Genomic DNA, 115,343 nt, shown 5'->3' with positions numbered 1-115,343 from the left:
TCAGATAATCGATGTTATGCCGCCTGCCAATCTCCAACGCATGGAGGAACAGACGCTGTCTCATAGGATTTGCTGCCTCAATCTCTGCTATCACGCCCGTATAGACCTTTTCCCAAAAGCGTGGCACAGAGGACATGCAGGTGGGATGAGTCTCGCGCATGGCGTCCTGGACTTCGTGCGGATTGGTGTTGATAATCATCGTGCATCCTTCCGTCAGAGCCAGCAATGCCCAGCCTTTCTCGAAGATATGAGCGAAAGGCAGGAAATTCAGCACCCTGTCCTCAGGCTTCAAATCAAGACCTTTATGGTTGTCAACAAAGGCTGCGCGGAACTGCCCATGGGTGAGCATGACACCCTTCGGGTTGCCTGTCGTGCCGGATGTGTAAAGGATGCAGGCAAGATCTTCCCAGTTTGCCGCTGCCAGACGCTCTTCATACTCCGCCAGAAAGTCGGCATTATCACCAAATTTGACGAATTCATCGAAGTAAACAGATGAGGGGTCATGGGTCGAAAACCTCACTCTACGGTCAAAAACAATCAGCTTTTCAACCGTAGGGCATACGTGCTGCACCCTCCGGGCACGGTCATACTGTTCCTGCTCACCACAGAAAATGAAGCGTATCTGTGCGTCGTTGACCATGAACTGTATGGCTTCCTCGCTCGTCGTGGCATAGAAAGGCACCGTGCACGCACGGATTCCCCACGCTCCGAAGTCTGTGTACACGTACTGCAGCGTGTTCTGTGAGAATACAGCCACCTTCTCCTGCACACCGACTCCCAAGGAGAGCAGCGCAAGAGAGACACGCCTGACCTGCTCCGAGAAGGTGTTCCACGACACTTTCTTCCACTCTTTTCCGCCAAACTCCTTGTATTCAAGGGCTGTCCTGTTGCCGTAAATCTCTGCCTGGTCACGGACAAGAACAGAGAGGTGACTGTTAGTCTGCATACCTTATTATAATTTAAGTTGCTACAAAGTTACAATCTTTTTCCGAAAATGAAGAATAAAAAAGGAAACTTTTTACTAACTTTGCACCAAAACACGAATAATGGACAAGGAAAAAACCATCACCGAAGCCGTGGAGCTTCTATGCCGGCTCATAGCCACTCCGCGCACAAGCCGCGAGGAAACCGCCGCCGCGGACATCATGGAGCAGTGGATGACAGCACGCAATCTGTCGCCAATACGCTCAGGAAACAACCTCTTGCTCGTATGCCCGGACTACAGTCCTGACCGCAAGACCATAATGCTCAACGCGCATATCGACACCGTCCGCCCTGTGGCAAGCTGGACTCGTGACCCTTATTCCCCTGAAATCGTTGGGGACAGGCTCTACGGCATCGGCAGCAACGACTGCGGAGGTGGGCTTGTCACACTGCTGCAGGTCTACCGCATAATGGCGGAAAGTGAGCGGGACTACAACATTGTCTACCTCGCATCGTGCGAGGAGGAGGTGTCGGGCATCAACGGCATACGGCGCATAATCCCCGAACTGCCGTCTGTCCTCGGAGGGATAAAGGTGGATGTCGCCATAGTCGGCGAACCGACAGGCATGCAGCCGGCTGTCGCAGAGAAGGGGTTGATGGTCATCGACATGACGACTCGCGGAAAATCGGGTCATGCCGCACGCAACGAAGGCGTCAACGCCATCTATGAGGCGTTGGACGATATGCAGTGGATTCGCAGCCACAGGTTTGAAAAAGTGTCGGAATTCCTCGGTCCTACACGCATGTCGCTCACCGTCATCAATGCCGGAACGCAGCACAATGTTGTGCCGGACGAATGCCGTATGGTCATCGATGTGCGCTCAAACGAACACTATACAAACGAAGAAATATTCGATGAAATCGGTAAAAATGTGCGCTCTGAGATAAAGGCGCGCTCTTTTCACCTGCGCTCTTCGCACATCTCCACCGACCATCCGCTGATAAAGCGGTGCATCGCAATGGGCATGACGCCTTTCGGTTCGCCAACACTCTCCGACCAGGCTCTTATGCCTTGGCCGTCGTTCAAGCTCGGACCGGGCGAGTCCGCACGCTCCCATTCTGCCGATGAGTATATAAAAATCTCGGAACTCCGCAACGCTCTCGACACGTATCTTGAGCTTTTGAAACAGAACTCATAATCACATGCAAAACAAAAGGTTACGGTTAATAAAAAACAGACAAAAGATTTGTTGATTCCGATAAAAGTTTGTATCTTTGCATAAGGCAAGCTGCACCTCAGCAATGAGAGGAAACTCTTGCTGCATCCGGTTTGCATTCCCTTTTCAACAGCCACCAAAACCAACGCCCATGAATAATATATCATTAAATCAGGTAGATATGTATGCACGGATAATCAATTCGCTGCTTACACCAACCCAGAAGTTTGACCTGGTGAACAAAATACTCGCAACACTGCGACCTAACAGCAAAGCAGACGAGGTGCAGAAAGAAGACATCGACCTGAATGAGGTTTTTGCAAAATTCAGCTCAGACTTTGGCGGTGATGCCTCTGCACAGGAAATCGCAAACGAAATACGCTACAACCATCCCAAGAGCAGCAGGGAAATAGAGCCTTGGTGATATGGACAAATATTTGATTGACACTTGCATCTGCATTGCAATGATAAAAGGCAACAGACAAGTAAGGGAACAGGTCGCCAAAGTAGGGTACAAAAACTGTTATGTCTCGGACATAACCATTGCCGAACTGCTTGTTGGCGCAGAGAAAAGCGGCAAGCAAAAGCATTTCAATGACGTCTCCTTTGTAATGGAAATATTCAAAGTCATACCCGTCAGCAACCAGTTGTCGACTTACGCAAAGACCAGAGCCTACCTTGAACTCAAAGGGACACGCATCGAAGACTTTGATTTGCTCATAGGGGCTACTGCCATTCAGGAGAAAATGGTCATGGTGACCGCAAATACCAAGCATTTTTCACGGATTCCCAATATAAGGCTGGAGAATTGGGAGTTTTGATTTGACAACATGGTTCTCACACCACACTCCACTGATGAGCATATAAAAATCTCGGAACTCCGCAACGCTCTCGACACCTATCTTGAGCCTCTAAAACAGTAACCATAATTACCGGCAAAATAAAAGGTTACCTTTCACCATGTAAAAGGTAACGATTGACCATGCAAAAGGTTACCTTTCGCATCATGAAAGGTAACCTTTTGTTTTACACCTACTAACTATTTAGTTATCAAGGATATAGCCAATACCTATTTACATACAAGAACTAACTGTATGACAGCACATTATACAACATATACACCAATATCTTTCTGAAGGTGTGGCGGAGCCACAGCCCTCATGGTAACCCCTGACTTCAGTCATGGGGCTATACGAATCCATGAACAACTTGTGTGGCAGAGCCACACTCCTTTATGCTTGATATAAAGCGCACGTTACTCCTAATGGCTAATAAAATTATAAAAAGGAGTGTGGTTCCACCACACAACGTTAGGGCATACCTTGCTATCCACAGGGCTAAAGCCCGTGGTTACCATGAGGGCTGTGGCTCCGCCACACTTTCTGAGATATATGTGGTTATACTGTTTGTGTAGGGATTGTTGCTGAAAAACAACTCCGCCAAACTTTCTGAGGCATATTGATACAATTTTTCCTACCTATTTGTCACATGCTTCCTTCACTTTCCTACCTGATTTCACACCATCACCGGCAGGGTGACAGTGAAGGTTTTGTCGGTGAATTCGACAGAAATTGCCTGATTGTGCAAGGCATACTGCCGCCTGATATTCTTCAACCCCACTCCGGAGGATACTACTTTTTGGCGCAGACGGAGATTGTTGGTGACGGTAATCCTGTCGTCCGTGACAACGATGTTTATAACCAAAGGCGACTCCGAAGTGCAGACATTATGCTTTATGGCGTTCTCCACAAGCATCTGTATGCTTGCCGGGATTATCCGCCCGCCCTTTCCCGCTCGCCCGTCGGCAATCTCCACCTTCAGGGAGTCGCCGAAACGGACTTGCTCAAGATAGACATACTTATGCACAAACTCCAGTTCCTCATCCACGCCCACCGTCGTCCGCTCGCCGTTGGAAAGGAGATAGCGGTAGACTGCCGACAGTCGTTTGGCGAAAATGTTGGTCTTCTCCGCATCGATGTATGCCAAGGAGGCAAGCACATTAAGGCTGTTGAAGAGGAAATGCGGATTGATTTGGTTCCTGAGAGCCGCAAGCTGGTAGTTTGCCTTCTCCTTTTCCATCTCCTGCTGGCGGTTGTTGTAGAAGAAAAGCTCTATGAGGAGCGTGACAACCCAGTTCCATGGAACGGCGGGAAGGGCGGACTTCACAAGCTCGCGGATGCCGAAATCGGAGAGGAGGAAGTTAAGGAAGCACACTATGAAGACGCACGCCACTGTCGTGACAATGATGTCTGCCGTCAGCCGCATGGAGTTGCTGAGGGACGGAATGCCGGACATCATCCTTATGACAACGTAGTCAAGGCTGCATATCATAAGGCATACGGGCATGTTTATGGCAAGGCGTTCAGGGATGTTGTCTTCCGTTCCGCTCATTATGCTGTATATGCCGATGAACGGAACAAAGGAGATTGAGACAACGATGATGAACAGGAGGATGTATCTGTACTGCTTCATGGCTTTGGGATTCAGATTATTCCGTCAATCCATTCCAAGAAACTCTTTGCTCTGCTGCGGCTGACGAATCCGCAGACATCGGCTTCCGGTTGGCAATAGAGCTTCAGTCTGCCGCCAAACTGGCGTGTGCAGCGGACGACAGCGCGGATGTTCACGATGCAGTTGCGTGAGGTGCGGAAGAACATTTCGCCGTCGAGAAGTTCCTCGAGTCTGTCGAGTGAATAGTCGATGATGTGGCGTTTGCCCGTGAAAAGGTGGAGGAACGTGTACTTGTCCTCACTGTGGAAGAAGGCGATGTCGGACGCCTGCACATGAGTATAGGCATCGCCCGTCCGGACAAGGAAGCGGTTTTTCGGCATCGAAGAGGCGTAATCACCGTTCAAGAGTGCCACTTTCTCCGACGCGCTTGTCACCGTGGAGCGGCGCTCGAAGCGTTCGAGGGCAAGGGCAAGTTCCTCTTTCTCAAAGGGTTTCAGCAGATAGTCCACACCGTTTACCTTGAATGCCTTTATCGCATACTCATCGTAGGCGGTGGTGAAAATCACCGGAATATCCGCTTTTGTCTGCTCGAAAATCTCGAAACACAAGCCGTCCGCCAGCGAGATGTCCGCAAGGATGAAGTCAAAATCCTGCGATTTCAGCAGTTCAACGCTCTGTGCGACGCTCTGTGCCCACCCTGTCAGGAGATAGTCCGGACGCAGTTCGTCGACCATTCTCTTAAGTTCCTTGTAGGCAAGCGGCTCGTCCTCTATGATAAGGTATTTCACCATGATATTATATTAATGTGTATTTCCTGTTTTTAAATCCATTTCCGGAAACAATCTCAGTAAGGGTGCTATAACCCAACATGCCTCACAAGGTGGATGTACACATTGGATTCCACAAATGTTCAGACATGGCTATAACTACCAAATATATCGCAGAAAGCGTGGCGGAGCCGTTTTTAAGCAACAGACCTTATGCAAGCAGTATAACCAAATATACCTCAGAAGGTGTGGCGGAGCCACAATCCTCATGGTAACTGCGGGCTTTAGCCCTGCAAATATGAATGTGTGCCCTAACGCTGTGTGGTGGAACCACACTCCTTTATGCTACATCTGTTGACGCCATCCGCTTATCTTTGCCATTATAGTAGTCTCGTCTTGTTACTTACCAAACATAAAGGAGTGTGGCGCTGCCACACATTTTATTGACGGACTTTCAACTCCCCATGACTGAAGTCCTAATCTTTATACACATCTCAGCCAACCTCAAGTTATTCAGTATATTACTTGCACATTCTTGAAAAAATCCGTACCTTTGTGCCATGTAACTCAAATGTATTTAACGGTGTCGGCAATGACCGCAGGATAGGCCGCCGGTTGAACCGCCTTTCCAACGACATAAGCAACAGCGGGAGTTCTGTCATCAACAGCTGCTACAAGACCAGCCATGACAAGATTGCTGCCTACCGCCTGCTCGGCAACGAGCGTTACAGTGTGGATGAACTTATCAGCAGCCTTCAAGAATCCTGCGCTGCAAATGCCTGCGGCATGTCCCATGTCCTTGGCATAGAGGACACCACGGAACTCGACTATCACCGCAACAAAGGGCGGCTTCTGCGAAACGACCCGGACATTGGCAGGGGCAACAATCTCCTGAAGTATTCATTCTTCCTGCATCCCACCCTTGCCGTCAGCGCCACCAGCGGCAATATTGTCGGTTTCAGTTCCGTAGAGCTGTTCAACCGCCCTGCAAGCCCCGAGAAGCCCATCGACCGCCACAAGCGCCCTCTGGAGGAGAAGGAGAGCTTCCGCTGGCTCCGGTCAGCGCAGACAACCGCCCGCACTCTTCCGCATGATGTCCGCAAGACGATGCTGTGCGACCGCGAGGGCGACGTCTTCGAAGTGATGGAAGGCATGCTGGCCTGTGGGACGGATTTCCTCATACGCTCAAAGAGCGACAGGCTTGACACCACCGCAGGCATGCGACTTGAAGAGTCCATGTCAAGGGTTCCCCTTGCGGCGACATTCAAGATAACCGTTCGTGCCTCCAAAGAGCATGCGGGGCATACGGCCGTCATGGAGCTGCGCTTCAAGCAAGTCTCCCTGCGCAACAAGGACGGCAGACATCTCAACGCCTGCTGCGTGCTGGCGCGAGAGAAGGCATCCTCTGTGCCAAAAGGCTCAAGCCGGATATCCTGGCGGCTGCTCACCTCACACACCATAAGCACTATTGAGCAAGCCATCGAGTGTGTCAGGTGGTACCGGATGCGATGGCAGATAGAGGAGCTCTTCAGAGTCCTGAAAACCAAGGGGTTCGGCATTGAAAGCGCAAGGCTTGGCGAAGGCATAAAACTCAAGAAACTACTTATCATAACTATGCAGGCATCATTACAGATCATGCGAATGAAGGAAGCGCTGGACGACACCCGCGAGGATGTCGAGGCAGGGACTGTGCTTGGTCCGGAATACATCAAAGTCCTTGAAGCTTACGACAGGAATTTCCGCAGCGAGTCACGCAGGAACAAGGGCAACACCAATCCGTACAGGAAAGGCTCGCTGCCTTGGGCTGCATGGGTCACAGCACGCCTTGGAGGGTGGAGCGGGTATGAGAAAGCTCATGGGAGGCCCGGCAGGATTACATTGTGCAACGGGTTCCAGAAACTCTCAAATGCCGTGGAATTCTATTTGATTACAAAAGGAACATAAGATGTGTATAAAGATTAGGACTGAAGTCAGGGGTTACCGTAAGGATTGTGGCTCCGCCACACCTTCTGAGGTCTATCAATATGGATGCTGCATAACGAGATGCTATGTCGTTTCTTATCAAATTGTAATTGTGAAAACCTGCCGTTCCCTCACAAACTGAACCTCATTCCTGCCGAAAGGCGCAACGCCGGCTGAAAATATGGGTCGTCCTTGCCGTCGTCAGTGAAACCGTCAAAGAAGCCTTTCAGACTGCGTTCCGTAGTCTTTATGCCACGAATCCAATTGCCGCCGACCGTGGCAAAGAGGGTCATGCGCTTGCCGAAGCGGAACGAAGGGGAAAGGTAGCTGCGCAACATCATCATGGAATAAACCTGTTCCTGTCCTTCCACAGACATCACGGCAGCAAGACCGTCCATCTCCAGCGGCACGAATTCCAGGCTGAATCTATCGGAAAAATGCGTTGAAACCGCCATTTTTATGCTGTTCGCCATATCTATACGGAATGTAAACTTACCGTTCCGCTGCCAGTTAAGGTAGAGCATCGGCATTGCCATCGGTGCACCGTAGGAGTTTGTTATCCCTCCTCCGATGCCCAGACTGAGGTTGTTGTTCAGGCGGCAGACGAAGATTACACCTCCACTGCCTAATATGCTTTTTGCCGAAATCTCGTTCGCAGGGGCATAGATGCCGCAGCCTGCATTGGCAATAATGCTCCATTTCTCCGAGATTGGGCGGATATGCGTCAAACTGATGCCGCTGTTTATTATGGATGAAGGGTTCATCTCGCGCGCTTCACCATGGTTGCCCATTTCGGCATAAGTGGCGGAAATGCTTGTCATCCATGCCGTCCTCTGCCCCCACTCGTTCTCCTTTGAGGACAAAGGGATGGTGTAACCTGCCGATACCATATACATATCGCCAGAGCCGAAACGCTCACCGAGTTCGTTGCGCAGCGTACTTGAAGAGAGGTTTTCGTAAGTGATGTAGCCTTGTGCCATGCCTGCCACCGCCCGGAGGAGCAGGATTGCCATTGTAATTTTTCTCATATCCTTTTTTGTGGGACAAAATTAAGGATAAAGACTGACACCGCAAAAATTTTTCCGACGGACGGTTGATTACGGCATCCGAACTGCATTACCGGCACATAATCCACGCATTATGACCGCCGTCAATGCCATATAATCAAGTGCAAAATTACAAAACATTCTCGAAATTTGAAGAAAAATCGAAAAAAATCACATTTTCCTGTAACTTTTCCGTAACCCAATCGTCTTCTGTATAGATTAAGGCAAGAAAACAATGATGAACTATAAGTACATAGAACAGTTGCTCGAGCGTTACTGGGAGTGCCAGACGACGCTGGAAGAGGAGGCTATCCTGCGCGCGTTCTTCGCTCAGGACAATGTCCCTGTGGAGCTGTTGCAGTACCGACAGCTGTTCATCGCACAGAATGAGGAGAAGGATGAAGTCCGGATCTCTGACGATTTCGAAGATCGTATGCTGTCAATCATCAATGACGAAAAGCCTGTCAAGGCACGCAGCATCACGCTTTCACAGCGTCTGCGCCCACTCTATCGCGCATCAGCGGTCGTCGCCATAATCATCACTCTCGGCACTGCAGCACAGAAAGCGACCGAACCGACAGACTCGCCTTACCCTTCGCAGATAGCGAAACAGCCTGCGGTACACAAAGGACCGTCTGTTGCGGTCAAGGACAGTGTGAAGTCAGACTCCATAAAGTTCGGTGGACAACAATCACGATTGCAGACAGTGCCGGAGACAATCATCAAGTAAGACATTTTCTAAGCTTTCCATATAAACAAACAATCTATTAAAACACTACTTAAATAGCACCCTAATAAAAAGAGGACCGGCAGCGATGCCGGTCCTCTTTTGGTATTCTAACCTATGCTGTTTGCACTAAGCAAATGCAGCATTTACACGATGAAATGGGCAAAAATTGCGTTTTATTATTTGTTTTTCCTGTATTATGCGAACACCAAAGTCTCTATCCCGTCCTGCCGGAAAAGGTCATTGGCGACGGCAAGGATGTCATCCGCGGTGACTTTCTCTATGTCGTCACAGAGCGCACGGACATCCTTCTCCCAGCCATAGTGCAGGAACGACTTTGCGAAATCCAGCGTAAAGCCTTCGTGAGAGTCACACGCCAAGGCTATCTGTCCCCTCAACTGACGCTTTGCCTGTTGCAGTTGGCGAGATGAAAGCGGTTTGTTCATCAGCCGGTCAAGCTCACGTCGCACAATGCGCAGACACCGTTTGACATCGTGAGGGTCACATCCGAAATAGACAGACCACAGACCTGTGTCGTCAAAACTTGCCATTCCGCTCTCCACGGTGTAGACAAGTCCCTCCTTTTCCCTCAGCGCCATGTTAAGGCGCGATGACATTGCAGGACCGCCAAGGATATTGTTGAGGAGGTAAAGCGCGATGCGCCGAGGATGATGTATGTCGTATGCCCTGCGACCTACAAGCACATGAGCCTGATGAGTGCCGGTAACAGAGATTTCATTCGCCACAGGCGGCACAAACGGCGGTGTCTGTTCGGCAGGCAAGGCATGGATATCCTTATGGCATTTCGACAGCAAACGTGTAAGAGCCGTGAACGAAATGTCCCCGTTTATGAAGAAAATGGCATTGTCAGGACGGTAGAGTCGTTGTGTGAAACGCAAGGCATCGGCGGTGGAAAAGCCGCGCACACTCTCCTTTGTGCCAAGGATGCTGTGCCCAAGGGGATGTCCGCGGAAGATACGGTTCTCAAACTCATCGTAGATAAGTTCCGCCGGAGAGTCGTTGTATGACTCGATTTCATCGCATATAACCTCCTTTTCCTTCTCCAGCTCCGCCTCGGGAAACACCGAACGGAACACCATGTCGGTCAGCAAATCGACAGCACGAGGCAGATGTTCCTTAAGACATGCGCAGTAATACACTGTCGACTGCTTGTTGGTATAGGCATTGAGCTCGCCGCCGACACTCTCGATGCACTGTATCACCTGCCATGCCTTCCTACCGGAAGTGCCCTTGAACGAGGCGTGCTCACAGAAGTGTGCCAGCCCTTCCTCTCCCTGCCGTTCATCCCTTGTGCCGGCCTTTATGGCGTAACCGCAGTAGATTACGTTTCCGGAGGACGGGTGATGAATGATGCGGAGACCATTGTCAAGTGTGAAAGTATTATACATTGTTATGGGTTGTGGGTTAAAATGGAGGTCAGTATTGACAATATTGACAATGCAGACAGTACTGACAACATTGACAGTACTGACGGTACTAATTGTCCTACAACCTCTTTTTACAACAGTTCGTTTACGAAAATGACAAGTATAAGCACAGGAATCACCCAACTGACGAGGAAAGAAAACACCTTCGGGAAGCATCCGAGGTCAATCCGTCCGTCATTGGTGAGCATGCGTGTGACCTCCTTCTCGCCGAACTTCCTCATCAGAAGACACATGAATATGCCGCCAATCGGCATCGCGAACTTTGCCACAAAGAAGTCGAAAAGGTCAAACAGCCCCATACCGAACACTGTCACTCCGCTCCATTCTCCGAAGGACATCGAACAGGCAAAGCCGGCAAAACAAGTCACTATGGCTATGCCTGCAACGGCGTTACGGCGTCTCACGCCGAACCTCTCCGACACGAATGCCGTGGTAATCTCAAGCATCGAGATGCTCGAAGTCAGGGCTGCCATGGTAAGCAGAAGATAGAAAAGCAGTGTGACAACATAGCACAGCCACGGCGTAGCACCAAAAGCCTGGTTAAAGACATTAGGCAGTGTGATGAACACCAGTGACGGTCCGGCATCGGGATTGATGCCCACGGACATCGCCGCCGGGAAGATTATCACACCCGCCACTATGGCTACCATGGTGTCTATGGCAGCAATGTTGAAGGCATCCTTGACGATGTTCTCCTCATTTGAGAAATATGAGGCGTATGTCATAAGGCAACCGATGCCCACACTCAACGTGAAAAACGCCTGTCCCATTGCACTCAGAGCTACATCGGTGGTGATTTTCGAGAAATCGGGACAGAAGAGGAACTCCAGACCTTTTGACGCATCGGGCAGCGAAAGTGAGCAGACGGCAAGGACAATGAGCAGGATGAAGAGCACAGGCATCATTATCTTGGAACCGCGCTCGATACCTTTCTGCACGCCCATAACCGTGATTCCTGCGGTGATAATCACGAATGCGACAAGCCATACGACAGGCATCACAGGGTCGGAAGAGAAATCCGCAAAGGCTTTTCCCGTCTCCTCGACCGTCATTTCCATCATTCCTCCCACACCGGCAGTGGCGGTGTAGCCGAGAGTCCATCCTGCCACGACACTGTAATAGGAGAACAACACGAAACCGGCAAGGACACACATCGCGCCGGTAAGATAGAAAAGGAGGGCGAGAGGCTTGGAGACAGAGACCTCACGACTGTTGGACAACCGCTTGAAGGTGGCGTAGCAGTTTGTGCGCGACCGCCTTCCGAGTGCCATCTCACAGATGAGCACCGGCACAGCCACGGTGATTATGAACCCGATATAAAGGAGTATGAATGCCGCTCCGCCATGCGCTCCCGTCTCACAAGGGAAGCGCCAGATGTTGCCCAGTCCCACAGCACTGCCTGCGGCGGCAAGAACAGCACCTATGCGCGAATTGAATGTCGCTCTGTTATCCATGCTTTCTTTTTACGTATAATAATGATTGCAAGGGTTTGCAGCTGCTCTCACAGTTGCAAACCCTTGCTCGTTTGTTTCTTGTTTCTTATTTGTTTATCTCTTTGATAAGGCGGTCTGCCTTGCCCCACTTGTCCATCATGAAGAGCATGTAGCGTATGTCCACGCAGATGCAGCGTGCAAGTTCCGCATCGAAGAATATGTCTGCCGAGAGAGAATCCCAGTTGCCGTCGAACGCAAGACCAATGAGACGGTTGTTGCCGTCGAACACAGGAGAGCCTGAGTTGCCGCCGGTGATGTCGTTGCTGGTGAGGAAACAGAGGTTCATTGTGCCGCTGACAGGGTCATTGTACTGTCCGAAATCCTTCGCAGAGAAGAGCTCATGCATGATTGGCTCTGCATAGTACTCGAAGTTATAGTCCTTTCCGGCAGTCTTCTCATCGCCGAGAAGCATCTTCTTGTAGAGTGAAGAAGGCTCGGTGTAGTAGCTGCTCTTCTTGCCGTTGAGCAGATAACCGCCCACCTGGCCGTAGGACATGCGGAGAGTGAAGTTGGCATCGGAATAGTGAGGCATATCCTCCTCCATGCGGATTTTTGCGTCGCAGAGCATGCGCTCCTGGTCGTCGATGGTTTGGAAGATCTCCTCTGTGCCCTTGCGTATTAGCTGCATTGTGGCAATAAGGTCCTGACCCATCTGCACGGCGATGTCGGATGACATCTCCTTCTGCACCTTCTTCTTGTTGAAATAGATAGGCTCGGACGACATCAGGCGTGAGTTGTAGAGCTTCTCGACATAGCCTTTGTAGTCGTTGCCGATGGTCTTGTAGAACTCTGGGACATACTCTGCAGGCACCTGCTCCTTATAGTTCTCGAGGAGAGCGGCAAGCACATCCTTCTCAGTTGCAAGGTCCCAAGTCTCGGAATTGTCCTTGAACTGGTTGTACTGCTTCTTCTTGTTGTCCTCCGGTCCATAGATTGGAGCACCCATGGCGTAGCGCATGGCACGAGTGACAATCTCGTTTGTGCGTCCGAAAGTCTCCATGAAGTAGGTCAGAGCCTTGCGCTTGTCAGTCAGTTGGGCGTAAAGTCCGCCAAGTTTGTCTATGTCAAGCTGTCCTTTCAGGTAGCCTGTGCTGTCCTGATAGTGCTTGATGCGTGCCTCATGGCCCTGCTTCAGTTGGATGATTTCGAGGGAATCGATGCACTTGTTCATGCCAAGGGCGTTCTTCCAGTAGTTAGCACTCTGCGCATACTTTGAGTCATACTTGATGCGGACAGCCTCATCGGCACGCATGTGGCGCAGCATTTCGCGCTGTCTTACGGTACGCACCTGATAGCGTGGGGCGTTGCTTGCGTCGCGCATAAGTTGGATTCCGAAGCTGGAGAGGTAGCGCTCGGTGCTGCCCGGATAGCCCATTGTCATGGCAAAGTCGCCTTCCTTATAGCCTTCGGTGCTCACACGGGCATAGACTTCAGGATGATAAGGCACATTGTCCTTGGAATATTTCGCAGGGCCGCCTGTCTTCGGGTCACAGTAAACGCGGAAGACAGAGAAGTCGCAAGTCTGGCGCGGCCACATCCAGTTGTCTGTCTCACCGCCGAACTTGCCCATGGACTTAGGGATGGCGAACACGAGACGCACGTCCTCGAAGTCGCGATAGGTGGTCAGATAGAACTTGTTGCCCTCATAGAAAGGTTTCAGTTCCACGCGCAGTGTGGAGTCTTCCTTGTGCACACGCTCCTGCTCCTTGGACTCAAGTGAGTCGAGAAGTGCCTCGCGCTTTTCGTGAGGAAGGCTGTAAATGTTGTGCTTCATGACCTCAGCAGTATAGTCGCGCTGGGAAACCATGAACGAAACGAAGAGGTTCTCGTTAGGAAGCTCTTCCTCGAAGGACTTGCTTACGAATCCGTTGAGCATGTAGTCGTGCTCCACGGTGGAGTGCGAACGTATCGCCTCAAAGCCGCAATGGTGGTTGGTGAACACGAGTCCGTCGGAAGAGACCACCACTCCGGAGCAGTAACCGCCGAAATTGACCACAGCCTTCACGATGGCGTCCTTGTCGTTATACAATTGTCCGTAAGGCAGATGATAGCCTTCTTCCTGCATTTTCTCGTAGACTGCCTGTGGCAGGTTGGAGAGTGTCCACATTCCTTCGTCAGCCTTTGCCTTGGATGCACCGAAGAATGACTGTGCGAGGAGTGCGAAGATAAATAGTTTTCTCATTTGCTTTTATTTTGTTTTAATATGGTTTCGCTTTATCTTGTCAATTTGACAATCTGGCAATTTGTCAAGACTCATTATTCCGATGGAATGGGCTAAAACTGCACAGTGAACGCTCCGCCTATGGTGAAATGCGTCATCCAATGCTTGCTTTCGGCAGTAACTGCCTGATTCGGTGCGTCCTTTGCCGAGGCTTGCAGCAGGCTTTGGTAAGTATATGTGCTCTTGGACGTGTCCATGTCCGCAAAGATTTTCCATGCGAAATTGTCTCTGCAACGCCACGAAGCACTTATGCCCATGACGAAATTGACGGCGTTTCCTCCTTTGACTTTCAGCATTTCCTGCGACGGCAGGTCGTCATTCCTTACGCAGATGCCGTCGGAAAAGCGCATGCCGCATAGTGCTTTTGCACCGAAAGCGACGCTGTTGCCGACTGGAATATTGCCATAAACACCGGCATCGAATGACATGTCGGTGAAGATATTATCATCAAAATACGCCATTTCACCGTACTTTTCCGTTATGGATGGTATGTCCGCAGGGGTCGTTGTGACACGCGCCATACCGCCGATGCCTACGTATTCATTGAAGAAATATGCTCCTTCGAGTCCTGCCACGGCACTTGCACGTAGGCTGATTGTCTTTTCCATGCCGTCAGGGGTGAGGAAGCGCAGTGTACTTTTGTGTACTCCGACTCCCATTTGCACATCAAGGAACGATGGATTCGCGGTTTTTTGAAACTTTTCCTGCTCAAAATCGTTCAGTCCGCGGTTGCCATAGATGAGGTCGGCAAGAAGGTAGCCAAGCTCAACGGACAGGATTCCGATGCCTGCTCCTGCCGCTACATCACCTGCACGGTGGCGGTTATGTGCCACGCGGAGCATGCTTGTCCCTGCCGCCAGTGCGTAGCCGCCGAGGGAGAACCATGGGGAGCGTGTCGCACCATACTCCTTGTGGAGGATTGTCGCTGCCGTAAAAGCCACCGCAGCGTGGCCTGAGGGGAACGACTTGTTGTCGGAATGGTCAGGGCGTTGTGCCTTGAAAGTGTGCTTTGCGGCAGTGACAGCACCTGCCATGATGACGTTTGACACCGCAGCCGATGTCAGGAAACGCGGCAAATCGGAGCGTCCTTCGCAGCCGGAGAGCTTCAGTCCTGCAAGGATTGCATAGGGCGAGAAGCGCAGATAGTTCTCGACTTCGTGCTTGCCGGTGGGGTAAACGACGGTCAAATCGTCACCATAAGTCTCTGCATCATTATTATATAATGTGCAGGAGGTGGCGGAACGTACGCCAAAGGAACACGCTGTCGCAAGCAGAATGGCAAGGGTTCGGAGCATGGGTGGTGTGTGTGTTTATATCAATGTTGACATTACTGACATTACTGTCAATATTGACAATACTGATTTTATTGGCCATTACCTTCTTTTTATCTCCTCCAGACCGACATTGAATGTCGGATTTGTCGGGTTGATTATCTCAAAATAGGCGGATTCACCGTATAAATCGCGCGCTATGAGTGCCCGCAGCTGGTCTTTGAGATAAGGCATTGTGCGCTGCTTCTCCTCGTCATCCGCCGGCTCCACCTTCTGCTTTTTGCCCTCTTCGACTATCGCTGTGATGAGCGTTTCCGGGATGGTGAAGTCACGCTTGAAGTCGTTTATGGTCTTTATCTTACGCAGTTGGCGGCGGTTCTTGTCATAATACTTTATCACTTCCTGCACGACAATGCCCTTTGCCACCAATGAGCGGTGGAATCGGGTGTATTGGAGTGTGTCGAGAGGGACGAAGATGTCCGGCATGATTCCTCCTCCGCCGTAGACCGTGCGGTGCTCGCGGAGAGTCTCATACTTCAGCGAATCATCGAAATGTATGGAGTCACGGCAGGTCAGTTCGCCATGTTTCAGACGCTGCTCGAAGTCCATGTCGTAGTCTTTCCTGTCACCCGGCTTGTACGGTTTCTGTATGCAGCGCCCCGTAGGAGTATAGTAATGGGCGACCGTAAGACGTATCATCGAACCGTCAGGAAGTTCGACAGGACGCTGCACCAAGCCCTTTCCGAATGTCCTTCGTCCTATGATGATGCCTCTGTCGTGGTCCTGCACCGCACCGGAGACAATCTCTGCCGCGGAAGCGGTGAACTCATTGACGAGCACAACCACCTTTCCGGTCTGCAATCTGCCTCTGCCGTCAGCCTTGGACTCATGGCGTGGGACGCTTCTTCCTGTGGTATAGACGATGAGAGAGCCTTTCTCCAGGAACTCATTTGCGACATCCTCAGCTGCGGAGAGATAGCCTCCGCCATTGTCCTGAAGGTCGAGGATAAGGTCAACCATGCCCTGCCGTTTCAGCGAATCAGCTGCCTGAAGCAGCTCTTTGTGGATTGTTGCCCCGAAATTGCCAAGGCGTATGTAGCCGATTCCCGGCTCTATCATGTATGCGGCGTCCATGGAATGCACCGGAATCTTGTCACGCTTTATGGTAAAGGTTATCGGTTTACGCTCTCCGGCACGCTTGACAAGGACATTGACCTTTGTCCCTCGCTTGCCGCGTAGACGCTTCATGATGTCCGCTCTTGACATTTTCACGCCGGCGATGGTTGTGTCGTTGACTGCGATAATGCGGTCTCCGGCGATGATTCCGACCTTTTCCGACGGTCCGCCGTGAACAGTCTGGAGGACGATGAGTGTGTCCTCGATGACATTAAACTGCACACCTATGCCGTCAAAGTTGCCTTGCAGCGGTTCGTTAAGTTCTTGTGTCTCCTTTGCAGTGGTGAAGGAAGAGTGCGGATCAAGCTTCTCCAGCATGCCGCGTATTCCATCTTCGACGAGTTTGTTGGCATCAACAGTGTCGACATAGAGGTTCTCTATCGCCAGTTGTGCTATCTGCAACTTGCGCAAAGGAGAGTCCGAGCCGACTTTGATCTTCATCTGTCCTGCAGCCGCAAGTGGCAGAAGGGCAAGGAGTATAAGCAGTTTTTTCATTGGGTTCGTGAGTTTTGTTTGTCTGTTTGGTCAGAATTGGCAATGTGGCCAGTACTGTCGGTTGTGTCAATGTCAGTACTGTCGGATATGTCAATAATGACAGTATTGATTTAGTGTCAGTATTGTCAATTATGTCGTTATTGGCAGTACTGACCCAAGAATCTTACTCCTCCTCAGGAATGTCCTTCTCTATGACAAGATTGTTGATGATGAAGTCCTGTCTGTCGGGAGTGTTCTTGCCCATATAGTACGCGAGGAGCTTCTGCACCTGGTCTTCCTGGCGCAGCGTGACCTGCTCAAGACGGATGTCAGGGCCGATGAAACCGGCGAATTCGTCAGGGGAAATCTCACCCAAACCCTTAAAGCGCGTAATCTCAGGATCAGGAGAAAGATCCTCGATGGCACGCTGACGTTCCTCGTCACTGTAGCAGTAGCGAGTGATGAAGTCCTTCTGCTTCTCGTTGCGAGCCTTCAGTTTCTCGTCCTCAGCCTTTACGACCGCCTTGTTCTTAATCTTGGTACGGCGGTTGCGCACACGGAACAGCGGTGTCTGAAGGATATAGACATGCCCCTTGCGCACCAGTTCCGGGAAGAACTGGAGGAAGAAAGTGATGGTAAGAAGGCGTATGTGCATGCCGTCGACATCGGCATCCGTGGCGACAATGACCTTATTATAACGCAGAGAATCAAGACCGTCCTCGATGTCAAGTGCCGCCTGCAGGAGGTTGAATTCCTCATTCTCATAGACCACCTTCTTGGTAAGTCCGAAAGAGTTCAGCGGTTTTCCGCGCAGTGAGAACACCGCCTGAGTGTTCACATCGCGGCTCTTTGTGATAGAACCGGAAGCAGAATCGCCCTCAGTGATGAATATGGAGGACTCCTCTTTACGAGGATTCTTGAAATCAGAGAAGTGCACACGGCAGTCGCGGAGCTTCGGATTATGGAGGTTTGCCTTCTTGGCACGCTCACGGGCGAGCTTCGTCACGCCTGCCATTGCCTTGCGTTCACGCTCCGAAGAGGTGATTTTCTCAAGGATAACCTCGGCAACATCAGGATTCTTGTGCAGGAAATTATCCACCTCGGTATGCACGAAATCACCGATATACTTGTTGATGCTCACACCCTCCGGTGCCATAAGCAGCGAACCAAGCTTGATTTTCGTCTGCGACTCGAACATCGGTTCCTCGACATTCACCGCCACCGCTGCCACAATGCCGTTACGGATGTCGGTGAATTCAAAGGATTTCTGGAAGAAGTCCTTCAATGTCTTGGCAATATGTTCCTTAAAAGCTGACTGGTGAGTACCGCCCTGCGTGGTGTGCTGTCCGTTGACAAAGGAGTGGTATTCCTCACCATACTGGTTGGCATGTGTGAAGGCAATCTCGATGTCCTCCCCTTTTATGTGCACGATAGGATACAGCGGAGCCGTGGACATCGTGTCCTTCAGCAAGTCCGCAAGTCCGTTCCTTGACGCTATGCGGCGTCCGTTGTGCATGATAATCAGACCGGAATTGAGGTACGTGTAGTTACGAAGCATCTCGGCAACGATGTCATCATGGAACTTGTAGTTGAGGAACAATGTCTCGTCCGGTTCAAAGAAGATGAACGTTCCGTTCTCCTCCTCCGTGTCCTTTGTCTCGTCCGACTGCAGGATTCCCCGCTCAAAACATGCACTGCGCACCTTTCCGTCGCGATAGGAGCGCACCTCAAAGCGTGAGGAAAGGAAGTTTACGGCCTTCACACCGACACCGTTCATGCCCACAGACTTCTTGAAAGCCTTGGAGTCATACTTGCCGCCGGTGTTCAGTTGTGACACAGCCTCTATCATCTTGCCCTGCGGAATGCCGCGTCCGTAGTCGCGGATAGAGATGCGCAACTGCTCGTCGACATCCACCTCAATGCGCTTTCCGGCATTCATGCGGAACTCGTCGATGGAATTGTCGATAGCCTCCTTCAGAAGCACATATATGCCGTCCTCGGCATGACTGCCGTCACCGAGACGGCCGATGTACATACCGGGGCGCGTGCGGATGTGCTCAACATCGGACAACTTGCGTATGTTGTCATCGGTATACGCCACCTGCTCTGCCTGAAACTCCAAGTCTTCTGCCATATTCTGATTATGTTATGTGGTTGTAGGGAAAGGGATTCCCCTTGTTTATCGGGTTGTTTTATTTATTTCATCATGAGATTTCATGAGGCATCATGGGGCAACATGTTTCATCATAAAATAATGTCATATCATGAGAACATCATACCCTCACTATATTTTCTTCTTCCAGCACACACGCTTCTTGTGGTTACGGTGCTCGAACATGTCCCACTGCCCCTGCACGGCGGTGTTTGTCTCCATCTCCAGCTGCGTCTCCGCCCACTCCACACCGTACTTGTGGTAGTACGGAATCAAGTCGTAGAAGAACAGCGCATTGACACCTTTGTTGCGGTATTCGGGAAGCACACCGATAAGAAGCAGGTCGAGTCCCTTTGATTTCTTTGACAAAAGGAATCGCAAAAGGTGGAACCAGCCGAAAGGAAACAGCCTGCCACGGCGGCATTTCTGCAACACTCTCGCCATGGAAGGCGCAGTGATGCCCACACCGATGAGGTCGTGTCCGGGAGTGTTCCAGTCCTCGACAAGGGTCACAAGGTTCATGTCCAGCACAATGGAGAACTTCTTCACCAACTGGTCTATCTGCCTGTCGGTCAGTTCGCTGTAGCCGTAAAGGTCTTTGTACGTGGCGTTTATCAGGGAGAAAACCTTACGTCCCATCTTCTCCTTGCCGTACAACTCGCTGCGCTTCACCTTCCTTATGTGCAGGTTGTAGCGCTTCATTATCATCTCGGAAATCTTCCTGTGCTTCTCAGGCATCTGCTCCGGGACAAGGATGTTGTACTCATTGTAGCGGTTGTCCACCTCAAAACCGCCGATTTCCTCTATGATTCGCGGGTAGTACTCGTAATTGTATAGTGTGGCAATAGTGCTCAGTTCGTCAAAGCCATACACCAGCATGCCCTCGCTGTCCATATCCGTGAAGCCGAGAGGACCGACCATCTGCTCCATGCCATGCCTGCGTCCGTAGTCCGCAACAGCATCGAGCAACGCCTCGGCAACCGCCTTATCCTCGACAAAGTCTATCCAGCCAAAGCGCACATCCTTCCTGCCCCACTTCTCGTTGGCCTTGTGATTGATGATGGCTGCTACCCTTCCGACAAGCTCTCCGTCACGGAAAGCCATGAAATACTCCGCCTCACAGAAGTCAAAGGCAGCATTCCTGTCACGGGAAAGTGTGTCCACCTCATCGCTGTAAAGCGAAGGGACATCATAAGGCGAGCCTTCATAAAGGTCGTAATGAAAATCAATGAACCGTCCAAGGTCTTTCTTCGTCTCTACCTTGCGTATCTCTATATCTTTCATATTCAATAGTTTGAATCAATGCATCCGCATTTCTTTCCCGCGCATATATAATGTTTGGGCGCATCCGCGCATAAAACTTTACAAAGTTACTAAAAACAAACGTATTCTTAACATTTTACCATGTAAAATTATTTTTTTTTAAGTTGGAAAAGGAAAATACGCAACACAGAAACACAGTTGGCACAATATAAAAAACAAACGCACACACATCAGGAAACCAAAGGTATCACTTTGCATGGTCAAAGGTTACCTTTTACCGTGTAAAGTGTTACCTTTCGCAGTGCAAAAGGTAACACTTTGTTTCATAATCTATAACTTACTGATTTCCAATAAATAACGCAACCAAATAATATTCCTTACCTGCGACGGCAGACAAGGATACGGTGCTCACCGAGAACGGTTGTCCCGAAGATAAAAATCTCTCCGCCGTCCTTCAGCTTCAGACGCTTGCGGAGCTCGTCCGCGGACATGGGGAAATTGCGCACGGCTATGTTCGCGCGAGACACTCCGCCGGGAATGCCGGCAAGGGCGCGCTTAAACTCTTTCTTGTTCAGCGAGGAAAGGGCTACAATTTCAAACACTCTGTCGGGAAAACATTCGATGGAATCGGCGTTTTTTGCAATAAAAAGATGGGTCATCCTGTCAAGGGCGGCACAAGAGAATTGTGCGGTAAAATCGGCAAAATTGCCCGATTTCATTATCGAAGCGTTAGGCACAAACAGTGCATCGCCGGCAACCGGCATGACAGTGACGACAGGCGGCAGCGTCGGCAGACCGTCTCCGTCAGGCAGGAGCATGCTTTCAAACATCTCTTCGTCATTGACGCACACTACTTTTGCCGGAACATCGCGGTCATCGATGACAAGGATAAGTTCCTTGCACTCATTCTTCACGGAGACGATGTGCACCTCTGAAACACCGTCCACCCGACGGCACGCCTCACGATGATCAAGCATCGGTGAGAGTTTCACTATCACGCGCCACGCCTTCTCCCTCAGCAACGGCATCAGACCGACTATGTCGGGCGTGCAGTCCTCTATGGCGTATGTCTTCCTGCCGTTCACATCACGGCGCGCAGGATCAAGGTAGATTGTCCTCCTCTTGCGCTCCTCTTTCGAGGAAGGCAAGGATTGCAGGAACGACTCCGAGGTATCGCAGACAACTTCCGCATTCTCCATTCCGAGAACGGAGAAGTTATGGCGTGCCGTCTCGCAGAGATGCTCCTGACGCTCGACATACCACGCCCTCCCGAAACCTTGCGACATGTAGGAGAAATCTACGCCAAAACCTCCCGTCAGGTCGATGAAATGGGCGTTTTTCTTCACTTCCGCACTTTCAGGAAGCAGTCTGTCGCGCTTGTAGACGGCAGTCTTTTCGCTCGAACATTGCTCCATGGAGATGTGCGGAGGATAGAGTATGCCGTCACATTCCGCCCACATCGGCAGCTTCGTGCGCGCCCTCTGACGGCCGTCAATCTGCTGAAGGGCAAAGCGCATGTCTACTCCGGCTTGGGGCTTCAGCGCCAGTCTGCGGACATCATCGTCACGGTGGATGGTGATAAACTCCTCTGTTGTCATGGTCGGTTATATTTGGTTTTTCGGCAAGGCATAATGCCTTTTTCCGTGAAAAATGAAAAATTATGGTGCAAAGATATAAAGAATTTGCCAAATAATTAGTAAATTTGTGGCAAATATAATAAGTTCACCACTTTTGCAAGCCAAGTGTATAACTTTTCGCAAACAAATGTGGCAGAGCCACAACCTTTACGGTAACCCCTGGCTTCAGCCATGGGGATGGCAAAAAAACATACAGTTTGTGTGGCAGAGCCACACTCCTTTATGCCTGAAAAACAGTAGTAAAACAGACTATGGATGAAGATTTCGACATAAGAAGCCAGGGGCAGAAGAGCACGGAAAAGGACTTTGAGAACGCTCTCCGCCCTCTCGAATTCGGCGATTTCACCGGACAAAAGAAGGTCGTGGAGAACCTTCAGGTCTTTGTGGAGGCAGCGAAATATCGCGGTGAGCCTCTTGACCACACTTTGCTCCACGGGCCTCCGGGACTGGGAAAGACGACACTTTCGAACATCATCGCAAACGAACTGGGCGTGGGATTCAAGATCACTTCCGGTCCGGTGCTCGACAAACCGGGCGACCTTGCCGGCATACTGACGTCTCTGGAGCCTAACGACGTGCTGTTCATCGACGAGATTCACCGCCTCAGCCCTGTCGTCGAGGAGTATCTTTACTCTGCGATGGAGGACTACCGCATTGACATCATGATTGACAAAGGTCCGTCGGCGCGAAGCATACAGATAGACCTGAACCCGTTCACCCTTGTCGGTGCGACGACGCGCTCGGGCTTGCTGACGGCTCCTCTGCGTGCGCGTTTTGGTATAAACATGCACCTTGAATACTACAATCCTGAGACCCTGATGCGTATCATACGACGCTCGGCGAGGATTCTCAGGGTGCCTATCTCGGACAAGGCTGCCATAGAGATTGCACGACGCTCACGCGGTACGCCTCGAATAGCCAATGCTCTGCTGCGAAGGGTGAGGGATTTCGCCCAAGTGAAAGGCAATGGAAGCATCAATACGGCCATAGCGGAGATGTCGCTCACGGCTCTCAACATCGACTCTTATGGTCTTGACGAGATTGACAATAAGATACTTACGACAATCATCGACAAGTTCCGTGGCGGTCCTGTGGGCATCTCAACCATTGCGACAGCCATCGGTGAGGATGCGGGAACCGTGGAGGAGGTCTACGAACCGTTCCTTATCATGGAGGGTTTCATGAAGAGGACTCCGCGCGGACGTGTCCTGACGGAGCTTGCTTACCGCCACCTCGGCAGGGACATATACACCTCCGGGGAGCGTCAGCCGTCACTATTTGACTGAGAATCCCACGTTGAAATGGGCTAAAATGACAGAATAATGAGAACAGCAATATTCACCGGAACGTTCAATCCGTTCACAATCGGACATGCTGACATTGTGGAACGTGCCCTGACTATCTTTGACAAGGTTATCATCGGCATAGGTTTCAATCCTGCGAAGGACAGCAACAGCGGTGTAGAGGAGCGTCTTGCACAGATAGAAAGCATATATAAAGATGAGCCACGCGTCACAGTAGAGGCATACAGCGACATGGCTGCCGACCTTGCAAAGAGACATGATGCGGCAGCCGTAGTAAAGGGTGTGCGCTCTGTCGTGGACTATGAGTACGAGAGGAATCAGGCGGAATACAACCGCCTGTTAGGGGACGGTCTGGAGACCGTGCTGTTTTTCTCGCGCCCTGAACTCTCCGCACTGTCAAGCAGTGGAGTGCGCACGCTGCAGATGTTTGGCAAGGACACCACGAAATTCCTGCCATAAGGCTGCAAAGCAATGTGTTGCACTGCTTGCAACAGCACGTTGCAATACATGCAATGGTGTGTTGCAACATATGCAACAGAAGGATTTTTCCCGATGAAATGGGCGTTTTTTGTAAGAATTTTACAGTTTTCAAAACATAGGAGATTATGATTAGCTACAACGCGGAGAACGTTAAAATGCCTCAGATAAAGAAGCGTGAGGTGACAAAATGGATACGTAATGTCGCTGCCTCTTACGGCAGGACAGTCGGAGAGGTAGGTTATCTCTTCTGTGACGACGAGAAAATACTCGAGGTCAACCGCGAGTACTTACAGCATGACTACTACACGGACATCATAACATTCGATTATGATGAGGGCAATCAGATAAATGGCGACCTTGTCATCTCGCTTGACACCGTGCGCAGCAATGCAGAACTCTTCAACAAGCCTTACGAGGAGGAGCTTTACCGCGTGATTATCCATGGCATACTACACCTTTGCGGCATCAACGACAAAGGTCCGGGAGAGCGTGAGATAATGGAAAAGGCGGAGAATGAAGCCCTCGCCATGTGGTTCGACAGGAAGTAGAAGCCGAAGAAATGGTGAGAAAAGAAGAAATCGGTATGTTGATGTCTCATTACATCAACATACCGATTTTCTTTGTGCTTATATAGCATCAAACACCTTAATATAAATGCAGATGTATGGTAAAACGGTTATGTTTTCCACGCTGTACCCCCATGTGTACCCCTATAAAATTTGGAATCGCTTGCGAAATATTGTATCTTTGCAGCGTCTTTCAATGGGACAAGCGCTCTTTGACATATTTACAATACATACATTGCGAGGGTGTTCCCTTATGCAAGGAGACGCTTCACGATGGCGGAAATCTGGCCGCCTTCAGCCTTGCCTGCCATCTGCTTGGAGGCAGCGCCCATGACTTTGCCCATCTCCTTTATGGAAGTGGCGCCTGTCTCGGCGATTATGGCTTTCACAACAGCTTCGATTTCCTCCTCGGTCATTGGCTTTGGAAGGTATTGTTCGATGACGGCAACCTGCGCAAGTTCGTCATCTGCGAGGTCCTGACGTCCCTGCTGAACGTAGGTTGCGGCAGATTCCTTGCCCTGCTTTGCAAGTTTCTGGAGAATCTTCATTGCGTCGGCATCGGTGAGTTCGTCATTTGCTCCCGGGGCTGTCTTAGCCTCAAGGAACACCTTCTTTATGTTTCTTAATGTCTCGAGGCGCACCTTGTCGCGTGCTTTCATAGCCTCCTTGATGTCTGTTGAAATCTGATCGAAAAGCATAGTAGTATTTGTTTTAATGAGTTTTGTTTACTGTTTTTTGCCCATTTCATCGGCAGAAAGGACAGGATAGACATCAGTTTGTCAGACGACTGAAATAGGTTATTATCTCCTCCCATGTCTTGAACGTGTCCGAACCGTATTCTATCGGTGTCGCCATGCCGTCCTTTGGCGGGCAGGGAGATATGAAGAAATCACCGTAAAGGAGTTCCGGATTGTTGGTGAAGATGATGTGGTCATGCGCCGGGACTGTCACATACTCCTGCATCCAATCCGTGACCACCTTATAATAAGGTGTGTCATTCGTCGGCGAAGGTGCCACAAAGTACAGCGTATAGTTGTCGAGAAGAGCCTCAACCGCCTTATGCATTGACGGCGTTGCCTGCATGCGGTCGTTGTGAAGGCATTCAAAATCAATGTAGACAGTCTCACGCTGCCGCTTCTCCTGCCTGTCGTCTATCCACCGGACAACAGGGACGAGGGCATGGTGCACAACGGTGTCTATCAGGCGGTGCTCACCATGGAAGGTTATTCCCTTAGGATAATGCTCAAGAAATATGTCCCTTGTGTGCACCACGGGGTCATTGTCACCGAAAAGTCCCCACACTCTCGCCTTGTCCTCCTTGACCTTTTCAGGGTTGAAGCATTGTGCCGTAAGCTCACGATACTCCTTGACAATCGCCTTTGTGACAATCATTTCCTGCACGCCGTCACGCCGCGGATTCTGGAAAGAGAGTTTGCCCACCATGCCATGGCTGCCCATTGTGTCGCCCATTTGGAACGCCGGATTGACCAATATGCGGTCGTATCCATAGAGCATCTCAGTCATCATGCCGCCCATCGATGAGCCGATGATGAGGTCAGGACGCTCCTCGTCACAAGTGGCATGGAGCAAATCCATCGCTTCCTGTGGATGAATAGGGAGATCGGGAGCAACCACCGTGGCGTTGGGGAAGATTGTGCGCAGCAACGTCACCGTCCCCGACTGTCCGCTTGAAGCAAAGCCGTGGACGTAAAGTATCTTCTTGCCGGACATTATGTCCTGCCATGTCTTCATGTATTCCATTAGGGAAACGGTGTTTTTTGTGGATACAAGTCAGTACTGTCAGTATTGGCAATAATGACAGTACTGACCAAAATCTCTAATCTGCCATTATCTGCAGAGTTTGCAGCCCTCGCATTTTGACAGTTCGCCACGGAAGCGTTTGTCAATGAGGTAGTGCAGACGGTCGCGCAGAGGTTCAAGAGGAATCTCGTCGATTACCTCGTAAATGAATGCCGCCTGCAGGAGAAGGCGCGCCTCTTCGAGAGGAATGCCGCGCTGACGCATGTAGAACAATGCGCTCTCACTCAACTGTCCGACAGTCGAACCGTGTGAACATTTCACATCATCGGCATAGATTTCCAACATTGGCTGTGTGTACATCCGCGCCGTTTTTGTAGAGAGAAGGTTCTGGTTTCTCTCCTCCGACATAGTCTTCTGTGCATCCTTACGCACCAGGACACGTCCGGCAAAAGCACCTACGGCATTGCCGTCAAGGACATATTTGTACAGTTCATGGCTGTCACAGTGAGGCACGGCATGGTCGATGAGCGTGTTATTGTCCACGTGCTGTTCCTTATCAGCCACCACAGCACCGTTAAGCCAGCATTCAGCACCCTCCCCGGCAAGCGTGAGGCGTGTCATTTGGCGTGTCTTTCCGTTGTGCAGTGTGATAAGACTGTGGTGGACACGCGAGCGACTCTCCTGCTTTATGTATGTGTTTGCCACAAGAGCATTGCGCTGATGAGTCTCCTCCAATCCATAAACCTCTATGTCAGCACCCTCTCCGGCAAGGATTTCCGTCACCTGAGTGGTAAGAAACTGGCGGTCGTCGGCAGCATGGTCGCAGAACAGAACCTTAACTTTGCTTCCCTTCTCCGCAACAATCAGCACACGGCGGTTCACCATCATGTCCACGTCCGAACGCAAAATGTTCACCACCTGAATGGTTTTCTCCACAACAATGTTCTCCGGAACATAAATCAAGAGACCATCCTCGGCAAGCATAGTGTTAAGCGAAGTGATTGCATCGGCTGCAGCCAGGGAGTTGTAGTACCGCGCAACGATGTCCTGACGGTTGCAGAAAGAATCCACGACGACACCCTCCGGCAACTCTTTCTTAGGGAGCGCCTTGCCAAAAAGCGTGTCATTGACCACAAAATAAAGTTGTGTGGAAAGGTTAGGCACGTCACATCGGAACGCCCGGTACGGGTCTACAGGGATTTCAAGACGGTTAAGGTTCAGTCCGAGGTCAGGAGCCATCATCTCACGGATGTCAGTGTAACGGTACTCCTCATCCTTTCTGCCGGGCAGACCGCCGCTGCGGAAACTCTCGAAAGCCTCCTCACGCACGGCGTTCATAGCCTCACAGCTGTGCGACATTATCGTCTCACGGCACTGTTCGTAAAGTTCGACATACTGTCTTGCACTATTCTCCATCAGCTTCCTGCTTTATCCAGTCGAAACCACGTTCCTGTATCTCCTTCGCAAGCTCAGGCCCTGCGGTCTTCACTATCCTACCCTTGTACAGCACATGCACAAACTGCGGGCGTATCATCTCAAGAAGACGGTCATAATGTGTTATGACAATCGTCGAAGTCTTCTCATTGCTGAGCTTGTTGACCCCCTCGGCAACGATGCGCATCGCGTCGACATCCAGTCCGGAGTCTGTCTCGTCAAGGATGGACAGTGTCGGTTCGAGCATTGCCATCTGGAAAATCTCGTTGCGTTTCTTCTCTCCTCCTGAGAAACCTTCATTCACTGAGCGGTGGGCGAGCTTGCTGTCAAGCTCCACGACCTTACGCTTCTCACGCATAAGTTTCATGAACTCCGATGCGTTGAGTGGCTCCTGACCATGGTACTTGCGCTTCTCATTGATAGCAGCGCGCATGAAATTGGTCATGGACACTCCCGGTATCTCCACCGGATACTGGAAAGAGAGGAACAGACCCTCATGGGCACGGTCCTCAGGATTCATCTCCAGCAGGTTCTTGCCGTTGTACCACGCCTCGCCCTCTGTCACTTCATAGGCAGGATTGCCCACAAGGACAGCGGAGAGAGTGGACTTTCCGGAGCCGTTAGGTCCCATTATGGCATGCACCTCGCCATCATTGATCGTGAGATTGATACCCTTCAATATTTCCTTGTCGCCTATTCTGGCGTGCAGATTCTTTACCTCTAACATATTGTTCTACTTATTTTATGTTGCAAAATTACTAATATTTTTTCAATATACGAACTTTTTGCGACTGTTTTTTAGCGGTTTGCGTTGGATAGCAGACATAAGTTCTGAAATTCTGTCCTATGGCTATTTCAACCACAAGAACCTCCTCCGCCCCACCGACCGTAACGCCTCATTGAATTGATGTATTTCTATTAGAAGCGCGAAAAACAGCGCTCAACTTACAAAATGTAGTCTGTTCGTGTATTTTTTCAGTCATCTTGTTGCATATTCCAAACTTTCTTTGTAATTTTGCAACCACAAATCAAGATACTTTGCTTTTATAAACAAGTAACAAGGTAAAAGGATAAAACAATTCAACAAATAAAAACAGCAAAGATTATGAACGCAGCACAAGTTGTCGAAACTCTCAAGCAGAGATTTCCAAACGAGCCTGAGTACATCCAGGCCGTAAGTCAGGTACTTCCAACCATCGAGGAAGAGTACAACAAGCATCCGGAGTTCGAGGCGGCAAACCTCATCGAGCGTCTCTGCATCCCAGACCGCATCATCCAGTTCCGTGTGTCATGGGTTGACGACAAAGGCAAGGTTCAGACAAATATGGGCTACCGTGTGCAGCACAACAATGTCATCGGCCCTTACAAAGGCGGCATCCGCTTCCACGCATCCGTGAACCTCGGCATCCTGAAGTTCCTCGCTTTCGAGCAGACTTTCAAGAACTCTCTGACAACGCTCCCTATGGGTGGCGCAAAGGGTGGCTCTGACTTCTCGCCACGCGGCAAGTCAGCTAACGAGGTAATGCGCTTCTGCCAGGCTTTCATGACAGAGCTTTACCGCCACGTAGGTGCTGACGAGGACGTTCCTGCAGGCGACATCGGTGTCGGCGGACGTGAGGTCGGCTACATGTTCGGCATGTACAAGAAGCTCACCCACCAGTTCACCGGTATGCTTACAGGCAAGGGCCGCGAGTTCGGAGGCTCACTCATCCGTCCTGAGGCAACAGGCTATGGCAATGTATATTTCCTCTGCGAGATGCTCAAGACACGAGGCATCGAGCTGAAGGGCAAGAAGGTGCTCATCTCCGGTGCGGGCAATGTGGCACAGTACACAGCAGAGAAGGTGCTCCAGCTCGGCGGCATCCCTATGACAATGTCTGATTCCGACGGCTACATCTATGACCCGGACGGCATCGACCGCGAGAAACTCGACTTCATCATGGAGTTGAAGAACATCCAGCGCGGACGCATCAAGGAGTACGCAGACGAGTATCCTAATGCAAAATACGTACCGGGCAAGAAGCCTTGGTTTGAGACAGGATGCGAGATTGCCCTCCCTTCCGCAACACAGAACGAAATCAACGAGGAGGCAGCGAAGGCTCTTGTGGCAAACGGCGTGATAGCTGTTTCCGAGGGTGCCAACATGCCTTCCACTCCTGAGGCTATCAAAGTGTTCCAGGACGCGAAGATTCTCTATGCTCCGGGCAAGGCTGCAAATGCCGGCGGCGTGTCTGTTTCAGGTCTCGAGATGTCACAGAACTCCGGCCGTCTCTCATGGTCTTCCGAGGAGGTTGACAACAAGCTCCACTGGATTATGGAGAACATCCACGAGAACTGCGTGAAGTATGGCACAGAGGAGAACGGCTACATCAACTACGTGAAGGGTGCAAACGTTGCCGGCTTCATGAAGGTTGCCAAGGCAATGATGGCTCAGGGCATCGTGTAAAGCACAGACTTATAACCACATAAGCATAACAAACGGCGCATCTGTCGATTATGACAGGTGCGCCGTTTTTGCGTTTTCATCTGTTCGGAAAGCAGGTTTGTGCATGCAGGAGAAAGCATTTCGGAAATCCCACGGCAACCTTCCACGGAGCAGAATGTCATGAGTGACAAAATGAAAGGTAACACTTCGCCATACAAAATGTAACACTTTGTTTGGCAAAAGGTAACGCTTCACCATGCAAAGCGTTACCTTTCGTAATGTCGCCTATGTTTTAACATCCATTAGTGTTTCGGTTTATAAAAACCACAAAAACACCTCTCGTTTTGTAAGTGATTTTGTTGTTTCGCTTACATATAGACAAAAAGAACTATTCAACTATCGTCGCAGCCATCAGACCAATGACGACATCGTTGGCACTTGTCGCCAAACGCAGGGACTTCAAAGGTTTGTTTTCCTGAAGAGGAATGTAAAGCACTGTCGCCGCACCGCCTGGAATGGTGCGCGAAGTGAAACCTTTCAGCCCGAGAGCCTTGTCCATGTCGTTGCTGACAATGCCCGATGCGAGCGCAATGCGGTAAGGGCGCGGAGTGTCGATGCTGAACGCCTTGCCGTCGACATAGAACTCCTGCTCTATCGGAGCCCAGTTGTCCGGATTGCGAAGCTCCAGCTCTTGGCTTGTGCCGTCTGCATATTCCACCGTCACAAGTCCGTTGCGGTGACGGCACTGCATGTGGTTTGTGCTGCCTGCAAGCAGCAGATACATCCCTTTGCCACTGCCTTCGAGTGCGACACCGACCGAGTCGGGATAATTGTCCCACAACGAAGTGAAGGCTATATTCCTACCTTCTTTATAGGAACGGAACGGCACTCCCTGCGGCATACGGAACACACCGTCAACGAGCTGCCCACGGAAACCGCTGTCGTCTATGTCCGCCGTATCCTTCGGGTGACACCATTCACCGATGCCCTGTAACGGTATCTGCAACGTAGTGTAAGGAGAGCGTGGCGAAGCATACGTGTTGCGGAAGATGTCTGTCATGTTGGCATTGACCACACTGTCAAGGTTTACCATGCGAAAAACCGCCATTTCATCGGTTTTTGGCAGCACCGTACCATAGTCTTTTTTAGACCTTTCATCAACGGGAAGTGGCTCCGAAAAAGTCCACCACTCCACTTTTCCCTGCTTTGCGTGGGCAAAAGAATTCTTAACCTCTGACGGTTTACAGTGCTCATAGTCTATCGGCGAACCGTTCCACTTCACCACCACCTTGATTTCCTTTGCATACGGACAATTCACAACAATGCATGCACGTCCCACACTCACAGCGTTCTGCGGCGTGATGCGCCGGCCGTTGACCGTCACAGCGTCATAACTGTCAAGCAATGCAGGTATGGTCAGCACCACATCGGCAGACTTATTGAAGCGCGGTTTTATTATGTAAGTTTCTGTAAAACCCTTACGCCGGAAGTCGATGTCAATGTCCGTGGAGTGCATAGATGCATAATCCCATGCGGCAGGGAAGCCCGGCGTGATGTTCACCTTACCGTTCAGCAAGTCCGGAGCTATACCGAACAATCCCTGCACCAGTACCCTTGACGCCATGCCGATTGGGTCGCCGAAGTCACGGTAGCACTCGCCACGGGCGCGGTCGTAGTGACTTATCTGCCCGAAATTGCCCGGACAATGCCCGAGATACATGCCGTCAATCACCGAACCTTTGAACAATCGGTACGCCTCTTCCGGTCTTCCAGCCTGCCAATAAGCCAATGCCGTATGCCAAACCTCGGCAAACGCCACATTGTTTATGCTCCATGCGTAAGGCATCCAGTTGGTTGTGCTGATTGTATGGTAGTCGCCCTCAAGCCCTTTTCCCGTCACAGGGATGTGCGGAATCTCACGGTCAACATATTTCGTGGCACGGTAGTACTGGAAAATATCGCTCACATCCGAGTCTATGGCGTGATAGATTGTCCACACAGCAGGCGAGGTGTGCAGGTCACGGTGTCCCATGAAGTCCTCAAACTCAGCCCAGCAGCCTTTGTCCTCCATCCACAGGCGCGCGTTCATCGCCGCCTTTATGCGCTCCGCCTCGCGTGCATACCGGCTGCCGTCCTCGCCAATCAGTTCGGCAATCCGTGCCGCCAGCCTGTTCGCGCGGTAGTTGTAAGCAGAGGAATGTGTCACCGCCCCACTGTTGTAGTATAAGGCATCGCTCGCCCAAATGCAGCAATAAGCGTCATAGAGTGCGTCGTCATTCGGGTCGAAATTGCGCTTTTCCCACTCCAAATGGCGTGTGATGACGTTCCACATCTTCTTTGCATAATCGACATCGCCTGTCCAGCAGAGGTGCCACATAAGCTCATCGATGTAGCAAAGGTTCATGTCGTAATGGTGCATCTGGTTGTTGCGGTTCGGGTTACGGCAGATATATCCGTTGCTGTACATCTGCGTCCCCCACTTCTTTTCGGCACGCGCATTGTTCATTTTCGCGTCCTGCGTAGGGTGCGGATATATAGGTTCGCGGTCAGTGACCTGCGAGTTTGCATAGTTGTCAAAATGCTTCCGTGCGCGGTCGTGCCACCCTAAGCAGTCTCCTGTGTATGCAGCGCGCCAGCCGCTCAATGGCATTCGCCATGCGTTTGCACCATGAAGCCACACCTCTCCGTCCCAAATGCCGTCGGCGGCAGCCATAAGCGCACCGCCGAGTGTGTTCATGTAAGGATCGGGAGTGACAATCTCCAACTGCGAAACCAACGCTTTCCGCGCCTCTTCTGCCTTTGCATAGAGCCGCCGTCCCTCAGCCGTGGTGACTTGGCGGAGGGCATTGTCCTCATAGACCACATACAATTCATTCTTCGAAAAATCATGTTCCGCACAAGTAGGCGAGGCAGTCAGCGAGGCTTCAAAACTGTCCGCCTTGTCCACCCCAAGGTCGCCGTTGCGCTGAAGTTTCTTCGCACGTATGTCGCCTATCTGCGAACGCAGGCGCATTTTCACCTTGTCAGTGCGGAACATCCATATCGCGCCCTCCTTGTCCGCCAGCGGAATGGCAGTGACGGATAGCGTGCCGTTGCCCAGCCGCTTATCCTTCAGCGTGTAATCCCTGCGCCCAGGAGTGTAGCGTGCCTTGCAATAGTCGGTGGAATCAAGGGCAATGGTGCTGCCGTCAAGCATCATCCGGAATGCAATGTGCCGGCTTTTCGGCTTGTTGTAGACAGCAAACACGGGGCGGTCGCTCGTCTCCAGCCGCCAGACGGTGTGCGTGCCGTACAGCGGTCGTGTGAAACGGTTCTTGCCATTAACACAAACAAAGTCCTTGCCCTCGGGGAAATACTGCATGGAGCGTTCCGCTGTCTCACCGCTGACGTCATTGGCAGTGAACAGTTGTTGGGCAGAAAGTGGAAGGGAAAGCAGCATGACAAGTCCCGAAACAAGGGCTTTGCCACGCGTAAGAATGGGGTTTGCGTACCCGGGGTTATGGTTTTGTCTCATTGTTTTGTTATTAATGTATGGCTTAGTGGTTGATTCTTAGTTTGCTGATGTGCAGCTTATCTTTTGCAAAGATACTGATTTTCCTCTACAAACAGACATATTAACCCGCTTTTTTGCCCTTAAACGCTTCTGAAATCACTGTTTTTTTATTCTCCAAGAAACAGATTTTTAAAAACATAAAGTTTTTTTCTATGCCCAACATTTGCATATATCAATTATTTTGCTGAACTTTGCAGGAAAATACAAGATTATGTTTTTCTTCAAATCCAAGATAAAGGTTTCGGAGTCCGCCCTGCTGAACGGTTTCACCGACTGCCACTGCCATCTTCTTCCCGGAGTAGACGACGGTGTGAAGACGGTGGAGAACACGCTGCGGATTCTTGACATGATGCACCGCCATGGTGTCCGTGAGGTATGGCTTACGCCACATATAATGGAAGAACATCCCAACACACCCGAAGATTTGCAGCACCGTTTCGAGAGCCTTCCTTATGATGGACCGATACAGCTGCACCTTGCCGCGGAGCACATGATTGACAGAGAGTTTTGCCTTGAACGCGCATCGAAACTGCCACTGCAAGGGGACAAGCTGCTGGTGGAGACAAGCTACTTCAACCCTCCTATCAACATGAAGGAGACTCTGAGAGACATCAAGGTGTCAGGGCTGCACCCTGTCCTTGCCCACCCATGCCGCTACCAGTACATGGAACCGGAGGACTATGAAGAACTGCACAGCCTTGGCATAATCTTCCAGCTGAATATCCCTGCCCTGACAGGAATCTACGGCCCTGCAGCGGAGAGGAACGCGCAATGGCTTCTTGACAAGGGCTATTACAGTCTGGCAGGAACCGACACGCACAGTGTGACGCATTTCAGGCATTTCCTTGACAGCAAGATACCAAAGAAACTGATGAGAAAGATAGAAAGATTCCTTGAAGAACTGAAGCAACAACAAGGATGACCACATCCTTTGTGTGGAAACATTGCATAAAAAGACTTTTACAAACTAAAACAGGGCTGGCATTTCTCACGAGATGCCAGCCCTTCTCCTTACTATTGTGCTAACCATGAAAATCTACAATAGTGGAAAAATACATATTATCAAACAACTTTTTTTCTTGCAAAAGCGTACCGGCAACGATGCCGATACGGATGTTTCCCGGTCGGTTACCTCCTGAAATCAAACCTCAGTCTTAACGGCAGACCTTCATCGCCAAGGTTGATTCTCACTGTCGGAACCATAGCCTGAGGGCCAAGCTGCTCCAAAGGCTTGTACGACTGTATGGGAGCGATGTCAATCAGGAACGACATGTCCCCCTCCGGAAACCTCTCCATCGTGCGCTTGCCGTCACGGCGGAGCACCGGTTCTTGTGGAGTGAAGATGCGGAAATATGTGCCTTCCGTGGCACAGTAGACAGTGAACGGAGACTCCTCTGACTGTATTTCCGCCCAATACATATCACTGTAGAATCCCTTGAACTCCGGATAGACAAGGTGGGTCTGCGGCTTCTGTGCGCCTTTCTTCCATAGTGCGGAGTCTATTGGCAGTTCACCGGTGATGGTATTGTTATAGGTATTCTCCCATAATCCGAGGCGTGTACCCTGCCGGCGGTTACGCCACACACGGTAAGGGCCGTTGCCCAGCCACCGCATGCCACGGCATTGTTCTTCAGGATAAGAGAATGTCAGACCGATGTTGCGTGCGTCCGGCTCAAGGAATTTCCCTTCATAGCCATGTCCGCGGCGGTCATTGAGCAGCACAGCGTCCATTTCCAGTATGCCGGAGGGCTTCATGCGCCATACGATAGAGTCTATACCGCCGGAGTAACGGGCTATGAGAAGCGCATCGTTTCCTTCTGTCCTTGTGCCGACAGACTTCAGTTTCGCCTTGAATCCGACAGGCAAAGGCCCGTTGTTGAATGCTGTTTCCTTGCCCGAGCATGTCACTTTTCTGAGCAAAGCCGTCGATTTGGCGAACTCACACTTTACGTTATTAGCGCAAAGGGTGATTGTCTCATCATCGGTTTGCAATGTTGCCTTGCCGTTCTCCTTTGTGCCAAGTGAGCTGTATAACGCCTCTGCACCACAGGCGGGATAGGAACGTGTGAGGATAGTGTCCTTTTGTGGCGACAGGACATGCAGCTGCAGGAAGGCCGGAAGTCCTTTTGCCGGGCGGACATCCTGCAAAGTGATGTGTCGGGACTCGCCAGGTGCCGCCTGTGGCAAGCGCATTGAGCCGGAAGATATGGTGTTTGTTTCACCACCGGCAGCCGGCAATGACTGCCATTCCCATGCGAGAGTGCATTGGGAAAGGTCAGTGAACAGGTAATCATTCGTGAGCATAATCCTGCCGTTCCATTTGTCGTTGATTACAAACGGAGAGATTTGCACCGGCGCCCATATATCCCTTATCGCCCAATAGCTGCCCTCTTTCTCACGATATGGCCCTACAATGCCGTCAGGACCGTTAGGGCCGTCGGTGTCGATGGCACCGTTGCGGTCGGTGCGTGCTATGCCTTCGTCAGCCCATGCCCAGATGAATCCGCCGGCAAACAAAGGGCTCTGCCGCCAGTTCACCCAATAATCGTAGAGTGAAGCGCCACCTCCCTTGTCGTATTGTGCATGCAGGAACTCCGTGGGCATGAACACTTTAGTGCCGTTTCTAAGTCTTCCCGCTCCCGTTTGGAATGCAGGATAATGGTGAGCGTCCACACCATTCCACAGTGCCCAGGCATGCACCACATGGCGATGCTGCGGGTCGTAAGCGTCAAATAGAGGGTCAAGATTGTAATTGAAACCGCCCTCATTGCCGTTGCTCCATGCGAAGATGCACGGATGTGACGCATCACGTGTGATCATCTCTTTAAGTATGCGCGGGCCGTTGGCATTGTCATAAGGGTTCTGCCACCCTGCCAATTCATTGAGATAGAGCATGCCCAGGGAGTCACAGATGTCCAGCAGGTGGGAGTCCGGCGGATAATGGGAACGTATGGCATTGGCATTCATCGCCTTTATGAGCTTCACGTCCTCAATGTCTCGGGCTTTTGACGATGTGCGCCCTGTCTCCGGATAGAAGCAATGGCGGTTAACGCCATTGATAAGCAGCTTTGTGCCATTGAGATAGAAACCGTCGCCCTCACGGAACTCTACGGTACGGAAACCTATCCGCTTCCCAATGCTATGCAGCGGAGTGCCTTTAGCGTCACGGAGTGTCAGATGAAGGGAATAAAGGTGTGGCGTTTCGGGAGTCCATTGGCAAGGCGAAGGGAAGTCCATCGTCACCATGCAGGAGTCCTTTTTGACAGTTGCGCTCCTTTTTCCCAACCCTTCAACGGAGGCTTCAAGCGTATATCCGTCAGAAACCATGCTTGTCAGCAGCTGAATGTTCAGTCGGCCATCTGCCCGAGCGTCAATGGTGGCTCTGCGGATGTGGCATTTTGGCTTGGCAGTGAGCGTGACAGGGCGGTAGATTCCTCCGAAAAGCCACCAGTCGGCCTTACGTTCGGCGGCATTGATGCTTTTGTTTGAGGACTCTTTGTCTACTTTCACACGGAGGTGATTCCTCTTTCCATACCTCACTTTGTCGGAAATGTCGTAAGAGAAAGGTGTGAACGCGCCACGGTGGATGTCACCCGCCGGCAGTCCGTTGACACAGACTTCGGCATCGGTCATCACACCTTCAAAGTTGATTTCCACCACCTTACCGTTCCATTTCGCAGGAACGGTGAAATCAAGCTCATATATGCCGGACTCCATGGACGGGCGTTCCCCTTTCTTGGTGTACCATCGTCCGTAGGTGTATGCCCCAAAGCCTTGCAGTTCCCAGCACGAAGGCACTTGGATTGTGCTTCGCTTGCCTTTGCGCATACCGTCAGTGACGGTGAAACGCCATGGCTTTGTGTCATCGCAGCCCTGCCCTGAAAGCAGGATTGTCTCGGTGGTTGTCTGCGCCATTGTTGCACAACAGCACATCACTGATAAACATATATATGAGAACAGTCTTATAATCATATAGCTGAATTTCTGTTTTTTATGTTTGTTTTTCCTATTCTACAATGTCGGCTTTACAGGCTTTATCGTGCCGTCAGGGTTGAAATGCATCCTGTCGATGCACACCTCACGGTAGTAGCCTGCCGACCATCCGCGCTTCAGACCGTCAGGACGTTGGAAACGGTGGTAGACGATGTACCATTCGTCTGTGCCGGGTTTGCAGATGACAGCATGATGTCCTGTGCCGTAAATCTGTCGGTCAGGGTCTTTGCGGAGGACAATGGCATCCTTGACAGGCCCTGTTATTGCCGTAGGAGAGTCGCCCATGGCATAGCGCACACGGTACTCCGTACTGCGAGTGTCGTTCTCCGACCACATGAAGTAGTACTTTCCATTGCGGTAGAAGACATAGCTTGCCTCATTATAATGGAACTTCCGTTGCCGGCCTCGCGGGATTACATAGGTCAGAGTCTCATCCTTCACGGACAGCATGTCATCATTTAGCTCCGCACAGACAAGGAACGAATTGCCCCAATACAGGTAATACTTTCCGCTGACAGGGTCATGGAACACGTCAGGGTCGATGATATGCCCGCGCATAGGCCCGCTTTCGGGATTAGGAATCATAGGTTTGCCGAGCGCATCCTTGAACGGTCCTGCGGGATTGTCTGCCGTTGCGACACCGATGTTGCCGTTTGCGACAAAGTAGTAGAAGTACTTGTACTTCGCTTTCTTTCCTTTCCCGTACTTGCGCTCTATGATGCACGGCGCCCAAAGGCAGCTGTCCGCCCACGCCACGTCTGTCCTGAGGTCAAGCGCCTTGCCCTCATGCTGCCATGTCTTCATGTCGGCTGAGGAGTAGACTTCCGCATCATGGTTGCGCCATTCCTCAGCCCCGTCGGTGGTGGGATAGAGATAATAGCGTCCTGTCTTCTCGGAATAAAGTATCTCAGGGTCGGCAAAGAAGCCTTCGATGACAGGGTTCGCCTTGTTCGGCTCTGTCACAGGGCGGTAGGCATTATAGCCTTTCGGTTTCTCCTTCCAATACTTCTCCAGGCGGTCAGCCTCTTCTCCGGTGATTTGCACGATAGCGCCGTGCTTCGGGGAATAGAAGTTCAGCATGCGCATCTTTCCGTTGTTGAACTCCCCAAGGTCTTTGTAGGTCTTGAAATCCGTGGTCTCCACAAAGCCGAAGGTCATCGGATTCCGGCGATAGATGTCGTACATCACCACCCAAACATCCTCACCGATGCGCTTGAACACGGTGGGTGCTTCACAACCGACAGGCGATGCGTCGACATAACCGTCCATGACCGTCCACTCGCCTGTGGGACTGTCGGAGACGGCATGCCGTATTCCTGCCTGCTGTTCGTGGCTTACGTACATCAGATGATAAGCATCGCCTACCTTGGTGATGTCACCGTCGATGACAGAAACCTTCGGGTCATTGTGCCGGAAAAGGACTTTCGGCTCGGATTCTATGGCGTTAAAATCCTTATTTACATAGACATAATAGAGCTTGTTGGCATCCTTCCTTTGGCGCATGGTAAGATGCACCATGAGTTTTCCTGCCTTGTCGTCGTAGAAAGTCTCGGGAGCCCATGCGCAACCTATCTCCCGCCATGCTGGGAAGAGGGTGTCAAAGTTCAGCACAGTGTGCGTCCAATTGAGCAAATCCCATGATTTCATCATCACGATGCCACGGTTGTTGCCCCAGCCATAGTCCTCGCCGGGACGCTCCCACTCCGTCGTCCGCTTGCCGTCACGCTGCCCGAAGACGTGCAGGTCGGTCATGGTCATGTAGAAAGCGCCATCCGGTCCGCGATAGATGTGTGGGTCGCGGATGCCTTTCTGCATGGCAATGGTGTCGCCGGCGATGACGGGATTGTCATCGTTCAATGCCGCAAACCGCCGTCCGTCACGGCTTATCGCCATGTGGAGGCCGTGGTCTTCGTCCTTATGATAGACCATAAGGTAGGCCTTCATGTCCTTTTCCTCCGGCACATTGGTAACGTTGCCGGCTGCCTTCATGCACAGGCAGGAAGAGGAAGCAATAAGTATGGATGCGAGAAGTCTTTTCATTGGTTATGTTTTTTCTGACAATATTGACAGCATTGACATTATTGTCAATATTGTCGATAGGGTCAGTATTGTCAATGCTGTCAATAATGTCAGTACTGTCCCATTACTTTACCGGAATCAGGTAATGCGTTCCGCGCTTCAGGTTCGGGTCAATCATCCACTGGTCGACGACAATGTTCGGGTCAAGAGCCTTTATCTCAAGCCTGTGGCTGCCCTTCGAGAGGTTTACTGTCAGCGTGCGCCGTGCCTGTCCGCGCAGCACATTCAGCTTCCATTGCTCAGAACGGAACGGCTCTTTCAGTGAGAACACCGTCGGCTCTGCTCCGTCAATGCTGACCTGAAAGCGCAAATCGCCGTTGTCGTTAGGCTGTGTCGGGATAAGTGCTACTGTCAGATTAGCCTCTCCCTCATGGTCGAAGGTGAAGTCATAGGTCAGCGTGCCGCCCTTCTGCAGTGGCACAGCGTTCATCGAATGGCCAAGCATCCGAACAGGCGTTGTGCCCTCCGGAGCGGTGGCGAAGGACGATGCGTTGCGCGCAATGACACCGTCAGGGTCGATGGCGTGGTAGTTCCTCTGCTCAGGATACTTTGCCAAAATCTCTTTTGTCTCATCCTCTGTATAAGAATAAGGCAACACCGGTGCACAGAGTGAAGGCAGATGGCGCGGATTGCAATCCATGGCATGATTCCATTTCCCTGCCGCCATATCCTCATTATAACGCTTTGTGAGTCGCCGGATTTCATTGTATGCGGCAACGCTTCGCGCACAGGCCAAGGTCAGCGGGTCACGGTTTGTGTCAAGGTCGGACAAGGTGCTGCCGTTGGCAAGCTGGCGCGCACGCTGCGCTTCAAGCATTTTCACGGCATTGAAGGCTGCGGATTTCACAGGATACTCCACCGCTGCGAAGAACGCATCGTGAAGGCGTGCCGGGATATTCCTCTTTGCCACACTGTCGACAACAGCCACAATGCGGTGGTAGTCGTCAAGATAACGGTCGAGCTCATTGCCGAACTGCGTGGTGGAGAACTCACTGTTGCGCACTTGCGACAAGCCTCTGTCATATTTCTTCTTGTCAAGTTCCACCTGTGACCACCCCATAAACTCGGGGCGGCGGATGCCACAAAGCCTGTAGAACTCCTCCATAGCCGGGGCAAGTGCCTTGGCCGCCTCACTGCCGAACTGCGTTGTGAGCCACTGCTTCAGGTGGTTGTCAAGAGTGCTGCCGTTCACACAGTCGATGTCCCATGCCATATCGAGGAACAGTTCAAGGTCGTAAGCGGCGACTTTCGGGTCGTGGACATTGGCAATCCACAACTTGCGCACATTATGGTCGTAGGCCTGGCGCATCTGGTGGTAGATGAGTCCCGGCTGCGTGGTCGTCAGCCAGAGATAGTCATGTGGGCGTCCCCAATAGCTGAGGTGATAATAGACACCGCCTCCTCCTACACGCTGCTGCTCACGAGGGTCGGACAGACGAGTGATGTAGCCATAGTTGTCATCACACCACATAAGGGTTGCGGTCTCCGGAACGTGCAGGCCTTTCGTGTAAAGCTCAAGGACTTCCTTATAAGGCACAAAGACTTGCATCTGCTTCCGTGGGTCGCCGATGTATTTCGCTATAAGTTTCTGCTGGTCATCGATTACTTGCTGCAAGGCATGGAACTTCTCGTCGGCAGTCTTGTAGCCCTCCATCGAACCGTCGTGTATGCCGCGCATGCCGATGGTGAACATGTTTGTCGAGGACTTGCTGACCTCTTTGAGGCGCTCCGTCCAATAGTTCTGCACCGCCTCGCGGTTCGTTCGGTAGTTGAACGCGCCACGCTCCTTGACGCTCCACTCATCGACATTGTTCCTCAAAAGCGGCTCACAATGGGATGTGCCGACAAAAATGCCGCAACTGTCAGCCATCACCTTGTTGTCAGGATTCTTGAAGAACGCCTCCGTTCCTGTGTGCATAGCGGGCCATACGGCATTGGCGCGAAGGCGGAGCAACAGTTCAAACACACGACGATAAGTCCTTGGGCCAATCTGACCGAAGCGTGCCGGCTCATAGTGCTTATAGCTCCACGGACGCAGCGACCAGTCCTCGTCATTGAGGAAGATGCCGCGCTTCTCCACCGACGCACTCTGCATCGTCATGTAGTCCGAGGCTATCGTAAGGCGCTGCTTGCGCTCAGGGATGACATCGCCCCACCATGTCCATGGCGACACACCGGCGATGCGGCTCAGTTCGAGCAGGCCGTAAGCCGTGCCCCTGCCGTTGCCGCCTGCCACAAGAATCTTTCCGTCATGGACACGTATGGCAAAAGCGTCAATCCCCTGCTTCAGCGAGTCGACGTTTATGCCACATTTCCTCAGCTGCTGCACCTCACCGCTTGTCGCCCTGTCCACCTGCGTTATGCGGATTACGGCATTTCCTCCGGCAGTCTTGCGCGGCGCGGCTCCTGTCACGGCAGTGATATCGGCATGGAACATCTGCAATGCCACGTCCACGACAGGGTCTGTCTTCTTCTGAACGTGGAATGTGACAGGCTTGCCACTGTCATACCAGACAAGGTCTTCACCTTTCACATGAGTGAGCGAAAGGCATGAAAGCATAATGATTAATGTCTTTCTGTACATCATTTCCTCTAATATTTATTCGTTTGCTTGGATAGTTAGATAGCGGCAGGCATACATGCCACGAAATTATTTGCAAAATTAATAAAAACAAATAAACCGACAATGTAAATCCGTGCGCATAAGATGTGATTTCGTATAAAAACGCATGGTTTTGCGAGGAAGGATGCATTATTTTCCAAAAGGTTACGCTTTGCATTACGAAAGATAACGTTTTGCATGGTCAAAGGTAACACTTTGCACATCAAAGTGTTACCTTCCGTCTCCACACCTCTATTCCCTTGATTATCAAAGCATTCTCACTCGAAGTCTTTTATCTCGAAGAAACAAAAGAAAACAAAGAATCCATCCTTACAGACAAAGCACTGCAAAGGCGAAGCGAATGCTTTTGATTCTTTGAACTCTTAGAGCCATACCATCATACAAATACAAGAAATCATCAGAGTCCGCATGAGAAACATTTTCAAAGAGAACCCCTACCGACAACAAAAAAGGACGCCATGAACGGCGTCCTTTTTTGTTTATAGATTGTCCTCGTTGAGGATTACTTCATGATCATCTTCTTTCCGTTGTGGATAAAGATAGAGCCCTTAGCAGGCTTCGCGATGCGCTGACCTGCGAGGTTGTAGTAAGCACCTGCGTTCTGAGCGTTCTCACCGGTACCGATGTTCTCGATGCCTACTGAACCGCCCTTCACACCGAATACCTTTGCGTAGACAAGGGCTGTGTCGATACGAAAGAGCTGGAAGCCGAGAGTCTTCGTGCCGTCCTCCTCATCGATAACGTAAGCACCGCCTGCCTTGCTGCCAAGAACCTCACGGCCTGTACTTGCGATTGGGAAAGCAACGTCTGTGCCTTTCAGCTGAGCCATGTACTCAGCATCCGTAGCCACAACAGGATGGTTGGAATCGCTGCCATAGCCGCCGATTGTATTGACGATAACGATGTCGTCAGCACCGATACCTTTGAACTTGACAGTGTTGTAGTTGTTCTTTGTAGCATTCTGTGTAAGGCCGATGCCCTGGAGAACCTGAGCAGCAAGACCGTTCCAAAGAGTAACACCCTCGAATGTTGCAGCAGCCTTCTCCTCTGTCATGTCAGTGTCAGCAATAACCCAGCGGTGTATGACGCACTCTGAATCGTCAGCAACATAGCCGAATGGATAGACAGCTGTATAAACAGGGTTGCCCTTGTCGTCAACAGCAGGGCTGCCATCCTCACCCATTACAGGCTGGTTGACGTCATAGTAGAAGAGACGCTTGCGGGCTGTCCAGTTGTTCTCACCACTTGTTGTTGCAGAATTCAAATCCTCTATGGCAGCGAAGCCAGCAGCCTTGATTGTCTCCGGAGTCATACGGGCAAAGTCGTAGCTATTCTTAAGCTCGTACTCGATGTTGTTCTCTATAGTTACTACAGTAGCCTGATAGCCGAAAGCAGATGTTGTCACAGTCAGAGTACCTGCCTCAGGAACAGTAACTGTGGTACCTGTAGGAAGCTCCTCGCCGCTCAATGTAGTGCCGTTCTTGCCATTGAATGTGTAAGAGATGAACAATGTTGGAGACAATGGCACTTCAGCGTTGCTTACAGTAAGTTTGTACGTCTTAGCGAAGCCTTCTTCCACAGAGATAACGTCAGCGGCAACTGCAGGGAGAGCACAAGGTGAGCAGTCAACTTCCATAGTAATCTCGTTAGACTTAGCAGTACCAACCTCTGTCCAAGCTACCAATGTACCACTTGTTGTAGTAGAATACTTGTAAGAACCAGTGCAGTCGTCGTATCTTACTTCTGCAACATCACCCTCAGTTCCCTTTACCTTCAATGTCTCACCAGGTTTGAATGTGATGGTGTAAATACGGAGGTTCGGGTTAAGATTGCCTTCTTCGTCTTTTCCAAGACCAGTGAGAGCCACAACAGGGTCGTTTGCCACATCCTGAGCAGACTCGCAAGTGAGGCTGATGTTATCAAAGTAGTATCTTGCCTGATAACGTGCAACCATAACGTTCAAGCCCTCTGCATACATGCTGATTTCTGTGCCGTCACACTCTGTAGCAGGGATTGTACGTGTACCGGAAGTAACAGTAGTACCCATAAGGTCACTAACGTTGTACTCTATGGTACGAGCATTAACGTCAACGTTGAGAGAAACAAGGTACCAAGAACCTTGAGTAAGATTAACAATGTTAGACTCATCACCATTCACGAAATATGCATCACCTGTAGCGATATCTGCCTTTTGTGAAAGGTCAAAGAGGAAGCCAACATAAGCAGCTGGGTCTGTGATTTCATTTCCGTCTTGATCCTTAAGGTAAGTCCAGCGGTTGATATAAGGCTGATTGGCCGGAGCGGAAAGGTTAGATACAACTGTGATTGCACTGTTGTACTGGTTGTTTGAAGGTTGTTGTGGGCAAAATTCGAATGTCAAGGTATATTTGCCATCTTCAAGGATAGAGGCATTCTCACCATAGACTTCGGCACCCCAATTCAATACAGCGTTACGGCCGTTGGTTGCACCGCCAAACAACTCAAAGTACGTGCCTTGGTCATCAGTCAGGATGTTCATGGCCTCACCACCATAAGTCCAGCCTGTCTCCGCAGAGCTTGTCACGCCTTCAAAGTTCTGCGAGAACAGCACGCGTGTACCCGCACTTACATTAGAGATGCAGAGCATCGTCAATGCAACGAGAGAAAGATAAAACTTTTTCATACGTTTGATTTTTAGTTAATAATAAAATTGATAAATTAGTAATGATATATTTCTTTATTATGTGGCAGGGCAAGAGTGTCCTGCCACATAATAAATTTATTTTTTTATTCCCATCCAGGAGTCTGGGTGAGTGCACCGGACTTCAGGATTTCGCTCTGTGGCAGAGGGAAAAGGTTGAACTTGTCCTCCCAATTACGGGCAGTGATGTATGATGGGTTGGTCACTACATTGTATGTGAATGACTCATCAGCATTCTTTGTGATTTCCATCACCTTGATGTCCTTGAAGTACTCTGCACCCTTCTTCCAGCGGCGCACATCGAAGAAGCGGTGTCCCTCGAATGCGAGTTCCACGAAGCGCTCGTTCTCATAACGCTTTGTGAACGCTTCTGGGCTGAGTCCTGTCTTTATATCAGGCTGTCCGGCACGCTTGCGCACGATATTGATAGCCTGTGCAGCGGTGCGTGTAAGTCCCTCACCTGATGTGTAACCGTCACCGAAGTAGTTCAGCACAGCCTCAGCATAGTCGAGATAGATGCCGCCAAGGCGGAAGAGTACCCATGTATGGTAGGATGTAGTTGCGTTGGAAGCACCGATGACCTGTGTCTTCTGCAGATACTTTTTCAGGTAGTAGCCTGTAGGAGTACCGTAAACAACAGAACGGCTGTTGCGACCGCCGTAGTAAGTCTCCAGCACAGCCTTTGCGTCTGTTGCCAGTCCGTCAGGCCAACGCTCGCCGTTGACAGCGATGGTAGCTGCGAGGCGTGCATCGCGGTTGGCGTATGGGTTCTGCGCATCGTAATCCGGATCCTCAGTGATTGTCAGGCCTTTCTTTGTCTCATAAGCGTCGACAAGGTTCTGGGTAGGGCAGTTGCCGCCGCCTGCGTTCTCCATACCAATTGGGAAGTTGTTCTTCTCGAAAGAGTTGGAAGCAGCGGTACGTGTGCCAAAAAGGATTTCTTTTGTGCACTTTGAGTAGCTGTCAACAGCGAACAGGTCGGCGTATTTTGAAACCAATCCCATGTTGCGTGATGTGCAGGCATTGATACATTCCTGAGCACGGAGAGCAGCCTCTTTCCAGAGTTCCTTGTTGTTTTCAGGATTGAAGAGTGGGCTTGCGTGGTACAGGGCAGCACGTGCGCGGAGAGCCATCACAGTGAGGTTGTTGGCGCGTCCGTTCTCGACAAGTCCGAGTTCAGAATAAGCCTTTGAGTAATCCTTGATGATTTCATCCTTTATAGCATAACATTCGTCGTCGATGAACTTGAAGATTTCCTCAGCCGTCGCGCGTGGAGTGTTGTTGGCTGTCTCAGCGTCGACATAGTTTACGATGAGCGGCACACCGCCATACTGGCGCACCAACTGGAAATAGAAGTAAGCACGCATGAAACGCGCCTCATACTGGAAGTTGTTGTACTTCTCCATCTTAGCCTCATAGTTGATGTCAAGCTTATAGTCATCGAACGTCAGATTGGTGAACTTGTCAAGGAAGAGGTTGCAGTAAGAGATACCGTGCCAGCACTTGTCCCATACAGAGGAATTGGCATTGGCAGGTCCCCAGTTGCCGTTGAAGAAGCTCTCGACAGAGTTGCCCTGATGAGAATAGACAGCCTCGTCGGTTGCAGATGCGAGCATTGCTCCGCTGTAGTTTCCCCAATCGGAGTCAAGGTCACGGTAGATGGTTGTCATCAAGCCATTGACATTTTCAAAATTCTCCTTGATGTAGTCCTCGCCGTCAACCTTATACTCGTGGTAGTCCATGTCGCATGAGGTGAATCCCAGCGAGAGAGCCACGCAACCGAAAATTATATTCTTTAGTTTCATAATTGTTGTTCAGTTTTAAGGGTTAGAAAGTAAGCTGTGCACCAACTACAATGCTGCGTGAGGCAGGAGTTCCGTTGCCGAGAATCTCAGCGTCACGACCCTCGATGTGGTCAGCGCAGAAGAGGTCGTTGCCACGGACATAGACTTTGGCAGCGTTCACGAAACCGGTCTTCTTCATGACAGCCTTTGGCAGGTTGTAGTAGACCTCAATGTTGCGGAGCTTCAGGAATGAGCGGTCGCGCATCCAGAATGTGCTCGCCTGATAGTTGTTGGCGTTGCTGGATGAGCTGAGACGTGGGAACATAGCGTTAGGGTCGTTGCTCTCTGCTGTCCAGCGGTTGTCATAAACATACTGTGCAAGGGATGTATTGTTGACAAGTCCCCAGTAGTAGCCGGAGTTGCTTAGCATTGCTGTGTAGCGACCTGCGCCCTGGAAGAGTGCTGTGAAGCCCAGTCCCTTGTACTCTGCTCCGAGGTGGAAAGAGTAGTAGAGTTCAGGACATGTTGAGCTGTAACCAATCTTTGTCTTGTCGTTAGCGTCAATCTTGCCGTCACCGTTCACGTCCTTATAGCGGATGTCACCCGGGCGCACCTGTGAGAAGGTGTGTGCAGGGATGCCGTCAACGAGAGCGGTAGGGTTGCCGTCTTTATCATACACGAAGTCTTCGTTGCGGAAGAGTCCTTCAGCGATAAGTCCGTAGTTGGAATTGAGCGGATTGCCTGTGGTCACGAGGTTAGCGTAAGCCTTTGGTTCTTCTGCCTGTTCCTTAATCTCGTTCTTTGAGAGGGTCATGTTTCCGCCGATGTTGAATGTAACGTCGCCGATGGTCTTTGTATAGTCAAGAGCAAGGTCAAAACCGTACTGGTCAACCACACCTGCATTGACATAAGGAGCTTCGAAACCAATGAGTGAAGAGAATGCGCCTGCACCACTCACCCAGATATCATAACGATGCTGGTTGAAGTAGTCAAACTCGATGTTCAGTCCCTTGAAGAGAGTGGCGTCGATACCTATGTTGAACTTGCGCGCCTTCTCGTGTGAAGGATTTGCGGTTGCCATCTGACCAAGCACTGTAGCACCGTCGCTGGTGTCGTAGCCGGCACCCCACAGATACTGTGTACCGTTTTTTGAGTAAGACTGTGTGTAGTATGTCCACAAGTTGTCACCCGGCAGATAGTCGGCACTGATTACGCCAAAAGAAGCGCGGAGCTTAAGGAAGTTAAGCCAGGAGACATCCTTCAGGAAATTCTCGTTTGAAGCAACCCATGCTGCTGACACTGTTGGAGACATCGCCCACTTTGTACCCGGAGCAAGACGGCTTGAGCCTGACTCCATGAGTGCCAATTCGCCGATATACTTGTTGTTGTAAGCGTAATGACCGAGCCAAGAGATGTTCTGACGGTAAATCTTTGTGTTGACACCTGTTGTCTCCTCAAAGTCGTAGCCATACATCAACTGGCTGTAGACGCTGTGCTTGCCGAAAGAGCGGTTGTAGTTGAAACCTGCACCGAAGGTCATACGACGAGCGTACTTGTCAGTAGCTGCGCCTGCACCCATCTCTCCCTGCTTGCCACCTTCCCAGTAATCACCGAGAACTGGTTCACCGTTTGCCCATCCTGTCACAGGAGTGTAGCCGTAGAGATACTCCTTGGAGTGGTCCTCGTAAAGGGTGGAATATATGTCGTAGCTTGCCTTAACCGTCAGGCTGAGTCCCTTTGTCCAAGAGTCGAGTTTCTGGTCAAGGACTGCGTCGAGGTTCAGTGCGCGCTCATGAATCTTGTAATAGGCTGCGCCTGTTGACTGAGCTACTGGGTTGTTTGTTCCTGCCCATGTGCTGGAACCGCCCCATGTGCCGTGCTCGTTCTTTATAGGGAAAGCAGCTGAAGGCACTGAGTACATCATTCCCCAAAGATCAACATTGCTGCCCGGGCGTGACATCTCGCTCAGCATACCGAGGAGGTTGACTCTCATCATTGTGTTTGGAGTGAGGTCGATGTCGAGGTTTGTGCGTATGTTACCACGAACGTACTTGTCCTGAGTGTTATAGCCCTCATTCATTGCAGGATTCTTGATGAAGCCCTTGTCAGAGATAAGGGTTGCCGCTGTGAAATAGCGGAACTTCTCACCACCACCGCTGAACTCAAGCCCTAAGCGGTTGTCAAGAGCGTGGTTGCGGAATGTCTCGCCCACCCAATTGACACTTGGATACTGGTAAGGGTGTGTACCATTCTGGAAAGCGGCAATCTCGTCAGCAGAATACTTCGCGAACTGTCCCTGTCCCTCATTGTACAGAGCCTCGTTCATTGCGCTTGCATAAGTCGCACCATCGATGAACTTAGGGCGGTTAAGCATCTGACGGAACTCATGGTCATAAGTGAACTTTATAGTCTTGCTGTTGTATTCACCACGCTTTGTCTTGATGAGCAGTGCACCGTTTGTGCCTTTGTAACCATAGAGGGCAACGGCAGCAGCATCCTTGAGGATCTGCACTTCCTCCACCTCGTCGGCACTGATGTAGCTGATGTCACGCTCCACACCGTCGACAAGCACCAATGGGCTGCTGACACTGAGGCTCTGCAAGCCACGGATGTAGAATGTAGGGTTCTGCTCAAAAAATGTGCCTCCGCCCTGCAATGAGATAAGGCCGTTACCCTGTCCGAGGATAGAGTTGCCAATGTTCTTTGCCGAACGCTTGTTGACATTTTTGTTTGTTATGACAGACACGGCAGCCGTTGAGGTCTCGCGTGAGAAATTCTTGTTGGCTCCCACCTCGATGGTCTGGTCAACGAAGGCGATGCCTGTGCTGTCCTGCTGTGCTGCTGCCGGAACAGATAGTCCGGCAAGCAGTGAAAGCATCAATATATTCTTATTTTTCATAAAATTCTAAGTTCTTGCACATTAATAATCAAATGTATCACCATCCCGGGTTCTGGACAAGACCATAGCCCTTGTTGATTTCCGTCTGTGGGAATGGAGACATGAGCCATTTCCTTACATCGGTGTCATCAGGATCCATGCCCCACAGTACGCGGCGTACAGGCTTGCTCAGCTCAAACTTCTGATACTCGAAGCGGTTAGGCTCCTTTGTACCGCTGTTCTTGTCGTCGCCAAGCCATGGGCGTGTCACACGTACCCACTTTCCGTCAGAGCCCTGCTGCATACGGAAGATACCAAGACCATGGAGCTGTTTTGTCATCCAGTCAGTGCGCTTGTAGCGAACCATATCCATGAAGCGGGCGTTGGTCAGACCGAGCTCACAAGCACGCTCACGAAGAATCTCTTCAATCAGAGCATCCTTGTTAGTAGCAATCTCTGGGTGTCCCATTGTGAGAGAGCCAAGACCGACACGCTTGCGGACAACATTGGCCTGATTGATGGCTTCCGGCAGATTGTCTGTCTGTGCGAGGCACTCAGCATAGATTAGGTACATCTCCGGCATTGTCACCACGTTCCAGTGGTTGTCTGCCTTACGGTGGAACTGCTCATCAAGGAGATATTTCACATTACCGTATCCGGTAGGACACATCGTCAGAGTAGCTTCAACAGGTTCATATATTTGGTTCCCGTTCTCGTCCTTCTTTGGTTTTCCGTCCTTATCCTTTGCCTCTCCCAACACATTGGAGGAAGCATGGTAGCCGCCAACCCAGAACTCAAAGACGTTACCGGTTGATGTGCCGGTTTCCCATCCGAGCTGTTCCTGCTGACCGTTTACGAAAGCGTTCTCATAGAGACGAGGGTCGCGTGAAGCCTCTTTCTTGAAACCGCCACGGATAGGTGTGTAGCTAAAGAACAACTTGCCGTTAGAGCCTTCTATACGTCCGGCAGCAAAGTCCTTGTCCCAGTCAAACGGTGTGCCGTCCTTCCATGGGAACATATCCACATATTCCTGAGTAGGAGTATAGTTGTTACGGTTGATGCCGTTCTGCTGCCATCCCCATGAGAGCCAGCAGTAAGTACCCTGGATACCATAGATTGAAATCACACGTGTGGTATGGAGAGCCTCCGGACTGTCATCGAGAATGTATCCCATACGGTATGCGTGGCGGTAGCCGTCAGGAGTCTTGCTTGTCGCCTCACGGAGACCATAGTAGCCGTTTTTCTTCACCTCGTCAAAGAAATCCCTGCATGCCTTCAGGGCATCGTCCCAGCGGCTTTTCTGGTAGTCGCCGTACCATACGAGATGCTGCTGTTCCGCCTCGCTTGAGCCGTCATAGTAAGGCTTTGCATTGTTGAAGAGCGGAGAAGCGGCAAAGGTAAGAATCTTTGCCTTCATTGCCATTGCTCCGGCTTTTGTCCAGCGTCCAACGTTGGTACTGTTGGTCTCCGGAGTGTTGCCGTTATACGCCCACACGAGAGCATCACCCTCTATAGCCTCATCAAGCAACCCAACCATGAACTTCACGGTTTCATCGACTGTACTGCGTGACATTTCGTAGGAGCCCTCATTGCCGGTGTATGTGTTCCTGATTATCGGCAAGCCTCCATAGTGCGGGAAAAGATCGAAATAGCGCTCGGCAATAAGGCATTTAGCCTGAGCAACCATATTCTTCTTCTGAGCGTCGGAGAGCCCCGGCACGCGGCCGATGTTCTCAATCAGCATCCATCCAAGGCGTACCACCTCCCACACATAGTCGTCATTGAATCCCATGAGCGGTGTGGTGTTGGAGTTAAGGCTGCCTGTATAATAAGAGTTTTCAACCCTTGTGCTTCCCCAGTGAAGCTGGTAGCAGTCAGTCAAGGCATCAAACTTTCCTGTATATGTGTTGGAACTGTTCGGAGTACCGCTGGCGTTGGCGTATGGCAATCCATAATACTGACGCGCATAGAGCGAGTTCAGGAACTGCTGGGTATAGACAGGACTGCTGAACACAGTGTCCACATTGACCGCTCCACCCGGTGCCTTCTCGATGAAGGCGTTGCCGAACTTTATGTCATCGGTGCAGGCTGAGAGCATTGCAGCTCCAAGAACTGCGACACTCAGTCCGTTGAATATATTCTTTATTTTCATTTTATTGTTCTTCATATATGATTAGCTTAGAATCCTACTTTAACTGACAGAGTGTAAGTACGCTGCAACGGATAAGAAGGAGAATTTGAAGCCCTCACCTCAGGGTCGCCCCACTTGTATGGAGTGAGTGTGAAGAGGTTGTAAGCACTGAGAGCAAGCTGCAGCTGGTTCATGCCGAACTTCTTCATCCAAGGCATGCTGAAGTCATAAGCCACCTGCATGGTCTTACAGCGCAGATACTTGGCATCCTTCTCCCATAATGTTGACTGTGGGTCGTAGTTCTGGGTTTTTCTTCTGAATGTCGGGCGTGGATATTCCGCATTAGGATTCTCCGGTGACCAAGAGTTCTCGAGATGGTAAACCAACAGACCTCCTTTATTGTCACCAGAAGAATTGTAGAATGGACGGCGGAATGTTCCGTCAATCACACGGCTGACATTCCATGCACCTGTAAACTGGGTGTTGAATGACCATCCTTTGTATGAGAATCCGAAAGAGAGACCTGCCATATACTCCGGGTCGTCAGTGTATCCGAGGTCGCGGCTCATGTCGTTGGTGTCAATCTTGCCATCATTGTTCAAGTCAACATAGAGTGCATCACCCGGCTTCAACTGGTCGTTTTGGACTATTTGCTCAGGGAATGGCTGACCGAACGTCTTCTCATAGTCTGCCTCGCAACCCTCATAGTAGTAATTCCAGAACTTATAGAGTGAGCGGCTGCCGATGCGGCGTCCTGCAGTATACATGTACTGCTCGTTCTGTGGAGCCTGACGGTCCTCGATAATCTCATTCTGGTTGTAAGAGAGATTGAACTTCGCCCAGTAGCGGAAATCGTTGCCTATCTTGTCCTGCCAGTTGACGGACACCTCATGTCCCCAGCTGTCCACGACACCGAAGTTTGTGTAAGGAACAGAGAATCCGAGGAAGGAAGGCACTGTCCCGTCTCTCCACAGGATGTCTGTACGGTGCTCCTTGAAGTAGTCGTATGATATGCGGAGCTTGTCGTTGAGGAAGTAGACATCAACACCATAGTCCTGCTTGAACGCCTTCTCCCATGTCACGTCGGCATTGTTCTTGGCCAGCTCCGTGGCACCGTACTGTGTGGAGCCCGTAATGTTGCTGACACCGAAATAGTAAGCATAAGGGTTCGCATCCTTGCCCATACGCTCCATCAGGGCTGCACCGTTGACAACGTAAGGGTCGGCAAGATACATGAAGCGGCTGCCGCCAACCTTGTCATTACCTACAAGACCCCATGAAGCACGCAGTTTCATGAACGAAATGACCTTGCTGAGAGGCTTGAAGAAAGGCTCGTCGCTGATGAGCCATCCCACAGAGCCTGCAGGGAAAGAGCCGAAACGCTTGCCAGGAGCAAAGTTCTCAGAACCGTTGTAGCCGATGTTGAACTCTGCCATGTAGCGATTCTTGTAGTCATAAGTGACACGGCCCACAAAACCTACATAAGTACGGGGAATGTCGGAGTAAGTCTTTGGATAATATGTCTTGCTCTGGTTGTAGAGAGCGAGAGCATTGACAGTATGCTCACCGAATGCGCGGCTGTAGCTCAGAGAGCCCTCGGCATACCAGTCACGACCCTTGCTTGTGCTTGGCTTGTAAGAAGGGTCTGTATCCTGACCTGACTTCAGATACAGCATGTCGTTAGTCGCTGTCTCAGGATTCCATCTGATTACCGGAGTATAGCTTGCCGTACTTGCAGTAAGTTCCTTTGTGACACCGTAGATAGAGTTGTAGGAGCCCTTCAGCTTCAGTGACAAGCCCTTTGTGATGAAGTCAAGCTTTTGGTCAAGGATGACGTCCATCATCAGTCGGTTGTTATTATAATGGTAAGCACCCGGCTGATAAATAATGTATGTCATAGGTGCACTGCCAGTGAATGGGAGGACAGAAGTTTTAGTACTTGCAATTACAGGATTGCCGTCTGCATCACGCACAACATTACCTTCATCATCATATTCAGGGATAGTGAATGTGTTATATGCAGGGTTTGTATTTGTATAAATGTAACGTCCCTGCTCATCGAAACCCGCACTTGAGAACGGTGATGCCTCATATATAGCCTTAATCATGCCTGAAGCACCCTGACCTGTACGTGGCTTTGTACTGTCATCCACCTTACCTGCGAGGTTCACACTGAGCTTTGTTGTCGGAGTGACATCTATATCGATGTTGCCACGATAGTTGAAACGCTGGTAGCTGTAGTCAAAGTCATAATCCCTTCCGAAAGACTCGAACAGGCCACCCTGAGTGAACATACCCGCTGAGAGGAAATACTTCACCTTGTTGTTACCGCCGGAAATGTTGACATTGTGCTGCTGCTGGAGCGTCACATCCTTCATGATATAATCTGTCCAACGCATACTTGGCAGGCGGATAGGATCGGAATTCGTGCGGAAAGCCTCAACGATGTCTGTACTGAACATTGGGGCATCACCGTCGTACGACAACATATTGTTATAGAAATTTGCATACTCATAAGAGTCCGCCATATCAATCATCTTCGTAGGAGTGAGAGCTGAGAAGCTGACATTTGCTGAGATGCGTGCCTTGCCTTCCTTACCACGCTTTGTGGTTATGAGGATTACACCGTTAGCACCACGCACACCGAACACGGCAGTAGCTGACGCGTCCTTCAGGACTGTAACGCTCTCGATTTCGTTAGGGTCGATGTCCCACATCTCACGCTCCACACCATCCACCTGGATGAGTGGCTTCACAGCATCAGAGCCGGCGAAAGTAGCCTTACCACGCACGAATATGTCGGCAGCATCTGAACCCGGCTCACCTGAGAACTGCACAGAGGTGACGCCTGAGAGCTGTCCCGCCAGCACGTTGTTGACAGAGCTGACAGGAGTGCGGACAAGATCCTCACTCTTTATGGAAGAGATGGCACCTGTCACAGTGACCTTCTTCTGAGTGCCGTAGGCAACGACCTCCACACCCTGAAGCATGGTGGCGTCCTCCTTGAGAGTCACTTTCATGTTGTCCTTGGCAGTGACAATCTGGTCAGCGTAGCCGATGTACACAATCTTGAGTTTGTCACCTGCCTTTGCCTTGATGGAGAAGTTTCCTTCAAAGTCGGTGATGGCAGCGTTCTGTGCCGATGTGGCACCTGATGCGCTGACAAGATAAACAGTCGCTCCGATAACAGGCTCGCCGGCCGGATCCACCACGTTACCGTTGATGACTCCAGCAGGCTGGAGTGCAGCGATACCCGTGACAGCCTTTGCAGGCACTACACCGATATTGGGAGCAAACGCCAAAGCGGAAGCGCACAACACCATTGCCGGCAGTTTGCAAGCTCCACTCGTGTTCAGTAGTCTGATTTTGCTCATAAGTTTAGTTGTAAATTATTTTTATGTTAGTCTTGTTCTGATCAGCGTCTGATTAAAAGCCAAACAACTCCGGGACTTGCCGTACAAGCAGGAAATGCCATAGCAGAGCAGCCACGACAAAGGACATCAGCGCACCTTTTGCAAAGCCGGATTCTTGGTTCTTAAATTGCTTTTTAGGTTGTAGTGATTAGTGAATTTTCGCTTTTCATCAAATTTAGTTGCAAAATTAACTTTCATTTTACATTTTTATATGCAAATTTGTGCAATATGCATGTATATTTTTCCAAATATTAAAAAAATATTGTAACTTTGCGTTTAGAAACAATAAAACAGTCTGATACTATACCTTATAATATATAATATGCCTTTACATAAATCAATTATCCTTCTACTTGCGGCAGCATTCTCCCTTATCGCGGATGCGCAGACCACAGCACAAGGATTCTCCATATACTCGAAGCGGATAACCTCCGACAACGGACTGCCATGCAATTTCGTCCGTTCCATCGCGCAGGACAAGAAGGGATTCATGTGGTTCTCCACTCTCAACGGCTTGTGCCGGTACGACGGAAACACGATGAAAGTGTTCAATCCGCAAGGATATGGACAGAATTCCATCTACGACGACCGCATCGACTGGGTTATGGAAGACGCACACCGGCACCTGTGGGTCCTCACCATGAACATGAAATGCTACTGCCTGGACCTCAGCACCGACAAGTTCCTTGACATGAACGGACTCCTCGGGACAGGATTCCAGTGCAAAAAGATGGCTATGTCGAATGACGGCAGAAAGATATGGCTCTATGGCTACGGCACGACAGTGCTGATTACCGCCGGCAATGACGGCACTCTGTCGGCAAAGAGTTTCAAGGACAAGACAGCAAGAAACTTCCAGTTCATTTACGAAACCTCCAGCCACGAGACCATCGCAGGCAACGACAAAGGACTGTTCATCTTTGACGGAAAAGGCTTCCGGCAAGTGGAGCGCCATGGCAGATTCACCAACGCCACAGAGATTGCAGGGCGGATTGTCGTCTGCGGCAGCAGAAATGACAGTTTCATGTACTTCAACACAAAGAAAAACACGCTCGCTCCCGTCCCTGCCGAATGGATGAACGACAACCGGCCTGACCTGCGCACCGACAACAAAGGCAACTGCTGGCTCTACAACAAGGATTTCGTGCTCACACGCATCGACAAGCGCACCGGCGCTGTCATCCGCATAAACGCACCGGGACGAGACGGCAGCAGCGCAAATTTCAGGTACAATGTCGTGGAGGACTCGCGCGGACTGATCTGGATAAGCACTGACCATTGCGGACTGCTGATGTACAACAAGCGCACCGGCGAACTAACAAATTTCAGGGCGGGCAACAGCGGAACATCACCGATAGGGCAGAACAACCTACTCTACACGTTCCTTGACAAGGATGACCACGTATGGGTAAGTTCCTGGTACACAGGCATAAGCTGCATAAATGTCTCACGCAATGTCACCACCGAGATATACAAAGGCGAACAGGTGCGCATGATCTGCCAGCCGATAAAGGGCGGCGACATCTATGTCGGCACAAAGAATGCTACCCTGGACACTTATGACGCAACGTTCTCCATACAGAAAAACTCTGAGAAATTCCCACACAGCGTCTACTCCGTGGCCTTCGACAGCGAAGGGACACAATGGCTTGGACTGCGCGACGGCGGAGTAATCATCGGCGACAAACTCTACAGCCGGCAGTCAGGCAACGCCGAAAGCCTGTCGAACGACGCCGTGTTCAGCATCCTTCGCGACAGCAAGAACCGCATGTGGATAACCACACACGGCGGCGGACTGAACCTTGCAGTGAAGCAGAAGGACGGCACTTACCGCTTCCGCCACTTCCTTGACAAGGAGTACAACATCAGTTGCGCACGCAACATCGTCGAGGACAACGACGGAAACCTATGGGTGGGCACTAACGCAGGAGTGGTCATAGCCAATCCTGACAGAATCATCGACAACCCGGACGACTACCTCTTGCTCAGCGTGGAGAACAACAAGCTGAGGAGCAACCTCGTGCGCATGGTCTGCAAGGACTCGAAAGGCAACATCTGGATTGCCGAGACCGGAAAGGGATTCGCCATGTGGAACGCCTCCGCACACAGGAAAAAGGCTGCCGGCAAAGGGAAATATACTCTCAACAGCATACAGCTGGAGCATTTCGGCATAAACAACGGACTGTCAAGCCCTATGGTGCAGGGATTCCTCGAAGACAAAAGGGGCAACATGTGGGTGACCACAGAGTACGGCATCTCACGCTTCAACCCTGTCACGAAGAGCTGCCAGACTTACCGCTTCTTCAGCGACATCATCTATAACGCCTACTCCGAATGCGCCGCACTGGAACTCGCCAACGGAGCACTGCTCTTCGGAAAGGACGACGGACTGGAGATTATCGCCAACCCTTCACTCTTGGACAAGAACAAGGAAAAGGTGGTTGACCTCCTCTTCACCAACATCTCCGTGGCAGAGGACGGGAAAAGCGACTTGCTGTCCCTCGCCTACTCCGACCGCCTGCAGCTGGAATATACGGACAATTCCTTCCGCATAAACTTCTCCACCATGGAGTTCCCCGTCAACGGCGAGACACGCTACTCCTACTGGCTGGAAGGATATGAGAAGAACTGGAGCAGCTACGACACACAGGCTTTCGCAGAATACAAGAACCTCGAGCCGGGCACCTACCGCCTGCATGTCAGAGCCATCAGCAGCCAGGGCGTGGCAGGAAAGGAGAGCATACTGGAAATAACCGTCAAACCGCCATTCTACCGCACATGGTGGGCGTACCTCCTGTACTCGCTCTTCACGCTTGCCGTGGCTTGCTACATCTACCGCCTGACAAAGCAGCGTTACCGCCTGCGCCAGAGGATAAAGGTGGAACGCGAACTGACGGACTACAAACTGAAGTTCTTCACCAACATCTCACACGAGTTCCGCACACCGCTGACACTCATACAGTCGTCCCTCGAGACAATCACCGTCAACACGGACATCGTCAAGCAGTACCCGCAGCTGAGCATAATGGAGCGTAGCACAAACCGCATGGTGCGACTCATCAACCAGCTCCTGGAGTTCCGCAAGATGATGAACGGCAAACTGCATCTCGCCCTCGAGGAGGACGACATCATAGCCTTCGTACGCGACATTTTCTACACCTTCAACCTCATGGCGGAGGACAAGAAGATAACCATGACATTCAACACATTCGCCGAAAAGCACGTGATGTTCTTCGACAAGAGCAATGTCGACAAAGTGGTCTATAACCTTATCTCCAACGCCATAAAGTACACTCCGGCAGGGGGGAATGTCTCTCTCGACATACAACAGAACAATGACAACACACTGAGCATAAAGGTCGCTGACGACGGACTCGGTGTGCCAAAGCACAAGCAGCAGGAACTCTTCAGCCGCTTCATGCAGACTTCCTTCGCCGCCGACTCCATCGGTGTGGGCCTGAACCTTGCCATGGAACTCGTCAAGACGCACCACGGCTCGCTGACATTCGAGGAGAACCGCCCGAAAGGTTCGGTGTTCACCGTGACACTGCCGACGGACAAGAGCGTATATGCTGCCGGCGATTTCCTCATAACAGCACCGGAGAAGGAACCGGAAAAAACTACCCCCCCCAATGAGAAAAACGGGTATCTGTCTGAAAATCTGGAGAATAAACTGTCAAGCCTGTCCTCCTGCGCCATACTTGTGGTGGAGGATGATGTCGACATACGCAACCTTCTGCAGAACACACTGTCCTACTATTTCAGGACAGACGGCGCACCTGACGGGGAGAGCGGCCTGAAAATGGCTCTCGAAAACCATTACGACCTCATCGTCTCTGACGTGATGATGCCGGGCATCAACGGCTACGAACTGACCAGACGCCTGAAACAGAACTTCGAGACGTGCCACATCCCTATCATCCTCCTTACGGCTCTCAACGTGCCTGACAAGTACCAGGAGGGCATCGAGTCGGGAGCTGACGCGTACATCGTCAAACCGTTCTCCATGAAACTGCTCCTTGCACGCATCTTCAACCTCATAGAGCAGAGGAACAAGATACGCGAACGCTTCTCCAACGACCTGACCTACAACGCGCCGGTAATCAGCAAGAACGACAAGGACAAGGACTTCGCCGACCAAATGCTGGCAATAGTGAAGAAGAACATGGCCAACTCCGACTTCTCTGCCGATGACTTTGCGGCGGAGATGCACCTCGGACGCAGCATCTTCTACAAGAAGGTCAAGGGCGTGACAGGCTGCTCGCCTATGGAGTACATCAAGAAAATCCGCATGAAGAAGGCGGCGGAACTCCTTCAGGACACCAACCTCACCATCGCCGATGTGACCTACAAGGTGGGCATCAGCGACCCGTTCTATTTCTCGAAATGCTTCAAGGCACAGTTCGGCATGGCACCCTCCGCCTACCAGAAGCAGTTCAAGGAGGGCGGAAAGAAAGAGGAATGACGCTGTGAAAGGACATCTTGCCACTGCTCAAAGATCGCCAAAAGCATACATTATATAATTGCAAGTCAACACGCCGGGATAACATTCAAAATGTTGTCTCGGCGTGTTTCCATGTCCGGAAGAAGCTAAACGGAAAAGCACCTGTCTCAGAGGACTTTACCAAAGGTAACGCTTTGCACCATAAAAGGTAACACTTTACAAGACAAAAGGTAACCTTTCGCAGGGTAAAAGGTTACCCTTTGAAAAGCGATGTCCCAAAGGCGGTTTTTGCAGCCATTATGCGGACAAAACCACTCCATTGGCGAACAGCAAGGCGGTCATGGTCCGGCATCAAGCAACCTTTGGCAAACCACATACATATATATACATCCGTGCATAGGAGATGTGATTATGTCGCAAATCCACATGTATGCACAAAATTACATATATTAAACACATTTTTGCATACATAACATTATATAAAATACTAATTTTGTGCATCAAACTGACCAAATTAACTATCAACCAATGAAGACCAAAGCTTTTTTCATAATTCCTGCCATGATGATGGTGATGGCGACACATGCTTTCGCACGACAGACGGAAAAGCTCTCGAGGGGGCTTGTCGCTGTCAGGGAAAACCCTTCCGCCGTCACCCTCTCATGGCGTTACTTGTCGTCCGACCCGATGAATACGGCGTTCAACATCTACCGCAACGGCAAAAAGATTGGGACAACGAAAAGCGACAACGCGACTTTCTTCCGCGATGACTACAAAGGGAACGATGCCGTGACCTACACTGTCGAGAAACTCATCGGCAGGAAAGCCACCGGCGAGAAGTATTCTTACACCCTGCCGGCAAACGCTCCGACTGGCTACATCGACATTCCGCTGGACATGCCCCAAGGAGGGGTGACACCGGCCGGTGACAATTACACATACACTGCCAACGATGCGTCCATCGGCGATGTGGACGGTGACGGCGATTATGAGATAATCCTCAAATGGGAACCGACAAACGCGCACGACAACTCCCACGACGGCTATACGGGGGATGTGCTCTTCGACTGCTACCGCCTCAACGGTGAGCGTCTGTGGAGGATAAACCTCGGCAGGAACATACGTGCCGGAGCACACTACACTCAGTTCATGGTCTATGACCTTGACGGTGACGGCAAGGCGGAAGTGGTGATGAGAACCTCTGACGGAACTGTTGACGGCAAGGGAAAGATCATCGGAAACCCTGACGCGGACTATCGCGAACCAGGCATAAAGGGCGAGGGAAAGCGCACTCCTGCCCACCAAGGACGCATACTTACCGGCAAGGAGTATCTCACTGTGTTCAACGGATTGACAGGCGAGGCGATGCACACCGTCCCTTACATCCCTGAGCGCGGTGACCCTGCCGGCTGGGGCGACTCACGTGCGAACCGCAGCGACCGCTTCCTTGCATGCGTAGCTTCACTTGACGGCAAGCGCACAAGTGTGGTGATGTGCCGCGGCTATTACACACGCACCGTCCTTGCAGCCTTCGATTGGGACGGCAAGGAACTGAAAAAGCGGTGGGTGTTCGACAGCGACAATCCTGGCTGTGAGGGCTATGCCGGACAAGGAAACCACAACCTGCGTGTGGGAGATGTGGACGGCGACGGCTGTGATGAGATTATCTACGGCTCTTGTGCCTTCGACAATGACGGCACAGGGCTCTACACTCTCGGTATGGGACATGGCGATGCTATGCACCTGACGCAGTTCTCCAAGGATATGAAGGGCATGCAGGTGTGGAACTGCCATGAGAACCGCTGCGACGGTTCTACATTCCGTGATGCGCGGACAGGCGAGATTATCTTCCAGGTCAAGGACAAATCCGATGTAGGACGCTGCATGGCGGCGGACATCGACCCTACCAACGAGGGTGTGGAGATGTGGTCAATAGCGTCGGGAGGAATACGCAACATCAAGGGAGAGGTAATCAACCCTCAGCCGAAACGCCTGTCCGTCAACATGGCAGTGTGGTGGGACGGCGACCTTCTGCGCGAGCTTCTCGACCGCACCACTGTGTCGAAATACGATTGGACGACAGGCGAGTGCAAGCCTTTGCAGACCTTTGAGGGCACTCAGTCCAACAACTGGACAAAGGCAAACCCATGCCTTCAGGGTGACATCGTGGGCGACTGGCGCGAGGAAGTGCTCATGCGCACCAAGGACAACAGGCACTTGCGCCTTTATGTATCCACAATCCCGACAGATTATCGCTTCCACACATTCCTCGAAGACCCTGTCTACAGGATCAGCATCGCCACGCAGAACGTGGCTTACAACCAGCCTACGCAGCCGGGATTCTATTTCGGGCCGGACCTGAAGGACGGCATCTTCCGCGGCTGGAAGTTCAAGTAAAATCACGATTCACCATGCTGCAACAAGATGAGACATGCGATGCAACAAGATACACCATGATGCCTCATGATAAAACATGAGTTGCAACATGATGCCCCATGATACATCATGATTCAACATGACAACAAAAAGAAAACAACAACAATATGAAAAGAGAAGCATTCAAAATGTTCTTGAAGCCGGGCTTTGAGAAAGAATACGAGAAAAGGCATGCAGAGATATGGCCTGAACTGAAGAAGATGCTGTCCGATGGCGGTGTCTATGACTACTCCATCTATTGGGACAAGGAGACAAACATCCTCTTTGCCTGCCAGAAGACACATGGCGGCGAATCGTCACAGGACATGGGCAGCAACCCTATAGTCCGGAAATGGTGGGACTACATGGCAGACATCATGGAGGTAAACCCTGACAACTCGCCGGTGACAATACCACTGCCGGAACTGTTCCACATGGATTAGAATCCAACCACACCACGCTCCAACATGACATAACATGATGCATCATGATGAATTATATTGAACCATGATGCCAAAACAATAACCAACCAACAACCCAACCAAATGAAAAAGATACTATTCTCCTTAGCGGTCTGTGCCGCCATGTGCCTCCCTTCACAGGCACAGAAAACAAACGTGGCAGGACCGATGAAGGATGTCAACAACGTCGTTGACAACACCCTTGACAGCCTCAACAAAGCAATGACAGCGCGCCCTGTGGCAGGCTCATCACGCAAAGGCAACAATCCGGTGCTCTTCCTTGTGGGAAATTCCACCATGCGCAACGGCACACTCGGCAACGGCAACAACGGCCAGTGGGGCTGGGGCTATCTTGTCAATGAGTATTTTGACGAGAACAAGATGACTGTCGAGAACCATGCGCTCGGCGGAATGAGCAGCCGCACATTCTACAACCGCCTTTGGCAGGATGTCCTGAAAGGCATAAAGAAGGGCGACTGGGTGATCATCGAACTCGGACACAATGACAACGGCCCTTATGACAAAGGTCGTGCGCGTGCCTCTATTCCGGGAATCGGCAAGGAGACCCTCGATGTCACCATACAGGAGACCGGCGTAAAGGAGACTGTCTACACTTACGGCGAATACATGCGCAAGTTCATTGCCGACGTGAAAGCTAAAGGTGCCCACCCTATCCTTATGTCCCTCACTCCGCGATTGGCTTATGATGATGCCGACAGCACTATCGTCACACGCGTCAACAAGACTTTCGGCTTGTGGGCGAAGCAGGTGGCAAAGAAGGCAAAAGTGCCTTTCATAGACCTTAATGACATAACAGCACGCAAGTTTGAGAAATTCGGCAAGGAGAAGACAAAGTACATGTTCTACGGCGACCGTATCCATACCACCATGTTCGGAGCACGTGTCAATGCGGAATCCGCCATCGAAGGCATCCGCGCCTATAAGGGTCTCCCTCTGGCAAAGTACCTGAAACCTGTGGAGAAGGACACCGTCACCGGTGCCACACGACAGAAAGGAAAACCTATGCTCTTCACTATCGGTGACAGCACCGTGAAGAACGAGGACAATTCCGACGACAGCATGTGGGGCTGGGGAAGCGTTATTCAGGACCTCTTCGACCTTGACCGCATCACCGTCGAAAACCATGCAAAGGCAGGACGCAGCGCACGCACCTTCCTTGACGAGGGACGTTGGGACAAGGTCTACAACGCTTTGCAGCCGGGCGACTATGTGATTATGCAGTTCGGACACAACGATGCGGGCGAGATAAACACCGGAAAGGCTCGCGCAGAACTGCCGGGAGCAGGCGCGGAGAGCAAGGTCTTCAAGATGGAGAAGACCGGCAAGTTCCAGGTTATCTACACTTTCGGCTGGTATCTCCGCAAGTTTGTCATGGACTGTCAGGAGAAGGGCGCAATCCCTGTTGTCCTCAGCCACACACCAAGAAACAAGTTTGACAACGGACTCATAGAGCGCAACACCAATTCTTTCGGCAAGTGGACACGCGAAGTAGCAGAGCAGACCGGCGCAATCTTCATCGACCTGAACAAAATCTCCGGCGACAAGTTCGAGAAAATGGCATGGGAGGACGGTTTCAAGGAGGTGAACAGCTATTTCAAGCGTGACCACACCCACACCTCAAAGAAGGGTGCGCGCCTCAATGCACAGAGCATCGCCGAGGGACTGAAGGCTACCGACTGCCCATTGAAGGACTATCTGAAGTAAAAAAGACCGTCAGTATTGACAGTACAGACAGTAATGTCAGTATTGACCCGCTTATCATTACTGTCAGTACTGACAACAATGTCAATATTGTCAAAGCAAAAAACAACCACCAACCAAATGAACAAACTGCATAAACTCATATTGTCTGCGGCACTTGCCGTAAGCTCTTTGGTGTCTGCACAGAACCTGCAGAAAGGGGATTACGGCTACCTTTACTGCCACATGAGCGACAGAGGGGAATGGACAGCCTATGCACTCAGCCGCGACGGCCTGCACTATCATGACCTGATTGGCGGACAACCAATCTTCGACACAAAGAAGGTGGCGGGGATAGAAGGCGGCACACGCGACGCGTATATCTTCAGAAAGCATGACGGCAAAGGCTATCTCATGCTCACAACCGACATGTGCGTGAAGAAAAGCAAGGTGTGGAACAACTATGGTATCAACCTTCTGACAAGTGACGACCTTATCAACTGGGAGTCAAAGACCTTTGATTTCCGCAAGGGAGCGAGCATCTTCTCCGATCCAAAGTCGCCGGACACGTACAAGAACTACGCCACAATCAACCGCGTATGGGCACCACAGGCGATGTGGGACCCTACCTACGTATGGCCAAACGGCAAGAAAGGCGGCTATTTCGTCTATTACTCCCTGTGGAACAGTGCGGAAGAAAAGTACGACCGCATGTACTATTCCTACGCCGACGAGTCGTTCACAACACTCACAAAGCCACGCCTCCTCTTCGATTGGGGTTACGCCACAATCGATGCGGACATAAACTATCTGAAGTCCGACAAGCTCTTCCACATGATGATAAAGAAGGAAGGCGGCAAACCGGGACTGTTCACAGCCACCGCAAAGAAACTGACCGGCCCATGGAGCGAGCCTGTCGAGGACGATTATGTCAACTTCGAGGGAAAGAAAAAGTGTGAGGGTGTCTCCGCTTTCCAGATTGCCGGCGAAGAGGGATGGCGTGTCGGATACATAGAATACTCTTCACGCCCGAAGCATTACCGCATCTGCAAGGCTGACAAGTACCTGCGCAACTTCAACTCTCCGCAGGACATCATCGGCGTGGAAGCACCGCAGCACGGCTCTTTCCTACGCCTTACAAAGGAGGAATATGACCGCCTTGAGAACTGGTCAAAGGCGATTATGGACAAGAAAAACACTACGCGCACCGTCCTTTCGCTTAACTCCGGCTGGCAGTTCCATGCCTCCGCCACTGACAAAGGTATCGAGGATATAGCCACAATCGGCAACTGGCAGACTGTCAACCTCCCTCACGACTTCCAGATTTCACAGCCTTGGGTAGCACCGGCTGCCGACGAGAAGGCGGACAACCGTGACGCCGGAGCGAACATCCGCAGCCGTCTGAGCTCACGAGGATTCAAGGAAATGGGCTTCGGCTGGTACCGGAAATCCATCCGCCCTGAGGAATCATGGCGCGGAAAGCGTGTCCTCCTTGACTTTGAGGGTATCATGCTTGTTGGCGATGTATATCTCAACGGCAAGCACATCGGCAAGACGGACTATGGTTATCTTGGCTTTGAGATTGACATAACCAAACTCCTGAACTACGGAAAGGATAACATCATCGCCGTGAAGGCAAGCACTCAGCAACCGCTGAACTCACGCTGGTACACCGGCGGCGGTCTGTATCGCGACGTGAACATTATCCTTACGGACAAGGATGAGTTCTTCGTGCGTCATCCGCTGTACATCACCACCGAGAATGTCAGTGACCGCAAAGCTACCGTAAATGTACAGGCAGAACTGACCTGCAACCTCAAAGTCGAGAACCTTCGTGTCGGAACAAAGGTCACTGACCGTGCAGGAAACATCGTTTACCATAAGTTCAACACCATAAAGTTTGACCGCCGCATGCGCACAAACGAGCATCAGGTGGCGAAATTCGACATCGACAACCCTAAACTGTGGAGCTGTGAGACACCTAATCTATATACGGCTGAGGTGACTCTCTACCGCGAGGACGGTTCGGTGGCTGACCAAGTGACAAAGCGTTTCGGTGTCCGCAACGTGGAGTTCTCACCGGAATTCGGTCTGAAACTCAACGGCAAGAAGGTGCTTCTCAAAGGAATCGCCAACCACCATTCACTCGGTGCACTCGGTGCTGCTGTTTATCCACGTGCCATGGAGAAGCGCATCAAGATGCTGAAGGATTTCGGTTTCAACCACATCCGCACCGCTCACAACCCTTACAGTGAGTCATTCCTCGACCTATGCGACGAATATGGCATCCTTGTCGTTGACGAACTGTATGACAAATGGCTCACACAGTATGCCGGAGGCAGGGAGGAATGGACAAACCTTTGGCAGCATGACGTGCCGGAGTTTGTAAAGCGCGACCGTAATCACCCGTCAGTTGTCGTGTGGAGCCTTGGCAATGAGCTGCAGCAGTATTGGAACCTGCCTTACGCCGACTGGGGAGTGACAGCTTACCGCCTGCAGAAAGAGCTGCTCCGCCGTTACGACAAGACACGTCCGATAACAGTGGCAATGCACCCGCGCTACCGCAGTCTGGAGACCGACTCTCTGCCTGCACCGCTTGTCCATGAGACAGACATCGCGTCATACAACTACAGATACATGTACTTTCCGGGGGACAGCCGCCGCTTCCCACACATGATGTTCTACCAGAGTGAGGCGAACACCTCCGGAATGGGTCCTAATTACTTTGAGATGGACCTTGACAAAGTGCTCGGATTGGCTTATTGGGGCATGATTGACTACCTCGGCGAGTCACAGGGATGGCCGGAGAAAGGCTGGTGTCAGGGTGTCTTTGACATCTCCCTCGAACCGAAACCGAACGCTTATTTCCTGAAGAGCTACTTCAAGGACGATGAGCCACTGGTGCACATCGGTATCGTTGCGAGTGACGGCGACTCATTCCTTTGGAACGACGAGAAGATGCTAAAAAGACGACTTGTCGACCATTGGAACTTCGGAAAAGGCAACAATAACGAGGAATTCACGTTATATACATATACCAACGCTGACGAGGTGGAGCTCCGCATCAACGGAAAGAGCCTTGGCAGGAAGCAGAACGACAAGAATCCTAAGGTTCACAACAGAATCAAGTGGGACAAGGTGAAGTACGAATCGGGCTACATCGAGGCAATCGCCTACACAAATGGCAAAGTCGTAGCACGCCACAAGATAGAGACAACGGGTGAGGCAAAGCGTCTCTCCGCCACAGCCGACAACAGCGAATGGAAGGCTGACGGAAAGGATTTGCAGCACATCCGTATCCTCGCCCTTGACGCTAAGGGTCGCCGAGTGCAGACTGCAAAGGGCAAAGTGCACTTCTCCGTGGAAGGTCCTGCCGAGATTATCGCCGTCACCAATGGCGACAACGCCAGTGACGAGCTTGCCGTGGGCGATTCACGTGACCTTTATAACGGCACTTGCACCGTCATCCTGCGCTCAAAACAGGGAGCAGGCAAGGTCTCTGTCACAGCAACTTGCGACGGCATGAAGCCTGTAAAACTGCAACTTGCGACAAAGTAAGTGGAAAAATCAGAAGGTCAGTATCGTCAGTTTTGACACTATTGCCAGTATTGACAACACTGACAGTAATGACAATAGTGTCAGCACTGACAATACCGACCTTACCCCTCCAACCTAAAAAACAACAAAAACCAATGACAAAAAGATATTTATTGCTCCTCCTCATGTCACTCTCGGTTGCTCTCGGAGTCAACGCCCAGACCTTCGACTTTGACATGACAAAGGACGGAAAAGGATTGAAAAGCGGCTTCCTCAGCGTGGAAGTCCCAGACGGAAACTATCGTGTGCGCGTCACTTTTGGTTCGAAGAAGCGTGCCGGCGAGACCACCCTGCGCTGCGAGAACCGCCGACTGTTGGCGCATAACCTCGTGACAAAGAAGAAGGAGATGAAGACTCTCGAATTCGTTGTCAACAAGCGCAGCCCTTTTATCACAAACGACAAGCGCGTGAGAATCAAGGAACGCGAGAAGAACTACTTCACATGGGACGACAAACTGACGCTTGAAATCGCCGGCGAAGCCCCTGCCGTTGCCTCCATCCATATCGAACCTGCCAACGATGTGCCGACAATCTACCTCTGCGGCAACTCCACCGTTGTCGACCAGGCTTACGAGCCGTGGGCAAGCTGGGGACAGATGATCACACGCTGGTTCGGCCCAGAGGTGGCTGTGAGCAACCACGCCGAGAGCGGACTGGCGGCTTTCTCCTTCCTTGCACAGAACCGTCTTGACAAAATCATGGCTACCTTGAAGAAAGGAGACTGGGTTATCGTCGAGTTCGGACATAACGACGAGAAGTACAAGGGTGACGGTTTCGGTGCATGGTATCACTATTCCTACAACCTGAAGATATTCGTCGACCGCGTCCGCAAAGCAGGTGCCGAGATTGTCTTCTGCACTCCGACACAGCGACGAGCATGGGAAAGCGACAACAAGACAATCAAGAACACTCACGGCGATTACCCTGCGGCGATGAAAGCCCTTGCCGAACGTGAGAATGTGCCGGTCATCGACCTTAACAGCATGACGAAAACCTTCTTCGAGACTCTCGGCCACGAGGACAGCAAGCGCGCCCTTGTGCATTATCCGATGGGAACTTTCGAGGGACAGACCAAGGCTTTCGCCGACAACACTCACTTCAATCCTTACGGAGCTTATGAGGTGGCGAAGATGGTTGTGCTGGGCATGAAGCAGCAGAACCTCCCTATGGCAAAGTATCTGCGTGACACTGACGCCGAAAACGCTGAGTGGAAGAACTTCTCCCCTGCCACTCCTGACGACTGGAAGACATTCAAATGGGTGCCGTCGCCTATGACGGAGCTCCTCAAACCTGACGGAAATTAAACAAAGACAATATGATAAAGACTTCAATCCTTACAACTTTTCTTGCCGCCCTCTTGGCTTTCGCTCCGGCAAATGCCAAGAAAAAGCAGGCTGTCAAGGAACTTTTCCCTAACGGGGAGGCTATTCCGGCGTGGTTCAACGACACGGCGAGAGTGGACATCGCCACCCTCGGCAGGCAGTATGTCATCACCGAACATGGCGTATGCCACAATCCTGCCATCGTGCAGACAAAAGCAATTCAGGCTGTAATAGACAAAGCCGCTGCGGAAGGTGGCGGTGTGATTGTCATTCCTGAAGGCACATTCCTCTCCGGCTCACTGTTTTTCAAGCAGGGCACACACCTTTATGTCAAGCAGGGCGGATGCCTGAAGGGCAGCGACCGCATCGCCGACTTCGAGATGCGTGAGACTCGCATGGAGGGACAGACACTGAAGTATTTCTCTGCCCTCGTGAATGCCGACGGCGTTGACGGCTTCACAATCACCGGACCGGGAACAATCGACGGCAACGGCTACCGCTATTGGGAGGAATTCTGGATTCGCCGCCAGTTCAACAAGCAGTGTACGAACCTCGAAGCCCTGCGCCCTCGTTTGGTCTATCTCTCCAACAGCAAGAACATCACCGTACAGGATGTGAGCCTTATCAACAGCCCTTTTTGGACAAACCACCTCTACAAATGCGAGCGTGTGAAGTATCTCGGCTGTTATATCTATGCTCCCACCAAGGGACTTGGCATGGTCGGGAAGAACGGTGCGCCGTCAAGTGACGCGATAGACATCGACTTCTGCCACGACATACTCATCAGCGGCTGCTACATGAGTGTCAATGACGATGCCGTAGTGCTCAAAGGCGGCAAGGGAACTTTCGCCGACAAAGACCCGCGCAACGGCCCTAACTACAACATCATCGTACAGGACTGCAACTATGGCAAGGTACATGCCTGCATCACCTTCGGCTCTGAGAGTCTCCATGACTGGAACATCATCATGCGCCGCATAAAGTTCGAGGGTGTCAACCGTGTCGTATGGTTCAAGATGCGCCCGGACACACCGCAGCATTACGAGCTTTCACGCTTCGAAGACCTCAGCGGTTCTGCCGACGCTTTCGTGGTTACTCTGCCATGGACACAGTTCTTCAAGCCTGAGGAGCGTAAGGATATGCCACTGTCACGGGTTAATGACATCACGTTCAGGAACATCAATGTCGAGTGCAAAAAGTTCTTTGATGTTAAGTCATCCGACAAGTATGCGCTCGAAAACTTCTCCTTCGAAAACGTCAATGCCAAAGAGACAGGCGGCAAAGACACATGGCATCCGGAGTATGTCAAGGGCATCAGCGTGAAGAATCTTGTCATAAACGGTGCTGCACCGAAAGCGGCGAAGACCGTGAATAAGGCCGGCAAGTCGGACACTCCGGAGGAGTTCCTGTAAGAAAGAATAACCCACAACCTGTCAGTATTGACAATAGCGACAGTATTGCCAGTATTGACATAATTGACAATACTGACAAAACTGACAACATTGACCCAAAAAAACATAACCCACAACCAATGAAAAAAATACTCTTATCCATCGCCCTTTTGGCAACAGCCCTATGCTCCCAGGCACAGAACCATCATGGTCAGACAAACAAGGACATCATGGATGTCGCAGTGAAAGTCAACGCTTATTTCATGAAAAAGAATCCTGACCCGACACTTCCGACTTTCGTCAAGCGCATGCGCCCAAGCAGCCTGTGGACACGCGCCGTATACTACGAAGGACTGATGGCTCTCTACGAGATCTGCCCTCGCCAGGAATATTGGGACTATGCCTACTCTTGGGCGGACTACCACAAGTGGCAGCCGCGCAACGGCAACACCACTCACCATGCCGATGACCAGTGCTGCCTCCAGACTTACATCGACCTTTACCGCATCGCCGGTGACCCTAAGATGATTCAGGGCGCAAAGGCTAACATGAACATGATGCTCGCCTACCCTACCAACGAGGACTGGTGGTGGATTGATGCCGTGCAGATGGCCATGCCTATCTACACAAAACTCTACACCGTAACAAAGGATGAGCGACTGCTCGACAAAGCTTGGGGACTCTATTCCTACACTCGCAACACTCTCGGCGACAAGGGTATGTACAACGAGAAAGAGGGTCTCTGGTGGCGCGACGCGGACTTCGACGGCGACTACAAAGAGCCTAACGGCAAGAACTGCTACTGGAGCCGTGGCAACGGATGGGTTATCGCAGCCCTTGCGCGTGTCCTTGACGACCTGCCAAAGGACAACATCCACTACAAGGATTATGTGAAGGACATGCAGACCATGGCAAAAGCCATCAAGGCTTGCCAGCGTGAGGACGGTTTCTGGAACTGCTCTCTCCACGACCCGAACAACTTCGGCGGCAAGGAGACCTCCGGCACAGCTCTCTTTGTCTATGCTATGGCATGGGGAATACGCAACGGCATACTGCCCCACAATGATTACTACCCTGTGGTCAAGAAGGCATGGGACGCAATAGTCAAGGACGCTATCCACCCTAACGGCTACATCGGCTACGTACAGGGCACAGGAAAAGAGCCAAAGGACGGTCAGCCTACGACCTACGACTCTCACCCTGACTTCGAGGATTATGGCACAGGTTGCGTACTTCTTGCAGCGGCAGAGATGTATAAATTGAAGTAAACCTGGTCAATAATGACAATTATGTCAGTAATGACAGTATTGACAGCAGTGGCAGTATTGACAGTATTGTCAATGAGGTCAGTATTGTCACAACTGTCATTACTGACAATACTGACCAAACCAACAACCACCAACCCAACAATGAACAAACGATTCTACAATATTCTTCTTGCACTGTTGCCGGCATTCCCAGCAATGGCGCAAGATTCTTTTTGGCCCGAAGCCATGCCTGAAGCGAAACCTTTCGCACGCTGGTGGTGGATGGGCAGCGCAGTGGACAAGGAGAATCTCAACTACCTTATCCCCGAATACGGCAAGGCAGGCATAGGCGGACTGGAAATCACACCTATCTACGGCGTGCAGGGAAACGACGCCAACGACATCCCGTTCCTGTCAAAACGCTGGATGGAGATGCTCGACCACTGCAACAAAGTGGGCGCAAAAGCGGGCGTGAAGATTGACATGAACACCGGAACAGGCTGGCCTTTCGGCGGCCCTCTTGTCACAAAGGAGGACGCAGCATGCAAGGCTGCCTTCGACAAGAACGGCAAACTCATCATCGGACGCACAGGCCAGAAGGTGAAACGCGCTGCCCCGGGCGGCGAGGGCTGGGTCATGGACCATTTTGACAAGGGTGCCGTGGAACGCTATCTCGCACGCTTCACAAAGGCATTCGAGGAGAATGGTGTCGCATACCCTCACAATTTCTTCAACGACTCCTACGAGGTCTATGGCGCAAGCTGGACTCCTGCCCTCTTAGAGGAGTTCAAGAAGCGCCGCGGCTACGACCTACGCAAGCACGAACAACTGCTGCGCAAGGTCTTCGACACAAAGAATGAAGCGTCACAAGCCCTGAAAATCGACGAGAATTCCGACGAGAACCGACGCATAATCTCTGACTACCGGCAGACACTCGGCGAACTTCTCCTCGAGAACTTCACACAGACATGGACGGCATGGGCACACAAGCACGGCTCACTGACCAGAAATCAGGCGCACGGCTCTCCTGCCAACCTCATCGACATCTATGCTTCCGTCGACATTCCTGAGTGCGAAGGCTTCGGACTCTCCCAGTTTGGCATCAAGGGACTGCGCCGGGACTCGCTCGTAAGGAAGAACTTCTCCGACCTGTCCATGCTGAAATACGCCTCCTCTGCTGCTCACATCTCGGGCAAGAACCTTGTGTCGGCGGAGTCGTTCACATGGCTCACGGAGCATTTCCGCACATCCCTCTCACAGTGCAAGCCGGAGATTGACCTCTTCATGACTGCCGGCATCAACCATATGTACTTCCACGGCATAACCTATTCGCCACGCGAAGCGGCATGGCCGGGCTGGAAATTCTACGCTTCCGTGGACATGTCACCGACAAACTCCATTTGGCATGACGCTCCGGAGATGTTCAAATACATCACACGCTGCCAGAGCTTCATGCAGTGGGGACAGCCGGACAATGATTTCCTTGTCTACCTTCCTATCTACGACATGTGGCAGGAGAACGGCGGCGGACTGCTGCTCTTCGACATACACAAGATGGACCGCCTCGCACCGAAGTTCATCGCCTCTATCAACAGCATCGTCTCCAAAGGCTATGACTGCGACTACATCAGCGATAATTTCGTCAGCAAACTATCGCTCCATGACGGCAAACTCCGCACGGAGGCAGGAGTGGAGTACTCCGCACTGGTCGTTCCGAGCGTGAAACTCATGCCTCACGAGACCGCGGCGAAGCTCCTCGCACTCGCAAAACAGGGCGCGAAAATCATCTTCCTTGACCAATTCCCTGAGGATGTGCCGGGCTATGGCAAACTTAAGAACCGCCGAAAGCTGTTCGGCAGCATCGCAAAAGAACTGCCAAACCATTGCCTTACATCGCTTGACGCTGCCAATGTCATCCCTGAGGAGATGAAAAGCCGCTACGGACTCAGCGCAATACGCCGCAAGAACGCCACAGGCCACCATTATTTCATCTCGTCCCTCCAACCTAAGGGTGTCAACGGCTGGGTGCGCCTTGCCGTCCCTGCCGACGGTGTGGCATTGTTCAACCCTATGAACGGTGAGGTAAGGAAAGCCATGACACGAAAGAACGGCAACGCAACAGAGGTGCTTCTCCACCTCGAATCGGGCGAATCATGCATCCTCCAAACGTACAACGCAAAGGCAGACATGCCTTCCGGTTTGAAGAATGATGTCGTTTACGCACCGTCCGCAACGACCGTTTCCCTCGACAAAGGCTGGACAGTGGCATTCCCTTCCTTGGACAAGGAGTTCAAAATCGACACTCCTTCCTCTTGGACAACCCTCGGCGACGCTCAGGTTGACAGCCTTGCAGGCTCGGGAGTCTACACCACCGAGTTCGAGATTGCCGACGCCGAAGGCGAATGGCAGCTTGATTTGGGAGACGTCCGTGAGAGCGCACGCGTGAAAATCAACGGCGAATATGTTGCCACTCTGTGGGCAGTGCCTTACAAGACCAACGTTGGCAAGTACCTCAAAAACGGCAAGAACACCATCGAACTTGAGGTCACCAATCTCCCTGCCAACCGCATCGCGGCACTCGACCGCAAGGGTGTACAGTGGCGGAAGTTCAAGGAAATCAATCTTGTCGACCTGAACTACAAAAAGACAGGCTACGCTCACTGGCAGCTCATGGAGTCAGGACTGAACGGTGCGCCACGACTCACAAAGCTGAACGCCGTCAAATAACACCGGAGACCCATGCTTTAAGAAACAAAAGATAGAAAAGACAACCATGCTCAAACATAAAAAATCTTTTTTATCTTTTGTAACTTAAGGCTGACACCGCAATAGATGCAAGCCACTGTCCACACCCCAAAAGAGATGCCGCCATACATGGCTCAAAATTGAATCCGTAGCCAAAAAGAGACATTGTTTCTATCAAAAAAAACATTTTGTCTTTCGTTTGATTGGAATGTCAAATAAAATAGCTAATTTTGGAAGCAAAACAAACGATAGCACCATGGCTTTAGCAATAAACATCGAAGACCTTCTGAACAAGCGCAAGGTCGAATCTGACAGAATAGAGTTCAAGAAAGGATGGAATCCTGAAAGAATATTCCGCACGGTAGCGGCATTTGCCAACGACTTCAATAATATCGGTGGCGGATATGTTGTGGTGGGCATTGAAGAAGAAAACGGCATTGCCAAACGCCCTGTCCTCGGACTCTCAGGACAAGCATTGGACAACATCCAGAAAGACATTGTCGGCTATAACAACAAGATAGAACCAAAATACATGGCTCGGATCTCAGTGGAAGACGTCGATGGCAAGCAAGTTCTTGTATTATGGGCTCCTGCAGGAAACAGCAGGCCATACAGTGTGCCGGAAAATGTCACATCCAAACATTCCATACCAAAATGGTATGTACGCAACGGTTCGACAACAGTGGAAGCAAGAGGCGATGTGCTGGACGAATTAAGGGAAATGGCAAACAGAGTGCCGTTTGACGAAAGAGGCAATCCCGGAATCACAATTGACGACATCAACCCGCTATTGGTTCAGGACTATCTGAGAAGAGTTGGCAGCACATTAGCCAACAAAATCACTCCAACCAATCTTGAAAGCATACTTGAAAGCATGAATCTGTACACGGGACCTGTTGAGAACAAGGAACTGAAGAATGTCGCCGCAATGATGTTCTGTGACACTCCCGACAGATTCTTTCCATATACCCAGATAGACATCGTGACATTCCCCGGTGGCAGGGAGGGCGACCCAAACAACTTCTCTGAGGTTACATTCAAAGGACCTGTACACATCATGATTCGGAATGTGCTGGAACATCTGAAGACACATCTTATAAAAGAACATGTCTCCAAACCTAAAGACAAAGCCGAATCAAACAGATACTTCAACTACCCGTATCAAGCGATAGAGGAAGCCGTCGTGAACAGCCTCTACCATAGAAGCTACCAAGAATATGAACCGGTAGAAATATCAATAGAGCCACACCGTGTCAGTATCCTTAATTATGGCGGGCCCGACCGCTCCATATCGGAACTGAGCATTGCCGAGGCAAAACTGCTCAGGACGCGCAGATACCGTAACAGACGTATCGGTGATTTCCTGAAGGAATTGGGACTGACAGAAGGGCGCAGCACAGGTATTCCCACAATCCAAGATGAGTTGAGGAAGAACGGCAGTCCTGCTGCTTCTGTTGAAACAGACTCTGACCGAAGCTATTTCTTGATAGATATACCATGTCATCCTTTGGCTGTTGGAAAAGAACTTAATCCCACTGCCAACTTAGTAAGTGACTTGGTAAGTGACTTAGTAAGCGACAAAAGCGAAGTCATCCTGGAGTTGTGCAGGACAGCCAAATCAAAACGTGAAATATTTGAGGCATTAGGTCTTAAGAACCACACATTCAACTATAAAAAGCACATAACACCTTTGCTGGAGTACGGATTGCTTGCCTACACGGTAGAATCCCCTAACAGCCGTTTTCAAAAATACATTACAACAGAAAAGGGGGTGGCATGGAGCAAGAAATAACCCTGCAAGATAACACAAAACGAAAGGTTACACTTTATCTTGCAAAAGGTAACACTTGACCATGCAAAAGGTAACCTTTTACCATGTAAAGTGTTACCTTTTGTTTTGCCAACCATAACGAAAGAAAAACTGTATCATAACACTAACAAACTACACATGAAACGAACCTTTTCATTAATCCTTGCGTTCATGCTTGCAATCGCAGGGTTGCAGGCTGCCGAGCGGCACAGGTACAACTTCAACAGTGCATGGAAACTCTCCCTCGGTGATGACCAGCATGCCATGCAAGCCAACCACAACGACAGCCGTTGGAAGACCGTCACCCTGCCGAGGGCATTCAACGAGGACGAGGCCTTCCGTGTGGCCATCGACCAACATTCGGACACCGTCATGTGGTACCGCAAGCATTTCTCCGGCAAAGGACTCAAAGGCAGGAAGGTGCTCATCGAGTTTGAGGGCATCCGACAGGCCGGTTGGTTCTACATAAACGGCGAATATCTTGGCATACACGAGAACGGTGTGATGGCTGTCGGCTTTGACATCAGCAAGCATATCAAGGAGGGTGATAATGTCATCGCCGTGCGCATAGACAACAACTGGAAGTACCGTGAGCAGGCGACAAACACCACCTTCCAGTGGAACAACAGCAATTTCAACGCCAACTATGGTGGCATCCCAAAGAATGTCTACCTCCATGTCATGGACGATGTCTACCAGACGCTGCCTCTGTACAGCAACCTCAAGACGACAGGTGTCTACACTTATGCCACGGACTTTGACATAAAAGGCAGAAAAGCGACAATCCACGCCGAGAGCGAGGTAAGGAACGAGAGTTCTGAGGCACGCACACTGACCTACCGCGCCACACTGAAGGACATGGACGGCAAGGTCATCAAGACCTTCTCCGGCACTCCTCGCAGGCTCAATGCTGGCGAGACAGCCACACTGAAAGCCGAGGCGCGCGTGGCAGACCTGCACTTCTGGAGCTGGGGCTATGGCTATCTCTACACCGTGGAGACGGAGCTTGTTGACGAGAAGGGCACGGCATTTGATAAGGTCAGCACACGCACGGGTTTCCGCAAGACACAGTTCGGCGAGGGAAAGATATGGCTTAACGACCGTGTGCTCATGGTTCACGGCTACGCACAGCGCACAAGCAACGAGTGGCCTGCCGTCGGTCTGTCGGTTCCGGCATGGCTCAGCGACTACAGCAACGGGCTGATTGTCGAAGGATGCGGCAACGTTGTGCGCTGGATGCATGTCACTCCGTGGAAGCAGGACATAGAGAGCTGCGACCGTGTGGGCTTGATTCAGGCGATGCCGGCAGGCGATGCGGAGAAGGACCGTCAGGGTCGCCAGTGGGAACAGCGCACGGAACTTATGCGCGACGCCATAATCTACAACCGCAACAACCCTTCCATACTTTTCTATGAGAGTGGAAACGAGTCCATTTCACGTGAGCACATGATTGAGATGAAGGCGATTCGCGACCTTTATGACCCGTTCGGAGGACGTGCGATAGGTTCACGCGAAATGCTTGACATCAACGAAGCGGAGTATGGCGGTGAGATGCTGTACATCAACAAGAGCAAGAAGCACCCGATGTGGGCGACGGAATACTGCCGCGACGAGGGCATGCGCAAGTATTGGGACGAGTATTCTTATCCGTTCCATAAGGAGGGCGACGGACCTCTCTACCGTGGCAAACCTGCCCATGAGTACAACCACAACTCCGACCAACTGGCCATCGAGTTCGTGCGCCGTTGGTACGACTATTGGCAGGTGCGTCCGGGAACAGGCACAAGAGTAAGCTCTGGCGGCGTGAAGATTGTCTTCTCGGACACCAACACCCACTTCCGCAGCGAGGCAAACTACCGTCTCAGCGGTGCCACCGACCCTATGCGCATCCCGAAGGACGGATTCTTCGCGCATCAGGTGATGTGGGACGGATGGGTTGACCCTGAGAACAGCCGCACGCACATCATAGGACATTGGAGCTACGATGACGGCGTTAAGAAGCCTGTCTATGTCGTAAGCAACGGCGAGAGTGTGGAGCTTCTCCTCAACGGCAAGTCACTTGGCAAGGGCAAAAGGTCATACAATTTCCTCTTCACCTTCGACAATGTGGCGTTTGAAGAGGGCACTCTGACTGCCATAAGCCGTGACGCAAACGGCAAGGAAGTGAGCCGCCATGAGCTGAAAACGGCAGGAAAGCCTGCACGACTTGTCATGCGCACCATACAGAACCCTGAGGGATTCCATGCCGACGGTGCGGACTTGGCACTCATCGAGTTTGAGGTTGTGGACAAGGACGGCAACCGTTGCCCGCTGGACAACCGCAGTGTGAAGTTCTCAATCAGCGGCCCTGCCGAATGGCGCGGCGGCATTGCACAGGGTGAAAACAACTATATCCTGAACACCACCCTGCCTGTCGAGTGTGGCATAAACCGCGCGCTTATCCGCAGCACGACAAAGGCGGGCAAGATAAAGGTTACAGCACAGGCTACAGACTTGCCTAAAGCAAGCGTCACTTTGCAGACTATCCCTGTGAAAGTGACGGACGGCAAGAGCGACTATATGCCTTCCGAAACCTTGAAAGGTTGGCTTACACGTGGCGAGACACCGTCAACTCCGTCGTATAAGGACACCAAGCGCGGCATCAACATTGTCTCTGCACAGGCAGGAAGCAATCAGGAGAATGTGCGCAACTCATGGGACGACAACGAACTCAGTGAGTGGAGCAGCGACGGCGGCATGAACTCCGCATGGGTGACCTACACACTTGAGCGCAAGGCTCGTGTCTCAGAAGTTAGTCTGAAACTGACAAGCTGGCGCAACAAGAGCTATCCGCTGGAGATTCTTGCTGACGGAAAGGTCATCTGGCAGGGCAACACCGACAAGTCCCTGGGTTATGTCCACCTCCGTATAACTGACCCTGTCGAGGCTGACAAGTTCACAATCCGCCTCAAAGGCACTGCCGACACTGCTGACACCTCCAACCAAATAGGTGAGCTGGCAGGAGGAAAAACCGGCGAACTTGACAACAAGAAGCACGGAAAGCATACTCTCCCGATTGTCGAAGTTGACTTTATCGAGGAGATAAAATAGGATTACAAAATGTTGTGAACCTTTTGAGGGCACAACATTCCACAGAGGGGATTAATGGCTTCAACACCATTAATCCCCTTATCCTTGTCCGCCGGGAAAAACATATCCCATGTTACAAATTCTTTTCTTTCCATATCATCACAGCATTCTTGCAATAAAACGGCACTGCTTTCTCAAAGATTTTTTGTATATTTGCAGCAATTATCCAAACTATATATAATTGAACACAAACAAATGAAACGACTTTTCCTACCTCTTCTCCTCCTCGCTGCCACCGGCGTTCAAGCGCAGGACAAACTCTATTCCGACCTTTTCCCATTGGGACAGGTGACGCTGCTTGACAGCCCTTTCAAGCATGCGTGCGACGTTAATGTAAGCACGCTCCTGCAATATGACACCGACCGCCTGCTTGCGCCGTTCCTCAAAGAGGCGGGACTGCCACCGAAAGGCGAGAGTTTCGAGAACTGGGCAGACCTTGACGGACATGTCGGAGGGCATTATCTCTCTGCCTTAGCCATCCATTATGCCGCCACAGGCAACGCCGAACTTAAGAAACGTATGGACTATATGGTGGCGGAGCTGAAGCGATGCCAGACGGCTAACGGCGACGGATATGTCGGCGGAGTGCCTAACGGAAAGCGATGCTGGAACGAGATAAAGAAGGGCAATCCGGGGATTGTATGGAAATATTGGGTGCCATGGTATAATATTCACAAGACGTATGCCGGACTTCGTGACGCTTGGTCATACGGCGGAAACGAGGATGCACGCCGAATGTTCCTCGACTTGTGCAACTGGGGCATAACAATCATTGCTCCTCTCAACGACGAACAGATGGAGCAGATGCTCGGAAATGAGTTTGGTGGCATGGACGAGGTGTATGCCGACGCTTATCAGATGACAGGCGACACAAAGTATCTTGACGCCGCAAAACGCTTCTCCCACCACTGGCTGCTCGACAGTATGGCAGCGGAGAAGGACAATCTTGACAACAAGCACGCCAACACTCAGGTGCCTAAGGTGGTCGGTTACCAGCGCATCGCAGAGCTGAGTGCACAGGCAGGGCGCACGGCTGACAAGGAACTCTACGACCGTGCGGCACAATTCTTCTGGCACACCGTGGCGAACACTCGCTCACTTGCCATTGGCGGCAACAGCCGACGAGAGCATTTCGCATCAAAGGAGGACTGCCAGAGCTATGTGGACGACCGCGAAGGGCCGGAGTCTTGCAACACAAACAATATGCTGAAACTCACGGAAGGCCTCTTCCGCATGCACCCTGAGGCTAAGTATGCAGACTTCTACGAGAGGGCTTTGTACAACCATATTCTATCCACACAGCACCCTGAGCATGGAGGATATGTCTACTTCACATCGGCACGCCCTGCACATTACCGTGTCTACTCTGCCCCGAACAGTGCCATGTGGTGCTGCGTGGGCACAGGAATGGAGAACCATGGCAAATACGGCGAGTTCATCTACCGGCACAGTGGTGACAGTCTTTATGTCAATCTGTTCATCGCATCGCAGCTGGAGTGGAAGGAAAAGGGCGTGAAAGTCACTCAGGACACGCAGTTTCCTGAATCGGAGACATCACGGCTGACCATAAACGTCAAGCGTCCTACACGCATGCGGCTGCTTGTACGCTATCCTTCATGGTGCCGAAAGGGCGAGATGAAGGCCGTATGCCGTGGCAAGGATTATGCCCAAACGGCAGCACCGGGAGGGTACATCGTCATCGACAGGAAGTGGAAAAACGGCGATTTCATCGAGCTTTCCATGCCTATGCACGTGAGAATAGAGGAACTTCCCAATGTCCCGAACTACATAGCTATCATGCGAGGACCTATACTTCTCGGCGCACGCATGGGCACAGAGAATCTTTATGGTCTTGTTGCGGACAACAGCCGTTGGGGACATATCGCCCACGGACCGCTTGTCTCTGTCTTCGACACACCGCTTATCATCGGTGACCGTAAGGACATCCTCGCAAAGCTCGAGAACATGAAGCCTGTCGCTGGCAAACCTTTCACGTTCACCGTACCGGGATTGTTCTCCGACAAGTACAAGAACCTCGAACTGGAGCCGTTCTTCCGCATCCACGACAGCCGTTATATGATGTACTGGCTGTCAATGACCAACGCGGAATATGCCGACTATCAGAAGCGCGTGAAGGCTGAGGAGGAGCGCAAACTGTTGCTTGACAAGCGCACGGTGGACGCTGTGAACACTGCCGAACAGCAGCCGGAGGTTGACCATGAGATGAAATATGAGAGGTCAAACACAGGACATACTCACGGCGAGGGTTGGCGCGACGCACGTGACAACGGTTATTTCCAGTACACACTTGACACGAAGGGCGAGCAGAACCTCACTCTCATGGTGCGCTATTGGGGTGACGAGAGCGGCAACCGCGACTTTGACATCCTTATCGACGGCCGGCTTCTCGCCCATGAAAACATCTCGAAGAAATGGCAGAAAAAGGAGTTCATCAATACAGAATACCCGATTCCATCGGCATTTATTGCAGGAAAGAGCACCATCACCGTGACCTTCAAGGCGCAGAAAGGCAGCACTGCCGGCGGCGTGTTCCACGTAAGGTTGGTGAAATAAAAGACGAGGCAGGACTCCAAGATGCAAAAAATGAGCGAAAAATTTTGCAATATGGGAAAAATAAAGTAACTTTGCCTGCACATAACAATCAACGGAAAAGCAACAAAAACAAAGATTTATGACAGAATACATCTTAAGGGTGGAGGACAATGATGTGCTGTCCACGCTACGCAAACTTATAAGCTGGCTTCCAGGAGTGACGCTTACTCCTGTCAAGAAATCAGAGAAAAACGGTCTTGACGAAGCTCTTGAAGATGTTGCAGCAGGACGTGTGACAACATACAAGTCCGTGGACGAGATGTTTGAAAATCTTGGTATAAAGGCATGAAATACGAGATTCAGAACACCAAACGCTTTGACAAAGACTTGAAACGTTGCTATAAACGTGGGCTGCCAATGGCGAAAATTGCAGAAGCCATCAGACTTTTGCAAGAGCATGGCTCTTTGCCGAAAGAATATAACCCACACATCCTGCACGGCAACTATGAAGGTTTATGGGAATGCCATATAAATGACAGAAACAGCGACTGGCTTATGGTATGGAGCCAAAACGACACGGAGCTTACACTGCTTATGCTTCGTACCGGTTCCCATGCTGATATTTTTTGAAAAACAATGGTATTAAAATAGTTCCGGGGTAATCCGCTTTTCAGGCAGATTACCCCGGAGCTATTTTAATATGTAACCTTTGAGGCTTCTTATCCCTTCAGAACCCTATGCAGTTGCAGCAGGGCGGGGAAGAAAAGCAGAAGGGAGAGGAGCACCGCCATCGACAGACGGAGATAGGAATCGCCGAAGAATTCGATGATTTTCATGTCGTAGGACTGCGGATAGAGGGTCTGCAAGGCGAAGGAGATGCTGTTGTTCACCCAATGGACGATGACTCCCGGAATTATGCTTCCCGAGCGATAACACAGCCAGCCCATAAGCAGACCGACGATGAAGGCGTGGGGCATCTGCGCCGGATTGCCGTGGACGGCGGCGAAAAGGGCAGCTGTGAACACCATGCCGACCCACACCGACATGCCGCGTGAGCGGAAATAAGCCACCGCCTCGCGCTGTATCGCGCCGCGGAAGATGACCTCCTCGCCTATCGGGGCAAGGATGCCGATGGCGAGATAGCCCCATCCATTGCTCATAATCATCTTGAAGGCATCGGCGGCGATGTCCGTGCGCCACGCCTCTGGTATGAGTTCCTCAAGGCTCTGCAAGGGGATTATCATGCCCAAGGCAAGCATCACGCACCAGTAAGCCACCGTTGCGGGCTTCCGCTGCATGAACTCCGTGGAGACGGGACACCACCGTGCGAGGAAGAAAAGGGCAATGGCAAGGACATTGCTCACCACACTCGCCACTATCAGTTGCATGGCACCGTCCGCAATCACATTAATCGCGACATACCCCACAGCAAGTTGCAGGAGCACGTAGGCGAGAAAATAAACAAGGATTTTTTTCATTGTTGTGGATTTTTTTATTTGGGTTGCATCATGGTTTGGCACGATGTATCATGATGCGACATGATGTAACATGATGCGACGTGCTACCCCATGATGCAACATGATATAACGTGATGCGCCATGATGCAGAATTATAGTCACCAAGCCCTCACATCATCAGACTGTGGGCATCCTCTTCCCTGCCCTCCTTAATCAGCTCACGTAGTAGCGAGGAGGAGACAGGACGCCCCTCAAACAGTCCGCTCAACTCGGGACGAGGGCCTTCCACGACCTCGACGCCCAGCTCTTCGCCGTAACGGACATAAGTCTCGAAGGTCTCGGAAGCGTCACGCCTGCCGAAACGGTTATCATAACCTATCATCAGAAGGCGCACACCAAGCCCGTCACGGAGCACATGCTCCATGAAGTCCCGTGCCGGCATGTCCATCATTCCCCTGTCAAAAGGATAGGCAATGACCTTGTCCACACCCGTCGCACGCAACCGCCTCATCTTCTCATCGTAAGGCAGGAGCAGCTCCGGGGCACTGCCGGGGCGGATGATGTCCATGGGATGGTTGCTGAAAGTGACAAGGAGCGTGTGCAAGCCCCTATCCTCGGCAAACGCCTTCAGACGGGCAATGACATGGCGGTGGCCACGGTGGACACCGTCAAAGAAGCCTATCGTGGCAGCGTATCGCATCTGTTCGTTTCGCATAATGCAACATATTGTTTTTCAAATGGTTACTATTACTAAAACAAAAGGTTACCTTTCACGGTGTAAAAAGTAACCTTTTATACGGTCAACCGTTACCTTTTGCCTGGCGAAAGATAACCTTTCGTCAGGCGATATATCTCACCTGCCCAAAGCACCGGAGAGGTGACGGCAATGATTATGCCCCAATCGGTCGCGGAGAGTGGCACACAGCGGAACATCTGACCGCCATACTGCACTATAATCCACTGGCCTGCGAGTATGCCGAGGAGCACAAACAAGAAGCCCCTTGCCGCCCACAGACGGCGGAAAGCGCTACGGTCGGAGCCTATGCAGCGAGCGTTGAAGAGATTCCACCATTGGAGCATGACGAAGAATGTGAAGAAGCGGGTCAGCTCGCGAGGGTCTACGCCTGCATGGTTGGTGTCGCCGCCGAAGAGATCAAACCCGTATTCGCAGTAGAGGAGATAGACAAACATCACGGCAAACATAACCAGTCCTGTGGCGATGATACCTCTGACGATCTGCGCATTGAGGATAAAGTCTGTCTGACGGCGCGGCTTGTCCCTCATCACATCACGTGAAGGAGGGAGCGATGCAAGGGCGAGGGCGGCGAAAGTGTCCATGATGATGTTCACCCACAATATCTGTGTCACCGTCAGCGGCATCTCCGTGCCTACGAGAGAGCCTGCGATGACAAGCAGGAGTGCCGCCACATTGACGACAAGCTGGAAGTAGAGGAAGCGCTGGATATTGCGGTACAGGGAGCGTCCCCACATGACGGCGTTGGCAATGCTGCCGAAAGAGTCGTCGAGAAGGGTCATGTCAGAGGCCTCCTTCGCCACATTCGTGCCTGAGCCGAGCGACAGTCCGACATGGGCATGGTTGAGCGCAGGGGCGTCGTTAGTGCCGTCGCCTGTCACAGCGACCACCTGTCCCTGCTGCTGGAGCAGGCGTACAAGGCGCTGCTTGTCCTGAGGACGGGCACGGGACATTACGCAAAGGCTCTTGGCCACCTTTGCCGCCTCGTCGTCAGAAAGGGCAGCAAACTCTGCGCCGCTTATGCTCAGACGCTCAGTTCCTGCCTTTACGGACAGTGAACCGCCACGGACGGCGTTGCCGTCGGCATCAAGAATACCTATCTGTCGTGCTATCTCGCGTGCTGTGGCATCGACATCGCCGGTGACGATCTTCACTTCTATGCCTGCATCATGGCAACGGCTGACAGCCTCCGGCACATCCTTGCGTACAGGATCGGAGATGCCCACCACAGCCTGAAGCATGCCGTCGCAGGCAAGGGCAAGGGTGCGCATGGCCTTCTGCTGGTAGCCGAGGAGCGTCTTGCGTATCTCGGCGAGGGCGTCGGGAGTGATGACGCATTGTGCAAGGACTATCTCCGGAGCGCCTTTCACGTAGGTATGTGTCGTGCCGTCGGCATTGCGAACGATGGTGGTCATCTGCTTTGTCTCTGTGGAGAAAGGCTTCTGTTCCACAATCTCTGCCTCTTGGCGCAGCGCAAGGTAATCCACGCCGTGCTCCTTGAGCCACAGGAGGAGGGCTACCTCCGTCGGATTACCTATGCCTTTCGCACCGTCGAGGTGGGCGGTGGTGTTGACGGCTATGCCTTTGTATATCTCCTGCACCACACTGTCATCCATCCTTTCCTTGCCGGAGACAGGCACGGAGCATTCCTGCACCGTCATGCGGTTCTCGGTCAGTGTGCCGGTCTTGTCGGTGCAGATGACGGTCACCGCGCCCATTGTCTCACAGGCGTGGAGCGTGCGGACAAGGTTGTTGCTCTTGAGCATGCGCCGCATGTTGAGCGCAAGTGACAAGGTGACAGCCATAGGCAGGCCTTCGGGCACAGCCATAACGATGAGTGTGACAGCCATCATGAAGTATTTCAGCACGATATGTGCCATGGCGAGGTAGTCCGCGCCGGCTTTGCCGAAGGTTTCCCACAATGGGTTGACAAGGATGTCGTGGCCGAGGAAGAGCACGGCGGAGAGGATTGAGAGTGAGAAACCGAACTTGTTGATGAGTTTTCCAAGGCGGTCAAGCTGCAAAGTCAACGGAGTCTTCACGGCGGATTTCTCACTTGAAGAGCGTGCAACCTTGCCTATTTCGGTGGCATCGCCCACAGCGGTGACAACAAAACGTCCTCTGCCGTTCATCACCATTGTCGAACGCATGACGTAGTTGGCAGCGTAGGCAGTCTCGTGGTGGCTGTCTGTCGCGGAGCTTGCCACGCTTTTTGTGGCGATAGGCTCACCTGTGAGCATCGATTCGTCAATCTGGAGCGAGTTGCTCTCGTTAAGAACGCCGTCGGCGGGTATCTCATCGCCAGTCTCGACAAGTACTGTGTCGCCCACGACAATCTCCTTACGCGGGATGAGCATCACTTGTCCGTTGCGTATGACCTTGACCTGCTGCTCCTCGTTCAGCTGTGTGAGCACATCGAATTTCCGTGCGGCGTCCATCTCGAAGAGGAAGCCCACAGTGGTGGCGAGGAAGATGGCGAAGAAGATGCCTATGGTCTCTATATACTCGCCCTCTATCACTGCCAGGATGAGTGACACGCAGGCGGCGACAAGGAGTATCTTTATTATCGGGTCTTTGTATTTCTCAAGATAGAGCACCCAAAGGGACTGCTTCTTGGGAGGTGTGAGAAGGTTCCATCCATGCTCGCGGCGCGAGTCGGAAACCTCTTGGTCGGTAAGTCCTGAAATCATATTGGCAGGTGGTTTTTTTGTAAGTTTGCCATTACCGGCACAATTGTCAATATTGTCATTATTGACAGAACTGACAATATTGACACAACGTTATTTAAAACAATAATTCCCACCACTCCACTTGTTATTGTGGAGCGGTGGGAATCTTTATCTATGGTTTTCCTTCTTAGAAGTCAAACTTGTCAAGCGCATCAGTGAAGTCCTTTGGAGTTTCCACTGCCGGCTGTGCAGGAGCTTCCCGGTCAGCCTCGCTGTTGTTGAATGAAGGACGTGGACGGCGCTCACCACGCTGTGGGCGGTCGCCGCGCTGTGGACGCTCGCGGCGTTCGCCACGCTCAGGGCGCGGACGGCGCTCACGCTCGACGTATCCCTCCGGCTTTTCGATGAGCACACGGTGGGAGAGCTTGTACTTGCCGGTCTTCTGGTCGATGTCAATCAGCTTCACCTGGATGTGGTCACCCTCCTTGATTCCAGCCTCTTCGACAGTCTCAAGACGCTTCCAGTCTATCTCCGAGATGTGGAGAAGTCCGTCCTTGCCCGGCATGATCTCTACGAAGCAGCCGTAAGGCATGATGGAACGCACTGTACCGTCATATACCTCGCCAATCTCTGGAATGGCAACGATGGCCTTAATCTTTGCGAGTGCCGCATCGATAGAGTCCTTGTTAGGTGCGCTTACCTGTACGTGACCTACGCCGTCAGCCTCTTCGATGGTGATTGTTGTGTTGGTCTCTTCCTGCATCTGCTGGATAATCTTTCCGCCCGGACCTATCACAGCACCGATGAACTCCTTAGGGATGTCGATGGAGACAATGCGTGGAACCTGTGGCTTCATCTCTGCACGTGGCTCTGCGATTGTGTCTGTGATGCAGTTGAGTATGTGCTCACGACCTGCCTTTGCCTGCGCAAGAGCCTTTTCGAGAATCTCGTAAGAGAGTCCGTCGCACTTGATGTCCATCTGTGTGGCTGTCAGACCGTCCTTTGTACCTGTGGTCTTGAAGTCCATGTCGCCAAGGTGGTCCTCATCGCCAAGGATGTCAGAGAGCACTGCATACTTGTCCTCGCCGGGGTTCTTGATAAGTCCCATTGCGATGCCTGATACAGGCTTCTTCATAGGAACACCAGCATCCATCAATGCGAGTGTGCCTGCGCAGACTGTAGCCATTGATGAAGAACCGTTTGACTCGAGTATCTGTGAAACGACACGCACTGTGTAAGGGAAGTCGGAAGGTATCTGACCCTTCAATCCGCGCCATGCGAGATGACCGTGACCAATCTCGCGGCGGCCTACACCACGCTGTGGCTTAGCCTCGCCTGTACAGAATGGAGGGAAGTTGTAGTGGAGGAGGAAGCGCATGTAGCTCTTGTCGAGAACGTTGTCAACAAGCTTCTCATCCATCTTGTTGCCGAGGGTTACTGTTGTCAGTGACTGTGTCTCGCCACGTGTGAAGATAGAGGAGCCGTGAGGCATTGGCAGCGGAGAAACCTCGCACCATATAGGGCGGATGTCTGTTGTCTTACGACCGTCGAGACGAACACCCTCGTCAAGGATGCAGCGGCGCATGGCGTCCTTCTCCACATCGTGGTAGTACTTATCGACGAGAGCGAACTTCTCTTCCATCTCGTCCTCTGTAAGGTCAGCATGAGCGGCAGCGTATGCCTCCTTGAACTCTTCCTTTATCTGCTCAAAAGCCTCAGCACGTGCGTGCTTCTCGAGAGCCTGCTTGACAACGTCGTAAGCCTTCTGGTAGCAGTCTGTCTTCACCTGCTCCTTCAGCTCGTCGTCGTTGACCTCGTGGCAGTACTCGCGCTTGACGTCTGTGCCAAGCTCCTTCATCAGCTCGTACTGCATCTCGCACATAGGCTTGATAGCCGCATGGGCTGCCTTGAGCGCGTTAAGAAGGTCAGCCTCCTGCACTTCCTTCATCTCACCCTCCACCATCATGATGTTGTCAGCTGTCGCACCGACCATGAGGTCCATGTCAGCCTCAGCCATCTGGGCAAATGTCGGGTTGATGACATACTCGCCGTTGATGCGTGCCACACGCACCTCGGAGATAGGGAACTCAAACGGAATGTCTGAACAAGCGAGGGCGCATGATGCCGCAAATCCGGCAAGAGCGTCCGGCTGGTCTACTCCGTCAGCGGAGAAGAGGATAACATTCACGAACACCTCAGCATGGTAGTCGCTTGGGAAAAGTGGACGGAGAGCGCGGTCAACAAGACGGCAAGTCAGAATCTCGTCGTCACTCGCCTTACCCTCACGCTTTGTGAAACCTCCCGGGAAACGGCCCGCAGCAGCATACTGCTCACGGTATTCCACCTGAAGAGGCATGAAGTCTGTTCCGGGCACTGCATCCTTCGCAGCGCATACAGTAGCAAGGAGGACCGTGTTGCCCATACGGAGCGTACAGCTGCCGTCCGCCTGCTTAGCCAACTTTCCTGTCTCAATAGTAATCTGACGTCCGTCAGGCAATGAGACTGTCTTTGTAATTACGTTCATTTCTTTTAATAAAAAAACATCTAACGGGCATTACGCCCAAAATAAAACATCTCGGAAAAACCTTGGGAAACAACACATGCCGAGTCCACACCCGTGTCACCGCAGCATCGCTTCCATAAAGCAAGTCCTTTATAAAAATCCTTGCAAATTTACCTAAATTATGCCAAACAAACGAACCATAATGATGTTTTTCACCCATTATTATGTTTTTTTAAGGAAACATTTCTTGTATTTTTCAATTATTCTTACTACCTTTGCACCCGCAATCAGGCAGCAGCTTTTCCATCCCGCTCCACCGGCGATGTTTTTACTGCACTGCTCAGATGCGTCTGAAACGATGGCTTTCATTGGACTTGTAGCTCAGTTGGTTAGAGCAACAGACTCATAATCTGGAGGTCCCTGGTTCAAGCCCAGGCTGGTCCACACGATGAAAAAGCACTTATGGAATACCATAGGTGCTTTTTTTTTCATGTATGATAAGCATGTCAAAGAACACTGTAATCCATATTATTACTGTCCGCTAAACATGATTAACGTCCTGTTCTGACAGATTTTATGCTTAGACAAGCCCCTATTTCCCTGTTTATGGCTCTTCTTATAGATTTTACCTCAATAAGGTCTTCACACATTCAATATCTCGGCTGTCCGAGAAAAGAAAAGGATTAAATAGGACATTCAAGTTTTAGCGGACAGTAATAAATCCATATCGGTTTCGATTACAGTGCGCAAAGGTACGACATTCCACAAGCGATTCCAAATTTTATTGGGGTACAAATGGGGGCACCATGTCAAAGCATACAAATCCTATCGGATAAATAATACTTTTTTTTCGAAAACAACGATTTCAACTGATACTTATCGAACATCTTTTGAAGAACTAATAACACGACCTTTGATAAAGTTACTATTATTTTCAATCAAATTCTTAAACAATTGAAATTCAATCGCACTCACGTTATTTATCACTTAAGTCCATTCATTGGCATATGTATGCTTAATTCAATCAATATCTATGTCAGAAAACAGGTCTTTTTGATGTTCTTTCTTCACATAGAAATACACATAACGTCCTATTTTCTTTCTTTTCACTTGTTCTAAACCGCCAAGATAGCGTTTCATCTTGTCATCTTTCCAGTCAATGTTCAAACGTCCAACAATATCTTTTGCTGAGATACGTTCTACACTATTAAGAATAGACAGTATGTCCATATCTAACTTTTCCTTTTGCTGTTGATCTGGCGTCTTCAATTCTTCAGGATCTGGTTTCAATATATTTCCTTTTATATCGATAGCTTTGGCTCCTTTTTGAATGAGTTGCAGATTTGCGTTTTTTTCTTTTTTCTCCGGGTATCTTACGAAGATAGGACATTCTTTTCGAAGCCCAGCAATAACGCCAGACCAAGTACCACCTTTGTCATCACTTTGTGCTACAAAAATTTCTGATGCCATTCCATAGATGATAGGGTTACGAGCCATTGCAAATTCCACTGACCAAGGTGCTTTTGGTGCAAAAGTACTCATAACAAGAATTCTTCCTTGTGCTATATGCTTAAAATACTGCTTAAAACCTGAAACAAACGTCATTATACCTTGCGGTAAAACAATTATGCTCTTTCCCTCTGCTCCGACAGCGGAATCTAAAGCTTGTCTGTCAACCCCCTTTGCAAAACCACTAACAACCACCTTATTTTCTGTCACAGCCTTCTTTGCTATATTATCAGTAAAGGAAAGAGATACTGAATCTGCGTTTCTTGATCCTACGATTGCAATTGAAGCATCGTTCAGTAAAGCCTTATTACCTTTTGAGTATATCACCGTAGGGGCATTATACTTCAGATTTTCCTTCAATAGTTTAGGATATTCTCCATGAGTGATAGGCAAAATATCATACCCCTGAGCAATCATCTCCTCAACAAGAAAAGAGTTGTTAGACAACTGTTTTCGTGCTTCATTAAATTGTTCTTTTTCCTCCTCATTCAGCCCTATAACATCCCAATTTGAAGACTCTTCAAACAATTCGATTATTGATATCTGAGGTTTGTGTGTATAACAGTTTACATATATCTCATTCTTGCGTTTTGTCCACATTTTAGGTATTAACGCAAGTGTAATCCAATAAGTCAATTCTTTTTGTATCATATTGTATTTCCTACTGTTTTTGCTATTACGAGAGGAACGATACATTTCGCCCCTTTCTGTGTTAATATTTTACCTATCTCCTTAAGTGTTGCACCACTATCATATATATCATCAAGCAATATAATAGTTTTTCCTCTAACGATATCTTCATCAATGTCAAACACTCCAGCTACATTCTCTTGTTTCCCATATTTATTTTGAAACATCTTCTGTTCTTGTGTAGCACAAATCTTAATCAAATCGTGGCTCAACGGAACACCAATTACATGTGCAAACTTAATTGCGAAATTCTTAACCAAATCTCCTGACTTTGTCGGTGGCACATACAGGAGCAAGTCAAAATGCACCCCTTTGAGTTTTTTACCAAATACAGACAATGTCTTTTTCAAGAGGAAATAAGGAAAATCTCCACCATTCTCATACTTACTTCTATGGAGTGCAGCGCCCACATTGGATACACCATAATATGAAGCCGCATAACCATTTACCAATCGCGAACATTTAGCAAGGTGTTCTTTGATAACCAAGACCTCTTCTTGTGTATAATCAGAGCGCCTGATAACATTTGTATATTCTGTTTGTGAATGCCCGATGACTACTCCAGACTCATCCTTGTTAGTTCTCTCCACAATAATTGTATTAGGAGATATATAACAAACTCGAAAGTCTCCCTTTCTTTTGGTCCAGGATGCCATATCGAGAGACGGGAAATATGTATCTCTAAATTCTTCTAGTTTGTCTGAAAGTTCAGGAACTACTGGTACACTTAGTTTTTCAAGATTGGTGTTGTCGCAATTGGTGTAAGTTGCTTGTTCGTCACTGTCAAGGAAAGAACACAGGTATTCCATTCTTGGCATATCTGTATAGACATACTTCTCCATCGAATGAAGTTCTTGTAACTTCTTTTCTCGCTGTTTCTCGAAATTTTCTATATTAAGTTGTGGAGCATTAAACTGATACTCGTATTTTTTTATTTTGCCATACAGAACTTCCTTAATGATACCTTGGTCTATCAAGTCTGCTTTTATCACTCTCACTTGATTCTGCTTAAGGTTAGCCATCTTTGTTACTTCACGTTCAGACAGTGGCTCCTCCTGCAATAAAGATATTACCTTTTGATATTTATTTGTTGTTGGACGTGCACCTTCTATGAAAGAGCAAGGAAGGAGGGAATCCGTTGCGATTCCATTTTTTTCTTTCTTTTCATTGTAAAACAATATGATACGTGTAGGCTTACCATCACGCCCGGCTCGTCCTATTTCTTGATAATAATGTATTGGTGACGCCGGTATTTGGGTATGAATGATGAAACGAATATCCGGTTTATCTATGCCCATTCCAAGCGCATTAGTTGATATTACGCATTTCCATTGATTCTGCATCAAGCCTTTTTCAATTGACTTCCGCGTCTGAGCATCAAAACCAGCATTGTAATCTGTAGCACTAATACCAACGAACTGGATCCATTTTGCATATATTTCAGTATCGATTCTTGTCCCTGTATAGATAAGGCCTGTGCCTTCAAAAGAATCAAGATTAGAAGCTAACCATATCATCTTCTCATCTTCTGATTGAACTCTAATCACTTGCATATAGAAATTAGGTCGAGCGAGGTTTCCTCTGATGGTCGTAAGTCGGTCACCTATCTGTTGTTCAATGTCATTTTGCACTCTTTTCGTTGCGGTGGCAGTTGTAGCCAGAATTGGCAAGTTGACAGGAAGCAACTGTACAAGACTGATAATTCTACGGAAGGAGGGCCTGAAATCATGTCCCCAAGTTGATATGGTATGTGCTTCATCGATGACCACCATCGACAACTTTATATGGCGAGTGGCTTCTATCCATTCCTTGTTTTCTTGTCTTTCCGGAGCAATATACAAAATCTTGATTTCGTTATTCAATGCACGCTGTATTGCTTCCATATTCTCATCGTGGGATTGTTCCGAGTTAATATAGGCAGCAGAAATACCACGTTGGCATAGGCTACGCACCTGGTCGCGCATCAGGGCAATCAAAGGAGAAAAAACGACAGTGACACCCTCAAACAGAATTGCCGGAAATTGATAACATAGGGATTTGCCGAAGCCTGTACGTTCAATCATAAGGATGCGCTCTCCGCTAAGAATTCTTTCTATGGCGCACCATTGTTCATCATAAAAATGATCCAAGTCGAAAATTTTCTTCAGCCTGATTTCAGCTTCTTGTCTGCTTATTATATATCTCATTATAATTATTTTCTTTTTATTCTTAATGCGCTACAACAAGCATTGATGCGGAGATTACATACAAATATTGGATATAAGACCTCATCACAGTATCAGTGGAAACATTTATGGTTATACATCCATCTCGTACCAGACCTCCTACGCCTCCTATTATAGAATACTATACAGTCTTCATTTTATATAAACCATGTTTGGTATATTTCTACTGCAAAATTAGTGAATAATTTTCAATATCACGAACAAACCAACGAAAAAAAACATTAACTGTATAGAGACTTTATAATTAAACAACGACTTATACACTACATTCTTTGGGCAACAGGTATTTTATTGATTCCGGACCTTCGTTGAAGAGGAGGTCGAGGATGGAGAGGTTGGGAAGGAAACCGTGGCGGTCACGGTAGACTTGGTAATAGGGTTTGGGGGTGAATATGATGTCAACAGGTGGTGCATCTTGTGAGAGTACAGGGGCTGAAGGTCTTGCTTTCGGGGAAATAAGGGTGCGGTAGTCGGGTTGTGTGGGGAGTTGGGAGGAGGGGATGAATTCCTCGGTGAAATCGAAGGAAATGTCGAGGTCGAGGAGGCGGCAGAGGAGTTCGGCGGAGGACATGTTGTAGTCGAGGAGGTAGGTATGGCGGACGGGAGATGCCGGACCTTCGTCGATGAAGAAGGGACGGATGTCATCCTGATAGTACTCGAAGAAGGCGGATTCGCCATAGGCGGTGCAGAGCGCCTGCCAATGGAGGTGGCGCCAGTTGCCGTGGTCGGAGATGCGGATGTCCTTGATGAGGTGGCTGCCGGCGTGGGTCACGGGGATTGTGAGTGCTTGTGTGCCGTCGGCGGTGGCTATGACGCAGCGGTTGCGGTAGGTCTGCTTTAGGAAGGATTCCCGGGCTTCTATGGAAACGCGGGAGCCTATGCAACGGCTCAGGAGTGAGTACCATTGCACAGGCCCGAAATATGTTGTTGAGAGGAGCATTGTGTGTTTATTATGGGACAATATTGACAGTAATGTCAGGAGTGGCAGTAATGTCAAGAGTGACAGTATTGACAATACTGATAGTAATGCCGGGAGCGACAATACTGATAGCAATGCCGGGAGTGACAATACTGACGGCAAATGAGACACCGACAGACAATTACTTGATGTTGTCCACCCATGTGAACAGGCGGTGCCAGCGGATGCCGGAGAAGCCCTTGCGGTCAGGGTCGGAGGACCACCAGATGAAGAGCGGTTTGCCCACGATGTGGTCCTCGGGGACGAAGCCCCAATAGCGGGAGTCTGCGGAATTGTGGCGGTTGTCGCCCATCATCCAGTAGTAGTCCATCTTGAATGTGTAGGACGCGGCTTCTTTCCCGTTGATGAGAATCTTGCCGTCGTCAGTGACAACGAGGTCGTTGCCCTCATAGGTGCGTATAGGACGTTCGTAGACGGCGATGTTGTTGATGTCAAGCTTCACGGACTTTCCCTTCTGTGGAATCCACACAGGGCCGTAGTTGTCGCGTGTCCAGCCCGTCCTTGCATTGAGCGGATAGAGGTCGCCCGTAGGGGAATCGGTGTTTATGGAGATACTCTTGACGATGTCCTTGCGTGATTTAAGCACCTCATAGGCGCGCTTTGTCAGCGGCATACAGCCATACTGGTTGAGTTGCGTGATATCCTCTATGGAGATGCCAAGTGACTCCATGAGGTCTTCTGGGATACGCGATTGGAGCTTGATGTTGTAAGTGTACTGCACATTGTCCGGCTCCTTGTTCGCCTTTCCGTCAAGATAAATGATGCGGTCCTTAATCTGCAAGGTCTGTCCCGGCAGTCCGACGCAGCGCTTCACGTAGTTCTCGCGGCGGTCGACAGGGCGTGTGATGATGTCGCCATACTCGTTAGGATTTTGCCTTATATACTGTTTTCCCGCCTCATAATAAGCGGCATACAGAGCGCGCTGCTGCATTGGCGTAAGAGAGTCTATCGGTGCGTTGAGCTCAATACATTGCTTACCATAATCATACGCCAGCCGGTAGAATTCCGTCGCATAGCGCTCTTCCGAAACGAGTGTGTCGCCCGCAGGATAGTTGAACACGACGATGTCGTTAAGCTCCACCTTGCCGAGTCCTTTTGCACGGCGGTACTCCCATTGCGGGAACTCTATGTAGCTTTTGCATCCGATGAGCGGCATGGTGTGCTGTGTGAGCGGCATGGTGAGCGGAGTCTGCGGTATGCGCGGACCATAGGCTACTTTGCTGACGCAGAGATAGTCGCCTGTGAGGAGTGACTTTTCCAAGGAACTTGACGGTATGACATAGTTCTGAAAGAAGAACAGGTTGATGAAATAGACAGCCACGAGTGCGAAGACGATGGCATCGACCCACGACATGATGAAGCGCGTCATGTCGTCAGAATCGCGCCACCACTGCCAGTTGATCTTGCGTGAGATGTACGCGTCGTAGATGAATGGCACGACGAGGAGTCCCCACCATGACTCCACCCAGTAGAGGAAGAGGAGGTAGAGCACTGTCACAATGGCGAATTTCGCCCATTGCACCGCCTTGTTAGGCTCTTGTTTTTTTATGTTTCTCTTTACCATTTTTGAAAGGTGGGTTGTGTTGGTACCACCGTGGAATATATACGTTTTTAACTATTGGGTTTAGGGGTATAAAAAACACCTGATAATCAGCGTTTTGCAAAAGGTAGTATTTCGCTGTGTGAAAGGTAAGACTTTGCATGGTCAAAGGTAACACTTTGCTTGGTGAAGTGTTACCTTTTGTTTTGCCAATCCCGAACTTGCATAATCCGGCAAGCTGCCTCTGAAGGTGTGGCTCTGCCACACCTTCAGAAACATATCCGAATACAATAGCCGTATGGAAACACGCACAGAGACAATGCTCTGCAACACTTTCTACGACATGTCCGACAGTGCTTTTCCAAGGGCAACAATCCACAACAACGCTGCTTTCAAGTGGAATTGACAGGCGTTTCCTCAGAACTTGAACATATCGTCGATTGTCAGCAGTCCCTCATTCTCCGCCGTGAACTCCGCAGCAAGGACTGCTCCGAGGGCGAATCCTTGGCGCGAATGGGCGTCGTGGGTGATGGTTATGCAGTCAGCCTCGCTGTCGTAAGTGACGGAGTGGATGCCCGGAACCTCACCCTCGCGTATGGAGTTGATTGTCAGTTTGTCAGGGTTAGTGCCCTCCGCAGGAGTCACAGAGCCGTCAGGGTTCGTCACCGTTCCCACCTGCCAGCCGCTCTTGCGGTCAAGGTTGTCCACGATTTGCTCGGCAAGCGTGATGCCGGTGCCCGACGGATGGTCGAGTTTGTGGATGTGGTGCGTCTCTGTCTCCTCCACGTCGTACTGCGGGAAAGAGTTCATGATTTTCGCCAAATACTTGTTGACGGCGGAGAATATCGCCACACCTATCGAGAAGTTTGATGCCCAGAAGAGTGTCTTTCCCTCCTCCTCGCATGCCTTGCGGACATCGGCGCCGTGCTCCTTGAGCCATCCTGTGGAACCGGAGACGACCTTCACGCCTGCCTTCCATGCCTTCAGATAGTTGCCGTAAGCCACATGCGGTGCGGTGAACTCTATCGCCACATCTGCCGAAGCGAACGCCTCGGACTCGAAATCCTGCTGGTTGTCAACGTCAATGATACTGACAATCTCGTGGCCTCGCGAGAGAGCAATCTGCTCTATCATACGCCCCATTTTGCCGTACCCTATGAGTGCTATTTTCATTTTCTTTTTTGAGAGTTGTGGGTTAAAGGTTTTGGGTTATAGGTTATTATGCGTAACCATACTAATGCAAATGTACTCATTTCTTCGCACATACACACACGTACATAACAATATTTAGCATTATTTGTAATGTGTATCTTAAAAAAACATAACAATTAACTATATAATAATGTGAACAAGATTATTTTGAGTATTTTTGCGCCCCGAAACCATTGTGCCCGCAAGGGAAATGCGAGAACAAAGCACTAATCAAGAATAAGAAAACATTACAATAGAATCTACAATGAAAGAGAACTTGGTCATCGTGGAGAGTCCTGCCAAGGCGAAGACTATCGAGAAATTCCTCGGCAAGGAGTACAAGGTCATGTCGTCCTATGGGCACATCCGCGACTTGAAGAAGAAGGAGATAAGCATCGACCTTGAGAGCCTCAGCCCTGAGTATGAGATTCCCGAGGAGAAGAAGAAGCTCGTCAACGAACTGCGCACACAGGCGAAGAAGGCAGACAAGGTCTGGCTCGCATCCGATGAGGACCGCGAGGGAGAGGCCATCTCATGGCACCTTTGCGAAGTGCTCGGGCTGGATGAGCAGAAGACGGAACGCATCGTGTTCCACGAAATCACGAAACCTGCCATACTCGATGCCATAGAGCATCCGCGCCGCCTTGACATGAACCTTGTCGATGCGCAGCAGGCACGCCGCGTGCTTGACCGTCTTGTGGGCTTCAAACTGTCACCGGTGCTTTGGCGCAAGGTCAAGCCGGCTCTCTCGGCAGGACGTGTGCAGTCGGTGGCTGTAAGGCTTATCGTGGAGCGTGAGCGCGAAGTGCAGCATTTCAAGTCGGAGCCTTACTACCGCGTGAACGCCATCTTCACAATCGAAGAAGACGGTCATCCTATAGAGGTCAAGGCGGAACTTGACCGCCGTTTCAAGACTCATGACGAGGCACAGTCATTCCTCGGCAAGTGCCGCACGGCAGAGTTCAAGGTGGCTGACATACAGAAGAAGCCGCTCCACCGCACACCGGCACCACCGTTCACGACGTCCACACTCCAGCAGGAGGCGGCACGCAAACTTGGCTACACTGTCTCCCAGACGATGATGGTGGCACAGCACCTGTACGAGAACGGTCTCATCACCTACATGCGTACCGACTCCGTGAACCTCTCCAAGCTCTGCATCGGCGCGTCAAAGGAGGACATCATCAAGGAATATGGCGAGGAATACAGCCGCCCGCGCAACTACCAGACAAAGGCAAAGGGCGCGCAGGAGGCTCACGAGGCTATCCGCCCGACTTACATGGACAAGGTGAAAATCGAGGGAACGGTGCAGGAACGCCGCCTCTATGACCTTATCCGCAAGCGTACCATAGCTTCACAGATGGCTGACGCTGAGCTTGAGAAGACTCAGGTGACGATAAGCGTCAGCGAAACCGTGGAGAAGTTCATCGCACAGGGCGAGGTGGTGAAGTTCGACGGCTTCCTGAAGGTCTATGCGGAAAGCCGTGACGACGAGCAGCAGGACGAGGAGGACGGACACCTACTGCCGCAGTTCACTGTGGGACAGGAACTTGAGCGCCGTGAGATAACTTCCACGGAACGTTTCTCACAGTCGCCTTTGCGCTACACGGAAGCGTCACTTGTCCATAAACTTGAGGAGCTTGGCATCGGTCGCCCATCAACCTACGCGCCGACAATCTCCACCATACAGCAGCGCGGATATGTCCAGAAGGGCGACAAGAAAGGTGTCGAACGCCAGTATGTCATCGACACCCTGCGCGGAACGGTCATCTCCTCACGCACGAAAAAGGAAATGGCAGGCTCCGACAAGGGCAAACTGCTGCCGACGGACATCGGCATCGTTGTCAACGATTTCCTTATCCGGTTCTTCCCGAACATCATGGACTACAACTTCACTGCCAAAGTCGAGGAGAAGTTTGATGAGATCGCAGAGGGCAAAGAGCCATGGAACGACATGATAAAGGAATTCTACGGCGAGTTTGACAAGACCGTCGAGGCGACAATCAACTCACGTTCGGAACATAAGGCGGGAGAGCGCGAGATAGGAACCGACCCCAAGAGCGGCAAACCTGTATTCGTCAAGATAGGACGCTACGGGCCTGTCGTGCAGATAGGCACCGCCGATGACGAGGAGAAGCCTCGCTTCGCACAGCTTCCGGCAGACAAGTCCATGGAGACAATAACCCTCGAGGAGGCTCTTGCCCTCTTCGCCCTGCCACGCCGCTTGGGCACTTACGAGGGGCATATCATCACTGTCGGCGCAGGACGCTTCGGCCCTTACATCCTGCATAACAAGAAGTATGTGTCGCTGCCTAAGGACATCGACCCCATGAAGGCTGACCTCGAATGTGCCGTACGACTTATTGTCGAGAAGCGCAGGCAGGAGGAGGAGCGTTACATCAAGACTTTCGAAGAGGACGAGAAGATGCAGCTGCTCAACGGACGCTACGGCCCTTACATACAGTTTGACGGCAAGAACTACCGCCTGCCGAAAGCTCTCCATGAGCGTGTACGCGAACTCACCTACGAGGAGTGTATGGAGGTTGTCAACAACCCTGTACAGTCAAAACGCGCGGCAAAGAAACAATAGTCATCCACCCCTGACGCTCCCCTTCCCCATCTGTCTACATGCGGGAAAGGGAGCGTCACGGCATAATGGCAGCAAACGACAACAAAACCATAGGCAGTGCCACCCTCGCTGCCTGAAAACAACAAAATGAAAAGAATCATACTTATTGGCTACATGGGAGCAGGCAAGACTACTGTCGGCAAGGCTCTCGCCAAAAAGCTCGGTCTGATGTTCTACGACCTTGACTGGTACATAGAGTCAAGGATGAGGAAGACCGTCAAACAGCTCTTCGACGAACGTGGCGAAGAGGGTTTCCGCAAGATAGAGCACAACATGCTCCATGAGGTTGCGGAGTTTGAAGATGTGGTACTCGCCTGCGGAGGGGGCACACCGTGCTTCTTTGACAACATGGACTACCTGAACCGCCAAGGGGAGACTGTCTTCCTGAAAGGCGACCCTGACACAATCATCAAGCACCTGCGCATGGGCAGAGGTGTGCGCCCACTGCTGCTGGGAAAGAGCGACGAGGAACTTCTCGCCTACATCAACGAGTCCCTTGCCCAACGCACTCCGTTCTATGAGAAGGCGAAGCACACCATCGACATCATGCCTATGGACAGCTTCGACAAGATAGCGGACACCGTGGACGAGGTGGCCGAACTCATTGAGCAACCGCAATAGTAACGACAAGTATTGACAATTCCGACAGTAACGACAGTATTGACCACAACGACAATACTGACAATATTGACAGTACTGACACTACCGACCAACAATAACCATGAACATAACAATAGTAAAAGTCGGAGGGGCTATCGTCGAGGACGAGGCACAACTCCGCCAACTTATAGACAATTTCGCCAAAATCAAAGGACCTAAGATTCTTGTCCACGGTGGCGGACGACGTGCAACAAAGATCGCCGCACAGCTCGGCATAGAGAGCCACATGGTGGGAGGACGGCGCATCACGGACGCCGACATGCTCGATGTCGTGACAATGGTCTACGGCGGACTCGTCAACAAGCACCTTGTGGCGATGCTCCAGGCAAAGGGCATCAACGCCATCGGACTGACAGGAGCGGACATGGACATCATACGCTCCCACAAGCGACCGCTGAAACGCATGGAGATTGACGGCAAGGAGGAGATGGTGGACTTCGGCTTCGTCGGCGATGTCGACCGCGCTGACGGCAAGGCTCTCATGCAGCTGCTCAAGCAGGGTGCCATACCGGTAATAGCTCCACTGACACACGACGGACAAGGCAACATCCTCAACACCAACGCCGACACAATGGCGGCGGAAACAGCATGCGGAATGGCTGCAGAAGGTGGCAATGTGACCCTCATCTACTCCTTTGAGAAGCGTGGCGTGCTCGCCAATCCTGATGATGACAACTCCGTCATTCCGGTCATCACTCACCGGTCATTTGAGGAGTATAAGGCTGACGGCACTATCTCGGGCGGCATGCTGCCAAAGATTGAGAACGCCCTGAACGCCATCGACCGCGGTGTGGCAAAGGTTGTCATAACCCTTGCGACCGCCATCGACGGCAACTCCGGAACAATGATTATTTAATTTTTGGTCAGTATTGACAATATTGACAACACTGTCAGTACTGACCATCCTGACCCTTAAAACCTCAACCCGAATGCTCTCTTTCCGCAACGACATACTCCCCCTGAAGGACAAGCTCTTCCGCCTCGCTCTGCGCATCACAATGCAGAGGGAGGATGCCGAGGATGTCGTGCAGGAGACGATGATAAAGCTGTGGAGCCGACGCGAAAGCCTTGACACAGTGGGAAACCTTGAAGCCTTTGCCATCACCATCTGCCGCAACACGGCACTCGACCACGTCAAGCGCGCAGCCTCAAGCACCGTTTCCCTCGACGAAGGGATGACAATCCGCGAAGGCTTTGTTAACCCTTACGACAAGATTTACGCACAGGAATCCCTCCGTCATGTCAACAGTCTCATGCTGCAACTGCCTGAAAAACAGAGGGCATGCATGCACCTCCGTGACTTTGAGGGGAAGAACTACCGCGAGATTGCCGACATCATGCAGATGACGGAAGACCAGGTGAAGGTGAACATCTTCAGGGCAAGAAAGGCTATAAAGAGCAAAATGAGTAGCTGCCAATAATAACCCTATCGTCAGTATTGACAGTATTGACACAACCGACAGTACAGACAACATCACCCCACCGACAATACTGACATTATCGACAATACCGTCACTACTGACCAATTTAAAAAACAACCCCATGAACAAAATCCAGAACGTTATCGAAGAGAACGCACGGTGGCGCAAGATGTTAGGTCTCTCCACAATCGAAGGCCTCAACAACGCCATAAGCAAGGGACACGCAAAGAACCTCATACAGGTCTCCGAAGCCCTGCAGGAAAAGGAAATAGTGAAAATCGCCGACCAAATAGCACAACGCCCGGAAATCAGGACGGTGCTCCTTGCCGGCCCTTCATCGTCGGGAAAGACAACGACAAGCAAGCGCCTGAGCATACAGCTCATTGCCGACGGCATCTGGCCTGTGCCTATCTCCCTTGACGATTATTTCCTTGACCGCACACTAACGCCGAGGGACGAGAACGGCGACTATGACTTCGAATGCCTCGGAGCACTCAACATCGAACTGCTCAACGAGCATCTCAACGCCCTCTTCCGTGGCGATGAGGTGGAACTGCCACGCTACGACTTCAAGGAGGGCCGCAGCCTGAAGAGCGGACAGCGACTGCAACTGAAAGGCAACGAGGTGCTTATCTTTGAAGGCATCCACGCCCTTAACCCGGCACTGACCTGTAATGTGCCGCAAAACCAGATATTCCGCCTTTATGCCTCCGCCCTCGTCAGCAACTTCCTCGACGACGGCACACGCATCCCGACAAGCGACAACCGCCTGCTGCGCCGCATCCTCCGCGATGTAAGGCAGCGCGGAGTGTCGGCGGCGGAGACCATACGCCGCTGGCCAAGCGTCAGAGCCGGTGAGGAGAAATGGATATTCCCGTATCAGGAAAACGCCGATGCGGTGTTCAACACCACAATGCTCTTCGAGCTTGCCGTGATGAAGGCACAGGGGGAACGTGCGCTGACAGACGTACTTGCAACCGAGACTGACGCCTACATAACCGATGTGGCAAAGCGCCTCCTTGGCTGGCTCGCACCCGTCCGCTCAATGGAAATGGCCGAAAAGGACATCCCGCCTACAAGCCTCCTCAGGGAGTTCCTCGGAGGAAGCTCGTTTGATTATTGAGAGTTAGGGGAATAGGCTGATGCATCATGACGCAACATGTTTCAACATGCTGCAACACATCCAATCATGACGCAACATGATTAACCATGATGCGTCATGATATATCACCCCATAACCACCTAACCTCCAACAAAAAAACACCGCTTTTAGCATGTTTTCCAATAATTTTCGCTAACTTTGCAGAAATTATCAGTATTGACACAACTGACAGTCTTGACAGTACACAGTCAGTACAGACAATATTGACAATACTGTCATTACTGACCAAATCCATAACCTATAACACAATGAAACAAATCTTAGCCGTAGGACTCGCATCCCTCCTACTCTCCTCCACCAACTGCCTCGCACAAAGCAAGAGCAACACATGGAACCCTAACCTGCCGGGCAACAAGTACAAGAACCCTATCATCGATGCCGACTACTCCGACCCTGATGTCTGCCGAGTAGGCAACGACTACTATATGACTTCATCATCCTTCGCCTGCTTCCCGGGACTGCAGATTCTGCACTCCACCGACCTCGTCAACTGGGAAATCATCGGCGCGGCACTCACTGACGACTATCCTGTGCTGCCGGAGAACAAAGGAAAGGAACTCGACTGGCGCAAGAAGATACAGCACGGCAACTACGTCTGGGCACCGGCGATACGCTACCACGACGGATGGTTCTACATCTACTGCGGCGACCCTGACCAGGGACTCTTCATGACAAAGACACAGGATCCGCGCGGCACATGGACAAAGCCTGTATGGGTGAAGGAAGGAAAGGGAATGATCGACTGCTGCCCTCTGTGGGACGACGACGGCAAGGCTTACCTCTCACACGGATGTGCTGGCTCAAGGGCGGGCGTGAAATCGGTTCTCTTCGTGGCTCCGATGTCTCCTGACGGCGAGAAGGTCATCGGCCCTTCACGCATAGTCTACGACGGACACGAGGACCAGCCGACCATCGAAGGCACAAAGTTCTACAAGCGCAACGGCTATTACTACATCTTCTCTCCTGCAGGCGGCGTGAAGTACGGATGGCAGGTGGAGCTCCGCTCTAAGAATCCTTTCGGCCCGTATGAGGAATACGTGGGACTTGCACAAGGAAAGTCAAAGGTCAACGGCCCTCACCAGGGCGCATGGGTAGACACTCAGAACGGTGAGGACTGGTTCCTGCATTTCCAGGACAAGCACGCCTACGGCCGTGTGGTTCACCTGCAGCCTGCAAAATGGGTAAATGACTGGCTCGTAATCGGCGACGACAAGGACGGTGACGGCTGCGGAGACGCTGTCGCTACATGGAAAAAGCCTAACCTCCCTGCATCAAAGAACCCTGTACAGCCGGCAGAGGATGACGATTTCAACAGCCCTGAACTCGGAAAGCAGTGGCAGTTTGAAGGCCCTTACAGCCACTATTGGTACTTCTGCGACGCCAACAAGTCCAAGCTGCGCCTCTACGGTGTGGAGCAGCCTGAGGAGTTCCATAACCTCTCCGACCTCCAGAACGCTCTCCTGCAGAAGTTCCCGACAGAGAACTTCACCGCTACAGCCAAGGTTAAGTTCATCCCGAACCCATCCTACAAGAACAAAGGCGAGCAGGCGGGCTTCATAATCAAGGGTCAGGACTATGCCGCACTGCGCTTCATCACAGAAAAGGGTGGCAAGGACGGCAAGGAGACCATCTGCAAACTCCAGTATGTTGTCTGTGAAGGCGCACAGAAAGGCAAGGCTGAGAAGGTCATCGCCGAGCAGCCTGTCGACCTCAAGGCACTGCCTGCACCTTACACACAGAAGTATGCCGTGGACGACATCCCACAGCCTCGCAACGCCACTCCTGACGTTTACGTGCGCTGCACCGTGAAGTCTTCCGGCACAGGCAACAGCATCAAGTCCCATGCACAGTTCTCTTACAGCCTCGACGGCAAGAAATTCAAGAACATGGGCACACCATTCGCTGTCAAGGAAGGCAAATGGATAGGCGCGAAAGTGGGCTTCTATAACTCACGCCCTACAAAGAACAATGACGGCGCATTCCTCGACGTCGACTGGATAAAGTTCACAAAGTAAGAATCAATACGACAGTACTGCCAGTATTGACATAACTGACAATATTGACATAACCCTGTCAATACTGACAGTACTGACACAATTATCATTACTGACCAAAAACCACAACAACCAATGAAAAAATTCATTTTCTTTGCTATTGCAGCAATCCTCAGCGTCGCGCTGATCTCATGCAGCAATGACGACGACACCAAATACACCGAGGGCGAAAATACCGTGACCCTCGAAGGCACATGGAAAGGAAAAACAATAATCACACATGAGATAGAGGACGATCAAGGCGAAATCTCTTACAAAGAAGAGGAGGTGAACACCACCATACAGTTCGTAGGCAACCCTGACAAGGCACGCTACGGCACAAAAGGAACAGGACGCTGGCTCGATCAGTACGATGACGGCACCTACTCCTACAACCGCACGGAATGGGAAGTGGACTATGAGAAAATCATCATAAAGTTCCTTGACGACGAAGGAAAGCCTAACGGCACAGTCCTCTACATCAAGAACGACGGCTACAGCCTCAGCAACAACCTCTTCTCCGGAAAAGTTGACTACAACGACGACATACGAGGCTTCGTATTCAAGAAGGACAACTCCTACAATTGGGGAAACTAAACTCATGAACAAACACGACAACTTGCCGAGGTGGCAAGTTGTCCTAAAAAGAACGACAGTACAGACAGTTGCGTCAATACTGACAAAACACCGACAATACTGACAATACTGACAGTACTGACAAAAAAAACACCAAAATGAGAAAACTCATCTACTTCGCCCTGACAGCAATCCTGAGCCTCTCACTGACCTCATGCGAGAGCGACCCGGACGATTACATCGCCTACAGCCTTGAAGGCGTCTGGGAAGGCTACACACGCACACCCTACGGCGAGAGGACATACACCACCATAGAATTCTACGGAGACCCTTACAACGCATCCATCGGCGCAACAGGCTCAGGAATATGGCTTGACGACTACCGTGACGGCACATGGTTCCGCAGCCGATTCAGATGGAAAGTGACACGCGAAAACATAGAAATCTACCTCCTTGAAAACGATGAATATGACGACCGCAGGAACTATCTCTATATAGACAGGGAGAACTACCGCCTCAACGGCATCGAATTCACCGGCACACTGGAATACTTGGGAGGATTCCGTGATTTCCATTTCGAAAAGGTCTCATCCTTCGATTGGGACAGATACCCTTACAGCCACTCCAAGAAAACAATGGAAGGCTTCTCGAAAGAATAACAACCACTCAGCCACGACAATATTGACAATTCCGACAGTACCGTCAGTATCACCCAAACAACGACAATATTGACATAACCGACAATACCGTCAGTATTGACAAAACAACGACACTACTGCCAATACTGACACTCTTGACAATACTGACCCAAAAACCCACAACCAAAAATGAAAAAACTCCTCCTCTACTCCCTCGCAACCATCGCACTCGCGACATCATGCTCAAAGGCGAAATACCACGTCGAAGGAGAGATAACCAACGCCAAGGACTCCACACTCTACTTCGAGAACCTCTCTCTCGAAGGACCCGTAGTCATGGACTCCGTCAAACTCGCCGAAGACGGCAAGTTCCAATTCGCGGCAGACGCAAAGGAAGCACCGGAATTCTACCGCCTGCGCATCGCCGACCAAATCATCAACCTCTCCGCCGACTCCACAGAGACAGTCAGCGTAAAGGCACAGTACCCTGACATGGCATGGAAGTACGAAATCACAGGCTCCGAAAACTGCAAGAAGATACAGGAACTGGCATACCTCCAGATTGCCCTGCAGAACCAATGCATAAAAATCGACCGCAACCCGAACCTCAGCGCACGCATTGCCAACGACTCCATCAACAAAGTCGTTGAAGCCTACAAGAAAAAAATCAAAAGCGAATACATCACCAAAGAACCGATGAAGGCATACGCCTACTTCGCACTCTTCCAGGCACTTGGCAACCGACTCATCTTCAACCCACGCGAGAACCGCGACGACATCAAGATGTTCGCCGCCGTCGCAACATCATGGGACACCTTCTACCCTGAAGCGGAACGAGGCAAGAACCTCCACAACATCGCCATCGAAGGCATGAAGACAATGCGCATCATCGACAACGCCAACAGGGGAATAGACATCGACGCATCAAAAGTCAGAGAGACAACAATGATCGACCTCGCTCTCCTCGACAACAAAGGCAACACACGACGGCTCTCCGAACTGAAAGGCAAAGTCATCCTCCTCGACTTCCACTCCTTCTCCATGAAAGGCTCCACAGAGCGCATCATGGAACTGCGAAACCTCTACAACAAATACCACGCACAGGGACTCGAAATCTACCAAGTCGGCGTGGACGGCAACGCACACTTCTGGAAGACAAAGGTGGCAGCACTGCCCTGGGTGAGCGTCTATGACGAGAAAGGACAGGCATCAGGGACATACAACGTGCAGTCCGTACCGACCTACTTCCTCCTCGACCGCAACGGCACTCCCGTCAAGCGCGACATACAGGTAAAAGACATCAACGCAGAAATACTCGCACTGCTGAAAGGCGGAGCACAATAAACCTCACACAAATCTTCAGAATCCGCAAGAATCCGCATGCCATACATCTCTTCACATTCCCGCATACGGATTCTTGCGGATTCTGAAGTCCATGCATCAACAGTCGCTCAGTGAACAAGAATAGTTAATTATAAATAAAAACACGCATATCCGCGTTAACAAATATTACCCCCCCCCGATTTAAAAAGAGCGATATGAAAAAATATCATTAACTTTGCACACTATAGAAAAAATTTGTGATAAGAAGAAACACCAAGAGAGAAACTTGCGTGCCGGACATCTCACACACGGCAATGCCACAAGCTAAGTAACCTATCACAAAAGACAGAGAATTTAACATAAAAAATTTCATAAAGATGAAAAGGTTTGCATTTTACACAAAAATCGCCAAGCTATGCTTCCTGTGCCTGTCAATGGCGGCAATGCCGCAGCAGTCCATGGCACAGGTGGATGCAGAACATGCCGGATTTTACGGCGAAGGCATGACTATTGAGGAACTCAACCAGTTACAGTCATCAGGAAAAGAAACCCGCATCCTTCTCTATAATCTCGAAAAGGACATGTTTCTCAACGCCGGAGGCTTCTGGGGCACGCGAACAGCGACATTCACAGTCGGACTGCCACTGCTTGTAATGCCAAATCATGACAATAACAATTACTACAAAATCAAAGGACCGTTCCGCAATACGGAAACCGGCGGAGAATACCTCGGACTTGTGCCGGAAGGCAATACAAGCAAGACGAGAGGTGTCTATTTCGACCAAAAGGACGAGAACGGCATTTATGTCAACTGGGAATTCGAGAAAATAGCAGACTCAAAGGAAGGCAATGTCTACCGCATAAAAGTCTTCGACGGCACACAGGAATATTACCTGTGCAGCAACAACCTCATGACCATTAATGTCTTCCAACAAGGAAACAGCAACCTTGTGCGTGCAATGACAATTACGGAAATCCGCAACAGGAATCCAAGGGAGACACATTGGAAAATCGTTTCCGAGGAATATCTGGAAGACATGTTCCCTGACACCTATAACAAGGAAAGACCTTCCGACGCCACCTTCATGCTCCGTGCACAAGGCTTCAACCGTCTGAACAAGTACAACACATACGACAGCGAGTCCGGAAGAGGATGGCAGAAGAGCGGTACGATGACGTTCTCAAATGACTTCTCCGGAGAATTCTTTGACGACAAAGGCAATGACCTTTACACCCAAAGCAATGTCGACCAGAATTTCGGAATGTTCTACTGCGGAGGCATAAAGAAAGCGGCAAAAGGCGCGAAGCTGTTCCAGAAAGTCAAGCTGCACAAAAGCGGATGGTATCAGGTGGAATGCCAGGGATTCTTCAATGACGAAAAGGACAAGACGGAGTATGCGAAACTGTATGCGAAAACCACAAACGCAATATCAAAAAGCACACCAGAATGGAAATCCATGTCACTCCTCGGAAAATCATACGGCGAGGAAGAGGGACGCATAAGCCTTGAGAAAGTACCTGTAAGAGAAGAAACTTTCGACAAGATAGAGTTCCTTGGCAAGGACATCCGTGACAACAAAGTCTCCAACAAGGTGGAAGCAGGTGTGGTCTTCTACTGCAAGGTCTACCCCAACTACCTGACCTTCTATGCAAACTTCGATGAAAATGAAGGACAGGACATAGAAATCGGCATAGAGATTGACAAGGACATGACCGACAACGACTATGTCTACTTTGATGACTTCCGACTGAAATACCTCGGCGAAAGCTTCGCACTCGATGAGGGATGGAACAATTTCAAGGACGGTTCAACGGCGGAGAACTCCGACTACGCGTCAAAGTATGTCAACCGTCCGCTGATTCTCAAGCGCACCATGACGGCAGGCAAGTGGAACAGCCTCTGCCTCCCTGTCGACCTTACAAAGAGACAGATCACACAAGCGTTCACGGCAAAAGTGGAGATTGCCAAACTGTGCAATGCCGAGTCCGGCCGTGAGGGAGCCATAGCATTCCAGACCCTGAAACTTGACAGCTATAGCGATGATGACGTCGTGACAAGAAAAGGAGAGGCATTCATCATCAAGCCGCTTATCGGCGACCTTACCCAAAAGGGAGACATAGACATAGGCGACAGAGGGGAGACAAAAATCACCGCTCCGTTCTACACCATCTCACGAGTGTCCCTCTGCAAGAAGGAACTTCTCGAGGAAGAGATTAAAATAGAAAGCCTCAAACGATTCCTGACCCTGGAGTACAACGGGGATGTAGTCATCGACGGAGACCATTTCTTCACTGTCAACGGCGACGGCTACAAAGACTGCAAGCTGCGCGTCTATGCAACATTCGAGAAAGAGACAATTGTACCGGCAAACGCCTATGTCATGCATGACAGCAACCTTTACCACCTCCCAGGACAATGGGACAAGGCAGCAGGCTACAGCTGGTGGATTGAGGATGAGCACCAGAGCATTCCAGGAGCAAAAGGCCACAGGCTGGCATTCATCTCAATGGACGGCATCGGCGACAACACCACGACGGCAATAGAGGGATTCATCACCATGGATGCCACTGAACGCGACCTGCCTGCCGCCGTATACTCCATCTACGGTCAGGTGGTACGCCGCGGCACAACATCCCTCGAGGGTCTCCCAAGCGGAATGTACATCGTCAACGGTAAGAAAGTTGCTGTGAGATAAACGCCCTAAACAAGGACAACAAAAGAAAGGAACAAAGATATGAAAAAGAAATATATCAAACCCGAGATTACGGTGATAAAGATGGAAGAAAGCCTTATGCAGCACGCATCTGTATGGACAGTGGACGGCGACAAAGGTGGTGACATCATTGAGGGCTTCCCTGATTTCATGACAACTGTAGATAACGAAAACAAGGACAACAGCGGCAACGCGAAGTCAGCACCGTTCACGGGACCATGGGAATTGTAAACACAGGACTGGCAAGATAATTTTAGAAATGGAGGGGAACAAAAACTCCGGAGCAGAAAATGCTTCGGAGTTTTTTTGTTTTTGGGGGCTTTTCTGTTGGGGCTTTTCTGTCAGTATTGTCAGAAAACATCTTCCGAAGAGAAGTACTCCCCTCTCCCACGCACAAAGTCGAGGAGATGGCGGAACACCGGGTCTTTCTCCAGCAGCTTCGGGTTGCCCACCATGAAGAGATGCTCTTTCGCACGCGTCATCGCCACATTCAGCTTGCGGTCGATGATGCTGCCGTCCGTATCCACGAAGACGTTGGCGGTAAGGAAATCCAGCTGATAGTAGCGCTGCACGGTGAACCCATAGACGATGTACCGCCGCTGCGAGCCTTGGTAGCGCTCCACGGTATCTATGGTTATGCCCTCCAGAGCCTCTATGCCATAAGCCGCAATGGCATTCCTTACCGTGGCAATCTGGTTCCTGTAAGGCACTATTATGCCCACTGTCTCGTCAGCGTCAAACACCTCGCGCTCCCTCCCGTATATCCCCACGACCATTGCAGCAATGATGTCCGCCTCACTCCTGTTCACCTTCTCCGACGGAGTGCGCTGCGGTGCAGGCACGGCAACGAATGCCATGCGCCGCGTGGCAATGATTTCCGCCACGCTGCCCGGCACGCCCGTAAAGGCAGGGAGCTGCGCTTCCTGATGCGGCAGAGGGACAACGTCAAGGCGGTTGTTGTAGAAAGCAAGGTTCGGGAACATCGCTATCTCGCGGTGCATGCGTCCCTGCTTCCTCAGCATGAACACCACACCGGCGTCACCGCCATACCGCCTGAGCAAGCGTTCGAAGAGCGACAGGCGGCAGTCCGTAAGGTGTATGGCGTTGAGCACCGGGTCACCGACACGCGAAACCTCCTCCTTCTGCTGCACCACGGCAGGGAGCTGCTTGTGGTCGCCTATGAAGACAAACTTGCTTATGGCAGGGATTCCGCCGTCGTGCGCACTGAGCAGCCCCATGAGGTGCGGCTCGAGAATCTGCGATGCCTCATCGACGACAGCCAGGGAGAACCGCTTCAGGCGGAACAGCTGCAGGTTGGAACTCAGCGAAGCCGTTGTGCCCACAATGACACGCGTGGCGGCAATCACCTCCGCCAACGACTCTATGCCGTTGCTCTCACTGACCTTTTCGCTCAGAAGACTGTCCTTACAGGCGGCAGAACAGTTCAGTTCGCCACCTATCCTCAGGAAGCCGATGCCCTCACTGTGGAGCTTTGAGCATATTTCGTCCACCGCCCTGTTGGTGAAAGAAGTGAGGAGAATGGAAGAGCCCTCTTCGAGGAGTTCCTCTTTTACGGTGTTTAGAAGCCCGTAGGACGTCTTTCCCGTCCCCGGCGGACCGATTATAAGGAAGAAGTCTTTTGCCCTCTTCACGCGCAAGGAAAGCTCGTTGAACGCTCCATAGTCGCCTTTCAGCATGCGCGAAGCGTCCGTCTGCGGCTCACGCTGCAGCAGGAGGAGGTCGCGCCGCTCCTTGGGTGCGGAGAGGAAAGCATGCATGCCGCGGTACAGCGAACTGTAGGAAGACTCGAAGAAGTCGTGCTCCACCGCCCACAGGCAGTCCTTCCGGCGCACGAAGACACGGTTGTCGGACTGTGGGGCGCGGAGGACGAGGGTTATCTCCTCGGGCGTCATCTTCTTTATGGAGCAGCGGAACACCATCGTCTTCCGTGCGTCGGGCTGTTCATCCCTGCCGTAAGGATAGAGGATGACGATGTCGCCGACGCGGAAATTGGACATGTCGTTGTCCGTCACCGCAGGGAAGCGCAGCACAACGGTCTCTATCTTGCCCGTCGTCCCTGTGTCGGGCGAGACAATCGACAGACTGTCATAAATGTTTCCTGCAAGGCGTTTCTCTTCGAGGGAGTCATGCCATTTCGCGGCAAACCCTGAGTTTTCCTTTGTGCGGTTGCCGAGTTTTGCCATGGCATGCTCGTTGGCTATGAAGGTAAGGAAGCGCAGGAAATAGGCGCGCTCCAGGGGCGAGGCGTTATGTATTGGGGCGAGAACCTCCTGAATCTGCTGCCTTTGGTAGCGTTCCCATAACGTTCCGCGCGCGTTTTTCTCGTTGACAATCTCGGGAATGAGCGTCTCGAGGATGTCAAAGCCATGCGGTTCGGTGTAGCCTATGTCCGCCCTTGCCATGCCGTTCCTGAGTTTCAGGGCGCGGAAGACAAGCTGCGGGGCGAACGGGAGCTCTATGAGTCCGTTGCCGTACTTGGAATAGAGCAGCAAGGCATGCAGCTCACGGCGGTTCTGTTCGTACAGGTCGCGGTAGTTGTAGCGTATGATAAGCATGTAGAGGAGCAGCTGCACGTAATGCTCCTCGCGCTCCTTTATCTCGTCATTACTGAAGGAAAAGGCGCATTTTCCCGATTTCTGCTCCATGAGAACCTTGAAGTCCAGCTGCAGGTAGTCCATACGCCCCTGCAGTCCCAACATCTCGGAGAAGAACGAAGGTTCGACAAAAGCGTCGCTGATGCTGAAGCGTTCCAGGGACTTTTCCAGTGATTCGAGGGCAGTATGGATGTTCCGGCGTTGCAGCTGCGCATTCTTGTGCAGGTCATGGCCGCGCCCTATGGCAAGGAAGTTCAGGGCATTGTTGCGGAAGAATTCCATGGCACTGTCGCGGTACGGGCGGCATTCCTTCCCGCTGTACGTTATTGCCTCGTCAAGGAGCTGCCCTGCAAGATTACCGAGAAGCAGGGGTTCCGTCACCTGCTGCGGCTGCAGTTTGTTCAGGAGGTGCACCACGGGAGACTCCGCATAGTTGGTGAAGCAGCGTGCAATGGCGGAGATGTCCACAAGGTAGTCCGGTTCGAAGACAATCAGTTCGGGATAGAGCACGCCGCCTTTCTCCCTCGGGCGTACAATGTTCAGTTGTGCATTCTCGTAAAGCAGGTCTTTGAGATACGACCAGTCGTAGCCGTTTATGCCGCCTGTGAAGGACACCGCCACCGGTTCGTCGTCAACGGCGTCCTCACGGCGGCAGTACATTGCCTTATCGTCCCACCCGTCGGCAATCACTCGCACGTATTCGCCGACAAGGGCGAGAGTGTCCCCATACTCGCGGTTGGAAGGGAACATGGCGGCAAGATGTCCGGGGATGGGCGTCTTATATATAAAGGAGACGAACTCGCAAAGGTTGCGGAAGTCATGCAGGCAGGCGGCTTCAAGGCGAAGGGGGCTGTCCCCTGCCGTCTGTCCGTGTGGCGTTCTGACAGCCTTGCGGAGCCTTACGCGAGTGTCGTTGACAGCCATGGCAAGCCCTTTTGGCGCACGATGCTCCTTCAGGAGGTAGTCCGTCTTGGCGAAAGTGCCGGCGAGGTTCAGGCGCGATGCGTCTGTCTTTTGGTAAAGAAGTCTCTGGAACGTGTGGTTGAAGGCGTTGTACACCGCCGCCATGTCGGGACGGAGGCGCAGGGCTTCGGCAAGCTCGGCATAGAGGTTCGCTGCTATTTCGGGTTCGTAGGTGGCAGGCATGGTGGTTATGGATTGGTTGATTGGGTCAGTACTGTCAGGATTGTCGATATTGTCAGTACTGTCTGTTTTGCCATTACTGACTATTGTCCAAATTGATTAAAAAAAGAAGAGACATCCTTGCGAATGTCTCTTCTTGTGCGCTCCCTCCAGGGCTTGAACCTGGGACCCCCTGATTAACAGTCAGATGCTCTAACCAACTGAGCTAAGGAAGCATTGTGTTTGCCTTATGTCTCAAAAGCGAGTGCAAAGGTACAGCTATTTTTTGAAACTACCAAATATTTTCTAAAAAAAATGCATTATTTGGCGAAAAAAGGAAGAAAAGTAGTATCTTTGCATAAGATAAGCGGCACCTCGGCATACATGAACAAGTTCTGTCTGCTCTCGGTTTGCATTACCTTTGCATAAGATAAACATAAAAAAACAAAAGCAAAGCAACTACTTTGCCTTAAACAATAAGCGATGAAGATAAACAACATTTTCAGGGCTTTTGCCCTCCTGCTCCCACTCATGGGGGCACAGCCTGCACAGGCACAGAAAGACAGCCACAACCTTGAAGTGGCGAAGCAGCTGGAGATTTTCTGCGACATCTACCGCGACCTTGACATGATGTATGTGGACTCCCTCGACGCCAAAGAGGTCGTGGGGACGGGAATAAAGGCGATGCTCCGCTCGCTTGACCCTTACACAGAGTATTATCCGCAGGCGGACGTGAAGGAACTGAAGCAGATGATTACCGGAAAATACGGCGGCATAGGCTCCGT

The 115,343-nt window shown here is 51.0% G+C and carries 73 protein-coding genes, 2 tRNA genes and 1 pseudogene (2 of these 76 cut by a window edge); 38 read left to right on the top strand and 38 right to left on the bottom strand.

Annotation, left to right across the window (positions count from 1 at the left end; all coding sequences use genetic code 11):
* Positions 1-946: the 5' portion of an AMP-dependent synthetase/ligase gene (locus HPS57_RS07390; RefSeq protein ID WP_172181687.1), read on the bottom strand. 863 nt of this gene lie to the left of the window's left edge; the window shows 946 of its 1,809 coding nt (coding positions 1-946); its start codon is at positions 944-946; its stop codon lies beyond the left edge, outside the window.
* Between the two features lie 100 nt (positions 947-1,046).
* Here HPS57_RS07390 and HPS57_RS07385 point away from each other — a divergent pair, with 100 nt between their 5' ends.
* The 3 genes from HPS57_RS07385 (at position 1,047) to HPS57_RS07375 (ending at position 2,962) form a co-directional block, all read left to right on the top strand.
* A complete protein-coding gene (locus HPS57_RS07385; RefSeq protein WP_172181685.1) occupies positions 1,047-2,123 on the top strand; it encodes a M20 family metallo-hydrolase in 1,077 nt (358 codons plus the stop codon).
* A 169-nt stretch (positions 2,124-2,292) separates the two neighbouring features.
* Positions 2,293-2,565, top strand: coding sequence for a hypothetical protein (locus HPS57_RS07380; protein ID WP_172181683.1), 273 nt, complete (start codon positions 2,293-2,295; stop codon positions 2,563-2,565).
* A 1-nt stretch (position 2,566) separates the two neighbouring features.
* Positions 2,567-2,962, top strand: coding sequence for a PIN domain-containing protein (locus HPS57_RS07375; RefSeq protein WP_172181681.1), 396 nt, complete (start codon positions 2,567-2,569; stop codon positions 2,960-2,962).
* Between the two features lie 694 nt (positions 2,963-3,656).
* On the opposite strand, the gene HPS57_RS07370 is transcribed toward HPS57_RS07375, so the two are convergent.
* A complete protein-coding gene (locus HPS57_RS07370) occupies positions 3,657-4,613 on the bottom strand; it encodes a sensor histidine kinase (protein WP_172181679.1) in 957 nt (318 codons plus the stop codon).
* A gap of 11 nt (positions 4,614-4,624) precedes the next feature.
* Complete coding sequence (locus HPS57_RS07365) at positions 4,625-5,383, bottom strand: LytR/AlgR family response regulator transcription factor (RefSeq protein ID WP_172181677.1); 759 nt, start codon at positions 5,381-5,383, stop codon at positions 4,625-4,627.
* A gap of 531 nt (positions 5,384-5,914) precedes the next feature.
* On the opposite strand from HPS57_RS07365, the gene HPS57_RS07360 reads away from it, so the two are divergent.
* Positions 5,915-7,303, top strand: coding sequence for an IS4 family transposase (locus HPS57_RS07360; protein ID WP_172181675.1), 1,389 nt, complete (start codon positions 5,915-5,917; stop codon positions 7,301-7,303).
* A 149-nt stretch (positions 7,304-7,452) separates the two neighbouring features.
* On the opposite strand, the gene HPS57_RS07355 is transcribed toward HPS57_RS07360, so the two are convergent.
* Positions 7,453-8,349: a DUF6268 family outer membrane beta-barrel protein gene (locus tag HPS57_RS07355; RefSeq protein WP_172181673.1), complete on the bottom strand. Its 897-nt coding sequence runs from the start codon at positions 8,347-8,349 to the stop codon at positions 7,453-7,455.
* 256 nt (positions 8,350-8,605) lie between these two features.
* Here HPS57_RS07355 and HPS57_RS07350 point away from each other — a divergent pair, with 256 nt between their 5' ends.
* A complete protein-coding gene (locus tag HPS57_RS07350; RefSeq protein ID WP_172181973.1) occupies positions 8,606-9,097 on the top strand; it encodes a PG0215 family putative anti-sigma factor in 492 nt (163 codons plus the stop codon).
* Positions 9,098-9,291: 194 nt separating this feature from the next.
* Here HPS57_RS07350 and HPS57_RS07345 read toward each other — a convergent pair whose 3' ends face one another.
* From HPS57_RS07345 to HPS57_RS07310, 8 genes are all read right to left on the bottom strand, one after another.
* Positions 9,292-10,503 (bottom strand): M16 family metallopeptidase, encoded by a 1,212-nt coding sequence (locus HPS57_RS07345; RefSeq protein WP_172181671.1) that lies wholly within the window; start codon positions 10,501-10,503, stop codon positions 9,292-9,294.
* 110 nt (positions 10,504-10,613) lie between these two features.
* Positions 10,614-11,996 carry a sodium-dependent transporter gene (locus HPS57_RS07340; protein WP_172181669.1) on the bottom strand — a complete coding sequence of 461 codons (1,383 nt, stop codon included), beginning with the start codon at positions 11,994-11,996 and terminating at the stop codon, positions 10,614-10,616.
* A gap of 85 nt (positions 11,997-12,081) precedes the next feature.
* Complete coding sequence (locus HPS57_RS07335) at positions 12,082-14,217, bottom strand: S46 family peptidase (protein ID WP_172181667.1); 2,136 nt, start codon at positions 14,215-14,217, stop codon at positions 12,082-12,084.
* Positions 14,218-14,309: 92 nt separating this feature from the next.
* Complete coding sequence (locus HPS57_RS07330; protein ID WP_172181665.1) at positions 14,310-15,551, bottom strand: phosphatase PAP2 family protein; 1,242 nt, start codon at positions 15,549-15,551, stop codon at positions 14,310-14,312.
* 78 nt (positions 15,552-15,629) lie between these two features.
* Positions 15,630-17,198: a S41 family peptidase gene (locus tag HPS57_RS07325; protein ID WP_172181663.1), complete on the bottom strand. Its 1,569-nt coding sequence runs from the start codon at positions 17,196-17,198 to the stop codon at positions 15,630-15,632.
* A 163-nt stretch (positions 17,199-17,361) separates the two neighbouring features.
* Positions 17,362-19,311, bottom strand: a complete 1,950-nt coding sequence (locus HPS57_RS07320) for a DNA topoisomerase IV subunit B (protein WP_172181661.1) — start codon at positions 19,309-19,311, stop codon at positions 17,362-17,364.
* 150 nt (positions 19,312-19,461) lie between these two features.
* Positions 19,462-20,613: an N-acetyltransferase gene (locus HPS57_RS07315; protein WP_172181660.1), complete on the bottom strand. Its 1,152-nt coding sequence runs from the start codon at positions 20,611-20,613 to the stop codon at positions 19,462-19,464.
* 356 nt (positions 20,614-20,969) lie between these two features.
* The gene (locus HPS57_RS07310; protein ID WP_172181658.1) at positions 20,970-22,190 is read right to left on the bottom strand and encodes a THUMP-like domain-containing protein; all 1,221 of its coding nucleotides are present in this window, start codon (positions 22,188-22,190) and stop codon (positions 20,970-20,972) included.
* A gap of 290 nt (positions 22,191-22,480) precedes the next feature.
* Between HPS57_RS07310 and ruvB the strand changes: the two genes are divergently transcribed.
* The 3 genes from ruvB to ybeY all read left to right on the top strand — a co-directional run bounded on the left by ruvB (position 22,481) and on the right by ybeY (position 24,561).
* A complete protein-coding gene (ruvB, locus tag HPS57_RS07305) occupies positions 22,481-23,515 on the top strand; it encodes a Holliday junction branch migration DNA helicase RuvB (protein ID WP_172181656.1) in 1,035 nt (344 codons plus the stop codon).
* Between the two features lie 36 nt (positions 23,516-23,551).
* Positions 23,552-23,992: a pantetheine-phosphate adenylyltransferase gene (gene coaD / locus HPS57_RS07300; RefSeq protein WP_172181654.1), complete on the top strand. Its 441-nt coding sequence runs from the start codon at positions 23,552-23,554 to the stop codon at positions 23,990-23,992.
* A gap of 146 nt (positions 23,993-24,138) precedes the next feature.
* Positions 24,139-24,561, top strand: a complete 423-nt coding sequence (gene ybeY / locus HPS57_RS07295) for an rRNA maturation RNase YbeY (RefSeq protein ID WP_172181652.1) — start codon at positions 24,139-24,141, stop codon at positions 24,559-24,561.
* Between the two features lie 269 nt (positions 24,562-24,830).
* On the opposite strand, the gene HPS57_RS07290 is transcribed toward ybeY, so the two are convergent.
* From HPS57_RS07290 to sufC, 4 genes are all read right to left on the bottom strand, one after another.
* A complete protein-coding gene (locus HPS57_RS07290) occupies positions 24,831-25,277 on the bottom strand; it encodes a GatB/YqeY domain-containing protein (RefSeq protein ID WP_172181650.1) in 447 nt (148 codons plus the stop codon).
* A 73-nt stretch (positions 25,278-25,350) separates the two neighbouring features.
* On the bottom strand, positions 25,351-26,340 hold the full coding sequence (locus HPS57_RS07285; protein ID WP_172181648.1) for a YqiA/YcfP family alpha/beta fold hydrolase: 990 nt from the start codon (positions 26,338-26,340) through the stop codon (positions 25,351-25,353).
* An 87-nt stretch (positions 26,341-26,427) separates the two neighbouring features.
* Positions 26,428-27,756: a Fe-S cluster assembly protein SufD gene (sufD, locus tag HPS57_RS07280; RefSeq protein ID WP_172181646.1), complete on the bottom strand. Its 1,329-nt coding sequence runs from the start codon at positions 27,754-27,756 to the stop codon at positions 26,428-26,430.
* On the bottom strand, positions 27,746-28,501 hold the full coding sequence (sufC, locus tag HPS57_RS07275) for a Fe-S cluster assembly ATPase SufC (protein WP_172181644.1): 756 nt from the start codon (positions 28,499-28,501) through the stop codon (positions 27,746-27,748). The genes sufD and sufC overlap by 11 nt, the downstream gene beginning before the upstream one ends.
* A 378-nt stretch (positions 28,502-28,879) precedes the next feature.
* Between sufC and HPS57_RS07270 the strand changes: the two genes are divergently transcribed.
* Entirely contained in the window at positions 28,880-30,220 is a 1,341-nt protein-coding gene (locus HPS57_RS07270) for an NADP-specific glutamate dehydrogenase (protein ID WP_172181642.1), read from the top strand.
* Positions 30,221-30,587: 367 nt separating this feature from the next.
* Here HPS57_RS07270 and HPS57_RS07265 read toward each other — a convergent pair whose 3' ends face one another.
* Positions 30,588-33,713, bottom strand: coding sequence for a DUF4450 domain-containing protein (locus tag HPS57_RS07265; RefSeq protein WP_172181640.1), 3,126 nt, complete (start codon positions 33,711-33,713; stop codon positions 30,588-30,590).
* A 250-nt stretch (positions 33,714-33,963) separates the two neighbouring features.
* Here HPS57_RS07265 and HPS57_RS07260 point away from each other — a divergent pair, with 250 nt between their 5' ends.
* Entirely contained in the window at positions 33,964-34,674 is a 711-nt protein-coding gene (locus HPS57_RS07260) for a tyrosine-protein phosphatase (RefSeq protein WP_172181638.1), read from the top strand.
* A 206-nt stretch (positions 34,675-34,880) separates the two neighbouring features.
* Here the strand turns inward: HPS57_RS07260 and HPS57_RS07255 are convergent, their stop codons facing one another.
* From HPS57_RS07255 to HPS57_RS07220, 8 genes are all read right to left on the bottom strand, one after another.
* Positions 34,881-37,667 carry a glycoside hydrolase family 2 protein gene (locus tag HPS57_RS07255; protein ID WP_253946494.1) on the bottom strand — a complete coding sequence of 929 codons (2,787 nt, stop codon included), beginning with the start codon at positions 37,665-37,667 and terminating at the stop codon, positions 34,881-34,883.
* A gap of 96 nt (positions 37,668-37,763) precedes the next feature.
* Entirely contained in the window at positions 37,764-39,785 is a 2,022-nt protein-coding gene (locus HPS57_RS07250; RefSeq protein ID WP_172181636.1) for a glycoside hydrolase family 43 protein, read from the bottom strand.
* A 103-nt stretch (positions 39,786-39,888) separates the two neighbouring features.
* Positions 39,889-42,411: a glycosyl hydrolase 115 family protein gene (locus HPS57_RS07245; RefSeq protein WP_172181634.1), complete on the bottom strand. Its 2,523-nt coding sequence runs from the start codon at positions 42,409-42,411 to the stop codon at positions 39,889-39,891.
* 538 nt (positions 42,412-42,949) lie between these two features.
* Positions 42,950-45,109 (bottom strand): hypothetical protein, encoded by a 2,160-nt coding sequence (locus HPS57_RS07240; RefSeq protein ID WP_172181632.1) that lies wholly within the window; start codon positions 45,107-45,109, stop codon positions 42,950-42,952.
* 104 nt (positions 45,110-45,213) lie between these two features.
* Positions 45,214-46,932 (bottom strand): RagB/SusD family nutrient uptake outer membrane protein, encoded by a 1,719-nt coding sequence (locus HPS57_RS07235; RefSeq protein WP_135938487.1) that lies wholly within the window; start codon positions 46,930-46,932, stop codon positions 45,214-45,216.
* A gap of 22 nt (positions 46,933-46,954) precedes the next feature.
* Positions 46,955-49,810 carry a SusC/RagA family TonB-linked outer membrane protein gene (locus HPS57_RS07230; RefSeq protein WP_135938488.1) on the bottom strand — a complete coding sequence of 952 codons (2,856 nt, stop codon included), beginning with the start codon at positions 49,808-49,810 and terminating at the stop codon, positions 46,955-46,957.
* A 37-nt stretch (positions 49,811-49,847) separates the two neighbouring features.
* Positions 49,848-51,941, bottom strand: coding sequence for a RagB/SusD family nutrient uptake outer membrane protein (locus HPS57_RS07225; protein WP_172181630.1), 2,094 nt, complete (start codon positions 51,939-51,941; stop codon positions 49,848-49,850).
* A gap of 26 nt (positions 51,942-51,967) precedes the next feature.
* Positions 51,968-55,294 carry a SusC/RagA family TonB-linked outer membrane protein gene (locus tag HPS57_RS07220; protein ID WP_172181628.1) on the bottom strand — a complete coding sequence of 1,109 codons (3,327 nt, stop codon included), beginning with the start codon at positions 55,292-55,294 and terminating at the stop codon, positions 51,968-51,970.
* A gap of 361 nt (positions 55,295-55,655) precedes the next feature.
* On the opposite strand from HPS57_RS07220, the gene HPS57_RS07215 reads away from it, so the two are divergent.
* The 12 genes and pseudogenes from HPS57_RS07215 (at position 55,656) to HPS57_RS07160 (ending at position 79,556) form a co-directional block, all read left to right on the top strand.
* Entirely contained in the window at positions 55,656-59,798 is a 4,143-nt protein-coding gene (locus HPS57_RS07215) for a two-component regulator propeller domain-containing protein (RefSeq protein ID WP_172181626.1), read from the top strand.
* A gap of 540 nt (positions 59,799-60,338) precedes the next feature.
* Complete coding sequence (locus tag HPS57_RS07210; protein WP_253946503.1) at positions 60,339-62,174, top strand: rhamnogalacturonan lyase; 1,836 nt, start codon at positions 60,339-60,341, stop codon at positions 62,172-62,174.
* Between the two features lie 146 nt (positions 62,175-62,320).
* Entirely contained in the window at positions 62,321-62,635 is a 315-nt protein-coding gene (gene rhaM / locus HPS57_RS07205) for an L-rhamnose mutarotase (protein ID WP_172181622.1), read from the top strand.
* A 141-nt stretch (positions 62,636-62,776) separates the two neighbouring features.
* Positions 62,777-64,378 (top strand): rhamnogalacturonan acetylesterase, encoded by a 1,602-nt coding sequence (locus HPS57_RS07200; protein WP_253946502.1) that lies wholly within the window; start codon positions 62,777-62,779, stop codon positions 64,376-64,378.
* A gap of 117 nt (positions 64,379-64,495) precedes the next feature.
* Positions 64,496-65,530, top strand: a pseudogene (locus HPS57_RS14510) (glycoside hydrolase family 43 protein); the annotation flags it as partial.
* A 6-nt stretch (positions 65,531-65,536) separates the two neighbouring features.
* Positions 65,537-67,912, top strand: a complete 2,376-nt coding sequence (locus HPS57_RS07190) for a glycoside hydrolase family 2 TIM barrel-domain containing protein (protein ID WP_172181969.1) — start codon at positions 65,537-65,539, stop codon at positions 67,910-67,912.
* Between the two features lie 134 nt (positions 67,913-68,046).
* Complete coding sequence (locus HPS57_RS07185; protein WP_172181618.1) at positions 68,047-69,255, top strand: rhamnogalacturonan acetylesterase; 1,209 nt, start codon at positions 68,047-68,049, stop codon at positions 69,253-69,255.
* An 11-nt stretch (positions 69,256-69,266) separates the two neighbouring features.
* Complete coding sequence (locus HPS57_RS07180; protein WP_172181616.1) at positions 69,267-70,685, top strand: rhamnogalacturonidase; 1,419 nt, start codon at positions 69,267-69,269, stop codon at positions 70,683-70,685.
* Between the two features lie 119 nt (positions 70,686-70,804).
* Complete coding sequence (locus tag HPS57_RS07175; RefSeq protein ID WP_172181614.1) at positions 70,805-71,932, top strand: glycoside hydrolase family 88/105 protein; 1,128 nt, start codon at positions 70,805-70,807, stop codon at positions 71,930-71,932.
* Between the two features lie 141 nt (positions 71,933-72,073).
* Complete coding sequence (locus HPS57_RS07170; RefSeq protein ID WP_172181967.1) at positions 72,074-74,638, top strand: glycosyl hydrolase; 2,565 nt, start codon at positions 72,074-72,076, stop codon at positions 74,636-74,638.
* Between the two features lie 274 nt (positions 74,639-74,912).
* Positions 74,913-76,448: an RNA/DNA-binding domain-containing protein gene (locus HPS57_RS07165; protein WP_172181612.1), complete on the top strand. Its 1,536-nt coding sequence runs from the start codon at positions 74,913-74,915 to the stop codon at positions 76,446-76,448.
* 156 nt (positions 76,449-76,604) lie between these two features.
* Complete coding sequence (locus tag HPS57_RS07160) at positions 76,605-79,556, top strand: glycoside hydrolase family 2 protein (RefSeq protein ID WP_172181610.1); 2,952 nt, start codon at positions 76,605-76,607, stop codon at positions 79,554-79,556.
* 2 nt (positions 79,557-79,558) lie between these two features.
* On the opposite strand, the gene HPS57_RS14435 is transcribed toward HPS57_RS07160, so the two are convergent.
* Positions 79,559-79,690 (bottom strand): hypothetical protein, encoded by a 132-nt coding sequence (locus tag HPS57_RS14435; protein ID WP_256378280.1) that lies wholly within the window; start codon positions 79,688-79,690, stop codon positions 79,559-79,561.
* 100 nt (positions 79,691-79,790) lie between these two features.
* On the opposite strand from HPS57_RS14435, the gene HPS57_RS07155 reads away from it, so the two are divergent.
* From HPS57_RS07155 to HPS57_RS07145, 3 genes are all read left to right on the top strand, one after another.
* Complete coding sequence (locus HPS57_RS07155; RefSeq protein WP_172181608.1) at positions 79,791-82,169, top strand: glycoside hydrolase family 127 protein; 2,379 nt, start codon at positions 79,791-79,793, stop codon at positions 82,167-82,169.
* Between the two features lie 118 nt (positions 82,170-82,287).
* Entirely contained in the window at positions 82,288-82,497 is a 210-nt protein-coding gene (locus HPS57_RS07150) for a hypothetical protein (protein ID WP_172181606.1), read from the top strand.
* Entirely contained in the window at positions 82,494-82,778 is a 285-nt protein-coding gene (locus HPS57_RS07145; RefSeq protein ID WP_172181604.1) for a type II toxin-antitoxin system YafQ family toxin, read from the top strand. Before HPS57_RS07150 ends, HPS57_RS07145 begins: the two co-directional genes overlap by 4 nt.
* Before the next feature lie 89 nt (positions 82,779-82,867).
* Here HPS57_RS07145 and HPS57_RS07140 read toward each other — a convergent pair whose 3' ends face one another.
* The 4 genes from HPS57_RS07140 to pnp all read right to left on the bottom strand — a co-directional run bounded on the left by HPS57_RS07140 (position 82,868) and on the right by pnp (position 89,552).
* Positions 82,868-83,626 carry a CPBP family intramembrane glutamic endopeptidase gene (locus tag HPS57_RS07140; RefSeq protein ID WP_172181601.1) on the bottom strand — a complete coding sequence of 253 codons (759 nt, stop codon included), beginning with the start codon at positions 83,624-83,626 and terminating at the stop codon, positions 82,868-82,870.
* A gap of 148 nt (positions 83,627-83,774) precedes the next feature.
* Entirely contained in the window at positions 83,775-84,320 is a 546-nt protein-coding gene (locus HPS57_RS07135) for a hypothetical protein (RefSeq protein WP_172181599.1), read from the bottom strand.
* Positions 84,321-84,412: 92 nt separating this feature from the next.
* The gene (locus HPS57_RS07130) at positions 84,413-87,100 is read right to left on the bottom strand and encodes a calcium-translocating P-type ATPase, PMCA-type (RefSeq protein WP_369811483.1); all 2,688 of its coding nucleotides are present in this window, start codon (positions 87,098-87,100) and stop codon (positions 84,413-84,415) included.
* Between the two features lie 115 nt (positions 87,101-87,215).
* Positions 87,216-89,552 (bottom strand): polyribonucleotide nucleotidyltransferase, encoded by a 2,337-nt coding sequence (pnp, locus tag HPS57_RS07125; protein WP_172181593.1) that lies wholly within the window; start codon positions 89,550-89,552, stop codon positions 87,216-87,218.
* 349 nt (positions 89,553-89,901) lie between these two features.
* Between pnp and HPS57_RS07120 the strand changes: the two genes are divergently transcribed.
* Positions 89,902-89,975, top strand: a tRNA-Ile gene (locus HPS57_RS07120).
* A 576-nt stretch (positions 89,976-90,551) separates the two neighbouring features.
* Here HPS57_RS07120 and HPS57_RS07115 read toward each other — a convergent pair.
* The 6 genes from HPS57_RS07115 to dapB all read right to left on the bottom strand — a co-directional run bounded on the left by HPS57_RS07115 (position 90,552) and on the right by dapB (position 97,647).
* Complete coding sequence (locus HPS57_RS07115; RefSeq protein ID WP_172181590.1) at positions 90,552-91,691, bottom strand: DNA-processing protein DprA; 1,140 nt, start codon at positions 91,689-91,691, stop codon at positions 90,552-90,554.
* Positions 91,688-93,916 carry a RecQ family ATP-dependent DNA helicase gene (locus HPS57_RS07110; protein ID WP_172181588.1) on the bottom strand — a complete coding sequence of 743 codons (2,229 nt, stop codon included), beginning with the start codon at positions 93,914-93,916 and terminating at the stop codon, positions 91,688-91,690. Before HPS57_RS07110 ends, HPS57_RS07115 begins: the two co-directional genes overlap by 4 nt.
* 295 nt (positions 93,917-94,211) lie before the next feature.
* Complete coding sequence (locus HPS57_RS07105) at positions 94,212-94,895, bottom strand: WbqC family protein (RefSeq protein WP_172181585.1); 684 nt, start codon at positions 94,893-94,895, stop codon at positions 94,212-94,214.
* Between the two features lie 10 nt (positions 94,896-94,905).
* Entirely contained in the window at positions 94,906-95,055 is a 150-nt protein-coding gene (locus HPS57_RS07100; protein WP_172181583.1) for a hypothetical protein, read from the bottom strand.
* Positions 95,056-96,498, bottom strand: coding sequence for a signal peptidase I (gene lepB, locus HPS57_RS07095; RefSeq protein ID WP_172181579.1), 1,443 nt, complete (start codon positions 96,496-96,498; stop codon positions 95,056-95,058).
* 393 nt (positions 96,499-96,891) lie between these two features.
* Complete coding sequence (gene dapB, locus HPS57_RS07090; RefSeq protein WP_172181577.1) at positions 96,892-97,647, bottom strand: 4-hydroxy-tetrahydrodipicolinate reductase; 756 nt, start codon at positions 97,645-97,647, stop codon at positions 96,892-96,894.
* 283 nt (positions 97,648-97,930) lie between these two features.
* Between dapB and topA the strand changes: the two genes are divergently transcribed.
* The 11 genes from topA (at position 97,931) to HPS57_RS07035 (ending at position 111,052) form a co-directional block, all read left to right on the top strand.
* Positions 97,931-100,255: a type I DNA topoisomerase gene (gene topA, locus HPS57_RS07085; protein ID WP_172181574.1), complete on the top strand. Its 2,325-nt coding sequence runs from the start codon at positions 97,931-97,933 to the stop codon at positions 100,253-100,255.
* A 126-nt stretch (positions 100,256-100,381) separates the two neighbouring features.
* Positions 100,382-100,915: a shikimate kinase gene (locus HPS57_RS07080; RefSeq protein WP_172181570.1), complete on the top strand. Its 534-nt coding sequence runs from the start codon at positions 100,382-100,384 to the stop codon at positions 100,913-100,915.
* Between the two features lie 100 nt (positions 100,916-101,015).
* Positions 101,016-101,810 carry an acetylglutamate kinase gene (argB, locus tag HPS57_RS07075; protein ID WP_172181568.1) on the top strand — a complete coding sequence of 265 codons (795 nt, stop codon included), beginning with the start codon at positions 101,016-101,018 and terminating at the stop codon, positions 101,808-101,810.
* A 22-nt stretch (positions 101,811-101,832) separates the two neighbouring features.
* On the top strand, positions 101,833-102,375 hold the full coding sequence (locus tag HPS57_RS07070) for a GFO_1088 family ECF-type sigma factor (RefSeq protein WP_369811469.1): 543 nt from the start codon (positions 101,833-101,835) through the stop codon (positions 102,373-102,375).
* A gap of 121 nt (positions 102,376-102,496) precedes the next feature.
* Complete coding sequence (locus HPS57_RS07065; protein ID WP_172181566.1) at positions 102,497-103,498, top strand: nucleoside kinase; 1,002 nt, start codon at positions 102,497-102,499, stop codon at positions 103,496-103,498.
* Between the two features lie 287 nt (positions 103,499-103,785).
* Positions 103,786-105,552, top strand: a complete 1,767-nt coding sequence (locus tag HPS57_RS07060) for a glycoside hydrolase family 43 protein (RefSeq protein ID WP_172181564.1) — start codon at positions 103,786-103,788, stop codon at positions 105,550-105,552.
* Between the two features lie 114 nt (positions 105,553-105,666).
* Positions 105,667-106,167 carry a hypothetical protein gene (locus HPS57_RS07055; RefSeq protein WP_172181562.1) on the top strand — a complete coding sequence of 167 codons (501 nt, stop codon included), beginning with the start codon at positions 105,667-105,669 and terminating at the stop codon, positions 106,165-106,167.
* A 137-nt stretch (positions 106,168-106,304) separates the two neighbouring features.
* Positions 106,305-106,805: a hypothetical protein gene (locus HPS57_RS07050; RefSeq protein ID WP_172181560.1), complete on the top strand. Its 501-nt coding sequence runs from the start codon at positions 106,305-106,307 to the stop codon at positions 106,803-106,805.
* A 168-nt stretch (positions 106,806-106,973) separates the two neighbouring features.
* Positions 106,974-108,128: a TlpA disulfide reductase family protein gene (locus HPS57_RS07045; RefSeq protein WP_135940085.1), complete on the top strand. Its 1,155-nt coding sequence runs from the start codon at positions 106,974-106,976 to the stop codon at positions 108,126-108,128.
* 356 nt (positions 108,129-108,484) lie between these two features.
* Positions 108,485-110,803, top strand: coding sequence for a hypothetical protein (locus HPS57_RS07040; RefSeq protein ID WP_172181558.1), 2,319 nt, complete (start codon positions 108,485-108,487; stop codon positions 110,801-110,803).
* 39 nt (positions 110,804-110,842) lie between these two features.
* A complete protein-coding gene (locus tag HPS57_RS07035) occupies positions 110,843-111,052 on the top strand; it encodes a hypothetical protein (protein ID WP_135940083.1) in 210 nt (69 codons plus the stop codon).
* 119 nt (positions 111,053-111,171) lie between these two features.
* Here HPS57_RS07035 and HPS57_RS07030 read toward each other — a convergent pair whose 3' ends face one another.
* Positions 111,172-114,582 carry a DEAD/DEAH box helicase gene (locus tag HPS57_RS07030; protein WP_172181556.1) on the bottom strand — a complete coding sequence of 1,137 codons (3,411 nt, stop codon included), beginning with the start codon at positions 114,580-114,582 and terminating at the stop codon, positions 111,172-111,174.
* Positions 114,583-114,720: 138 nt separating this feature from the next.
* Positions 114,721-114,794, bottom strand: a tRNA-Asn gene (locus HPS57_RS07025).
* Between the two features lie 247 nt (positions 114,795-115,041).
* Between HPS57_RS07025 and HPS57_RS07020 the strand changes: the two genes are divergently transcribed.
* Positions 115,042-115,343: the 5' portion of a S41 family peptidase gene (locus HPS57_RS07020; RefSeq protein ID WP_135940081.1), read on the top strand. Its footprint extends 1,453 nt past the window's final position; the window shows 302 of its 1,755 coding nt (coding positions 1-302); the start codon lies at positions 115,042-115,044; its stop codon lies off the right edge, out of view.

Source organism: Palleniella intestinalis, assembly GCF_013166595.1.
GTDB classification, from domain to species: Bacteria; Bacteroidota; Bacteroidia; order Bacteroidales; family Bacteroidaceae; genus Prevotella; species Prevotella intestinalis.
The sequence above is the reverse complement of the archived record's forward strand: the minus strand, read 5'-3'. Positions and strand labels throughout refer to the sequence as shown.

Coding starts and splice junctions, on each gene's coding strand:
- HPS57_RS07375 (WP_172181681.1), top strand. CDS start 2,567: ATGGACAAATATTTGATTGACACTTGCATCTGCATTGCAATGATAAAA.
- HPS57_RS07200 (WP_253946502.1), top strand. CDS start 62,777: ATGTGCCTCCCTTCACAGGCACAGAAAACAAACGTGGCAGGACCGATG.
- HPS57_RS07385 (WP_172181685.1), top strand. CDS start 1,047: ATGGACAAGGAAAAAACCATCACCGAAGCCGTGGAGCTTCTATGCCGG.
- HPS57_RS07175 (WP_172181614.1), top strand. CDS start 70,805: ATGAAAAAAATACTCTTATCCATCGCCCTTTTGGCAACAGCCCTATGC.
- HPS57_RS07250 (WP_172181636.1), bottom strand. CDS start 39,785: ATGAAAAGACTTCTCGCATCCATACTTATTGCTTCCTCTTCCTGCCTG.
- HPS57_RS07255 (WP_253946494.1), bottom strand. CDS start 37,667: ATGGCGCAGACAACCACCGAGACAATCCTGCTTTCAGGGCAGGGCTGC.
- HPS57_RS07105 (WP_172181585.1), bottom strand. CDS start 94,895: ATGCTCCTCTCAACAACATATTTCGGGCCTGTGCAATGGTACTCACTC.
- lepB (WP_172181579.1), bottom strand. CDS start 96,498: ATGGTAAAGAGAAACATAAAAAAACAAGAGCCTAACAAGGCGGTGCAA.
- coaD (WP_172181654.1), top strand. CDS start 23,552: ATGAGAACAGCAATATTCACCGGAACGTTCAATCCGTTCACAATCGGA.
- HPS57_RS07350 (WP_172181973.1), top strand. CDS start 8,606: ATGAACTATAAGTACATAGAACAGTTGCTCGAGCGTTACTGGGAGTGC.
- HPS57_RS07335 (WP_172181667.1), bottom strand. CDS start 14,217: ATGAGAAAACTATTTATCTTCGCACTCCTCGCACAGTCATTCTTCGGT.
- HPS57_RS07230 (WP_135938488.1), bottom strand. CDS start 49,810: ATGAAAAATAAGAATATATTGATGCTTTCACTGCTTGCCGGACTATCT.
- HPS57_RS07065 (WP_172181566.1), top strand. CDS start 102,497: ATGAACAAAATCCAGAACGTTATCGAAGAGAACGCACGGTGGCGCAAG.
- HPS57_RS07060 (WP_172181564.1), top strand. CDS start 103,786: ATGAAACAAATCTTAGCCGTAGGACTCGCATCCCTCCTACTCTCCTCC.
- HPS57_RS07210 (WP_253946503.1), top strand. CDS start 60,339: ATGATGATGGTGATGGCGACACATGCTTTCGCACGACAGACGGAAAAG.
- dapB (WP_172181577.1), bottom strand. CDS start 97,647: ATGAAAATAGCACTCATAGGGTACGGCAAAATGGGGCGTATGATAGAG.
- HPS57_RS07235 (WP_135938487.1), bottom strand. CDS start 46,932: ATGAAACTAAAGAATATAATTTTCGGTTGCGTGGCTCTCTCGCTGGGA.
- HPS57_RS07270 (WP_172181642.1), top strand. CDS start 28,880: ATGAACGCAGCACAAGTTGTCGAAACTCTCAAGCAGAGATTTCCAAAC.
- HPS57_RS07310 (WP_172181658.1), bottom strand. CDS start 22,190: ATGACAACAGAGGAGTTTATCACCATCCACCGTGACGATGATGTCCGC.
- HPS57_RS07365 (WP_172181677.1), bottom strand. CDS start 5,383: ATGGTGAAATACCTTATCATAGAGGACGAGCCGCTTGCCTACAAGGAA.
- HPS57_RS07110 (WP_172181588.1), bottom strand. CDS start 93,916: ATGAGATATATAATAAGCAGACAAGAAGCTGAAATCAGGCTGAAGAAA.
- HPS57_RS07140 (WP_172181601.1), bottom strand. CDS start 83,626: ATGAAAAAAATCCTTGTTTATTTTCTCGCCTACGTGCTCCTGCAACTT.
- HPS57_RS07345 (WP_172181671.1), bottom strand. CDS start 10,503: ATGTATAATACTTTCACACTTGACAATGGTCTCCGCATCATTCATCAC.
- HPS57_RS07145 (WP_172181604.1), top strand. CDS start 82,494: ATGAAATACGAGATTCAGAACACCAAACGCTTTGACAAAGACTTGAAA.
- HPS57_RS07040 (WP_172181558.1), top strand. CDS start 108,485: ATGAAAAGGTTTGCATTTTACACAAAAATCGCCAAGCTATGCTTCCTG.
- sufD (WP_172181646.1), bottom strand. CDS start 27,756: ATGGAGAATAGTGCAAGACAGTATGTCGAACTTTACGAACAGTGCCGT.
- HPS57_RS07055 (WP_172181562.1), top strand. CDS start 105,667: ATGAAAAAATTCATTTTCTTTGCTATTGCAGCAATCCTCAGCGTCGCG.
- HPS57_RS07260 (WP_172181638.1), top strand. CDS start 33,964: ATGTTTTTCTTCAAATCCAAGATAAAGGTTTCGGAGTCCGCCCTGCTG.
- HPS57_RS07340 (WP_172181669.1), bottom strand. CDS start 11,996: ATGGATAACAGAGCGACATTCAATTCGCGCATAGGTGCTGTTCTTGCC.
- HPS57_RS07115 (WP_172181590.1), bottom strand. CDS start 91,691: ATGATACAAAAAGAATTGACTTATTGGATTACACTTGCGTTAATACCT.
- HPS57_RS07135 (WP_172181599.1), bottom strand. CDS start 84,320: ATGCGAAACGAACAGATGCGATACGCTGCCACGATAGGCTTCTTTGAC.
- HPS57_RS07245 (WP_172181634.1), bottom strand. CDS start 42,411: ATGATGTACAGAAAGACATTAATCATTATGCTTTCATGCCTTTCGCTC.
- HPS57_RS07190 (WP_172181969.1), top strand. CDS start 65,537: ATGGACAAGAAAAACACTACGCGCACCGTCCTTTCGCTTAACTCCGGC.
- HPS57_RS07325 (WP_172181663.1), bottom strand. CDS start 17,198: ATGAAAAAACTGCTTATACTCCTTGCCCTTCTGCCACTTGCGGCTGCA.
- HPS57_RS07290 (WP_172181650.1), bottom strand. CDS start 25,277: ATGCTTTTCGATCAGATTTCAACAGACATCAAGGAGGCTATGAAAGCA.
- HPS57_RS07035 (WP_135940083.1), top strand. CDS start 110,843: ATGAAAAAGAAATATATCAAACCCGAGATTACGGTGATAAAGATGGAA.
- HPS57_RS07080 (WP_172181570.1), top strand. CDS start 100,382: ATGAAAAGAATCATACTTATTGGCTACATGGGAGCAGGCAAGACTACT.
- HPS57_RS07165 (WP_172181612.1), top strand. CDS start 74,913: ATGGCTTTAGCAATAAACATCGAAGACCTTCTGAACAAGCGCAAGGTC.
- HPS57_RS07265 (WP_172181640.1), bottom strand. CDS start 33,713: ATGAGACAAAACCATAACCCCGGGTACGCAAACCCCATTCTTACGCGT.
- HPS57_RS07240 (WP_172181632.1), bottom strand. CDS start 45,109: ATGAAAAAGTTTTATCTTTCTCTCGTTGCATTGACGATGCTCTGCATC.
- sufC (WP_172181644.1), bottom strand. CDS start 28,501: ATGTTAGAGGTAAAGAATCTGCACGCCAGAATAGGCGACAAGGAAATA.
- HPS57_RS07180 (WP_172181616.1), top strand. CDS start 69,267: ATGATAAAGACTTCAATCCTTACAACTTTTCTTGCCGCCCTCTTGGCT.
- HPS57_RS07320 (WP_172181661.1), bottom strand. CDS start 19,311: ATGGCAGAAGACTTGGAGTTTCAGGCAGAGCAGGTGGCGTATACCGAT.
- HPS57_RS07170 (WP_172181967.1), top strand. CDS start 72,074: ATGAACAAACGATTCTACAATATTCTTCTTGCACTGTTGCCGGCATTC.
- HPS57_RS07220 (WP_172181628.1), bottom strand. CDS start 55,294: ATGAGCAAAATCAGACTACTGAACACGAGTGGAGCTTGCAAACTGCCG.
- HPS57_RS07185 (WP_172181618.1), top strand. CDS start 68,047: ATGACAAAAAGATATTTATTGCTCCTCCTCATGTCACTCTCGGTTGCT.
- HPS57_RS07315 (WP_172181660.1), bottom strand. CDS start 20,613: ATGAAAGATATAGAGATACGCAAGGTAGAGACGAAGAAAGACCTTGGA.
- HPS57_RS07370 (WP_172181679.1), bottom strand. CDS start 4,613: ATGAAGCAGTACAGATACATCCTCCTGTTCATCATCGTTGTCTCAATC.
- HPS57_RS07355 (WP_172181673.1), bottom strand. CDS start 8,349: ATGAGAAAAATTACAATGGCAATCCTGCTCCTCCGGGCGGTGGCAGGC.
- HPS57_RS07155 (WP_172181608.1), top strand. CDS start 79,791: ATGAAACGACTTTTCCTACCTCTTCTCCTCCTCGCTGCCACCGGCGTT.
- HPS57_RS07045 (WP_135940085.1), top strand. CDS start 106,974: ATGAAAAAACTCCTCCTCTACTCCCTCGCAACCATCGCACTCGCGACA.
- pnp (WP_172181593.1), bottom strand. CDS start 89,552: ATGAACGTAATTACAAAGACAGTCTCATTGCCTGACGGACGTCAGATT.
- HPS57_RS07215 (WP_172181626.1), top strand. CDS start 55,656: ATGCCTTTACATAAATCAATTATCCTTCTACTTGCGGCAGCATTCTCC.
- HPS57_RS07330 (WP_172181665.1), bottom strand. CDS start 15,551: ATGCTCCGAACCCTTGCCATTCTGCTTGCGACAGCGTGTTCCTTTGGC.
- HPS57_RS07150 (WP_172181606.1), top strand. CDS start 82,288: ATGACAGAATACATCTTAAGGGTGGAGGACAATGATGTGCTGTCCACG.
- HPS57_RS07285 (WP_172181648.1), bottom strand. CDS start 26,340: ATGGAATACATGAAGACATGGCAGGACATAATGTCCGGCAAGAAGATA.
- topA (WP_172181574.1), top strand. CDS start 97,931: ATGAAAGAGAACTTGGTCATCGTGGAGAGTCCTGCCAAGGCGAAGACT.
- argB (WP_172181568.1), top strand. CDS start 101,016: ATGAACATAACAATAGTAAAAGTCGGAGGGGCTATCGTCGAGGACGAG.
- HPS57_RS07030 (WP_172181556.1), bottom strand. CDS start 114,582: ATGCCTGCCACCTACGAACCCGAAATAGCAGCGAACCTCTATGCCGAG.
- HPS57_RS14435 (WP_256378280.1), bottom strand. CDS start 79,690: ATGGAAAGAAAAGAATTTGTAACATGGGATATGTTTTTCCCGGCGGAC.
- rhaM (WP_172181622.1), top strand. CDS start 62,321: ATGAAAAGAGAAGCATTCAAAATGTTCTTGAAGCCGGGCTTTGAGAAA.
- HPS57_RS07050 (WP_172181560.1), top strand. CDS start 106,305: ATGAGAAAACTCATCTACTTCGCCCTGACAGCAATCCTGAGCCTCTCA.
- HPS57_RS07160 (WP_172181610.1), top strand. CDS start 76,605: ATGAAACGAACCTTTTCATTAATCCTTGCGTTCATGCTTGCAATCGCA.
- ybeY (WP_172181652.1), top strand. CDS start 24,139: ATGATTAGCTACAACGCGGAGAACGTTAAAATGCCTCAGATAAAGAAG.
- HPS57_RS07380 (WP_172181683.1), top strand. CDS start 2,293: ATGAATAATATATCATTAAATCAGGTAGATATGTATGCACGGATAATC.
- HPS57_RS07225 (WP_172181630.1), bottom strand. CDS start 51,941: ATGAAAATAAAGAATATATTCAACGGACTGAGTGTCGCAGTTCTTGGA.
- ruvB (WP_172181656.1), top strand. CDS start 22,481: ATGGATGAAGATTTCGACATAAGAAGCCAGGGGCAGAAGAGCACGGAA.